The sequence below is a fragment of the Ralstonia psammae genome, from assembly GCF_958405935.1.
Lineage (GTDB): Bacteria > Pseudomonadota > Gammaproteobacteria > Burkholderiales > Burkholderiaceae > Ralstonia > Ralstonia psammae.
Map to the genome: position 1 here is coordinate 115,031 of NZ_CATZBU010000008.1, position 90,220 is coordinate 205,250.

General features: G+C 62.5%; 80 protein-coding genes and 2 pseudogenes (1 of these 82 only partly in view). 54 read left to right on the top strand and 28 right to left on the bottom strand.

Annotated elements, in window-relative coordinates; all coding sequences use genetic code 11:
- Together R2N16_RS16815 and R2N16_RS16820 are read right to left on the bottom strand one after the other, a co-directional pair.
- Positions 1-66 carry the beginning of a M15 family metallopeptidase gene (locus tag R2N16_RS16815; RefSeq protein WP_316666893.1) on the bottom strand. Its footprint begins 792 nt before the window's first position, so the window shows 66 of its 858 coding nt (coding positions 1-66); its start codon is at positions 64-66; its stop codon lies beyond the left edge, outside the window.
- Between the two features lie 63 nt (positions 67-129).
- Positions 130-288, bottom strand: a complete 159-nt coding sequence (locus R2N16_RS16820; RefSeq protein WP_316666895.1) for a hypothetical protein — start codon at positions 286-288, stop codon at positions 130-132.
- Positions 289-326: 38 nt separating this feature from the next.
- Here R2N16_RS16820 and R2N16_RS16825 point away from each other — a divergent pair, with 38 nt between their 5' ends.
- The 8 genes from R2N16_RS16825 (at position 327) to R2N16_RS16860 (ending at position 9,849) form a co-directional block, all read left to right on the top strand.
- Positions 327-1,094, top strand: a complete 768-nt coding sequence (locus R2N16_RS16825; RefSeq protein ID WP_316666896.1) for a hypothetical protein — start codon at positions 327-329, stop codon at positions 1,092-1,094.
- A 149-nt stretch (positions 1,095-1,243) separates the two neighbouring features.
- A complete protein-coding gene (locus R2N16_RS16830) occupies positions 1,244-4,093 on the top strand; it encodes a type VI secretion system Vgr family protein (RefSeq protein ID WP_316666898.1) in 2,850 nt (949 codons plus the stop codon).
- 18 nt (positions 4,094-4,111) lie between these two features.
- Positions 4,112-6,376 (top strand): M23 family metallopeptidase, encoded by a 2,265-nt coding sequence (locus tag R2N16_RS16835; RefSeq protein ID WP_316666900.1) that lies wholly within the window; start codon positions 4,112-4,114, stop codon positions 6,374-6,376.
- Positions 6,373-6,840, top strand: coding sequence for a hypothetical protein (locus R2N16_RS16840; RefSeq protein ID WP_316666903.1), 468 nt, complete (start codon positions 6,373-6,375; stop codon positions 6,838-6,840). Before R2N16_RS16835 ends, R2N16_RS16840 begins: the two co-directional genes overlap by 4 nt.
- Before the next feature lie 53 nt (positions 6,841-6,893).
- The gene (locus tag R2N16_RS16845) at positions 6,894-7,169 is read left to right on the top strand and encodes a hypothetical protein (RefSeq protein WP_316666904.1); all 276 of its coding nucleotides are present in this window, start codon (positions 6,894-6,896) and stop codon (positions 7,167-7,169) included.
- A gap of 79 nt (positions 7,170-7,248) precedes the next feature.
- On the top strand, positions 7,249-7,926 hold the full coding sequence (locus R2N16_RS16850; protein WP_316666906.1) for a DUF3304 domain-containing protein: 678 nt from the start codon (positions 7,249-7,251) through the stop codon (positions 7,924-7,926).
- A 153-nt stretch (positions 7,927-8,079) separates the two neighbouring features.
- On the top strand, positions 8,080-8,769 hold the full coding sequence (locus tag R2N16_RS16855) for a DUF3304 domain-containing protein (RefSeq protein ID WP_316666907.1): 690 nt from the start codon (positions 8,080-8,082) through the stop codon (positions 8,767-8,769).
- A gap of 162 nt (positions 8,770-8,931) precedes the next feature.
- On the top strand, positions 8,932-9,849 hold the full coding sequence (locus tag R2N16_RS16860) for a hypothetical protein (RefSeq protein WP_316666908.1): 918 nt from the start codon (positions 8,932-8,934) through the stop codon (positions 9,847-9,849).
- A 25-nt stretch (positions 9,850-9,874) separates the two neighbouring features.
- Here the strand turns inward: R2N16_RS16860 and fliD are convergent, their stop codons facing one another.
- The 3 genes from fliD to R2N16_RS16875 form a co-directional block, all read right to left on the bottom strand.
- A complete protein-coding gene (gene fliD / locus R2N16_RS16865; protein WP_316666910.1) occupies positions 9,875-11,911 on the bottom strand; it encodes a flagellar filament capping protein FliD in 2,037 nt (678 codons plus the stop codon).
- A 197-nt stretch (positions 11,912-12,108) separates the two neighbouring features.
- A complete protein-coding gene (gene uvrA / locus R2N16_RS16870; RefSeq protein WP_316666912.1) occupies positions 12,109-17,958 on the bottom strand; it encodes an excinuclease ABC subunit UvrA in 5,850 nt (1,949 codons plus the stop codon).
- 235 nt (positions 17,959-18,193) lie between these two features.
- Positions 18,194-19,087: a class II glutamine amidotransferase gene (locus R2N16_RS16875; protein ID WP_316666913.1), complete on the bottom strand. Its 894-nt coding sequence runs from the start codon at positions 19,085-19,087 to the stop codon at positions 18,194-18,196.
- Between the two features lie 242 nt (positions 19,088-19,329).
- Here R2N16_RS16875 and R2N16_RS25525 point away from each other — a divergent pair, with 242 nt between their 5' ends.
- Positions 19,330-19,503: a hypothetical protein gene (locus R2N16_RS25525; protein WP_428984137.1), complete on the top strand. Its 174-nt coding sequence runs from the start codon at positions 19,330-19,332 to the stop codon at positions 19,501-19,503.
- A gap of 85 nt (positions 19,504-19,588) precedes the next feature.
- Here the strand turns inward: R2N16_RS25525 and R2N16_RS16885 are convergent, their stop codons facing one another.
- Together R2N16_RS16885 and R2N16_RS16890 are read right to left on the bottom strand one after the other, a co-directional pair.
- Complete coding sequence (locus tag R2N16_RS16885) at positions 19,589-20,044, bottom strand: universal stress protein (RefSeq protein WP_316666914.1); 456 nt, start codon at positions 20,042-20,044, stop codon at positions 19,589-19,591.
- A 92-nt stretch (positions 20,045-20,136) separates the two neighbouring features.
- Positions 20,137-21,135, bottom strand: coding sequence for a zinc-dependent alcohol dehydrogenase family protein (locus R2N16_RS16890; RefSeq protein ID WP_316666915.1), 999 nt, complete (start codon positions 21,133-21,135; stop codon positions 20,137-20,139).
- Between the two features lie 154 nt (positions 21,136-21,289).
- Between R2N16_RS16890 and R2N16_RS16895 the strand changes: the two genes are divergently transcribed.
- Entirely contained in the window at positions 21,290-22,516 is a 1,227-nt protein-coding gene (locus R2N16_RS16895; RefSeq protein WP_316666916.1) for an MgtC/SapB family protein, read from the top strand.
- Here the strand turns inward: R2N16_RS16895 and R2N16_RS16900 are convergent, their stop codons facing one another.
- Together R2N16_RS16900 and R2N16_RS16905 are read right to left on the bottom strand one after the other, a co-directional pair.
- A complete protein-coding gene (locus R2N16_RS16900) occupies positions 22,517-22,699 on the bottom strand; it encodes a YgaP family membrane protein (protein ID WP_316666917.1) in 183 nt (60 codons plus the stop codon).
- Between the two features lie 30 nt (positions 22,700-22,729).
- Positions 22,730-23,197 carry a CBS domain-containing protein gene (locus R2N16_RS16905; RefSeq protein ID WP_316666918.1) on the bottom strand — a complete coding sequence of 156 codons (468 nt, stop codon included), beginning with the start codon at positions 23,195-23,197 and terminating at the stop codon, positions 22,730-22,732.
- Between the two features lie 284 nt (positions 23,198-23,481).
- Here R2N16_RS16905 and R2N16_RS16910 point away from each other — a divergent pair, with 284 nt between their 5' ends.
- Genes R2N16_RS16910 through R2N16_RS16935 form a run of 6 tightly spaced genes read left to right on the top strand, consistent with a single transcriptional unit; the run spans position 23,482 to position 27,223 of the window.
- A complete protein-coding gene (locus tag R2N16_RS16910; protein WP_316666920.1) occupies positions 23,482-23,982 on the top strand; it encodes a universal stress protein in 501 nt (166 codons plus the stop codon).
- 40 nt (positions 23,983-24,022) lie between these two features.
- On the top strand, positions 24,023-24,862 hold the full coding sequence (locus R2N16_RS16915; protein ID WP_316666921.1) for a universal stress protein: 840 nt from the start codon (positions 24,023-24,025) through the stop codon (positions 24,860-24,862).
- Between the two features lie 33 nt (positions 24,863-24,895).
- Positions 24,896-25,549 carry a BON domain-containing protein gene (locus tag R2N16_RS16920; protein ID WP_316666922.1) on the top strand — a complete coding sequence of 218 codons (654 nt, stop codon included), beginning with the start codon at positions 24,896-24,898 and terminating at the stop codon, positions 25,547-25,549.
- 46 nt (positions 25,550-25,595) lie between these two features.
- On the top strand, positions 25,596-26,126 hold the full coding sequence (locus R2N16_RS16925) for a flavodoxin family protein (protein WP_316666923.1): 531 nt from the start codon (positions 25,596-25,598) through the stop codon (positions 26,124-26,126).
- A 46-nt stretch (positions 26,127-26,172) separates the two neighbouring features.
- Positions 26,173-26,535: a TraR/DksA family transcriptional regulator gene (locus R2N16_RS16930; RefSeq protein ID WP_316666924.1), complete on the top strand. Its 363-nt coding sequence runs from the start codon at positions 26,173-26,175 to the stop codon at positions 26,533-26,535.
- 40 nt (positions 26,536-26,575) lie between these two features.
- On the top strand, positions 26,576-27,223 hold the full coding sequence (locus tag R2N16_RS16935; RefSeq protein ID WP_316666925.1) for a BON domain-containing protein: 648 nt from the start codon (positions 26,576-26,578) through the stop codon (positions 27,221-27,223).
- Positions 27,224-27,313: 90 nt separating this feature from the next.
- On the opposite strand, the gene R2N16_RS16940 is transcribed toward R2N16_RS16935, so the two are convergent.
- The gene (locus R2N16_RS16940) at positions 27,314-28,114 is read right to left on the bottom strand and encodes a helix-turn-helix domain-containing protein (protein WP_316666926.1); all 801 of its coding nucleotides are present in this window, start codon (positions 28,112-28,114) and stop codon (positions 27,314-27,316) included.
- A gap of 295 nt (positions 28,115-28,409) precedes the next feature.
- Between R2N16_RS16940 and R2N16_RS16945 the strand changes: the two genes are divergently transcribed.
- From R2N16_RS16945 to mgtA, 7 genes are all read left to right on the top strand, one after another.
- Complete coding sequence (locus R2N16_RS16945) at positions 28,410-29,756, top strand: PAS domain-containing sensor histidine kinase (protein WP_316666927.1); 1,347 nt, start codon at positions 28,410-28,412, stop codon at positions 29,754-29,756.
- The gene (locus R2N16_RS16950; RefSeq protein ID WP_316666928.1) at positions 29,753-30,400 is read left to right on the top strand and encodes a response regulator; all 648 of its coding nucleotides are present in this window, start codon (positions 29,753-29,755) and stop codon (positions 30,398-30,400) included. The genes R2N16_RS16945 and R2N16_RS16950 overlap by 4 nt, the downstream gene beginning before the upstream one ends.
- A 144-nt stretch (positions 30,401-30,544) precedes the next feature.
- A complete protein-coding gene (locus tag R2N16_RS16955) occupies positions 30,545-31,681 on the top strand; it encodes an ABC transporter permease (protein ID WP_316666929.1) in 1,137 nt (378 codons plus the stop codon).
- 2 nt (positions 31,682-31,683) lie between these two features.
- On the top strand, positions 31,684-32,382 hold the full coding sequence (locus tag R2N16_RS16960; RefSeq protein WP_428984138.1) for an ABC transporter ATP-binding protein: 699 nt from the start codon (positions 31,684-31,686) through the stop codon (positions 32,380-32,382).
- A complete protein-coding gene (locus R2N16_RS16965) occupies positions 32,379-33,464 on the top strand; it encodes an HlyD family secretion protein (protein WP_316666932.1) in 1,086 nt (361 codons plus the stop codon). The genes R2N16_RS16960 and R2N16_RS16965 overlap by 4 nt, the downstream gene beginning before the upstream one ends.
- A 17-nt stretch (positions 33,465-33,481) precedes the next feature.
- The gene (locus R2N16_RS16970) at positions 33,482-34,933 is read left to right on the top strand and encodes an efflux transporter outer membrane subunit (protein WP_428984139.1); all 1,452 of its coding nucleotides are present in this window, start codon (positions 33,482-33,484) and stop codon (positions 34,931-34,933) included.
- A gap of 247 nt (positions 34,934-35,180) precedes the next feature.
- Positions 35,181-37,808: a magnesium-translocating P-type ATPase gene (gene mgtA / locus R2N16_RS16975; RefSeq protein ID WP_316666935.1), complete on the top strand. Its 2,628-nt coding sequence runs from the start codon at positions 35,181-35,183 to the stop codon at positions 37,806-37,808.
- Between the two features lie 31 nt (positions 37,809-37,839).
- On the opposite strand, the gene R2N16_RS16980 is transcribed toward mgtA, so the two are convergent.
- From R2N16_RS16980 to R2N16_RS17000, 5 genes are all read right to left on the bottom strand, one after another.
- The gene (locus tag R2N16_RS16980; protein WP_316666936.1) at positions 37,840-38,490 is read right to left on the bottom strand and encodes a phosphoribosyltransferase; all 651 of its coding nucleotides are present in this window, start codon (positions 38,488-38,490) and stop codon (positions 37,840-37,842) included.
- Between the two features lie 4 nt (positions 38,491-38,494).
- On the bottom strand, positions 38,495-39,178 hold the full coding sequence (locus tag R2N16_RS16985; protein WP_316666937.1) for a dienelactone hydrolase family protein: 684 nt from the start codon (positions 39,176-39,178) through the stop codon (positions 38,495-38,497).
- A gap of 33 nt (positions 39,179-39,211) precedes the next feature.
- Positions 39,212-39,676, bottom strand: a complete 465-nt coding sequence (locus R2N16_RS16990; RefSeq protein WP_316666938.1) for a CBS domain-containing protein — start codon at positions 39,674-39,676, stop codon at positions 39,212-39,214.
- Positions 39,677-39,698: 22 nt separating this feature from the next.
- Positions 39,699-40,187, bottom strand: coding sequence for a hypothetical protein (locus tag R2N16_RS16995; protein WP_316666939.1), 489 nt, complete (start codon positions 40,185-40,187; stop codon positions 39,699-39,701).
- 146 nt (positions 40,188-40,333) lie between these two features.
- Positions 40,334-41,923, bottom strand: coding sequence for a bifunctional aminoglycoside phosphotransferase/ATP-binding protein (locus R2N16_RS17000; protein ID WP_316666941.1), 1,590 nt, complete (start codon positions 41,921-41,923; stop codon positions 40,334-40,336).
- 127 nt (positions 41,924-42,050) lie between these two features.
- Between R2N16_RS17000 and R2N16_RS17005 the strand changes: the two genes are divergently transcribed.
- From R2N16_RS17005 to R2N16_RS17020, 4 genes and pseudogenes are all read left to right on the top strand, one after another.
- On the top strand, positions 42,051-43,088 hold the full coding sequence (locus R2N16_RS17005) for a zinc-dependent alcohol dehydrogenase family protein (RefSeq protein WP_316666942.1): 1,038 nt from the start codon (positions 42,051-42,053) through the stop codon (positions 43,086-43,088).
- 48 nt (positions 43,089-43,136) lie between these two features.
- Complete coding sequence (locus R2N16_RS17010) at positions 43,137-43,787, top strand: nitroreductase family protein (RefSeq protein ID WP_316666944.1); 651 nt, start codon at positions 43,137-43,139, stop codon at positions 43,785-43,787.
- Between the two features lie 11 nt (positions 43,788-43,798).
- Positions 43,799-44,308, top strand: a complete 510-nt coding sequence (locus R2N16_RS17015; RefSeq protein ID WP_316666945.1) for a hypothetical protein — start codon at positions 43,799-43,801, stop codon at positions 44,306-44,308.
- A gap of 48 nt (positions 44,309-44,356) precedes the next feature.
- Positions 44,357-44,491: pseudogene (locus R2N16_RS17020) on the top strand (SDR family oxidoreductase); the annotation flags it as partial.
- A 21-nt stretch (positions 44,492-44,512) separates the two neighbouring features.
- On the opposite strand, the gene R2N16_RS17025 reads toward R2N16_RS17020, so the two are convergent.
- Positions 44,513-45,022 carry an HPF/RaiA family ribosome-associated protein gene (locus R2N16_RS17025; protein ID WP_316666946.1) on the bottom strand — a complete coding sequence of 170 codons (510 nt, stop codon included), beginning with the start codon at positions 45,020-45,022 and terminating at the stop codon, positions 44,513-44,515.
- A gap of 132 nt (positions 45,023-45,154) precedes the next feature.
- Between R2N16_RS17025 and R2N16_RS17030 the strand changes: the two genes are divergently transcribed.
- The 4 genes from R2N16_RS17030 to R2N16_RS17045 are packed head-to-tail and all read left to right on the top strand — an operon-like array spanning position 45,155 to position 50,198.
- Positions 45,155-45,748, top strand: a complete 594-nt coding sequence (locus tag R2N16_RS17030) for a rhomboid family intramembrane serine protease (protein ID WP_316666947.1) — start codon at positions 45,155-45,157, stop codon at positions 45,746-45,748.
- Positions 45,749-45,800: 52 nt separating this feature from the next.
- Positions 45,801-46,589, top strand: a complete 789-nt coding sequence (locus tag R2N16_RS17035; protein ID WP_316666948.1) for a polysaccharide deacetylase family protein — start codon at positions 45,801-45,803, stop codon at positions 46,587-46,589.
- Complete coding sequence (locus R2N16_RS17040) at positions 46,582-47,844, top strand: putative glycoside hydrolase (RefSeq protein WP_316666950.1); 1,263 nt, start codon at positions 46,582-46,584, stop codon at positions 47,842-47,844. The genes R2N16_RS17035 and R2N16_RS17040 overlap by 8 nt, the downstream gene beginning before the upstream one ends.
- On the top strand, positions 47,799-50,198 hold the full coding sequence (locus R2N16_RS17045) for an exo-beta-N-acetylmuramidase NamZ domain-containing protein (RefSeq protein ID WP_316666951.1): 2,400 nt from the start codon (positions 47,799-47,801) through the stop codon (positions 50,196-50,198). Before R2N16_RS17040 ends, R2N16_RS17045 begins: the two co-directional genes overlap by 46 nt.
- An 812-nt stretch (positions 50,199-51,010) precedes the next feature.
- Here the strand turns inward: R2N16_RS17045 and R2N16_RS17050 are convergent.
- Positions 51,011-51,388 (bottom strand): hypothetical protein, encoded by a 378-nt coding sequence (locus R2N16_RS17050; protein ID WP_316666952.1) that lies wholly within the window; start codon positions 51,386-51,388, stop codon positions 51,011-51,013.
- 123 nt (positions 51,389-51,511) lie between these two features.
- Here R2N16_RS17050 and R2N16_RS17055 point away from each other — a divergent pair, with 123 nt between their 5' ends.
- A complete protein-coding gene (locus R2N16_RS17055) occupies positions 51,512-51,712 on the top strand; it encodes a hypothetical protein (protein WP_316666994.1) in 201 nt (66 codons plus the stop codon).
- 270 nt (positions 51,713-51,982) lie between these two features.
- Here the strand turns inward: R2N16_RS17055 and ppsA are convergent, their stop codons facing one another.
- Together ppsA and R2N16_RS17065 are read right to left on the bottom strand one after the other, a co-directional pair.
- On the bottom strand, positions 51,983-54,382 hold the full coding sequence (ppsA, locus tag R2N16_RS17060; protein WP_316666953.1) for a phosphoenolpyruvate synthase: 2,400 nt from the start codon (positions 54,380-54,382) through the stop codon (positions 51,983-51,985).
- A gap of 59 nt (positions 54,383-54,441) precedes the next feature.
- Positions 54,442-54,705, bottom strand: a complete 264-nt coding sequence (locus tag R2N16_RS17065; RefSeq protein ID WP_316666954.1) for a hypothetical protein — start codon at positions 54,703-54,705, stop codon at positions 54,442-54,444.
- A 209-nt stretch (positions 54,706-54,914) separates the two neighbouring features.
- Here R2N16_RS17065 and R2N16_RS17070 point away from each other — a divergent pair, with 209 nt between their 5' ends.
- Positions 54,915-55,847, top strand: coding sequence for a 1-phosphofructokinase family hexose kinase (locus tag R2N16_RS17070; protein ID WP_316666955.1), 933 nt, complete (start codon positions 54,915-54,917; stop codon positions 55,845-55,847).
- A gap of 60 nt (positions 55,848-55,907) precedes the next feature.
- Here the strand turns inward: R2N16_RS17070 and R2N16_RS17075 are convergent, their stop codons facing one another.
- Positions 55,908-56,471, bottom strand: a complete 564-nt coding sequence (locus R2N16_RS17075) for a BCAM0308 family protein (RefSeq protein WP_316666956.1) — start codon at positions 56,469-56,471, stop codon at positions 55,908-55,910.
- Positions 56,472-56,760: 289 nt separating this feature from the next.
- Between R2N16_RS17075 and R2N16_RS17080 the strand changes: the two genes are divergently transcribed.
- A complete protein-coding gene (locus tag R2N16_RS17080; RefSeq protein WP_316666958.1) occupies positions 56,761-58,047 on the top strand; it encodes an erythromycin esterase family protein in 1,287 nt (428 codons plus the stop codon).
- 61 nt (positions 58,048-58,108) lie between these two features.
- Here the strand turns inward: R2N16_RS17080 and ftsH are convergent, their stop codons facing one another.
- The 3 genes from ftsH to R2N16_RS17095 form a co-directional block, all read right to left on the bottom strand.
- Positions 58,109-60,046: an ATP-dependent zinc metalloprotease FtsH gene (gene ftsH, locus R2N16_RS17085; RefSeq protein WP_316666960.1), complete on the bottom strand. Its 1,938-nt coding sequence runs from the start codon at positions 60,044-60,046 to the stop codon at positions 58,109-58,111.
- Between the two features lie 153 nt (positions 60,047-60,199).
- Positions 60,200-60,421 (bottom strand): hypothetical protein, encoded by a 222-nt coding sequence (locus tag R2N16_RS17090; RefSeq protein WP_316666962.1) that lies wholly within the window; start codon positions 60,419-60,421, stop codon positions 60,200-60,202.
- Between the two features lie 14 nt (positions 60,422-60,435).
- Complete coding sequence (locus R2N16_RS17095; RefSeq protein ID WP_316666963.1) at positions 60,436-60,936, bottom strand: lecithin retinol acyltransferase family protein; 501 nt, start codon at positions 60,934-60,936, stop codon at positions 60,436-60,438.
- A gap of 338 nt (positions 60,937-61,274) precedes the next feature.
- Between R2N16_RS17095 and R2N16_RS17100 the strand changes: the two genes are divergently transcribed.
- The 15 genes from R2N16_RS17100 (at position 61,275) to R2N16_RS17170 (ending at position 80,348) form a co-directional block, all read left to right on the top strand.
- Entirely contained in the window at positions 61,275-61,697 is a 423-nt protein-coding gene (locus tag R2N16_RS17100) for an Hsp20/alpha crystallin family protein (protein ID WP_316666965.1), read from the top strand.
- A gap of 18 nt (positions 61,698-61,715) precedes the next feature.
- Positions 61,716-63,080, top strand: coding sequence for an MBL fold metallo-hydrolase RNA specificity domain-containing protein (locus tag R2N16_RS17105; protein WP_316666966.1), 1,365 nt, complete (start codon positions 61,716-61,718; stop codon positions 63,078-63,080).
- Positions 63,077-64,018 carry a ribose-phosphate pyrophosphokinase gene (locus tag R2N16_RS17110; protein ID WP_316666967.1) on the top strand — a complete coding sequence of 314 codons (942 nt, stop codon included), beginning with the start codon at positions 63,077-63,079 and terminating at the stop codon, positions 64,016-64,018. Before R2N16_RS17105 ends, R2N16_RS17110 begins: the two co-directional genes overlap by 4 nt.
- Positions 64,019-64,047: 29 nt before the next feature.
- Positions 64,048-64,326, top strand: coding sequence for a DUF1488 family protein (locus R2N16_RS17115; RefSeq protein ID WP_316666993.1), 279 nt, complete (start codon positions 64,048-64,050; stop codon positions 64,324-64,326).
- A gap of 10 nt (positions 64,327-64,336) precedes the next feature.
- A complete protein-coding gene (locus R2N16_RS17120; protein WP_316666968.1) occupies positions 64,337-65,884 on the top strand; it encodes a thymidine phosphorylase family protein in 1,548 nt (515 codons plus the stop codon).
- Positions 65,885-66,045: 161 nt separating this feature from the next.
- Complete coding sequence (locus R2N16_RS17125) at positions 66,046-66,480, top strand: hypothetical protein (protein ID WP_316666969.1); 435 nt, start codon at positions 66,046-66,048, stop codon at positions 66,478-66,480.
- Positions 66,481-66,778: 298 nt separating this feature from the next.
- Positions 66,779-67,864: an efflux RND transporter periplasmic adaptor subunit gene (locus R2N16_RS17130; protein WP_316666970.1), complete on the top strand. Its 1,086-nt coding sequence runs from the start codon at positions 66,779-66,781 to the stop codon at positions 67,862-67,864.
- Complete coding sequence (locus R2N16_RS17135) at positions 67,864-70,977, top strand: efflux RND transporter permease subunit (RefSeq protein ID WP_316666971.1); 3,114 nt, start codon at positions 67,864-67,866, stop codon at positions 70,975-70,977. The genes R2N16_RS17130 and R2N16_RS17135 overlap by 1 nt, the downstream gene beginning before the upstream one ends.
- The gene (locus R2N16_RS17140; RefSeq protein WP_316666972.1) at positions 70,974-72,230 is read left to right on the top strand and encodes a TolC family protein; all 1,257 of its coding nucleotides are present in this window, start codon (positions 70,974-70,976) and stop codon (positions 72,228-72,230) included. The genes R2N16_RS17135 and R2N16_RS17140 overlap by 4 nt, the downstream gene beginning before the upstream one ends.
- A gap of 45 nt (positions 72,231-72,275) precedes the next feature.
- Complete coding sequence (locus R2N16_RS17145; RefSeq protein ID WP_316666973.1) at positions 72,276-72,800, top strand: cytochrome b; 525 nt, start codon at positions 72,276-72,278, stop codon at positions 72,798-72,800.
- 35 nt (positions 72,801-72,835) lie between these two features.
- Positions 72,836-75,127, top strand: a complete 2,292-nt coding sequence (locus tag R2N16_RS17150) for a heavy metal translocating P-type ATPase (protein WP_316666974.1) — start codon at positions 72,836-72,838, stop codon at positions 75,125-75,127.
- A 5-nt stretch (positions 75,128-75,132) separates the two neighbouring features.
- The gene (locus R2N16_RS17155) at positions 75,133-75,777 is read left to right on the top strand and encodes a hypothetical protein (protein WP_316666975.1); all 645 of its coding nucleotides are present in this window, start codon (positions 75,133-75,135) and stop codon (positions 75,775-75,777) included.
- Positions 75,778-76,114: 337 nt separating this feature from the next.
- Positions 76,115-76,819, top strand: coding sequence for an ABC transporter ATP-binding protein (locus R2N16_RS17160; protein ID WP_316666976.1), 705 nt, complete (start codon positions 76,115-76,117; stop codon positions 76,817-76,819).
- The gene (locus R2N16_RS17165; RefSeq protein WP_316666977.1) at positions 76,813-79,182 is read left to right on the top strand and encodes an ABC transporter permease; all 2,370 of its coding nucleotides are present in this window, start codon (positions 76,813-76,815) and stop codon (positions 79,180-79,182) included. Before R2N16_RS17160 ends, R2N16_RS17165 begins: the two co-directional genes overlap by 7 nt.
- Positions 79,179-80,348: an efflux RND transporter periplasmic adaptor subunit gene (locus R2N16_RS17170; RefSeq protein ID WP_316666978.1), complete on the top strand. Its 1,170-nt coding sequence runs from the start codon at positions 79,179-79,181 to the stop codon at positions 80,346-80,348. Before R2N16_RS17165 ends, R2N16_RS17170 begins: the two co-directional genes overlap by 4 nt.
- A gap of 77 nt (positions 80,349-80,425) precedes the next feature.
- Here the strand turns inward: R2N16_RS17170 and R2N16_RS17175 are convergent, their stop codons facing one another.
- Together R2N16_RS17175 and R2N16_RS17180 are read right to left on the bottom strand one after the other, a co-directional pair.
- On the bottom strand, positions 80,426-82,657 hold the full coding sequence (locus tag R2N16_RS17175) for a copper-transporting P-type ATPase (protein ID WP_316666979.1): 2,232 nt from the start codon (positions 82,655-82,657) through the stop codon (positions 80,426-80,428).
- Between the two features lie 151 nt (positions 82,658-82,808).
- Positions 82,809-83,306 (bottom strand): hypothetical protein, encoded by a 498-nt coding sequence (locus R2N16_RS17180; protein ID WP_316666980.1) that lies wholly within the window; start codon positions 83,304-83,306, stop codon positions 82,809-82,811.
- An 818-nt stretch (positions 83,307-84,124) separates the two neighbouring features.
- Between R2N16_RS17180 and folE the strand changes: the two genes are divergently transcribed.
- From folE to R2N16_RS17200, 4 genes are all read left to right on the top strand, one after another.
- Positions 84,125-84,853 (top strand): GTP cyclohydrolase I, encoded by a 729-nt coding sequence (folE, locus tag R2N16_RS17185; RefSeq protein ID WP_316666982.1) that lies wholly within the window; start codon positions 84,125-84,127, stop codon positions 84,851-84,853.
- Positions 84,854-85,315: 462 nt separating this feature from the next.
- Positions 85,316-85,900 carry a fasciclin domain-containing protein gene (locus R2N16_RS17190; RefSeq protein ID WP_316666984.1) on the top strand — a complete coding sequence of 195 codons (585 nt, stop codon included), beginning with the start codon at positions 85,316-85,318 and terminating at the stop codon, positions 85,898-85,900.
- 65 nt (positions 85,901-85,965) lie between these two features.
- Complete coding sequence (locus R2N16_RS17195; RefSeq protein WP_428984140.1) at positions 85,966-86,676, top strand: sigma-70 family RNA polymerase sigma factor; 711 nt, start codon at positions 85,966-85,968, stop codon at positions 86,674-86,676.
- Positions 86,673-87,395, top strand: coding sequence for an anti-sigma factor (locus R2N16_RS17200; protein ID WP_316666986.1), 723 nt, complete (start codon positions 86,673-86,675; stop codon positions 87,393-87,395). The genes R2N16_RS17195 and R2N16_RS17200 overlap by 4 nt, the downstream gene beginning before the upstream one ends.
- A gap of 204 nt (positions 87,396-87,599) precedes the next feature.
- On the opposite strand, the gene R2N16_RS17205 is transcribed toward R2N16_RS17200, so the two are convergent.
- Positions 87,600-88,286 (bottom strand): hypothetical protein, encoded by a 687-nt coding sequence (locus tag R2N16_RS17205; protein ID WP_316666987.1) that lies wholly within the window; start codon positions 88,284-88,286, stop codon positions 87,600-87,602.
- Positions 88,283-88,855: a globin family protein gene (locus tag R2N16_RS17210; protein WP_316666988.1), complete on the bottom strand. Its 573-nt coding sequence runs from the start codon at positions 88,853-88,855 to the stop codon at positions 88,283-88,285. Before R2N16_RS17210 ends, R2N16_RS17205 begins: the two co-directional genes overlap by 4 nt.
- A 340-nt stretch (positions 88,856-89,195) precedes the next feature.
- Between R2N16_RS17210 and R2N16_RS17215 the strand changes: the two genes are divergently transcribed.
- Positions 89,196-90,056: an alpha/beta hydrolase gene (locus R2N16_RS17215; protein WP_428984141.1), complete on the top strand. Its 861-nt coding sequence runs from the start codon at positions 89,196-89,198 to the stop codon at positions 90,054-90,056.
- Positions 90,057-90,116: 60 nt separating this feature from the next.
- On the opposite strand, the pseudogene sdhB reads toward R2N16_RS17215, so the two are convergent.
- Positions 90,117-90,220, bottom strand: a pseudogene (gene sdhB / locus R2N16_RS17220) (succinate dehydrogenase iron-sulfur subunit); the annotation flags it as partial.

Consider the following 90,220-nt stretch of genomic DNA (forward strand, 5'->3'; position numbering starts at 1 on the left):
CAGCAGCAGCACGGCAGCCACCACCACCATGGCAACGAAGTAGAGAACAAGAACGACAAAAACCATACCGATCTGCGGAGCGTGGGCGCCTACGTCAATTCATCCAGATTTATATCTGTATTTAGAACGCTAAATTATTAATAAACGGTAATAATCAAGTGCTCGCCACGCAGAAATATTAAGAAACGATAAAGAAAATACAGCAACCGACGCAATCATTTGTCTTTCAGCAAGGCCAGACTTAAAATCAGCAGCCACCACCGGAATCGGCGCTTGTTTGTAATCCATACGTTCGCCGCGCATTCTATTTCAATTCTGGACCCGTGATGAGTAATAACGGCGATTTGAAACAAGAAGGGCCCCCAACGCTCTTCAATTCTGAATCCGAGACCGATGAGGCCGGGCATACGCGCATTCTGGCGAGCCTGGAGGGCCGCGTCGCGGCCAGCGGCAAGGCACCGAAAAAGTCGGGGCAGCGCTATGGCGTTGCGGCGGCGGTTGTCGTGCTCGCCGCCGGTATCGGCGCGTGGATCATGCTGAACCCGAGCGGCGAAATTGCGCCCACCCAGGTGGCCGAACAACCTGCACCGGCAGCTGGTCAGCCCGCCGCAGCCACGCAGGCGGCGGCCGCGGAGCCCGCTCACACAGCCGCTGCGGGGCCAGTCGCCTCGGCAAGCGAGCCTGCGGCGGAAGTGCAGGCCGCCACCATCGTCAACGTCGCGCCGGGCGAAGACCACGCAAGCGAGAAGAGCGAGAAAAGCGAGAAGGCACCGGTCGCCAGCGTGCCTGCCAAGGAAGCGCATGACGAAGCGGCTGGCGCGCCTGCCCTGGCGGCAAAGTCTGCCAACACCACAGCCAATACCGACGAAGGCAAGACGGCAACCGCCAAGCTGGTGGCCAAATCGACCAATACGCCATTTAAGGCGCTGCAGCAGCCAACAAAGCCCAAGGTGCAATCAACTGCCAAATCCGCCAAGAACCGAAAAGGCACATTGGCGCCAGATGATCCTGACGCCGATCTGCTGGCCGCATTGCTTGCGCCGCAGAATGCGGCCAATAAGGCCGCCAATTCACCCACTTACAAAGGGCAATAGCCGCCCGACTGCCCGGTTGGTGGTTTTTACAATCGGGCAATTGAGCGGAGGCGGGTGCGGCGCTCCACATTGCGCTGCCTCGTAAATGCCCGCGCTGGTTTCACGAAATCGCCCCGTGATACGCCACGCGTTGCAGCATCGGACAGCGAATGGACGCCACGACCCTTCTTCAGAACCTCTTCGCACCCACACGCCGCCTGTATACGCTGGAAGGCGAGGGGCCGCTTGCGGACCTGGCGGTGGAAGCCTGGCTCGGTCGCGAGGCGCTGTCCGAGCTGTTTGAATGGCGCGTGGTGGCCGTCAGCGCCAACGCGCGCATCGCGCTCAAATCGTTGCTGGGCCAGCGCGTTACGCTGGTCACGACGCTGGCCGACGGAACGCAGACAAAGCGCACGGGCCTGATTCGCCTGGCCGAGAAGCTTGGCGCGGACGGCAGCCTCACGCGCTATCGCCTGACCGTGGTGCCCTGGTTCTGGCTGACCACGCAGCAGCGCCACAGCCAGGTGTTCCAGAATCGGCCGCTGTCGGACATCGTTGAACAGATGCTGTCGCCGTACGAGCCGTATGCCTCGTGGCGCTACGCGGCCGGTGCCGAAGCGCGCATGGCCGACTTCGGCACGCGCGCGCACATTGCCCAGTTTCGCGAAACCGACTACCACTTCGTCACGCGCCTGCTGGCCGAGGCGGGGCTCGGCTTCACCACGGTGGAAGACGACCAGGCGCACGGCGGCCACACGCTGGTGATCTTTGCCGACAGCACGCAACTGCAGGAAGACGCGGAATCGGCAGCGGCGGGCGGTATCCGCTTCCACCGCGCTCACAGCCTGGAAGAGCGCGACGCCATCCAGCAACTCGCTTGCCACACCCGCACGACGGTAGGTGGCGTGGCTGTGGCCGCGTGGGACCCGGAAGGTAAGCAGAGCGCCCGCGCCCACGCGCCCGCACGCTTTGCCACCAGCACGGGCAGCCCCGACGCGTATCTGTCGATCAGCCCGTCGCTTGCGCCCGATTCCGCCAATGCGCAGCGCATTGCCGAACAGGTCATGGAAAGCCTGGAGGCCCGTGCGCTGTTGTTCTCGGGGCGTGGCACGGTGCGCACGCTGCGCAGCGGTACACGCCTGCAAGTGGTGGATTGCCCGCACCTGCCGCAAGATGTGGAAGGCGCCTATCCGCTGTTGATGGATCTGGTTGAGCACTGTGGCATCAACAACCTGACCGTCGATACGCACAACGCGCTCAGCCAGCGTTTGGGCGGGCTCGACGCCGCGCTGGAATTCGATACGCCGCCCAGCGCGCCGGAGTCCGGCCCCGGTGTTTTCGGTTTCCAGGAAGCCGAAGGCCCCGTCGAGCGCAGCACGCCGACGCACGATCTGCTCAAGGCCGCACGTACGCATGGCTACGCTGGCCTGTTCCGCGCCGGCGACGCACGCCGCCCCTGGCGCCCGGCCGTGACTGAACCCGATTGCGGTCGCCTCTACGCTGCGCCCACCGCGCAAGGCGTGCACAGCGCCATCGTGGTCGGCCCGGACGGCCAGACGCAGGCCGGCGGAGAGGGCGAACACCACGCTACCCCCGCAGGTGAAATCCGCGTGCGCTTCCCCTGGCAACAAGGCGAGCGTGCGGATGACCGCAGCAGCCGTTGGGTGCGCGTCGCGCAGCGGCAGGCCGGTTCCGGCATGGGCTGGCAATGGCTGCCGCGTATCGGACAGGAGGTACTCGTCAAGTTCAGTGAAGACGACATCGACCAGCCCGTCGTGATCGGCTCGCTGTACAACGGCCAGGGGGAAGCGGGCATTGCGCCCACCCCGGGCGGGCAGGGCGCATCTGACCCAAGCGACAGCACGGCCCTCTACAAGCAAGGCAGTGACAGCGCCGCGAGCGCGCAAGGCAACGTGGCCGGCGGCCACAGCCCCGCCTGGCACGGCATGGGCACGGAAGCCGAAGGCCACCGCAATGCCGCCGCCCACACTGGCTTCAAGAGCGCGGAACATGGCGGCAGCGGCTACAACCACCTCGTCTTTGACGACAGCGACGGCCAGTTGCGCACGCAACTCGCCACCACGCAGCAATTCAGCCAACTCAACCTCGGCCATCTCGTCCATCAGCAGGACAACCGGCGCGGCAGCTTCCGCGGCCAAGGGTTCGAGCTGCGCACCGATGGCCATGCCGCCGTGCGCGGCCAGGCCGGCCTGCTGCTGACCACCTACCGTGACGCCAGCAACGGCAAGGCCGTGCCCACCGGCGACAACGCCGCCGGCATTGCGCTGATCAAGCAAGCCAGGGAATTGACGTCATCGCTGGGCCAAGGCGCAGTGACGCACCAGACAGCCGCGCTTGCCACCGCCAAGGACGATGATGCGCCGCTGGCCAAGCAAGCCAAGGCCGTCGCTGGCATGGTCGATGGCAAGGCGCTCGACGCCGCCAAGCAGGACGCCAGCGCTGGCAACACCGCCACGCAAGGCAAGGTGCCGCACCAGGGCGAAGCCATGGCGCACCTGGCCGGCCGCGCCGGCCTCGTCATGGTGGCCGGGCAAGACCTGCAGATCGCCAACGGCGAAAGCATCGCGCTGGGCAGCGGCCAGGACACCAACCTCGCCGTAGGCAAGCAGGCCCGACTGCACGCCGGTCAGGCCATCGGCGTGGCTGCGGGCTTGTCGAAGGCGGGCGACAGCAACATCGGCCTGCAGCTTACGGCGGGGCAAGACAACATCGACGTGCAGGCCCAGCACGATGTGCTCAAGCTGATGGCCAAGCAGGACCTGAAGCTCGTGTCGGCCAATATGAACGTGGATTTTGCGGCGGCCAAGCGGATTCGCATTGCCACGGCCGGCGGGGCGTCGATCACGCTCGAAGGTGGGAACATCACCGTGGAGTGTGCGGGGCCGATTACGTATAAGGCGGCGCAGCGGATGTTTCAGGGGCCGCAAGGCACCAGCTATAGCTTGCCAAACTTCCCGCAGTCTCCCTTCAACCTCAAGGGCGCGTTCCCGTTCTCCTGATTCTCTTGCTCTGCTTTCATGCTGATCAGCTACCCCATTCTGGAAACGCCGCAGACGAACGATACTGAGGAAACTGTGCTGGCTCGTATGCTGGCGCGTGCTACAAGCGCTGCCGGTCAGTACCCGGCCAATACGATCGGGCAATACAAGGTATGGCACGGTGGCTTGCACTTGGAGGCGACGAACGCTACGCCGATTCGTGCAATTGCGGATGGAATGATCGTCGCCTATCGGCAGGCGCAGGCAAGCGAGCAGTACCAAAATCAGCCGTATGACACCAGCTTTGTCTTGATCAAACATGAGACGGAGACTGGAGAGAACACACCCGTTGTCTTCTACTCACTTTATATGCACCTTGCGAGCCGTGATGCATTGACGGCCGATCAAATCTCCAGCCTTCCGCAGCTTTTTCAACAAGCCGCGGCGATGGGCACGGATGCCAAATCTCCACCCGTTTCTACCGCCGCGGAACGCAAGCAGGCCCGTGTGTATCGTAAAGATATTTTGGGCTATCCCGGGTTGCAGTACAGCCAAACAGAACGGCGAGTTCACTTTGAGGTGTTCACCACAGACGAACATCTTGGCCATTTCTGGAAAGACAGCACCGCCGCAACAAATCAAACGGCAAGTGCCGATTTCTATGGTGATGCGCATTTCATCATTCCAGCAGGCAAGAGTTTCACCGACAGACATCCACGTGCGAGCCAACCGCATCGCATTGTCTTCGATGCACACCATGATTTCCCGTTGGACGTCGGCCAAGCGGGTACCGTCTTGGATGAACTTTTTGTAACCGTTTGCTTGGATAGGGGGCGGCGCATCGCAACGACATACACCTTGCGAGACGGTGTATGTCAGCAAGTCGGTACTCCCGTTGAACAGGCCAACTATGAGTATGAGCTCTTTAGATTGGCTTCTACGTTATATCGAGATTGCCCAAGCGCCGGTTTCGAATTGCTGCGTTTTGGCCGAATTTTGTCCGGGGAAACAACGAACACGAACGAGAATTGGCAACTGGTGCGTTATAGCGACGATAATATTGGCTATATAGACCTTGCTGCAAACGATATTGTCAAGTTATCTGATGCCGATTTTCCGTATTGGCAAGGCTGGGAGAAATTCGAAGAAGGGCAACTCGCGAGCCCGTCGGATGCGTTTGTTGATGATCCGCACGCATTGGCGATGATCAACGATACGATTGGTTGGGGGCAGGAAAAGCTACGGCATCTGATTGTCAAACACCCCAGTGAATGGGATAGCTCGGATCTAGCCGCTCGCTACTCAAAGCTCCGGCAAAAAGGGGAGCCGCTTGAGGCGGAGGACAGTTGGCAGTTGTTTGAGGACCATGTTAAAAAATTAGCATTCTGGGATAAGGTTGATGGGCTGGATCGATCAGTGTGGCATTTTCACCCGATAGAGTTCATTTATCACGCGAGAAAATGTGGTTGGCTTAGCTTGTCTGAATTGGCATCGACTTTTCCCTGTTATATGTTCTATTCGTCATCTGGAAATCCTAGGACTGCGATTGCAACAAACAACGCAACGTATAAATTAACAGAGGCTGTGGCCAAGGATAGAATTAGGGATCATTCTGTTTCTTTAAATAAGTGCATTAGAAAGTACATTGGGAATAATAAGGGCCGAATTTCGCTGTTTTTGGCGCAAACGCTTCTCGAAACCGCTCAGTGGAGAAATCCTGGCGGAACAAAAAGGCTAATGCATGAGTGGGGGTTTGGCCAATATTCGAGTAGCAATCCCGCAACGCAGTACTACACTGCATTCTATGGGCGGGGTATTATGCAGTTGACTTGGGCTGGTAATTATAGGGCTTACGGAGAATTTAGGGCGCTTCCCAATCATAACGGAGCTTATGTTGAGCGATTGACGCCAAACGCACCGCGAATTACAGCGACGTCAACGCACTACACAGCTAATCCTAGTGATGGTGGACAGTTGATCCGGTGGGCACCTCGCTTTGATCCCGATTTTGTTGGGGAGGACAGTTATGCGGCGTGTGATTCTGGTGGGTTCTATTGGGTTTCAAAGAGTTTTTCAGAGGGTATGAGCATTAATCGGGTTTGTGATCGACCCTATTCCGCAGCTAATGTTGGCCTCATCAATAGACTTGTCAATGGGGGCGGGAATGGCTACTACGAGAGGCAAGCATATTCCGCTTATATTTTGCGCATGCTAACCGACGGCGTGGATACAGGCCCGACCCTGACGATTGCTCCGCCAGCGCCGAAGAGTGGTGTGACTGCGGACATGCGGAGGCCGGAATGAGAGCTGTAAAATTGTTGAGGGTGTTGGCGATCTTGGTTGCCATAATGGTCGTTAGTTATTCCTTTGCGGGGGACGTAGTTACGTTTCGTCCAGATCAGCACACCAAGGCTGCCTTGCATATTGACGGGAATCGGCTGTTGTACGATGTGAAAACAGCGGATGGTCGCGTCAGTGGTAGTATCGACACCCAAACAGATAAGCTTGTACATATCCAGATTGGTGATTACGAATTTAATGGCGGAAAGGGATTTTCATTTTGGTCAATTGATGAGGGTATGGGCGTTTATAAGATATATAGAGTTTTCACTCTGTCGAAGAAAACTGGTGATTTTGTTGAGCGCTTGCCAGATTGTGGAGATGGTTTTATAAATTTAAGAATTGATAGGGTAAGAAGGAGGCTTTTGAGTACCTATTTTGTCGATAACGAGGCAAAAACCTGCGTAACGCGATTGCTGCCGCAGTGAATTCTTTAATTGGGCTCTGTTGTGCTTCTCTCTCAACAAGACTTCACGCTCTCATGAAATTGCAATACAAACTCGCCATAGCCCTCCTGACCTCCGCCTGGATGACCACAGGCATCTGCGCCCAGCACACCTCCACCGAGCCGGCATCAGGCAATGCCGCGCAAAACGGAATCAAGCGGGCCGTGCACGCAAAGAAGCACGGCAAGCGTGCCAAGGTCGCCCGTGCACGCAAGAACACGCAAGTTACGCGTGACGGCGATGCAGAAGTACTCGCCCAGGTGCTGGGATCGGATAGCAAGAATCCGTTGTGGGGAAAGCCGCAGCAATAGGAGGGGTTTGTTGTCGGATGGGCCGCGCGGTGCAGCCTGAAGCGGGCCCCCAATCCCACCGGTCCACAAAGAAAACACAATGAAAACCCGGAGATGCTTCGGCGCAGCGGCCATCGCCTTAACGGCGTTTTGCGCATTGACGGCTTGCACCTCGAAGCCGGCCCCAACGGATGACGAGGTGGCGGCCAGCATCACTTCGTACAACCACACTCCCGACTACATCCATCAGTTCTATGTCGATGGCACTTGGGCGGGCAACTCGTTTGCCTACGGGGGCGGGGGAAGTTTTGTCTGTTGCGTCGTGTACCCCAAAAATTGGCGCCCTGGCCTAACGGCCACGGTGAAATGGACAACCTCCAGTTCTGACCCAAATGCGGAAAGTGATGCCGCGAAGCCGCATTGGCACGAGGCTGTAGTCCCCGTTGAGAGGTATGTAGGAGCCGGCACGTTGCACGTGCATTTCCTGCCGGGCGGCGAGGTTCGACTCATTGTTTCAAGCAAGGCGGCGGGGCATCCTGACTATCCGGGGCCGCCCTATCCGGTTAAGCCGGCCGACTTTCATTTCGAGCCAAGCCGGCGTGCGGCTCAGTTGAAAGAAGAGCGCGCCCGAGCGCAGGCGGCAGGGCGGGCGCGGTTGGAGGCTGAGATGCGTACCATCAAAGCGGTGCCGCCCGCCGCTCCGGCGGACTCATCTCCGAGCACACCGGGGGGCGATAGTTTGCCGCCTCCACCCGTACTTCCGAAGGAGGAGAAATGAGCGCGTTCCGCCCGGGCTGGTACGAGATTAGCTTCGATGCGAGCACGCGTCATACCTATCACGATCTCGCGGTCTGATGGATCGATATAGCTCCGCATTTCGAAGGTCTAGCGGAAGCATCAACAACGACACTCAGCGAGCAAGGTGCGGCAATTGACCGGTTATTTCGAGTGCAGGTTGAAAGAGAGAATAGGAGCCACCGAAGATGCCCGCAAGAGCTTTATCCACCTAGTGATTGCGGTACTTGTTTCAGTCGCTTTCGTGACATATCAAAAAACGAGTCATGCAGCGTCGATCGCGGATGCCATGCCGAATGCAACAGAAGCGCAGCGCGAGATGATTCGCCGTATGGAGAACACGGCAACTCCGAGCCTTAACGGTGTCCAGCTCTACACAGGGCGAGAACGAACCCCAACGATTACCAAAGGGCTGACGATCATCGGCTACAACTATACGCACACTGCCATTACAAATTTCTCCGTCGGCCGTGTCAGCGGGGGCAATATCGAAGTGTCCTCGCGTGCTTACAGTTACGGTGGAGGGGCTTGTTGCGCACCGATTCCACAGGGAGTGCCACTACCAATATCGGTCGATATCGGGTGGCAACGTGATGGCACCGGCGACCGTCCGTGGTGTAAGCAAGCCGTGTTGTTAACAGGCCCGATGCCTGAGAAAGCGAACTATTTTGAGGTGCACTTCTATCAAGACGGTACCGCGCAGGTTGCGATTACGGACCATCCATCACGACCTCGTGTTCGGATGGATCGATATAGTCCCGCATTTCGCAAGCCAAGCGGAAACATCAACAACGATACTCTGCACGCAAGGTGCAGCGATGAGTAATCGGAAGATGCCTTAAGCGTGCATACTGCTGGAGCAGTCGACTCAGAATCGTGGTGATGCAATCGCCAACCTTTGGGTGAAAGCGCAACGCAAGAAACTGATCAATAAATTCTTCGAGAACGTTCCCAAGTCATGCGTAACACGGCTGCATCCGGATTGGAGATGCTTCGCTACGCTTTGGCGGCGTATGCATTCGCTACGGCGTTTCCTGCGTTTGCAGACGGGCCATTGACGCTGCCTCGCAGCGAACAAGCCACTGGCGGCTATCTGAGCACAGCATTGCTGCTCAAGCCATGCCTGGATATTCGTGAATGGTCGCCCGAGCCGGACGACACTCTTCTGAAGCAGGTTGCGGATGCGCGAAAAGGGCTGCCACCGGAAACGTGTGATTCCCCCGCGCTGGTGGAGAAGTTGTTTAAAGCGAGATTTCTGCAGTACGCGTCGATTGCTGCGGTGGCTGATCCATGGAACCTCGGTGCAAAAGTCGCAGCGCAAAACGAAGTCATTGGCCGGTGTCATGACACGCAATGCCTGGACCGCGAGTTGGATGCAGTGATTGCCGCCTTGTCGCCTCTGTACCTGAATTCCCGTCCGGAATGGCCGAGTGGACCCGGTCTATGCACTTCGAAAATCGTCGAGGTGGCGGCGACCAAGGTGCGCGCATTACTGGGTGCCAAAGTTCAGAAAGACATGGTCGACGCGTGCGCCCCAGAGTCGTTGTCCATACAAACCTGCCAGGGGGCGCAGGGTAGGCTTGTCTTCGCGGGATGCACAATGAGCGGTAATCAGGTCAACGCTCCCGAATGGCTCTATCGCATCAGAAACGCCAAGCTTGAATCGCTACTCGACATCGATGATGGACCGTCCGGCGTGTTGAAAACTACGTGCAATGGCATGCCGGATCTCATGACGGCGGCACGGGTCAGCATGGGTGAGCATTACGTGACCTATTACCGCTACGACGGCGCGCGGTACCAATCTGTGTATGCCTATACCGCGATGGGCGTTGGCACAGACGACAACGGCAACGATTTGGCAATCGCACAGGGTGGGCAGGCCACAAGGGTGGTTTGCCGGTAGATCGAAACTCTGCGGCGCAGAGCGGTTACCCCCCCGACCGCTGCTTCTGCAATATCGCCAACTGCGTCGTCAGGTAATTACTGGTGTTCGTCATACTGGCCACCACCTTCGACAGCGCATTGAACTGCGCGTAATACAGCGCCTGCTTGGCATCGAGCTGCTTTTGCATCAGGTCGATCTGTTTGCCGAGCGAGGTGATCGAGCTGTTGATGGCGTCGGTGGCGTTCTGCACCATGCCGTTGCTGGACAACAGATTGCCCGACACGGTGTGCAGCTGCGCCGCGTAGCCGCGCTGCACGGTGACGGTGCCGCGGTCGCCCAACGCACCGCCGGTCACTTGCACCGTCAGGCCATCCGCTGCGGAGCCGCTGGCGCCGTACAGGTTCTGGCCCGAACCCGTGGCGGCAGCGCCGTTGATGGTGCCTTGCACATCGCGCCCGGCCGTGGCCGTGGGGCTACCGCCAAGCAGCGACGTTGCGCCATTGCCCGACACAGACACCGTCGACACCGAGCCGTATTGCTTGTCGGTCAACGTCAGCACGCCGTTGGCATCGGCGCCAATGGCGACTTCCACCTTGGCTTTCTGCAGGTCGGGCGATGCGTTGATCTGGCTCTGGATCTGCGCGGCCAGGCTCGACGCCGTGTAGCTGCCCGCCGGCACCTTGATGTTGGTGGTGATGCCGCTGAGCGTGACCGACAGGCTGTCGTTCACGCCGCTCTGGATAGTGGTGTTGGCAGCCGCTGAGCCCTTGAGCGCCCCCTGGGTAGCCAGTTGGGTGACGTTGATGGCATAGCTGCCGGCTTGCGTGGTCGTTGAAAACGACGAGACCTTCAGCAGCGCATCCGTTGCCGTGCCCGTACCGGCAAACAGGGCCGCCACCTGGCTGGGCGATTTCTTCAGGGCCGCGGTCAGTTTCGGGTCGTCGATCGACAGCGTGCCTTCCTTGTCCATCGTCACGCCGATGCTGCCCAGCGATTGGAACGCGCCGTTGCCGATGCCCTGGCCCAGCACGTCGGTCAGCTGGTTGATCATCGCCTTGGTGCTGACATCGCCGGCCAGCGCGCCGTTGTTGGCTGCGTTGGCGGTGTCGAACTTGGTCAGTGCGTTGAGCTGGATGCGCAGCGCGTTGTACGCCTTGACAAAGTTGAGCACCGACTGGCTGGCCTGGCCGGCGTCGCTGCCGACCGTGACTGTCGTGCTGCCCGTCTTGGACAGCGTGAACGAAGTGCCGTCCACCACGTCCGTCAGCGTGTTGGTGGCGCTTTGCACGCTGATGCCGTTGACGGTGGCAAGCGCGTTGCGGCCCGTGGCGACCTCGCTCATGTTCTGCGTGCCGGCCGGATCGTGGCTCAGCAGGGATTGCAGTGCAGGGTCCCCCGATACGGAAATTTTCATCTCCGAATTGGCGCCGCCCGCGGTGGACGTCAGCACCAGCCGGTAGGGCGAACTGCTGCCGTCGTTGACGATGCTGGCCGAGACGCCCAGGTTGGCGCTGTTGATGGCGTCGCGGATGCCTGCGAGCGTGTTGTTTGACGGATCGATGGTGACCGAGCCGCCGGCCTGGTTGCCGTTCTGCGTGAAGGTGGCGCCGGTGTATTTGCCGTCGGCAAAGCTGCCGCCGGAGACGCTACCGAATGAAAAGGTGAGGGTGGTGGGCGTGCCGCCGCCGATGGGCGTCTTGCTGGACGCCTGCCCGGTGGCTGACAGCACCTGCGCCTGTGCAAGCTGCGTCACGTTGACCTGATACGAGCCCGCCGGCGCCGTGTTGGACAGCGTAGCCGTGAGGATCGACGTGTCGTGCCCGCTGGCCTTGTTGCCGGTGAATGTGTCCGGGTTGTTCAGCGCCGCCATCGCCGTCTGGAAGGTTGCCAGCGCGCTTTTGAGCGACCCGACCGCCGACAGCTGCGTCTGAAAGGTCTTCTGCTGCGTCTGCCGCAGCGTCATGCCCTTGCTTTCCGCCTGCATCAGCTTCGTGACAAGGGTGTTGACGTCAATATTCGTACCGATGCCCGGAATCGAGATCGGCGGAACATAGTTGTTGCTCGTGGACGAGGTAGCCATGGTCGGGCGCGCGCAAACGCTTTCTTCACAATCTTCACAATGTGACGGCAGCGCAGCGCACTTCTTTAGGGCAAACCCTGCTCGGGCAGGCTTTTTTCCGGGTTTGCTCAGGAAAGCGAAAGAATTGCCGGTGCCACACGAAGCGGCGCACAGCGCGGACGGCCTCCACCGGGGGCGAAGACCGTCGCGCGCCACCCCTAAACCGTTTCGCCTTCCTTGCTCGGATCGACCAGCTTGCCGCGCGCCAGCACCGGCACCAACGCGGCCCCGGTATGGCTGGCCGGCACGCGCGTCAACGCCTCGGGCCCGCAAGCCGCGACGATCGTGCCGCCCTCATCGCCGCCTTCGGGGCCGAGATCGAGAACCCAGTCTGCCTCGGCAATCACGTCGAGGTCGTGCTCGATCACGATCACGCTGTGGCCGCCGTCCGCCAGGCGATGCAGCACGCGAATCAGCTTGGCCACGTCGGCCATGTGCAGGCCCACGGTCGGCTCGTCCAGCACGTACAGCGTGTGCGGCGCCTTCTGGCCGCGGCGCGTCACGTCATCGCGCACCTTCGACAATTCGGTGACGAGCTTGATGCGCTGCGCCTCGCCGCCGGACAGCGTGGGCGAGGGCTGGCCCAGCGTCAGGTAACCCAGGCCCACGTCCTTCATCAACTGGAGCGGGTGGGCGATGCTGTTCATTGCGCCGAAAAACTCGACCGCTTCGTCGATTTCCATGGTGAGCACATCGCCGATGTTCCTGCCGCGCCAGGTGACGGCGAGCGTTTCCGCATTGAAACGCTGGCCGTGGCAGACGTCGCAGCCGACCTTCACGTCGGGCAGGAAGCTCATGGCGATGGTGCGCACACCCTGGCCTTCACAGGCAGGGCACCGGCCGTCACCGGTGTTGAACGAGAAGCGCGAAGCGGTATAGCCGCGCGCGCGGGCTTCGAGCGTGTCGGCAAAAAGCTTGCGGATGGTGTCCCACACGCCGATATACGTGGCGGGGCATGAGCGCGGCGTCTTGCCGATCGGGGTCTGGTCGACTTCCAGCACGCGGTCGATGGCTTCCCAGCCGGTCACGCTGTCGCAGCCGTGCCAGTCGTGTTTGACGTCGAACTTGGCACGCACCTTGGCGTCAGGCACCTCCGCCTGCGCGGCCTTGCGTGCGCGGCGCGTTGCCGGCGAAGACAGCACCGAACGGCCGACTGCATCGAGCAGGTTTGTCATCAACACATCGCGCGCCAGCGTGGATTTGCCCGAGCCCGATACACCCGTAATCGCAACCAGACGCGACAGCGGCATCGTCGCCGTGACGTTACGCAGGTTGTGCAGCTTGGCGCCATGCACCGTCAGCCATTGCTCGGGCACAGCCCGTGCGCCAGCGCGCGGTGCGACCACCTCGCGGCGCGGCTGCAGCGGATGCTCGATTGGCTGCGACAGGAACCGGCCCGTAAGCGAATCCGGCTGCGCAGCCAGATCCTGCACACCGCCTTGCGCGACGAGCGTGCCGCCGCGCTTGCCGGCGCCAGGGCCGATGTCGATGATGTGGTCTGCTCGGCGGATGGTGTCTTCATCGTGCTCGACCACCACCAGCGTGTTGCCCTTGTCGCCCAGCTTGCGCAGCGCGTCGAGCAGGATCTGGTTGTCGCGCGGATGCAGGCCGATGGTCGGCTCATCCAGCACGTAGCAGACGCCTTGCAGGTTGCTGCCGAGTTGCGCAGCCAGGCGAATACGCTGCGCTTCACCGCCCGACAGGCTGGGCGCGGCGCGGTCCAGGCTCAGGTAGCCCAGGCCGACCTCTTCCAGGAACGACAGGCGGCTATGAATCTCGGCCACCACGTCGCGGGCGATGTCGGCGTCGCGCCCGGTCAGGTCCAGGCCTTCGACCCAGCGGCGGGTCTGGCTGACCGTCCACTGCGCGATGTCGACGATGGGTTTGGCGGCAAAGGTCACTGCGCGGGCCGTCGGGTTCAGGCGCGTGCCTTGGCAATCCGGGCAGGGCAGGTCGGTCATGCCGTCTGGGTCGACCTCCTCTGACGGCAGCGTCTGTTCGCGGCCTCGATCGTCACCGCCGAGCACAGTGTCATCAAACGCGGCACGCTGTTCGCGCGTGAGCGCCAGACCGGTACCGACGCAGCTCGGACACCAGCCGTGCTTGCTGTTGTACGAGAACATGCGCGGGTCCAGCTCGGGGTAGCTGGTGCCGCAGGTCGAGCACGCGCGCTTGGTCGAAAAGACCTTCACGTTGCCGACGTGTGCTGTGCCGCCGTTGCTCATGGCGTGTTGCAGTCCATCCAGGGGCGCGAGCACGTGCATGATGCCTTTGCCGTATTCCAGCGCCTGCTCCAGCAACGCACGCAGCGCGGCTTCGTTTTCCGGAGACACAACGGTGTCGCCCACGGGCAGTTCCAGCGTGTGCTCGCGGAAGCGGTCCAGGCGCGGCCATGGGTCGACGCTCAGGAATTCGCCGTCGACGCGCAGATGCGTATAGCCGCGCGCCTTGGCCCATTTGGCAAGGTCGGTATAGACGCCCTTGCGGTTCACGACCAGCGGCGCGAGCAGGCCGATATGCTGGCCGCGATGGTCGCGCATAAGCTGGGCAAAGATCGCCTCCGGGCTTTGCGCCGACACCGGCGTGCCGTCGTGGATGCAGTGCTGCACGCCCAGCTTCACATACAGCAGGCGCAGGAAGTGCCACACCTCGGATGTTGTCGCCACCGTGCTCTTGCGGCCGCCGCGCGACAAGCGCTGCTCGATGGCCACCGTAGGCGGAATGCCGTACACGGCATCGACTTCCGGCCGCCCAGCAGGCTGCACGATGGAACGCGCATACGCATTGAGCGACTCAAGATAGCGGCGCTGCCCCTCGTGGAAGAGGATGTCGAACGCCAGCGTCGACTTGCCCGAACCCGACACGCCCGTCACCACGTTGAACTTGCCGTGCGGAATGTCGACGCTCAGGCCCTTGAGGTTGTGCTCGTGCGCATGGACGATGCGCACCACGTTCTCGCCTTGAACTTCCACCAGCGCAGCGCGCTTGGCACGGCGCTCGGCCAATGCCGTTTGCAGCGGTACGCCCTCGCTGGCCTCTGGCTGGCCGATGTTGGCTTCGTATTGTTTGAGCGCCACGCCGGTATGCGATGCAGCGCAGCCCTTGACCTGCGCGGGCGTGCCGGCGCACACCAGCAGGCCGCCGGCGTCGCCGCCCTCGGGGCCGAGGTCGATGATCCAATCCGCTGCGCGCACCACGTCGAGGTTGTGCTCGATCACGATCAGCGAATGCCCGGCGTCGAGCAACTTGCCGAACGCTCGCATCAGCTTGGCGATGTCGTCAAAGTGCAGGCCCGTGGTCGGCTCGTCGAACATGAACAAGCGGCCGGCGTTGGCTGGCGCATCCTGCTTGACGCGCTTGCGAGCGGCCGCCTGGGCGGCCTGTGCCGCTTCGGCCAGGAAGCCCGCCAGCTTCAGGCGTTGCGCCTCGCCGCCGGAGAGCGTCGGCACCGGCTGGCCAAGCTTCACGTACTCCAGGCCCACGTCGACAATCGGTTGCAGCACGCGCAGCACGTCGGCGTCATCGGCGAACACGGTGGCGGCTTCGCTTACCGTCAGCTCCAGCACATCGGCCACGGACAGTGCGCGGCCGGCGCGGGGCAGCTTCACTTCCAGGATTTCAGCGCGATAGCGCATGCCGTCGCAATCGGGGCAGCGCAGGTAGATGTCGGAGAGGAACTGCATCTCGACGTGCTCGAAGCCCGAGCCGCCGCAGGTCGGGCAGCGGCCATCGCCAGAGTTGAAGCTGAACGTACCGGCCGTGTAGCCGCGCTGCAAAGCCATCGGGGCCTTGGCAAACAGCTTGCGGATTTCATCGAACGCGCCAACGTAGCTGGCCGGGTTCGAACGCGCGGTCTTGCCGATGGGGGATTGGTCGACGAACACCACGTCGCTGATCTGGTCTGCGCCGCGCAGGGCACGGAATGCACCGGGCGATTCCGTTGCCTTGCCAAAGTGGCGCGCCAGGGCCGGGTGGAGCACGTCCTGGATCAATGTCGATTTGCCCGAGCCGGACACGCCGGTCACGCATACCAGGCGCTGCAGCGGAATCTCGACCGTGACATCGCGCAGGTTGTGTTCAGCCGCGCCTTCGAGCACCAGGCGTGGCGTAGCGTCGTTGACAGGACGTGCTTGCCAGTCGGTCGCATCGGCCACGCGGCGCAGTCCAGAAAGATACACACCCGTGAGCGTATCGGCATGGCGGATCTGCGCCGGAGTGCCGTCGAAGACGATGTTGCCGCCACGCTCGCCGGGGCCGGGCCCCATGTCGATCAGGCGGTCGGCAGCCAGCATCACGGACGGGTCATGCTCGACCACCACCAGCGTGTTGCCCGCGTCGCGCAGGCGTTGCATGGCTTGGACAATGCGATCGAGATCGCGCGGGTGCAGGCCGATACTGGGTTCGTCCAGCACGAACAGTGTGTTGACCAGCGACGTGCCGAGTGCCGTCGTCAGGTTGATCCGCTGCACTTCGCCGCCGGACAGCGTGCGGCTCTGGCGGTCGAGCGTCAGATAGCCGATGCCGACGTCGCACAGATAGGCCAGGCGCGTGCGCACCTCGTCCAGCAGCAGCTTGAGCGCATCGTCGAGCAGCACCGAAGGCAGCGTCAGTTCATCGAAGAAACGGCGGATGCGCTCGATGGGCAGCAGCATCACGTCGTGCACGGTCAGGCCAGGCAGGGCTTCGAGTTGGGCACGGCTCCAGGTCACGCCGCGCGGCATGAAGCGGTGTTCGGGCGCGAGCACGGCATCGGCGTTTTCCTTGGTGCCCAGACGCCATTGCATCGACTCGGTTTTCAGTCGCGCGCCGCCGCAGGTTTCGCAGGTCGTGTAGCTGCGGTACTTGGAGAGCAGCACGCGGATGTGCATCTTGTACGCCTTCGACTCCAGGTAGTCGAAGAAGCGGCGTACGCCGTACCACTGCTTGTTCCAGCCGCCACGCTTGAAGGCCGGGTCCCCATTGATGACCCAGTTGCGCTGCGCTTCGGTCATCTCTGCCCACGGCGTGCCGCGCGGGATATCGGCAGCGGCGGCGTAGCGCATCAGATCGTCCTGGCACTCCTTCCAGGCTGGGGTCTGCATCGGTTTGATGGCGCCGTCGCGCAGGGTCTTGCGCTCGTCCGGAATCACCAGCCCCAGATCGACCCCAATCACACGGCCGAAGCCGCGGCACGCATCGCACGCGCCGTAAGCGGAATTGAACGAGAACAGCGCCGGTTGCGGGTCGGCATAGCGCAGATCGCTTTCCGGACAGTGCAGGCCCGTGGAAAAGCGCCAGATGATGGGCTCCGCCGCTTCATCGGCCGGCAACACGTACACGCTGACGCGCCCGCCGCCGCGCTTGAGCGACGACTCGATGGCCTCCAGCGCGCGGGCACGCTCGGTGCCCTGCAGGCGGAAGCGATCGGCCACCACATCGAGCAGCTTGCGCTTGCCCGTGGAAGACTCGACCACGCGTTCGGCCTGCACGCGCGTATAGCCGCTGACCGACAGCCACTGCGTGACTTCTTCCGGGCTCGTATTGGCCGGCAGCTCCACGGGAAACGTCACCACGAGGCGCGGATCGCCCTCGCTCGTGCGCGAGAGCAGCTCGTCGTAGATGGTTTCCGGCGTGTCGTGCCGCACCGGCAGCGCGGTGTCGCGGTCGAACAGCTGTGCGGCGCGCGCAAACAGCAGCTTCAGGTGATCGTTCAGTTCCGTCATCGTGCCGACCGTCGAGCGCGAACTGCGCACCGGGTTGGTCTGGTCGATCGCGATGGCCGGCGGCACGCCTTCAACGTGCTCGACCTGCGGCCGGTCCATGCGGTCCAGGAACTGGCGGGCGTAGGCGCTGAACGTCTCGACGTAGCGGCGCTGGCCTTCGGCGTAGAGCGTGTCGAAAACGAGGCTTGACTTGCCGGACCCCGACGGGCCGGTCACGACGGTCATTTCACCCGTACGCAGGTCCAGATCGAGGTTCTTGAGATTGTGCTGACGGGCTCCGCGCAAGCGAATGACACCGGAGGACATTGAGGGCGTTCCTTGGAGGGTGGGGGGACGCCGGCGCGGACGAACGATTTGCAGCCGCGCCGGCAATCAGAATTCGAGCCGTAAACTGTAGCGGATTATCAAGATCCGGTTCGCTTACGAAACGAGTCGCGGCCGCGAGCGTAACGCAGGGCTCCTGACAGCGTTTTGTCAGGAGGTTTCAGCGTACGGGTAGAAAGAGTGGGGTGATGCGTATATCACCCCGGCCGGAGCGCGGTCAGCCCGCCTCGCGCCCGTAAGAGGCCTGGTTGGCCGGCAGGTCAAAGCCCGTGGGGCCGGGCTTGCGCGGCACAAACCGGTGGTGCTCGACCACGCCGCCCTTGACGATCACGACGGTCTCTTCAGGGATCTCCGCCCAAGCACCAGGCAGGTCCACAAGGGGCTCGGACAGCACAAGGAAGGCGTCATCCCCTGCATCGTCAATCGCGGCGGTGTCAGGATAGAGCTGATGCAGGTGCTTGAAAGACGTGCTGTGGAAAAGGGAGCGCGATTCGCCCTCGCTGGAATAGCGTGCTGCCACGATCTGGATGCCGTCCGTCGCACAGACCGTCATGTTCAATGGGTATTCGACGCCGTGGCGGCGGCCGATGTCTTCGATCAGCCCGACCATCTGTTCCAGGGCGCCGCGCGGGTCGCGGTCCAGCCCGAACGAGAGCGCCAGGAAAAACATGATCTCGGAATCGGTCGAACCCTCGATCCAGCGAAACAGCTCGGGCGCCACTTCCATCATCAGCGCGCGGCGCAGGAGCGGATATTCACGGATCAGCCCGTTGTGCGCAAAAAGCCACCGGCCGTAGCGGAACGGATGGCAGTTGGTCTCCTGGGCGGGGGTGTCCGTTGCCGCGCGCACATGGGCAATGAACATCGACGAGCGGATGGCGCGGGCGGCTTCACGCAGGTTGGTGTCGTTCCATGCGGGGTGCAGGCAGCGGTATCGGAAGGGCACTTCAGAGTAGCGGCCATACCAGCCGATGCCGAAGCCGTCGCCGTTGGTGGTCGTCTCGCCGCCAAGGCGGGAGCGCAGACTCTGGTCGATCAACGAGTGCCGCGGCCGGAACAGTACGGTCTCCATCTGAATGGGATTGCCTGAATACGCCAGCCAGCGACACATGATGCATTTGCCTATAGGGATGCCTTGAGAGGTGAGTCTATGCAATGCGCTTGCGAATGCACAAGAGAATCCCGACCCTCATCCGGCCAGGGTCTGGGCGGTTTCGCGGCCTTGACGGTCACGTTCTTCATCGGTTTTATGGGCGGCGCCACGCACGACATGCAGCTCGCGAAGCCGCGTGGGCACAGCGCAGCCGGCATCTGCAAGGGTGGCGCGGACTTGGCCCGCGGAGCGTCCAGCGCATGCCCCAGAAGGGCTCGGTGCTGGCCCAGATGCATAGGTTCAGCACGGCAACACTGTCGTCAAAACGCATCACCATGGCCAGCGGTGCCGGGTGGGACAGCACCATCGGCTGGTTGGATGAGTGCGGAAACGTCGAGTGCGCTTCGGGTGCGTTCGAACCCACAATCGGCTAGACGACGGGCTCACACGTGGCACGCAGGTGAGCGCCCTCCGAAGCAGACGATCAGAGCGGCTGTGCTTCCGAGTACCTCTTCCCTCTTACTCATCGACCTCGCTACGCACCATCAGCACCGGCTTGTTGGTCTTGCGCACCACGCCTTCGGCCACGCTGCCCAGCACCAGATGCTTGAGCCCACGCCGGCCATGCGTGCCGAGCACGATCAGGTCCGTTGCGGTCTCGTTGGCTTCCGCGACAATCGTTGCGGAAATCTGCCCCGGCGCAATGGATCTTTCGAGCAGCTTGGTCGAATGCTTGATGCCCGCGGCGTCCAGCTTCTTTGATACCTCGGCCAGCGTATCGCGGCCGTAGTCGACCACCTGCTTGGCGTAGGCAATCGAATCAGTTCCGACCATGTCGAAGGTGATGTCGCTGCTATCGGCAACGAATAGGGCTTCGACTTCCGCGCCCGTTGCCTTGCTGACCACAATGGCTTGGTGCAGCGCGAGGTAGGAGGCGTGGCTGCCGTCGGTGGCAAGCAGGATTCGCTGATACATGGTGGTCTCCAAGGCGTTGCGCAGTAAGGCACCGCGTGTAATCAGCGTAGCCAGCGTGGCGCGGGGGCGGTTGATACGTGTCAAATGTCTTTCTAAGACACCTGCAGGACGGCAGCGCCGGCTAGCCGCCCGGCGCGGAGGTCTTCCAAGGCGATGTTGGCGTCTTGCAACCGATAGGGCGTGACACGAACCCGCAAGGGGATTTCCGCTGCGATGCGCATGAGCGCGAGTCCGTCCGCCCGCGTCAGGTTCGCGACGGATACAAGCTTGCGTTCTTCCCACAGCAACCGATACGCAAACGCGGGGATCTCGCTCATGTGAATGCCGCCGCAGACCACCGTGCCGCCCTTGACCACGGCCTGTAGCGCTTGGGGCACGAGCGCGCCAATGGGTGCGAAGATCAACGCGGCGTCGAGCGGTTCCGGTGCGGGGGTGTCGCTGGCGCCTGCCCATTTGGCGCCGGTGTCCAGCGCAAGTTGTTGAGCCGCCGTGTCGCGTGGCCGGGTGAAGGCAAAGATTTCGCGCTGCTCTGCCACGGCAATTTGTGTGATGAGGTGGGCCGCAGCGCCAAAGCCGTAAATGCCGATCCGGTGCGCATCGCCGGCCATGCGCAGCGTGCGGTAGCCGATCAGGCCGGCACAGAGCAGCGGCGCGGCGTGTGCATCGTCGTACCGTGCGGGAATCGGCAGGCAGTACCGCGCGTCGCAGACGACGTATTGCGCATACCCACCATCGCGCGTGTATCCGGTGAAGGCCGGGTGATCGCACAGGTTTTCGCGCCCTTGCAGGCAGTACGGGCAGACTCCGCATGTCCAGCCGAGCCACGGCACGCCCACGCGCTCGCCTGGGGAGGGCGTTGTTACGCCTTCGCCGCACGACTCGACGATGCCGACGATTTCATGACCGGGAATGAGGGCGGGTTTCGGGGCGGTCAGTTCGCCGTCCACGATATGGAGGTCGGTACGGCAGACACCACACACGGACACCGCGATCCGGACCTCACCCGGCCCAGGCGTTGGCGTAGGCACTTCACGCCAGACCAATGGCTTTCCGGCCCCTTCCATCACCATGGCCTGCATCGATTCGGACATCGCAGTCTCCGAGTGTGGCGTGTCCTGTCAGTATGGATGCGTGCTGCGGAACGACGTCCCTGCAGTCGACCATCGACTGCGCCAGATCAATCGGGAGGCGTTGCCGCGCGCAATACTGAATGGGTGCAATGCAACGGCCATCCGTATCCACTGAATGTCTTCACTGCTGTCCTTCTCGGTTGCCTTGGGCGTGGGGCTGGCGATCGGCCTCGAGCGCGAGCGTAGTCATGCCGACAGCGTGGAGCTGCCGGCGGGCATGCGAACGTTTGCGATTGGGGCGCTGGCCGGTGCCATTGCGGCAAGCGTGCCCATACCGTTTGCCGTGCCCGCGGTGTTGCTGACGGTCGCGGTTTTGGCGGCCCTGGGTTATCACCATTCCGCCAACCTTGACCCTGGCGTGACGACGGAACTCGCACTCGTTGCGACCACGCTGTTAGGCGCCTACGCCGTGAGCGAGCCCGAAATGACGGCGGCCCTCGGTACGGTGCTCCTTGTTCTGCTCTATGCCAAAGCGGGTTTGCATCGCTTTGCCCGCACGGTCATCACCCAGCGGGAACTCGCCGATCTGTTGATCCTTGCCGTAGCAGCATTGCTGATCTGGCCGGCGGTTCCCGACCGGCACATGGGGCTGCTGAACGCCTGGAACCCGCATACGCTGTGGCTGGTTGTGCTGCTTGTCATGCTCACCGGCAACACGGGCCATTTTGCGGCGCGATGGTTTGGAGCGCACCTCGGCTTGCCGCTGGCCGGCCTGTTCAGCGGCTTCGCATCGAGTGTGGCCACGATCACGGTCATGGCCGCGCACGTCCGAAAAGATCATCGCCTCGTTGGCGGTGCGGTTGCCGCGGCGCTGCTGTCCAACGTCGCTACGCTGGTGCAGATGGCGTTGCTGATTGCCGCTATCAACATCGACTTGCTGCGCTTGCTGGCCGGCCCGCTGGCAGTGGGCATGATGACGACCGTGGCATGGTCCGCTCTATGGATATGGCGTGACAGCGAGCCCCGTCAGGAGGCGCCCGAGAACTCGGGGTCGTCCATCAACTGGCGCGTCGCGATTGGTTTTGCCCTTTGGACGGCGGCCTTGCTGCTTGCTGCGGCCGCCGCTCGAACATGGTTTGGGACAGCCGCGGTGGTGGCTGTCACCGTGTTTGGTGCATTTGCCGATGTGCATGCCGCGACGGCCTCCATCGCAACGCAGGTTGCCGGCCACACGCTGCAGCCGTCTACAGCGGGCACGTTGGTGATGCTTGCGCTGACAGCCAACACGTTTTCAAAGGTCGTTGTGGCCATCAGCGGAGGCCGCGCTTTTGCCGGCAGGGTCATCACCGGTCTGCTGACCATGCTTCTGTTCAGCTGGGCGCTGTTGTGGTTTGTCGCCTAGTCAATCCCGGCCAATGCCCAGCACCCAATAGAGCGGGCACATGCGGATCAGGCCCGTCGCCAGAGGAATCAGCCCCAACCAGCCAACCCACGCGGGGACCTTGCCAAAAACCGCAAGCAAAATCATGGCGATGCCAATCAAGATGCGGACGGCGCGGTCCGCGGTTCCAACATTGGTCAACACGGCAATACTCCTAAAGGGTTGGGTCAAGAATTAGAGAATCAAATCGGACGGCGCATGCTGGTGTGATTTTCCAGCGTTGTCGCGGCCGAGAATGCCGGCCAGCAAGGTCCATTCGCCGCCTATCGCGCGGATGGCGTCGTCCAGACTGAGCATGCCCACCAGCCGTTGCTGACGATCGACCACTGCCAGACGGTGCAGGCCGTGGCTCAGCATCGAGCGCAAGGCTTCACTGATCACGGCGTCATCGTGGATGGTCAGAAGACCGCGCGTCATGACTTCCGATACGGCGGTCTGGGTGCAATCGTCGCAGCTGGCGATGCCGTGCACCACCATGTCCCGGTCTGTCACGATGCCCACCACCCGCGTCCCCCCCGGGGTGAATTCCGTGACAAGCAACGCCCGGGCACCTTCATCCCGCATCAACCGGGCGGCTTGCTGCAACGTTGCCGTTGCCTGGACGTGGACGATGCGGTGGGAACAAATCTCGTCGACCCTCATGCTGAACTCCGATGCGCGTACGTTTTCACTATAAGAACGGGCCGGTGTCAGAGGTTGATCCTGCACAAGGTGCCGTGACCTTCGACTGCACACCAGAAGGGCAGCGGATGGCTGACAAGTCTATCGAGCGTTGGGCTCGTCCCATTGAGGCAGATCAACTGGCATTGCGCACCGGTCCGGCTAGCCAAACGCTGATGTAAATCAAGGGGTGATCCGCCAAGTGGTCCAACATGGAATTCAGCCAGCCCGCTGGGGGCAGATAACGGATTCGTTGGAGGCACATCATGTACGACAGGATTCTGGTAGCGGTGGATGGCAGTCCTACGGCAAATCGCGCGCTGGATGAGGCAATCCAGCTTGCACAAAAGCTTGGTTCTGAGCTGGTCATCGCCCACGTGATCGACAACTCGTATCTGATGTACGACGTTGGCTATATCGATGTCGGCGCCTTTACCGAGGCACTGGTCAAACAAGGCAAACAAATCGTTGCCGACGCGCGTGCCAAGGCCGAAAAGGCAGGCGTGCACGTCCACAGCGTGGTGGTTGACGATCCCATCGGGACGTTCGATATCGGGACTGCCATTGAGCAGGCGGCCCACAACGTCGGTGCCCAAGCCGTGGTGCTGGGCACGCATGGGCGACGCGGCTTCCAGCGTTTGCTGCTGGGCAGTGTGGCCGAGAGCGTGATACGCCTGAGCACGCTGCCGGTGCTGCTGGTCCGCGCATTGCCGTCGGAAACACCGCACGCGGCTACGGAACCCCTGAGCAATGCCGTCATTGCCTAACCGGGTGACTCATCTTCTGACACGACATCGGGATCTGACCATGAGCTACGCCAGCGTGATGGTGCATCTGGACCGCAGCGAACGCGCCATGCACCGCCTCAACCTTGCGGCGCAGTACGCACAGGCGCACAACGCCAAACTTGTCGGCATCTATGCGAGCTTTGCGCCAAGCCTCAGCTGGTTCTACATGATGGAGAACGCTGCCCGCTATCTGGAGGAAGACCGCATCCGGCGGGACAGCATCCGGGATGCCGTGCACGCGCGCTTTCGCCAGGCGACGGAGGCGCTTTCCGTGGAAACGGAGTGGCGTGCAGTGGAAGGCGACCCTGTGGCGCTGGTGCTGCGTGAAGCACGGGAGGCCGATCTTCTGGTCGTCGGACAACGGAACCACGACGACGCGGATGAATTCATCGCCGTCGACTTTGTGGAAACACTGGTCTTGGAGTCGGGCCGCCCGGTGCTGGTTGTGCCGTATGCGGGCAACTTCACGGCGTTGCCACAGCGCGTGCTGGTGGCCTGGAACGGTGGGCGCGAATCGGCGCGCGCGCTGCACGATGCCATGCCAATGATGACCGGCGCGAATGTGCGCGTGCTGCAGATCACCAGCACCCGGCCAAGGCACTGGGCAGAAGAAACCACGGTGGGTCAGGTAGCACGTGCGCTGAACGCGCGCGGCATCCATACGACGGTGGAAGAGGCCGACTGCGCAGATTCCGACGCCGCCGTGGGTGAATTGCTGCTCTCTCGGGCGGCCGATTTCAATGCCGATCTGATCGTGATGGGCGCCTACGGGCACAGCCGCCTGCGCGAACTGGTGCTGGGCGGGGTGACACGCACGCTGCTGAAGACGATGACTGTGCCGGCGCTGATGTCGCACTAGGCCTCGACCGGGATGGAATCTTAGGAGATCCCCATGAAGAACGATATCCAGCTCAAGCACGATGTCGAAGAAGAATTGCAATGGGACCCGGCGGTGGATGCCAGTCGCTTTGCCGTGCAGGCCAAGGACGGCGTCATCACACTCTCCGGTGGCGTCGACACGTTTGCCGACAAGCACGCCGCTGAAGAGGCGATCCGGCGTGTTGCCGGCGTGACCGCGCTTGTCGTCCATGTGGATGTAAGGATGCCGCCGGATATGGAACGCCCGGATGACGAGATTGCACAGGCGATCAGCAGTGCGTTGCATTGGAATGCATCGGTGCCGCCGGATGCCGTCCGGATCACCGTCGAAGACGGGGCCGTGACCCTGCGCGGCGAAGTCGACCAGGACTTCCAGCGTCGCGCGGCGCTGGACACCGTGCGCAAGGTGCGCGGCGTGAAGTCTGTGGCCAATGCGCTGACATTGCGCCCCGCTGCGGGTCCAGCCGATCTGTGCGATCGCATTGCAAAGGCGCTGCAACGCCAAGCTGCGGTCGACGCCTCGCGCCTCAGTGTTTCCGTGGCGGAAGGGACGGTGACCTTGTACGGGCCGCTGCGCAACCTCAACGAGTGCCGTGCGGCCCGTGAGGCCGCATGGGACGCGCCGGGCGTGCGTGCCGTCGTCGATCAGATGTGGGTCGGCTCCTAGAGGCAATTGACCCGTTCCATTGCTTTTGAAATCCCTGGAGTACGAGATGGAAAAGAAGCTGATCGTGTACTACTCGCGCACCGGTACGGCACGTCAGGTGGCAGAGCAGATGGCTGCGCAGAGCGGATGGCAACTTGCCGAAGTGACGGACGAACATCCGCGCGCCGGCTTCCTGGGCGATGCGCGCTGCGTGATCGAAACGGTATTCCATGCGCGCGCCAAGTACCGCTATGAAGGTCCACCGCTTGATGAAGTCGAACACGTCATCGTGATCGCACCCATCTGGATGGGCCACCTGGCGTCGCCCATGCGGGACTTCCTGGCTGACCAATTGCCGGCGTCCAGGCAGTTGTCCGTGATTTGTGTCATGGCGGCCCGCGGGGCGTTCAGGGCTGTCGAAGAGATCATGCGCATCACTGCCACCATTCCGGCGCCGGTGCTAGCGCTGTTCCAGCGCGACGTGCTCAGCGGGTTGTCGCAGGAAGAGATGGCGGGCTTTATCGATCAGGTGAAGACCGCTGGCCGGTGGGAGCAATCCAGACAGCGGCCGGCCTGGCTCTCACCAACGGAGGCCTGAAGCCGGGCACGCAGTTTGACACTGAATCAACCGTAGGAGACTGGGCATGACCCGCTTTACCGAGGCGCAATGGGGCCGGCTGAGGAGTTTGCTCGACGAGCAGGAAGCGCGCGTGCAGCGCCAGTTGGCCGCGTTGGGAGCATCTGCTGAGCCGGTGCCGCGTGAAGCGCCGTTCGAAAACGCGGAGCTTGCTGATGAAGAGGCAGGGGACCAGACGAACGACGTCATGCTCGCCCGTTACCGAAGCGAGCTTGAGGAGCTGAGCGCTGCACGCGAGCGCATGCAGCAGCACAACTACGGTATCTGCGTCGATTGTGGCGAAGCGATTCCGTTTTTGCGCCTGCAAGCCCAGCCGACCGCCATGCGCTGTCTATCTTGTCAAACGGCGCATGAGCGCCGCTGGGCATAGCGAGGCGACGATCTCTAGCAGGACCTAGCAGGAGCGAGTGATGAAAAGCGATTTGGGTATCAAGCAGGACGTCAACGACGAACTGCTTTGGGAACCTGCGGTGGATGCCGCAGCGATTGGTGTGGAAGTGGAAAACGGCGTGGTGACACTGACCGGCCACGTGCACAGCTACATGGAGAAGCTCGCAGCCGAGCATGCAGCCGAACGTGTGGCTGGCGTGCGTGGTGTCGTGCAGAAAGTCGAAGTTCGCCTGCCGGGAGCACACACGGACGCAGATGTTGCTCAAGCGGCCCGTGACGCGCTTGAATGGCAGGTCAGCCTGCCGTCCAACCGCATCGAGGTGCTGGTCGAAAACGGCTGGGTGACGCTCTCGGGTGAGGTGGACTGGCCCTACCAGAGCGAACAGGCAGCGCATGCGGTGGGATCGCTGCGCGGTGTAGCGGGCCTGATCAATCGGCTGCAGATCAAAGCGCGCGTGGTGCCGGCCAATGTTGCCGAGCAGATCGGCGCGGCGCTCAAGCGGCATGCCGCGCGTGAAGCCGACCACATCCGCGTCTCCGTTCAGGGCAGCACGGTGACGCTCAGCGGCCACATCGGTTCCGCATCGGAGCGGCGCGCGGCCAAGGGCGCGGCATGGTCCGCACCTGGCGTGACGGAAGTGATAGATCATCTCCAGATCGCGCCGTAACCGTCAGGTTGGACATCGGGCAGGAATGCAAACACGCCGCCCCACCAGAAAAAGCGGGGCGGCGTCATTCTTTTGTGGCGGGCAGGGCGATCAAAGCTCCGTGAGCGCCGCCATGTCAGTCAGCTCGATGTTCTTGCCGCTCACGATGATCCAGCCTTCGCGCTGGAACCTCGACAGCGCACGGCTGACGGTCTCCAGTTGCATGCCAAGGTAGCTGCCGATTTCCTCGCGGGTCATGCGCAGGGTGAAGCTCAAAGCGGAGTACCCGCGGTCCTGCATGCGCGTGGAGAGGTTCAGCAGGAAGGTGGCAACACGCGCTTCCGCGCTCAACCCGGCGAGCAGCAGCATGAGCCCCGACTCGCGCACGATCTCTTCGGCCATCAATTGATGAAGGCGATGCTGGAGTGGGCGGATGTCCTGGCACAGGTCTTCGATGCAATGGAAGGGCATGGAGCAGACGGTGCTGTCTTCCAGGGCAATCGCATCGCAGGTGTGGCGATCGGCGGCAATGCCGTCGAGCCCAAGCGTTTCACCCGCCAGTTGGAATCCGGTGACGTGATTTGCGCCGTTGGGGTGCGATACCACTGTCTTGAACGATCCGGACCGGATGGCATACAGCGCGTGGAAAGTATCCCCCGCCCGAAAGAGGGCTTCGCCCCTGGCGATCTTGCGCCACGTGTGCACCATGTGGTCCAGCTGTTCGCGTTGTGCGGATGGCACAGCGCTCGCGATGCAGGCCCAGTGCATCATGCAATTGGCGCACTGGCTGCTGGGGATGAGTGACGTTGTCTGGCGAGCCTGCGTTATGTCGCGGACGAGCCTGAGCTGCGGATGCGCAGCGGGATGGCGAGTTTCGAGGGGGGCAGGGGACTCGATGGTGCGCGGAATCATGGGGCGGCTCCGGAAGGCGTCTGTGGTCTCTTAGCCACACATCCTCGGTGAGGTGGTGGGTATCCGGTCACTGCCTTCCATCAAGGCCTGGTGTCCGTATGCACAGTATCGGAGGCGCGGCGTTTGCGCGAAATCAGGCTGCGCTGAGATGGTCGTCGGGATGCGCCATGCCGTTGTCAGGGTTCCCTGACAACGGCGGCAGGGTTTCCCGGGGGGCGTCTCCTTCACATGGCTAGTATCTCCAGCCTGAGGAATGGGCTATGTTGATTGCATCGCGGCCTTTTGATGGTGTTCGGTGGCGGAGCAAGAACCTCAATCCTCGAAGGCAACGCACAGGCGCCTGCTGCAGTTGCAATCCACCTCAGCCGAACTCGTGGTGGGGGTGCTGGCCGTTTTGCTGCTGGCCGCGTCGGTTGCTCGGCTGACGTTCGCCCTCCAGGCAGGGGATGCTGCGTTCATTTTGATAGCCTCGGCAAGTATTTCCACGGTTGTCGCACTGGTGTTCTATTGGCTGCGGCTGCGGAAGTTGCGAGCCGCCGTCGCGCGAGATCTTTCGTACCTCGCAAAGAGCGAAGCCCGGCTGGCCGGCATCATCCGGTCGTCCATGGAGGCCATCATTTCCGTCGATGACACGCAGCGCATCGTGCTGTTCAATCCCATGGCCGAAACACTGTTCGGTTGTTCGGCGCGTCATGCCATCGGCCGCCCCCTGTCAGACTTTATTCCCGCGCGGTTTCGCGGCGCGCACGAAGCGCATGTAAGGCGCTTCGGGGTGACGGGTGTATCGGAGCGCCAGATGGGTAAGCAGCGCCCGCTGTTTGCCCTGCATACCGATGGGCGGGAATTCCCAATCGAAGCGTCGATTTCACAGATCGAGGTGAACGGCGGCAAGCTCTTCACGGTGATGCTGCGCGACACCACGGAGCGTGTCCGCGCCGAAGCGGCACTGCGGCGCTCCCAGGAAGAACTGCAACATCTGTCGGACAGCATTCTGGCCGCGCGGGAAGAGGAGCGGCACCGCATCGCCCGTGAGCTGCACGACGACCTGGGCCAACGCCTGAGCGCGCTCAAGATGGACATTTCACTGCTGGCGGCGGATCTGCAGGCCGCACAGAGTGGCAAGGCGCTCATCGATCAGACCCAGGCCATGCAACACGTGATCGACGAGACGATTGTTGCCGTGCGGCAGATCTCAGCGGACCTGCGGCCACCATTGCTCGACGAGCTGGGGCTGGTGCCGTCCATCGAATGGATGGCCAAGAATTTTCGCCAACGCTTTGGCCTGGTCGTGAATGTGCAAGCACAAGAGCTGGCAATGAACGAGCGCGCCGCCATCTCGGTCTTTCGAATCGTGCAGGAGGCGCTCAACAATGTCGTGCGCCACGCCGATGCCACGCGCGTCGAGATCGAGTTCTCGCAGCAGGACGACGTGCTCGAGCTGTCTATTCAAGACAATGGACATGGCTGGAGTGGGGCGCCTCCGGCGGTGGGTGAACGCAAGCCGTTGGGGTTGCTTGGCATCCGCGAGCGGGCTCGGTTACTGGGCGGGCAGGCAACGATCACACACGCGCCAGGCGGCGGTTTTTGCTTGAGCGTCTGCTTTCCCGTCGTTCGCGAAGCCACCGAGGAGGCACGGACATGATTCGCGTGATGATCGCCGACGATCATGCCGTGATGCGCGATGGCGTGCGCCATATCCTGGAGCGCGCGGGAGATTTCGAAGTCGCATGCGAAGCCTCCGACGGTACGCAGGTCGTGCAACTGGTGCGTGAGCATCAACCGCAGGTGATCGTGCTCGACCTTTCGATGCCGGGACGCAGCGGGCTGGAGCTGCTCAGGCAGCTGCACGACGATCACCCCAGGGTGCGCGTGCTGGTGCTGACCATGCACGCGGAAGAACAGTACGTGGCGCGCGCCTTCCGTGCGGGCGCAGCCGGTTACCTGACGAAGGAAAGCGCCGCGACCGAACTGGTCACCGCGCTGCAGAAAGTGGCGAATGGCGGCACCTATGTCAGTCCGCCCATGGCGGAGAAGCTCGCGCACAGCCTGGGCGAGCCTAGCGAGGCGGCAGCCCACACGCGCCTGTCCGACCGTGAGATGGAGGTCTATCGCCGGCTGGTGCGTGGCGAGCCCTTGACCGAAATCGCCACCAGCCTGTGTGTGAGCGCCAAGACCATCAGCACCTACAAGATGCGGTTGATGGACAAGCTGCAACTCTCCAGCGAAGCGGCCCTTGTGCGCTACGCGATACGTCATCGCTTGTTTTCTGACGACGATACGCTGTAGCGCACTCCCCGCAAGACTCAACCCGGCCTTGCGACACATCAAAGGCCGCCGCCCCCGAATCGCTATCGTTGATGCACATGCATCGGCCGGTCGATATCACCCCGGGGCGCACCCCTGTCTGCCGTGCATGGCCAAGGGGGCCATGTGCAAGCCATTCTCAAACTCGCCTACAAGCTGCTGGTCAATGACAAGGCCAAGTTGAGCGGTCTGCTGGTCGGCATTACGTTTGCAGTGTTTCTGATGATCGAGATGACGTCGCTGTTTGCGGGCGTGCTGAACCGGTCTTCGTCTGCCGTGTACAACATCGGCGCACGCATGTGGGTCATGGACCCGGCTGTCAACACCGTGGCGAATTCGATCGGCATGCCGGATTACGTCCTTGACGCGGTACGCAGCATTCACGGTGTGAAGTTTGCCGTGCCGCTGTATTCAGGCGGCGCGCTTGTGCGCCTGCGCAGCGGCACCTATCAGCCCGTGACCGTCGTGGGCATCGACGACACCAGCCTGTTCGGGCGCCCGCGCATGCTCAGTGGCCGAATTCAGGATCTGTATGGCGAGAACGCCTTCATCGTCATTCAGGACGCCGAGTTCGGGAAACTGGAAAACCCGCATATCGGCACCGAGTTCGAGGTCAATGACCATCGAGGGGTGATCGTCGGCATTGGCAAGGTCGCCGCCAGCGGATTGTTTGGCGTGCCCACCCTGTACACAACGTACCGTCGCGCTGTGCAATACCTGCCCAGCACGCGCTACACCATGTCGTACATCCTGATCGAGCCCAAGACCGAGGCCGACATTGCAGCGATCGAACGTGCGGTAGACCGGCTCGGTTATCGCGCCCTGACCAAAGAAGAGTTCATCAGTCGCATCTCGCACTTCTATACGTACCAGACGGGGCTTGGCACCAACATCCTGCTGATGACGGTGATCAGCTTCGTGGTGGGGCTGTCGATATCGGGGCAGACGTTCTACACCTTCATCCTGGAAAACCTTGAGCGCTTTGGCGCACTCAAGGCCATCGGGGCCAAGGGGCGAGAGTTGGTGGCGATGATCGTCTTCCAGGCCACGTTCGTGGCGCTGGTGGGCTACGGGCTGGGGATCGGCCTGTGCGCCATGTCCATCGCACTGGTGCGCCTTCGCATTCCGGACTACGCAGCCATGATCACGTTCACCAACCTGATGCTGGCGCTGGCCATGGTGATTGTGATTGCCGGCATCTCGGGCTACATCGGGGTGCGCAAGGTGCTGCACATCGAGCCCTTCGACATCTTCCGGGGTTGATCGTGGCCAACGTAGCCATTGCCGCGCAGGCCCTCGATAAATGGTTTGGCGAGGGCGAGGCGCGTACGCGCGCGCTCATGGAGGTCAGTTTCGAGGCCTACTTCAACGAGATGCTGTTCATCGTCGGGCCTTCGGGCAGCGGCAAGACCACGCTGCTGAGCGTGATCTCCGGCATCCTGCGCCCGGATGGCGGCCGCGCGGTGGTGGACGGGGTCGACATCTGGAGCCTGGGCGCCGACGCACTGGCCGATTTCCGCCTGGGCAGGATCGGCTTCGTGTTTCAGGACTATCACCTGTTCCCGCGCCTCACCACGCTCGAGAACGTCGCCATCCCGCTGATCCTGCGGCACGTCGCGTGGGACACAGCGCTCGATCAGGCCATGCGCTACCTCGATGTGGTGGGGCTGAAGAACCGCGCCCAGTTGCCGCCGGTCAAGCTCAGCGGTGGGGAGCAGCAGCGTGTGGCCATTGCACGCGCCATCGTCACGCAGCCCGACATCCTGATCCTGGATGAACCCACCGCATCGCTGGATGGCGATACCGGCCGTTCCATCATGCAGTTTGTGAAGACGGAAATACTGAACGCGCACCGCTGCATCGTGATCGTGACGCACGACGCGCGCATCCTCGACATGGCCAGCCGCATCCTCGACATGGAGGATGGCAGGCTGAGCCGCATTGAACACGGAGAGATGCGATGAAGATCCGATGGTTGTTTGTGCTCTCTGTGATTGGCGCGCTGGCGGGGATTGGGGCGGCCCTCTACTACGCACGGCAGAGCCCGCCGCTGCCCCCCGTCTTTCAACCGGCGGCCAATCCGTACGCGACGGGCATCTATGCGAACGGCATCGTCGAAAGCGATCAGCCCAGCGGCGCCAACCTGAACCTGTATGCCGAGGTATCGGGCACGGTGGCGCGCATTGCCGTGCAAGAAGGGCAGGCGGTCAAGCGCGGCGATGTGCTGATCCAGATTGAGGATTCCGTGCAACGCGCCCTGACCGCGCAACAGCAGTCGCAAGCGGATGCCGTCGATGCGCAGCTGAATGCGCTGCTGGCCCAACCGCGCAAAGAAGCGCTGGAGGTCACCCGTGCACAGGTGAGCGCCGCAGATGCCGGCCTGCGCACCGTGCAGGATCAGTTGGACAAGCTGGAAACTGCTGCCAGGCTCAACCCCAAGGCGGTCAGTCGCGATGCAATGGACAACGCCGCCAACGCGGTACGCGTGGCACACGGCAATCTTGTTGTGGCCCAGCGCCAGTACGACCTGACCCGTGCCGGCGCCTGGAGCTACGACATTCGCACGCTGCAAAAACAGCGCGATGCCTTGCAGAAGGGCGCGGCTGCGGCAGCGGCGCTTCTCGAAAAATATGTCGTGCGAGCGCCGGTGGATGGCGTTGTCATGTCCGTCAACGCGGCAGCGGGAGGCTATGTATCGTCGCAGGGCACCTATGACGCCTATACGCGGGCCAATGTGCCACTGGCCACGATGAGCACCGGCCAGAGCCAACTGGCCGTGCGCGTGTATGTGGACGAAATTCTGGTGCACCGCCTTCCGCCCGGCACAGTGCAGGCACGCATGTTCGTGCGTGGCACCGATGTCAGCGTGCCGCTGGAATTCGTGCGCGTGCAGCCCTATGTGTCGCCCAAGGTGCAGTTGTCCGACCAGCGCTCCGAACGCGTGGATGTGCGCGTGCTTCCGTTGCTTTTCCGTTTCAAGCAACCTGACAAGCTTGCGGTCTATCCGGGGCAACTGGTCGACGTCTATCTGCAGGGGGCATCGTGAAAGCGGCGGCGCGGGCGATGGCCGCCGCGCTTGTGGTGTCGGGTTGTGCCGTCGGGCCGGATTTCCACGCACCGCCGGCACCTGGCGTCGATCGCTATCTTCGTGACGCAAACCCTGCACAAGCCACCCCCGCAGATGGCGTGGCGCAGCGCTTCACTGCCGCAACCGTGCCGGCAGACTGGTGGCACGCCTTCGGCAGTCCGACGCTTGATCAGGCCATGGAAGCAGCCATTGCCTCCAACCCGGGCTTGCAGCAGGCAGAAGCCAACCTGCGCGCCGCGCAAGACCTGTTGCGCGCTGGGGCCGGGGTGTTCTACCCACAGGTGGCTGGATCCGCCGATGTGTCCCGTCAGGCCGCGGTGCCCGCCAGACTCGGGCAGACCGGGGCGCCGAGCCTGTTTACGCTGTGGACATTGGGCGCATCCATCAGCTACGCGGTCGACATCTTTGGCGGCAATCGGCGGGCCGTGGAAGCACTGGCGGCGCAAGCAGAGGGACAAAGGTATGCGGTGGCCGCTGCTTACCTCACGCTGAGCGGCAACCTGGTGAACGCCGTGATCGCCCATGCCGCCTATCGGGCGCAGATCGACACCACGCGCAGCCTGATTGCCGTGGTGCGCGAGCAGGTGGAGATCGCACACGCGCAGGTTGAGGCGGGCGTCATGCCGCATGCCAGCGAGTTGAGTCTTGTCGGGCAATTGGCGGCGTTGGAGGCATCGCTGCCACCGCTGGAACAGAAGCGTGACCAGGCTGCCCATCTGCAGGCGGTGTTGAGCGGCCAATTCCCTTCCGAGGCGGATGCCGTAGACGTTGCGCTTAATGGGCTGCAATTGCCGGTGGACCTGCCCACGCTGGTGCCCTCTGAACTGGTGCGCCAGCGGCCCGACGTTCTGGCCGCACAGGCGCGCCTGCACCAGGCCAGCGCCGAGGTGGGTGTTGCAACGGCGGCGATGTTGCCCACCCTGATCCTCAGCGCAGACTACGCCCGGATGAGCGGCCGCAGCGCCGATCTGTTTGGTGCGAAAGCTGGCGCCTGGAGCGTGGGGGCAAACCTCGTCGCCCCGCTGTTTGAAGGCGGTACCCTGTATTTTCGCCGTTCCGCCTCCCGGCAGGCGTTGCAGGCTGCCGATGCCAACTATCGGCAGGTGGTGCTCGCCTCTTTTGAACAGGTGGCCGATGTACTGCGTGCGCTGGAACACGATGCAGCGCAGCTTGACGCACAGTTGCGCGCACAGGCGGCGGCAAGTACCGCACTGGACGAAATCAACGCCGACTACCGTGCCGGAGTTGCCGGCTATCTCCAGGTGTTGAGCGCCGATCTGCAGTACCAGCAAGCCGTGCTTGGCACGCTGCAGTTGCGTGCACAGTGCCTGCAAGACACGGTAGCGCTGTTCCTTGCGCTGGGCGGTGGCTGGCGTGGCGCCAGCATTGAACCCGCGGCGGCGCGCGCACAGCAATCGCCCGGTTGACGCTGACCGTTGCGTTGCGTCAAGCCCGGGCGCGCGTCCTGCGCTCTAATCGTTTGCACATCCATGCGTTTTGCTCGCAATTGACCATGCGCACCATGCCCGTGCCGTTCCCGTCTCTGTCTGCTGCTGACAAGATCCAGGTTGATGTCCTCGCGCCGCAGAGTCGCCGGCGGGGCGTTGTCGCGCCAACCAATACAGCGTGGGGCGCGGCTCGCCATGCGCTCGCCTGCGCGCAAGGAGACTAGCGATGCGCGGCAAGCCACGCTGGCAAGCACTGCCCAACGTTGTGTCCACACATTCGCCGGCTGACCATCTGTCGATGTGGTCGGCGCTTGCCTCGCAGGACGTGCTGGATCGGCTCCGGACTCAGGCACACGGCTTGACGCAGGAAGCCGCCGCACAGCGCCTGCGCGAACACGGGCTCAACCGCGTCGCCAACGGCCATCATGAGACTGTGCTGTTTGAGCTGGTGCGCCGCTCGGTCAATCCGCTGAATCTGCTACTCATCTCGCTGGCGGTCATCTCCGCGGTGTTGGGCGATGTGCGGGCGGCCGTGCTGATTGCCGTCATGGTGGTGCTGAGCGTTGTGCTGGGCTTTCTGCAGGAACATCGCTCGAACCGGGCGGCGGAGGCGCTGCGTCGCATGGTGCATACAACGGCAACCGTAAGGCGCATAGGTTCCGATGGCGCTGAAGCAAGCCAGGAAGTCCCCATCGAGCAACTGGTGCCGGGCGATATCGTCCAGCTTGCCGCGGGTGACATGGTGCCGGCGGATTTGCGGTTGCTCGGCGCGAAGGATGTGTTCGTCAACCAGTCCGCCCTGACTGGCGAGGCCATGCCGCAGGAAAAGCATGCAGAGCCTTCCGACAGCCGCCCCGCGGCTGATTTCGATCGGCCCAACCTGTGCTTCATGGGCAGCGCCGTGGTGAGTGGCTACGCCACGGGCGTGGTCTTGACCACCGGCCACCGGACGGCCTTTGGTCAGGTGGCCAACCTGATTGCCGCGCAACGCGTACAGACCAGCTTTGATCGTGGCATTACCCGCTTCACCTGGCTGATGCTCACGTTGATCCTGGTGATGGCACCCACCGTTCTTCTGATCAACGGCCTGACCAAGGGCAACTGGTTCGAGGCGCTGTTGTTTGCGGTGGCCGTGGCCGTTGGCCTGACGCCAGAGATGCTGCCGATGATTGTCACGGTCAATCTGGCCAAGGGCGCCATCGCCATGTCGCGCAAGAAGGTCATCGTCAAGCGGCTCAACGCCATCCAGAACTTCGGTGCGATGGACGTGCTGTGCACCGACAAGACCGGCACACTCACGCAAGACCGCATCATCCTCAAGCATCACCTGGACTTGCGGGGCGAAGAATCCGACCAGGTGCTGGAGTATGCGTTTCTGAACAGCTTCTATCAGTCGGGCCTGAAGAACCTGCTGGACGTGGCCGTGCTCAAGCATGTGGAGCTGGAGCAGCGCCTGGACGTGCATGCGCGTTTCCAGAAAATCGATGAGCTGCCGTTTGACTTCGAGCGTCGGCGCATGTCGGTGGTATTGGCGCGGGACGACGGCACGCACGTGCTGATCTGCAAGGGTGCCGTGGAAGAGGTGTTGGCCGTCAGCGCGCGTTACGTCAGCGGTGACGAGGCTGGCCCGCTCGAGGCCAGTCATCTCGAAGATACGCGGCGAATGGCTGAGAACCTGAACGCCGACGGCTTTCGCGCCGTGGCTGTCGCCTACAAGGAGATGCCGGCCGAGCAAAGCGCGTACGCGGTGGCGGACGAGTCCGGGTTGACGCTGCTGGGGTATATCGCCTTTCTCGACCCGCCACGTGAGACGGCCGCCGCCGCCATTGCGGCATTGAAGGCCGGTGGGGTTGCAGTCAAGATCCTGACGGGGGACAACGCCATTGTTGCGCGGAAGATTTGCCGCGAGGTCGGGCTGGCGGTGGAGCCGGTGGTGCTTGGCACCGAACTGGCTGCCATGTCGCCCGACCAGGTGGCCGACATCGCCGAACGTGCGTCGGTCTTCGCCAAGGTTTCGCCCGCGCAAAAGGCGGCCATTGTCGAGGCACTGCACCGCAAGGGCCATGTCGTCGGCTTCATGGGCGACGGCATCAACGATGGGCCCGCGCTCAAGGCCGCGGATGTCGGCATCTCGGTGGATAGCGCGGTCGATATTGCCAAAGAGTCCGCCGACATCATCCTGCTGGAGAAAAGCCTGGTGGTACTGGGCGAGGGTGTGACCGAAGGGCGCAAAGTGTTCGGCAACATCGTCAAGTACATCAAGATGGGCGCCAGTTCAAACTTCGGGAACATGTTCAGCGTGCTGGGCGCAAGCCTGTTTCTGCCCTTTCTGCCAATGGCTCCGGTGCAGGTGTTGCTCAACAACCTACTCTACGACTTCTCGCAAACCGCCATCCCGACCGACAACGTGGATGAGGACTACCTCGTCAAGCCACGGCGGTGGGAGATCGGCAGCATTCTAAAGTTCATGCTGTACATGGGCCCCGTCAGTTCGTTGTTTGACTTCGCGACCTATGCGTTGCTGCTGGGCGTCTTTCACGCGTGGGCTGATCCGGCGCTCTTCCAGTCGGGGTGGTTTGTTGAATCGCTCCTCACGCAGACACTCATCATCCATATCATCCGCACGGGCAAGGTGCCGTTCGTGCAAAGCCGGGCCAGTACCGCACTGGTGCTGACCAGTGCCGCCATTGCGTGCGTGGGCGTTGCCATGCCGTTGACACCGGTCGGGGCATTGTTCGGCTTCGTGCCGCTGCCAGCAGCGTACTGGCCCTGGCTGGTCGCGATCGTGTTGGCCTATGGGTTGTCCGCTTACGTGATGAAGGCCTGGTACGTGCGCAGGTACGGTCTGGATTGAACGCGGGCGTGGCGCGCCCGCAGAGGCGGTGTCAGCCAGCCCGGCGTTCGGATTGCGGGGCTGCGCCCAGCGCTGCACGCACCTCGGCATCCTCGACCTGAGGAAAATCGGCGTAATACATGCCGACCGCGCGGAAACCCTGCGGCGCATAGAGGCAGACCACGTCGTCGGCCAGCGGTCGAATATCGTCCAGGCTATCCGGTGCCGCCACAGGAACCGCGCAGATGAGGCGTTGCGGATGGCGCTGCCGTATGGCGTGGAGTGCCGCTTTCATGGACGCCCCCGTCGCCAGCCCATCGTCGACCACGATCACAACGCGCCCTGCTGGGTCATACGGGCCCCGGTTCGGGGTATAGAGCGTACGGCGCCGACGGATGACGTCCAGCTGCTCGGCGCTTTCCTGTTCAAGATAGGTCGTATCTGCACCAATGCGTCCCGCATAGGGTGCGATGTAGGTCCAGCCGCCTTCCTCGATGGACCCGACCGCCAGCTCGGGGTTGTACGGCGCGCAGAGCTTGCGAACCAGCACCACATCAAGCTGACCGTCGAGTGCGGTTGCAATGAGTGCGCCCATCGGAACCGCACCCCGTGGGATGGCCAACACCAAAGGGTGCGTGCCCTTGTACTGCTCCAGCGCGAGCGTCAGCATGCGCGCTGCATCCAATCGGTCTTTGAATCGCACGGCGCTACCTCGCGTGTTGGTGGGGTTGGGTTGTCGTGCCAAGATGGCGGACAAACCATGCTCGCGCCAGCTCGGCCACCTGTTCGAGCGCGCCTGCCTCTTCAAAAAGGTGCGTCGCGTGGGGCACCGTCTCCAGGGCTTTTTCACACTGCATCTGGCTCAGCGCTTGCCGGTTGAGATCGAGAACCTCCAAATCCACTGCACCGACGATCAGCAGGGTCGGACAGGCGAGTTTGCTCAACGCACGTTGGCCGGCAAGATCCGGTCGCCCGCCGCGGCTGACGACCGCTTCGATCGGGTAGGCATCGTCGGGCTCTGACGCTGCCTGGATCGCGGCCGCGGCTCCGGTGCTGGCGCCGAAATACCCGAGGCGCAGCCTGCGTTCCCGCGCGATGTTGCCTGCCGCGTGAGTCGCCGTGCGCAGACGCTGGGCCAGAAGGTCGATGTCGAACCGGCACGAGGCGTGTGACGCCTCTTCGGGGCTCAATAAATCGAACAGCAGCGTGCCCAGTCCCGCGGCGTAGAGTTGGTCGGCAACATACCGGTTGCGCGGGCTGAGCCGCGAACTGCCGCTGCCATGCGCAAAGATCACCAGGCCGGTCGCTGTGCCGGGGCAGCTCAGGGTGCCTTCCAGCACTGCGTCGTCCGTCACGATGTCCATGCTGAGAGAAAGCGGCTCGGGGTTCATGCAGAGGATTCCTGAAGTGGGGTGGCAGCCGGCTTACACACTCAGCGGCGGCTGGGCGCTACCGGTCGTTTCGCGCTCGCGCGCGTTATGAACGAGGCGGGCGATCAGGCTCCACTCGTTGGCCATTGCGCTCAGCACATCGTCCAGAGACAGCACACCGACCAGCGCGCCGTCGGACGTCACGCCAACACGCCGTACGCCGGAGGAGAGCATTTCCTGCAACGCGTCGCTCAGGCTTGCATCGAGCGGTACGTTGACGATGCCTCGGCTCATCACATCGGCCACACAGGTCTGGGACGGGTCAACGCCAACGGCGACCGCATCGAGCACCATGTCGCGATCCGTGACCATGCCGATGGCGCGGGGCCCAGACGGGGTGTTCTCCGTCACGACCAGCGCACCGACATGTTTCTGGCGCATCTGCTGTGCCGCTTCCTGAAGCGTGCACGAGAGCGGAATGTGGACGGCATTGTGTGAATAGACGTCCTGAACGCGCATGATGGGCTCCTTTGCGTGTCGATCAGGCGGCCTGTTCAGCCCTTGCCTTTGAAGGGCGCGCCGCTGCGTTCCCTTTTGCCTCGGAGTCTGGCAGGGTCATGCGGTTGAAGCTGTCAAAGAAGGCCCGCAGTGAATCGGAGGAGGCGGCGAACAGCTGCGAGGAAGTGGCTTGCCCTTCCGGGTGTTGCATCTGCTGGGTCCACTCCGTTATCCGGCGCAAATAGGCGGCCTGCAGCTTGTTCGTGAACTCCATCCACGTTTTCAGGGCGGTCGCACCGTGGGTCGATTGCATCTTCATGAAGAGACTCTGCGCGGTGGCCAGCGAGGTCCAGTCTTGCATGCCGCTCAGTTCATGTTCCATCTCGCGCACATCTTCCAATGCAGCCTCGGCGAGCTTGAGGCGGAAGTGGGCCAGGTCGATTTGCGCCTCGAGCATGTAGGAGGCGGTGCGGCTCATATCACGCATGACAGCGCACGCCAGGTTGCAGGCCATATCAGCAGGTTGTTGCATGTCGATCTCCGGTGGGGTCTTGGGCGGACAGGTGAACTGGCCCGAATGAGGAATCCATATGCAGCGTAGGCACTCTGCGATCGTGTGCGTTGATATGGCGCAAATGGGCGGGCGCGTGCGAAACACCATCGCCCCCGCGCTTGGTTTCAAGGTAGTTGATTGCCTGAGCCAGCGGGCGCGAAATCGCCGCGTTGTCGGCCAGTGATGTAAGACACCACCTGGGATAGCTCTGCAGGGATGACATGTGCCTGCTCTTCCACGTTGAGCGGCTGTTGTGTGGCGAGCTGGGCGTCCAGCACGTGGAGGTCCGCCTCCGATGCGTCGAACCCGCCGCGCATGCGCGTGCGGATGCGCATACGCAGCGTGTCGACGTCGGCAACGCAGTCCACAAGGGCCACACCCACCCCCAGCCGCCGTGCGAGCGAGAAGAACCGTCTGCGCTCGTGTTCGGCCAAAAACGTGGCATCGGCAATCATCGGAAAACCCGCCCGTACACCCAGCTTGCAGATCGCGGCCAGACGCCGATAGGTACGTTCGACCGCACGTGGCAGGTAGCGATCGTCTGCGGTGATGTGCGGGCCGCGTTGGCGTTCGGCATCGGAGCGCGCGCGAATCATGCCTTCTGCCTCCGCAAGCTGTGCGGCACGGGTGGATTTCCCGCTGCCGGAAAGGCCGTGCATGAGAAGAATGCAGCCGTCGTTTCGGCAGAGCAGGGCCCGAGACAGGTCGAGCATGCGGCGTGCCTCGCCGCGGGGCTTGGCCGCCAGATCGGGCGTTCGCTCCAACTGATGGGCGCGTTCGAGTAGCACCCGAGCACGCACAAGTGCACGCATCGATGCATAGAAGGGCAGGACTGCCAACCCGCCATAGTCGCCGCATCGTTCGAGATAGCGGTTGATCAGGCGGTATGCCAGCCCGTGCAGACCGGAGGCGAGCAAGTCCATGAACAGAAAGGCGATGTCGTACAGGGTGTCGATCCACCGGAGCGACGGCGAGAATTCAAGGCAATCGAACGGCGTCGGCTGGCCACCGATCAACACGATGTTGCCCAGGTGCAGATCGCCATGGCATTCGCGGATGTGGCGGCTGCGTCGGCGTGACGCGAATACCTCTTCGAGGCGGTCTGCGTGTTGATGAAGAAGCGATACCGTGGCCACTGCAATGTGCGGTTCAGTGCTTAAGGCAAGGACACCGGCTGCGCAATCTTCAAGCGTGCGCCGAATGCTGGACGGTGTCCCATCCTCTGCACTGGGGTTGGCGACAGGCGCGGTTGCGTGGAAGTCTGCGATCAAGTCGGCCAGCGCGTCGATCTCGCTGGGGCGGAGTCGCCCATCATGAGCCACTGTACTCAGCACGTCCTGCTGCGCAAACCGGCGCATGCAGACGGCGTACTCGCACGGCGTGCCTTGCCCATCGATGCGGATGGCGCCGGTGGCCGGATCCTGCGAAATGGGCACCACACCCAGGTATAACGCAGGGGCGAGGCGGCGGTTGAGGCGGCACTCCTCCTCGCAATCGGTGTGCCGCGCACGGAGAGTCGAAAAATCGACGAAGTCCAGCTTGACCGGCTTGCGCACCTTGTAAGCAAACTCTCCGGCCAGGAAGACCCATGACAGATGGGTTTCGATCATCTGCAGATCCGCAGCGGGGTGCGGATAGGCTGCCGCCTCAAGCAAGCGAGCGACCAAGTCTTCTGCGGGCTGCCTGCATGGAATGGTGGTGGCTTGCTCGTCCATACGCGGGTTTCACCTCCTGACACTGAAGATCAATATCGCGCGGCTGCTGCCATGCGGCCTGATGCAGATCAACGTCTGCGCAGGGCGGTTGCCTAGCATGGAGTCATCGTCCTCTTTGGTGATTCCCATGAAAGCACTCGTCTACGAAGGGCCCGGCCAGATCACGCTGGCCGACAAGCCGAAACCGGAATTGCAGGCGCCCAGCGACGCCGTGGTGCGCGTCACGTTGACGACCATCTGTGGCACCGATCTGCACATCATCAAGGGCGACGTTCCGACCTGCGAGCCGGGGCGCACGCTGGGCCACGAAGGTGTGGGCGTGGTGGAGTCTGTCGGTGCGGCAGTGACATCGCTCAAGCCGGGAGACCACGTGCTGATCTCGTGCATTTCGTCTTGCGGCAAGTGCGCGAATTGCCGGCGCGGCATGTACTCGCATTGCGAGACGGGAGGCTGGATCCTGGGCCATCGCATCGACGGCGTCCAGGCTGAGTACGTCCGGATTCCGCATGCGGAGACGAGCCTTTACAAATTACCGCCTGGCGTGGATGAAGAGGCGCTGGTCATGCTGTCGGACATCTTCCCGACGGGGTTCGAATGTGGCGTGCTGAACGGCCGCGTCCAGCCGGGCACTACCGTGGCGATTGTCGGCGCGGGGCCCATCGGGCTGGCCTCGTTGCTGACGGCGCAGTTCTACTCGCCAGCGCAGATCATCCTGATCGACACGAACGCCGCGCGGCTCGAAGTGGCCGGCCGGCTGGGTGCAACGGCCTGCATCGACGTCTCCACTGAAGACGCGGTTGCCGCCGTGAAGCGGCTGACGGATGGCCTGGGGGTCGATTGCGCGATCGAGGCGGTGGGCGTGCCCGCGACCTTCGAGCTATGCCAGCAACTGGTTGCGCCGGGTGGGGTGATCGCGAACATTGGCGTGCATGGCGTCAAGGCAGACTTGCATCTGGAAACGTTGTGGAGCCAGAACATCGCCATCACCACAAGGCTGGTGGATACGGTCAGCACACCGATGCTCCTGAAAACGGTGCGCGCCGGGAAGCTGCTGCCGGGGCAACTCATTACGCACCGGTTCAGGCTCGATGAAATCCTCACCGCCTACGACACCTTCCGCAACGCTGCGAAGACACAGGCGCTCAAGGTGATCATCTCCGCCTAGGCGGGTGGCACATGTCCGATGGACTTTCCGTTTTGTGAGGTGGATTCCATGAGCGAGGCGATGCTCCTGTCTTACGATCCCGTGCAACACCTGTTGCCACAGCCAACGTCCCACGCCGCGCCTGCAACCATTGCACTGGCTCCGCCGGTATTGAATGGCGGCAACACGTTGGCTGCAGCACTGACCAAGCGGAAAAGCGTGCGGGAGTTCGCGGCCACGCCGCTTTCCTTGCAGCAACTGAGCGAATTGCTATGGGCGGCAAACGGCATCAACCGGCCGGAAACAGGCGGGCGCACTGCGCCTTCAGCGCATGGCCTGAACGAGATCGACATCTACGTCGCACTGCCGGAAGGTGTCTACCAGTACGAGCCTCTCGCGCACCGCTTGCGGCTCAAGCACGCCGTAGACGCGCGCAACCTCACGGGGTACCAGGATTTTGTCGGCAAGGCACCGCTGGATCTGGTGTACGTGGTGAACCATGCTCGTGCAGACCAGATGCCCGAAGCGGTGCGCGAAACCTTTACCGGCGTAGCGGCGGGAGCGATGTCGCAGAACGTGTCGCTTTACTGTGCCTCGGCGGGGCTGGGGTGTGTGGTGCGTGGCTGGCTCAACCACCGTCTTCTGGCAGAAGCCTTATCGCTCAATGAAGACGAAATTCCCGTGCTGGCACAAACGGTTGGCCACCCCGCCGTTGATTGATGAGGTATGAAATGAGCCACGTCATTCGTCTTCTCCTACGCGGCCTTGTGGCCGCTTTGGCGTTGGCCACCAGTGCGCACGCTATTGCGGTCGGGCCGGATGCGGCGTCGACTCCGGAGGTCCGCTTCCAGAACGAGATTGCCTATGTGTCGGGCGGTGTTGGGAGCGACGAGCGCGAGACCATGCGCGCGATGGCCCGTCGTTTCAATGTGCGGCTGAACGTGGTGTCGGCCAGAACCGACGAGGCGCTATCGGATGTGGATGTTTCGGTTGCGGATGAGCGCGGCATGCTCCGCTTGCGCGTGCGCACAGAGGGGCCGCTGTTGTATATGCGCTTGCCTCGCGGGCGCTACCAGATCACGGCCGCGTATCGGGGTGCGATGCATACGCTGACCATTCACGCAGGCACGCAGGCGGTGGATGCGGTTGTGCGGTTGCGTACCGAACCCGGCCCAAGCGAGTGGCTGCTGTGCAAGCGCGGTTGCGCTCGCAGTGGAGCAAATCCAACGACGGCGCAATGAGGCCGTCATAACAGCACATCGCGTTGCGCTCGTCACCGGTGATATGGGCTCCGGCAGATACCGGTAGGCCGTCTCGGCCGCCCGGAAGAAGTGGCTGCCTTGGTGGCGTTTCTGTGCAGCGAGGGCGCCGCCTGTGTTGCCGGTGCCAACCTGGCCGTGAATGGCGGCTTGCACGTGCAATAGCGCGCGACCGACCACGACGCCTCAAGACTGTGATCGGTGTTTGCCATTGCCATTGGCTTCCACGAGCATCCGCTCCACGTGCGCGAACGCTTCTTGAAGCGCGACGTATGGGTCTTCGTTGGAGGTGTTGCTCGAAACATGCGTCTGGTGCGGTGCGAACACCTGGACGTGGACGTCGAACGGTTTGCCCTGGTGCTGGTGCTTGGCTCCGAGGGCGAGGCTGACGCGGCACCGTATGAGATCACCACGAATGTGCTTCAAGTGCCCTGCACGGTTGACAACCGCTTCTTCGATCGCCTTGGAATGCGCAATACCCTGAAAAGAAATATCGACTGGCAGGCTCATGGCTAGGCTCCGGTTTGGCTGGTTGCTGGTATCGAGGTCAACCCGTTCATTCTCGATCGCCCGATTCCGGGCATGTTGACTCACATCAAATGCACGACCATAACGGCGGTAGCGTGTCGGCCATGCGTTGAGGGCTTCGAGCAAACGCAATGTGCTTCGTGCACCAAAGCCATGCCGTTCGCGCATGCAGTGCACCGCCGCAGCATCGAACGAAGGCGTGACTTTGCAGGATCACGACACACTGTCGAACCGGCTTGCGCGAGATCAACCCGGCAAATGCGTGCAGCCGTATCGTGGGCAGAGATCAGAGGTGCTTTCATGATCAAGCTGCTCATCCTCATCAACGTGGCGGTGTTTGTTGCCGAACTCTTTGCGGGAAACGCGCTGCTGCGTACCTTTGCGCTCTGGCCGCTCGGTGTATCTGCCGACGGCGTGCGCGGTGCCTTCATGCCGTGGCAACCGCTGACATACGCTTTCCTGCACGCCAATGGAGCGCATCTGGCGCTCAACATGTTCGGCCTCTACATGTTCGGGCGCGACGTGGAACGCACCGTCGGGACGCCTCGGACGTGGCTGCTCTATCTATCCAGCATCCTGACTGCGGCGTTCGCGCAAATCGCTTTGACTGCCCTGAGCGTTCTGCCGGCGGGGCCGGTCATTGGCGCCTCCGGCGGCGTATTCGGGTTGCTTCTCGCTTACGCGGTACTGTTTCCCAATCGCACGATCGTGCCGTTGATCCCGCCCATCCCGATGCCTGCGTGGGTATTTGCGACGCTCTATGCGGTCGTCGAACTCACGCTGGGCGTGAGCGGAACCGAAAGCAATGTCGCGCACTTTGCCCATCTGGGCGGCATGGTCGGCAGCGGGCTGCTGCTGTGGCATTGGTTGCACGACACGCAACGCGAATCGTAGAACGGTGCGCAGTAGGTGACGCGCACTGTTCACCCCTTCGGGGCTTTGGCTGATGAACACCTGGGTCCTGTCGTTGTGCTGGGTGCTCCTGATGGTTGCGTGCCCGGGTGCCAACGCCGATATGCCGGCCGTTGAGCGACACGTGGTGGTGCTCGTCTACCACCGCTTTGCGTCAACGGTGGATAGCGCCATGACAGTGCGGATGCAGACATTCGAGGCGCATTTGCAGGCAATCGAGGCGGCCGGCTACCGCATCGTGCCGCTGGCGGACGTTCTCAGCTGGCACGAAGGCAAGCTCGATGCATTGCCCGCGAAGGCCGTTGCCATGACGGTGGATGACGGCCATCGGTCTGTATATGACACGTTGTGGCCTGCGCTGCGGGGCCGGAGCATTCCCGTGACGCTATTTGTGTACCCGTCTGCCATCTCTAATGCCCCATACGCGATGACCTGGCCTCAGTTGCGAGCGCTGGCCCGCACCGGCCAGTTTGACGTGCAGTCGCATACGTACTGGCATCCGAACTTCCGGGTGGAACGGGCGCGCCGAAGCGCCGATGGTTTCGCCGAGTTCGCGCGCGATCAGTTGCGGCGCGCAAAGGCGCGCATCGAAGCAGAGATCGGGGCGCCGGTGCATATACTGGCATGGCCGTTCGGGATCCACGATCCCGAGCTTGAGCGCATGGCACGAGAGGAAGGCTATACCGCCGCCCTCACGCTGGATGCGCAACCGCTGCGGCTGAGTCAACCCGCCATGGCCCTGCCGCGATACCTGATCACCGACGGTTGTGGCGCGCCGTGCATGACGAACATTCTCAAAGCAGGCGAGGGCCATCATGAGTAGCCGTCTGGGCCTCTGGTTTGCAGCGGTGTGGCTCGCTTGCGCAGGATTCGCCGGCGCTGCCGAGGTCAGGGTGATAGACGCACACACCCACCTTCCTGTGGAAGGCGCGATCACGTTTGTTCAGGGCGAGAGCGGGACAACCGATGCGGCCGGCCGGGTCGCCATTCCGGCGTCGGCAGTGGATGCACGCGCGACGGTCAGCGTGCGTGCCCCCGGCTATGCACGGGCAGAGCTGGTGCTTGAGACCCCGCGGCCCGCATTCGAGATATCACTCACGCAGATCAAGCCCCGGGCGGTCTATCTGTCGGTACAGGGCGTATCCAACCAATCCTTGCGCGATGCGGCCGTCGCGCTTCAAGGTGAGACGGCCATCAACGCGCTGGTGATCGACATGAAGGGCGATCGGGGGGATACGCCTTATCCGAGCGCGGCCCGTGTGGCCGTGGGTGCGGCACGCGAACAGGGCAACCGTGCGATCCGCCTCAAGAAGTTCGCCACCATGATTCGGCAACTCCGCTTGCGTGGGCTGTATCTGATTGCCCGCATTGTCGTGTTCAAGGACGACCGTTTGGCCGAGGCGCGCCCCGAATGGGCTGTCCGAGATCGCGATGGAGCGGTCTGGCGCGATCGCGAAAAGCAGCGATGGATCGACCCCGGTGTTGAAGCTGCGTGGGCGAACACGCTTGACGTGGCGGAAGAGGCTGCAAGACTCGGGTTCGACGAAATCCAGTTCGACTATCTGCGCTTTCCAGACGCCAACGGCTTGCAGTTTCATGAGGCCAACACACAGGCACACCGAGTTGCGGCCATCACCGGCTTTCTTGCGCGGGCGCGAGAGCGGTTGCGGGCGTACAACATTTACCTGGCAGCCGATATTTTCGGCTACGTTTGCTGGAATGCCGACGACACAGCGATCGGCCAGCAGATCAACACGCTGGGCGCTGTAGTCGACTACATCTCGCCCATGCTGTATCCCTCCGGTTTCACGTGGGGCTTGCCGGGCTGCAGAAAGCCCACCGAGAAGCCGGGCGAGATCGTCTCGCGTTCCCTGGCCGAAGCGAAGCGACGCACGGGCTTGCCGGGGGTGAGGTTCCGGCCGTGGCTGCAGGCGTTTCGGGACTATGCCTTTGATCATCGTGAGTTCAATGCCGAGATGATTCGCGCCCAAGTCGACGCAGCCGACGCGGAAAGTACCAACGGGTGGATGCTATGGAACGCGCGCAACCGCTACGATCCTGCCAATTTGCCGCGATAGTGATCGTCGCGTTACTGGCTACGGCGCTGTTGACCTGGGCGCAGATTGGGCGCGCCCAGCCCACCGCCAACGACGCCTGGCCACTGGGTACGCCTGTGCCCATGCACGAGCTGGAGGCCGTGATTGCCGCGCAGATTGCCGATGCCAATGTGGCGGGCGCCGTCGTCGCGATCGGTGACGCCAGTGGGGTGCGCGAACGTGTCGCGCTCGGTCAGCGATTTGTCGGAAACACCGCTGAGCCGATGACCGAGGACACGATCTTCGATCTGGCATCGCTCACCAAAGCGGTGGCCACTGCCACGGCGGTACTGCAACTGGCAGAGCGCGGACGTTTGGCGTTGGACGCGCCAGCCAGCCGTTACTGGCCTGCCTTCGCGGAGGGAGGAAAGGCGCGCATCACCGTCCGGCAGTTGCTCAATCACACGTCCGGCCTGCCGCCGGGCTTGGCGGCCCGATCGGAATTCCGGGGCCCCACCGCAGTGCTCCACGCTATCGGAACCATGCCGCCGGTTGCGGAGCCAGGGCGCCGTGTCATCTACAGCGATCTCAACTACGTCGCCTTGGGCGAGGTTGTCCAACGTGTCAGTGGGACCGGGCTTGACGCCTGGTGCGCGCAGAATATCTTTCGACCGCTTGGCATGCCCGACACCGCGTTCCGACCGGGCCACAAGTTGATCACCCGCATTGCCCCGACCATCATGCGCAACGGACGATGGCTTCGCGGAAGCGTGCATGATCCAACGGCCGCGGCGCTGGGTGGTGTCTCCGGCAACGCGGGCTTGTTCTCCACGGCCAATGACCTTGCGCGATTCGCCAGGATGCTCCTCAATGGGGGGCGCTTAGGGGATCGCCGTATCTTGCAGCCGGACAGTGTTGCCCTACTGTTGACGCCGGACAGTTCGACCGCAGTGGAGGCGACGCGCACGCTGGGATGGGAAGCCCAGGCGCCGTTGATCCCCAACCGCTATCGCGCACCCCGCGCGGGGCTCCTCCTGCACCTGGGCTATACCGGAACCGGCCTATGGATCGACTTGGTAACGCGCCGATTCGTAATTGTGCTCACGAGCCGCCTGTATCCGGACGAGCAGGGTAACGCCATGCCGCTGCGTGAAGCCGTGGTGAACCTGGTATCGAGCACGGCGCCGCCGGTCTCCGGCGATCAGATCGCAGCGCGCGCCCCGGCCATGGCCGAGGCTGTGATCAGCGCCGGGCAGCGCCTGCCGATGGCGATCGGTCCCGTACGATCCGGTATCGACGTATTGGAGGCCAGCGGCTTCGCATCGCTTGTCGGAAAGCGGGTCGGCTTGGTCACGAACCACAGTGGCTTCGATGCGCAGGGGCGGCGCACCATCGATGTCCTCAGCCAAGCGCCTGGTGTGCGGTTGAACGCCATCTTTGCACCCGAGCACGGCATCGGCACCGATCTCGACTCGCGCTTTGGTGACACGATCGACACACGTTCCAACGTGGTGGTCCATAGCCTCTATGGCAACAACAAGGGCATACCACGCAGCGCGCTGGCCGAGATCGACGTACTGGTGTTTGACCTCCAGGACGCGGGCGTGCGCTTCTTTACCTACCTTGCCACGCTGGGGGCGACGCTGGAAGCCGCCGCGACAGCCCATATCCCAGTGCTGGTGCTGGACCGGCCCAACCCCATGGGCGGCGATCTCGTTGGTGGGCCGGTATCAGATACGGCAGACCGCTCATTGACGAACTATGTGCCTCTGCCGCTTGTGCACGGCATGACGATCGGCGAGCTTGCCAGGTTGCTGAACGACCAACTGCACATCGGTGCAGCGTTGCAGGTCGTGGCCATGGAGCAGTACGACCGGGCCATGCGCTTTGCCAACACCGGGCTGGGTTGGGTGCCGCCATCGCCAAACCTGCGCGATTTCGCTGCCCTGGAACGATACCCGGATGTGGGGTTGATCGAGGGGGCAAGCATCAGTGTGGGCCGGGGCACGTCGACGCCGTTCGGCATCGTGGGGGCACCGTGGATGGACGGCGTTGCGGTGGCGCGAGAACTCAACGCTCTGGATACCGGCGCCACGTATACGCCCGTCCATTTCGTTCCTGCGGAGGGACCGTACCATGGCCGCTCGTGCTCGGGTGTGGCGATTCACTTGGTGTCAGCGCTGACGCGCCCGGGCCGCATCGGTCTAGCGCTAGCCCGGGTACTGTCGCAACGCTATCCGGAGCATTTCAAGCTGGAGGCGATCCGCACGTCTGTGGGGTCCGAGACGGTCTGGGCGATGCTGCGCGACGGCGTTTCTCTGGACGCGATCGAGCGTGCCTATGTCGCACAGGTCGATGCCTTTCTTTCGCAGCGCGCGGCATATCTGCTGTATTGACGATGGCGGCTGCGCGCTCAGATGGGGCCGACAAGGCAATGTCGGATGGCGTTACTCCGTCTGGTTGCCGCCGTTCGCATGGGTGTCACGTTTGCTGCCGCGACAGCCGTCAAGCGCCTTGCGTGCTCTCGAACGTCGCCTGCGGTTGCAGCTGTGCTCCAGCTTGGGTAGCCGACGCGGCTATTGGGTTGAAGGTGTTGACCAACGTCTGCCACAAGCGTCGAGAGATGCAATCACCAGTTGCACGGGTAAGCACTTCGTCATTGCCGGAATTGACCGGACGCAAGTCTCCAGATCGGCTTGCTGCGCGTTCCCGATGAGACGGTTTTCCTCAGGCAGTTAGCTGCCTGAGCCAGCGGTGTCTTGCGACGGCAGGGCGTTCGGTGTTGGCCCGTACGGCATCATCCGCGCACTAATCCAGATCCAGCTCGGGATGGTCCGACAGTACGTCGGCTCGCGAGCGGCACCCGCGCAACGGGTCGTCCGGTCCAATCCATGCCGCGCGCACACTCGCACAGACATCACGGAAGCGCGCGGTGGTGATGCCCATACGATTGGCTGCCGTGGCCCAGTGTGTAAAGACTTTCGAATGGACCGCCAGATACCTCTGGCGAACGTCCAGCTCTTGCGGAAACATGCCATCTGCCGTGGAAAAATCGGGGCACCTGAGATAGAAGTTGAACCAGAAGAGCACGGCATACGCACGTAGGATTTCGTCCACTGAGTCTGGGCACGTCGGATCGAAGTCGCTATGCGGGCACGGGCAGCCGGTCGCGCAAAAATATGTCGTACGCATGTTTGCGCGCTCCCGGTTATCCGACGTGCAGACGCTGCAGGTCGAGGGGATAAGCCCGCAGTCGATCGATGATGGGCGCGACTGTCACCGTCACGTCCAGCCCGCCGACGCCACGCAAGCGGAGCAGGGCCATCTTCAGGTAGGTCAGCGGCCGGGCATTGCAGACGTGGCCGGCCACGCGAATGCGCCCATGCTCGGCGCTGACATGCAGGTCATTCGCCAATGCGGGCGCGAACCAGTTGGCGGCCGTCTTTGCCAGGACGGAAAGTGCCGCATCAGGGAGCAGGCCGGAGCTGGTTTCCGGTAGAAAGGCACTCGCCAATGCGTCCTCGTTGATGTGCTGAATTGGCCGCGCTTTGGCAAGCTGATGATGGACGAATGCGGGAGCAATCATGGCGAGGTGGCGTGTCGATGTGTCTTGCCATCACTCTAGGAGATCGCTTGGAGGCCCATTTGATCGCGAGCAAAGCTTGAGCAGCTGCCAATGTGTTCGTGTCCTTGCTACACGTATCCAGTGTTGAACATCGCCGGCGATCAGGATGGCCGCATGCTTGGTGGTTTCCGTGTGGTGTACCTGGCCGAGATGATCAAGCGTCGCGTGCTCCAACGAAAGTCCGGTCTGCGACGCGATAACGGTCGCACCTGTCAGTGCAGCAAGATCGGCCAGTTGCTCCGCCGGCTGTCGCGCGGAACACATCAGCCGATGCTTTTCAGGTGAGCGACGACGGAGCACGCCAGTTTGGGTTGGATCAAAGGTTGCGCCATATCAACGCGCTCCGGCGCGCATGGGCCATTGTGGCGCTGAGGAGTCGTACGAATTTCTCAAGGAGTGGATCATGCTTCGGGCACACAGCTTCTTGCACGCTGCGGTGGTTGCAGGGGCTCTTGTGTGGACACACGCACCATTGGCGCAGGCACCCGCCCCAGAGCGTGCACGCCAGCTGAGCCCCTGTTTGATCTCCTAGCGCCAGTTTGAGTAACGTCCGTATCACGGAGCTTTCGTTGCGGATCGCTCTGCAGCAGCCACACTGCGCTTGACCGCGATGAAACTATCGGGACTCACCGATATGGAATCGATGCCGCATTCGACAAGGAAGGCAGCAAACTCTGGGTGGTCGCTCGGCGCCTGACCGCACAGACCGACATGGGAACCGGCCGCGTGCGCACTCGCAATGACGCTTTGGATCATCCACTTCACGGCGTCATCCTGTTCGTCGAAAAGCGCTGCAAGATCGGCCGAGTCACGGTCGACGCCCAGCGTCAGTTGCGTCAAATCGTTGCTGCCAATGGAAAAACCGTCGAACCGTTGCGCGAAAGCCTTCGCCAGGATCACGTTCGATGGGATCTCGCACATCACGTAAATCTGGAGACCCGCGTCACCGCGACGAATGCCGTTTTCCGCCATCACCTCAAGTACGCGGTCCGCTTCTTTTGTTGAACGGCAGAAGGGGATCATCACAACGACGTTCGTGAAGCCCATCTCATTGCGCAGGCGGCGAATGGCCCGACATTCGAGCGCGAAGCCTTCCCGGTAGCGGGGCGAGTAGTACCGCGATGCACCACGGAATCCGAGCATGGGGTTTTCTTCCTTAGGCTCGAATGCCGCTCCGCCAATCAGATGCGCGTACTCGTTGGTCTTGAAGTCGCTCATGCGGACGATGACGGGGTGCGGATACTGGACGGCTGCGATTCGTCCCAAGCCGCGTGCAAGACGATCGACGAAGTATTCCGTCCGGTCTTCGTAGCCAGTCGTCAGCGCTGCGATGGTCTGCTTGGCGTCTTCGTCCTTGAGCGTCTCGAAGTGGGCAAGCGCCATCGGGTGGATCTTGATATGGTTGCTCACGACGAATTCCATGCGGGCGAGCCCGACTCCGTCAGCGGGGATCCGCCACCAGCGAAACGCCGCCGCCGGATTGGCGAGGTTCAGCATCACCTTGGTGCGCGTCGAAGGGATGCCGCCAAAGTCGATCTCTTCGACCGCAAAGTCGGCAATGCCTTCGTAGACGAATCCTTCCCGGCCTTCTGCGCAAGACACGGTGACCTCCTGCTCGTCATGCAGCAGATGCGTCGCGTTGCCCGCCCCGACGATGGCCGGAAGCCCAAGCTCGCGGCTGACGATCGCTGCGTGCGACGTGCGGCCGCCCTGGTCAGTGATGATGGCAGCCGCCCGTCGCATGACGGGCACCCAATCCGGATCGGTCGTCTGGGTGACGAGGATGGCTCCGTCGATGAAACGCCCCATGTCGCGGGGGCTTTCGATGATGCAGACTTTTCCGGCTGCGATGGCTTCGCCGATGCTGACGCCGGACATGATCTTGCGGCCGGCCTTCTTAATGTGCCAGGTCTTTACCGCACTGGCCTCACGACGTGACTCGACCGTTTCCGGCCGGGCCTGCACGATGAATACTTCGTTAGTGAGCCCGTCCTTGGCCCATTCAATATCCATCGGTTGGCCATAGTGCTGTTCGATCACGCAGGCCCATCGCGACAACGTCAAAATCTCTGGGTCGCTCAGGACGAACGCCGCACGCTCGGCTTTCGATGTGGGAACGTTCTTCGTCGGCTGTTCGCTGTCGCTTGTGTAGATCATTTTGAGACCTTTCGCGCCAAGCTTTTTCCCGACGATCGGAGCGAGCGATGGCTCCGACAAGAGCGGCTTGAATACCTCATATTCGTCGGGTTCGACGTCTCCCTGAACCACGTTTTCGCCAAGACCCCAGGCCGCATTGATCAGGACGGATTTGTCGAAACCCGTCTCGGTATCGATGGAAAACATGACGCCGGCACCACCCAGGTCTGATCGCACCATGCGCTGGACACCCACCGACAGCGCGACCTTCAGATGGTCGATCCCCTTCGCCTGGCGGTAGCTGATCGCTCGGTCGGTGAAAAGCGATGCGTAGCAGCGCCGGCAAGCCTCAAGCAATGCGCGTTCGCCTCGGATATTGAGATACGTTTCCTGCTGGCCAGCGAAGCTTGCATCCGGCAGATCCTCAGCCGTCGCGCTGGATCGCACCGCAACATCCAGGTCGGTTTGTCCCGTTCGGCGGTTCAGTTCATCGTAAGCGAGGCGGATTGCCTGAGCCGTCTCTTCTGGCCACTCACCGCGAAGCATGGCCCGTCGGATGGTGAGCCCCGCTTCGGCCAGGGAAAGCTTGCCGTCATCAAGGTCAGTGAGCGCAGCGCAGATGACCGGCTGCAAATCATTTGCCTCGATAAAGCGCCTGTAGGCATCGACTGTGAGTGCAAAGCCCGGCGGAACGTTGACGCCCCGGCCTGCCAGGTTGGCAACCATCTCGCCGAGCGACGCATTTTTGCCGCCGACCCGTGGAACGTCAGTCCGCCGGAGGTTTTCAAACCAGACAACGTATGCAGTGTCGTTGACCATGTGAGGCTCCCTTGCCGCGGGGTTCGAGCGGGCTTGGCCAGAATCTTTGTCAGACGAGCCTAGGCGCCATGTCCGGATGCGTCGAAGTCGGGAAACTCGGCGTCAAGCAGCTCATAGATCATCTGGGCCTTGCCGGTGAGCTTGATATCCATGCCGCGGATGAGATGCTCGTCGGAGCGAAGCCACTTGTACGCGAGCTGCACGTCCTCAATGCTGGGTTCGATTGCAAGAATCCGGGCCAGAACCTCCCCCTCGAACGGACCAATGACCTCTCTGATCTCTTGCGCAGTGGGGTGGACGCGGCTTTGGGATGCGGTCTTCATGACAGTGTTGTCTCCTGTGATGTCAAGCCGGTCCCCAACCTGAGACGACATGCAGCGAGGGTGACTCGGCCAGTTGAATACATACTGGCATGATGGATGGCACTGGTTTTGTGCCGTATCAAACGAGGGCCGATTACTCTGCGCCCAGAAGCATCGCCCGGATACGTGAGCCTTTTCATGCTGTCCGTCGTGGCCTCAGGAGGTGTGCAATGCCGGAAATCGTCACGCTCACGGTCAATCCCGCAATCGATATCGCCACGTCGGTGGAGCGCTTGACGGATACACACAAGATGCGCTGTGCCCCGGCCCGCATTGACCCGGGAGGAGGCGGCATCAACGTGGCCCGGGTGGTTCATCGCCTGGGCGGGGATTGCCTGGCCATCTACCTTGCCGGCGGCCCGGTGGCAGATCGACTGGGGCGCCTTCTGTCGGCAGAGGGCTTATCGTTCGTCGCTCTCGGGATCGAAGGCGAGACCCGCGAGAATTTTTCCGTGACGGAACTGTGCAGCCACCGCGAGTTCCGGTTCGTGATGCCAGGGCCGGCCGTCTCAGAAGCGGAATGGCAGCGCTGCCTCGGCTACATTGACGCGCTGCAGCCGGCGCCGCGCTACCTCGTGCTAAGCGGAAGCCTACCGCTCGGGGTTGCCGACGATTTCTATGCACGCGTCATTGAGATGGCCAAGGTGCGTGGCAGCCGCGTCGTACTGGATGCCTCCGGTCCGGCATTGCGTGCTGCGTTGCCGCATGCGCCATACCTGATCAAGCCCAGCCTGAACGAGCTTCGCCAACTGACAGGGCGCGCGTTGGAAACGGAAACTGATTGCATGCAGACCGCCCAGGAGATTGTCCGCAAAGGGCACGCACAGGTTGTCGCGCTCACCCTGGGCGCAGGCGGCGCCATGCTCGTCACGCAGGAAGATATTGTCCGCTCGGGTGCTGTCGCAACATCTTTCTGCAGCACCATTGGGGCGGGTGACAGCTTCGTGGGCGGGATGGTCTGGGCGCTGAACCGGAATGCGGGCGTGCAAGAGGCATTTCGATACGGCATGGCAGCCGCCGCAGCAGCATTAAGCCATGCCGGTACCGAACTTGGCAGCGCGGCCGAGATCAAGCAGTGCTACGGAGAGGTCTCATTGGCTTGAGGTATGCCTGCCTCGGCTTGATTGCCCGGGGGGCGTTATGGAACGCCCCCCCCGGGGGCGCTACCGACTCCATTTCACGTGCAGTTCGGTTTCTGCGTTGCCATAGTCAAATGTCAGGCGTCCGTGGAATGCATGGTGGATTGCGTGGCCGATGTCGCGCGCCAGATGAAACCCGGTCGTCAGGATGTCTGTGCCGCTGCTTGTGCACTCGACGGCCATGATGCGTTCCATTGGATGATCCGCGCGCAGATCTGCCTCGCGGTGGCGGGCGAGCGTCAGGATCTCTTCCCGATGGGCCGCCTCAAAGTCCCCTGTGAGGTGGATTCGGGCTGCTGGCATCTGGTCGGCGGCACGCTGGCATGCCGAGCAGATCAATGAAGCTGCTCCGGGCGGCGGACTGCGCCACAACCAGCGGCCCTTGAGGTAGACCGCACCGCAAACTGGGCAGCAGCTTGCAGCGGGTGCCTTGTCCGGTTGCCGATACCGGTGGTTGATCGGCTCAACGGAAAATGGACTCCAGCGTGCCGGCCGCACTCGTTCGGATTGAGAGCGTTGTTTCATGTTGACTCCTATGAGGGCGAGTTCCTCCAGCCTGCTGCAGACCAGAATCTGCAACGCAGACACAGCGGACAATTCTCAGAGTACGCGTCGCAGCGCTCCGCTATTTGGGCTGAATCAAGTCTGCGCGCCGCAACGCTCATCGGCCCGACTTGAATAGAGATGCGCTGCAATGCCGAGCGCAGTACGCTGCACGGCAAGCAGCTTTTCTGGTGACGCTCAAGCGGCGTGTGTCTTCCGTGGTGTCCCGATGTCTACGCCGAGTGGTTCGTCGCTTGCGATAGCGCAATCAACGTGCGGCGGCGCTGCCTAGACTGCAGATACCGCCGTTGCTTTTCCATGGAGCCCGCCGTCCATGTCCGCACCTCTCACGCCTTTTCTTGGTGTACGCGAAGTGGCAAGCCGCCTCGCGGGCAGCGCTGCCGACTATGACCGCCTGCTGGAGATGGCTCGCGACAAGCGCTACGTTCTCCTTGGCGAGGCGACGCACGGAACACGCGAGTTCTACCAGACACGCGCAGACATCACGCGGCAGTTGATCGCGCAAGGTGGCTTCGACGCCGTCGCTATCGAAGGAGATTGGCCGGATGTGTGGCGCATCAACCGCTATGTGCAGGGGGAGGGCACAGACACCGCTGCCGAGGCGCTAGGGGATTTCCATCGGTTTCCAGCGTGGATGTGGCGCAATCAAGAGACGCTCGATTTCATCACCTGGCTGCGTGGTCACAACACGGCCCTCGCCACCTCGGAACGCGTGGGTGTCTATGGGTTGGATCTTTACAGCCTGTACCGATCAGCCGAGGCTGTGATCGAATACCTGCAGAAGACCGACCCGGAGCAGGCAGCCGCGGCACGCATGCACTATGCGGCGCTGGACCATGTGCGAGAGCCCATGACTTACGGCTACGAAGCCGCTGCCGGTTTGAGATTGCCAGCGCAACGCGAGGTGATCGAGCAACTGCGCCGGCTTCGGGCGAGTGAGGCCAGGGTGATCGAGCAGGACGGCATCGCTGCCATCGACTCGCATTTCTTTGCTGAGCAAAACGCCACTGTCGTCGTCAACGCAGAAGCGTACTACCGCGAATCCTTCGGACACCGCGTCAATACCTGGAACCTGCGCGATGCCCACATGGCACAAACGCTGTTTGCTCTGGTTGCGTATCGGCAGCGCCGTGGTGGCGACGGGCGGATCGTGGTGTGGGCGCACAACTCGCATGTGGGGGATGCACGGGCAACGGAATCCGCCAGCCGGGGGGAGTGGAACCTTGGGCAACTCGTGCGGGAGAGGGTGGGGGATGCCGCATTGCTTGTCGGCTTTACCACTTATACGGGCCACGTGTGCGCGGCATCGGAGTGGGGCGGCGAGGCCGAGCGGAAATGGGTGCGGCCAGCGCGGCCCGACAGTTGGGAACATCTGTTCCATAGCACCGGGCTGGATCGCTTCTTCCTGCCGCTCGGCGATACGTCGGCAGATGTGTTTCACGAGCCACTGCTGGAACGGGCAATCGGTGTGCTGTACCTGCCGAAGACCGAGTACGCTTCGCACTACTTTGATGCCGCCATCGGCGCCCAGTTTGATGCGCTGGTCCATCTGGACGAAACCTCTGCCATCGAACCATTGAACACGGCGCTGCTGGTGTGAGCCGGTGTGCCCGCCGGATTGCGTCGTTGATGTGTGTTGCCGGCGAATGTGGCTAGTGCGGCTAGTGCGGCTGTTGTGCGGGCAACTGTTCCGTGGCGTTGGTGGTGGAGCCCGCTTCTGACTTTGGCGGCAGCATTGGGGTGACGTTGCCGGCCAGGATCATGTCCAGGTCGCCGCGGTCGACCACCTCTTTCTCCAACAACATGCGCGACAGCGCTTCCAGTTTGGAGCGCTGGCCCTCCAGTGTGGCGGTCACGCGCGCGCTGGCATCGGACAAGACTTTGCGTACTTCCGCATCGATCAACTGGGCGGTGTCTTCGCTATATTCCTTGCGCTCACGCTGCATCAAGCCTGCACCGGCAAGCAGAGGGTTGGGTGTCTGTTCGTATGTGGCCAAGCCGAGCTTTTCGCTCATGCCGAACTGGGTAATCATCTGGCGGGCCATGTCAGTTGCGCGTTGCAGATCGTTCTGCGCACCGGTGGATACGTCGTGATACATGATCTGCTCGGCAACGTAACCGCCCAGCAGTACGTCGAGCCGGTCCAGCAATTCGCTGCGCTTGAGAAGGTATCGGTCCTCCGTGGGCGTCTGTTGCGTGTAGCCCAGGGCGGCAATACCTCTTGGAATGATGGACACCTTGGAAACGCGGTCGGCCAAGGGCCGGTGCTCGGCCACGATGGCATGACCCGCTTCGTGGTAGGCGATCGTCTCCTTCTCCCGGGCGTTCATCACGCGGCTCTTCTTCTCCAGGCCGCCCACGATGCGGTCAAGCGCCTCGTCAAAGTCGACCGTCTCGACGGCGGATTTACCTTCGCGCGCGGCAAGAAGCGCCGCCTCATTCACAAGGTTGGCCAGGTCGGCACCGGCAAAGCCCGGCGTCCGGGCGGCGATCTTGCTCAGGTCGACGTCTGCCGCCAGCGTGACGTTCTTGGCGTGGACCCGGAGGATCTGCTCTCGACCCTTGAGGTCCGGACGATCGAGGGCGACATGGCGATCAAACCGGCCGGGACGAAGCAGGGCAGGGTCGAGTATTTCGGGCCGGTTCGTCGCGGCCATGATGATGACGCCCTTGTTGCTGTCAAATCCATCCATCTCGACCAGAAGTTGGTTCAGCGTCTGCTCGCGCTCTTCATTGCCGCCAACCAGATTAAACGCACGCGTCTTGCCCAGCGCATCGAGTTCATCGATAAAGATGATGCATGGCGCCATGGATTCGGCTTGACTGAACAAATCGCGCACGCGCGCGGCGCCAACCCCGACGAACATCTCAACAAACTCCGACCCGCTCATGCTGAAGAAAGGCACGCCTGCTTCGCCGGCAACTGCCTTGGCAAGCAGGGTCTTGCCCGTGCCGGGTGCCCCCACAAGCAACACGCCCTTGGGAATCCTGCCGCCCAGGAGCTGATACCGCATGGGCTCTTTCAGAAAACTCACGATTTCCGATAGCTCGTCCTTGGCCTCGTCGATGCCGGCAACGTCCGCAAAGGTCACGCCGGTTTCTTTCTGCATGTAGACCTTGGCCTTGCTCTTTCCAATTTCCATCAGCCCACCGGCTGCGGCCCCGCCCATGCGCCTGATCAAAAAATTCCAGACAGCGAAGAACAGCAGCGCAGGCACAATCCACGACAAGAGCGTGCCCAACCATTTGTTGTCCGGTCGGCCGACAAAGCGCACCTTGGCCGCTTCCAGCTCCTGCACAAGCGCCGGGTCATTCACGCGAAGCGTCTGGAAAGGATGGTCGCCCTTGCCCGCGCGGCGAATCGCATCGACCTGCTGCTTCGTCAGCAATGCCTCGACCCCTTCCGTGGAGAAGGTGCCCGTGATGTCCTGCTCACCAATGGCGACGTCTTTGATCTTGCCTGCATGCAGCAGGAGCTTGAAGTCGCTGTAGGGGAGGGTGTCGACCTGCTCGGACATGAATAGCGTTTGGAACGCCAACATGCTCAATGTGACGATGACGGCGTACCAAAGCGAGAACCTTTGTTGCTGCGGCTTCATGCTCTCTTTCACGTTCTCACCTTCGCGTGGTCGTGCGTCAACCGACATCCCGATCGAACCTTGATGTTCGTGCTTGCGCTGGTAAGGCGGTTGATGCGGATCAACCTGTCTGCAATTCGGGCTTGCCGTCCAGAAAGAAGACCTGCGTTGCGACTAGCGGCGTCGTACGTGCGATGGCGGAAACAACCGCCAGCAACCGGCCTGGTGACGGAAGAAGAGGATGGCAAGCGGGCGGGCGGATGTCGTGAGCTCGGCCCGCACGCAGCCACAATCAACGCCGGAGCAATGCAGGCGCGTGATTCGCAGATGCGGGGTGGCGCTCAAGCCAAACCACTTGGCAATCAGCTCGCGCAACGAGGTGTCGTATTGGGGCATGGTGTTCTCCAGCGTCATGCGGCCTGAGCCGGGGGCTGTGCCGTCCGCCGTTCGATAGAAAGTGCCAGCAGCATCAGCTTGAGTAGCGTGCGCGCGGCACGCCCGGGGCTTTTCAGGCACGCCTCCACCTGTGCGCTGCGGCATTCTCCAAACAGGCACCACGAACAGAAGTGCTCGCAGTTGTTGGTCAGCAACCGATAGTTGCGCTCCCCCAGGCGTGAAATGGCACGGCGGGCGACTTCTTCGCCGTCATAGAAGGGGCTGGCGTGGCGCTGGATGGTCACCGCAAAACCGCATGCGAAGCAGCCAATGGAGATGCTCTCCACCGGCCCGCGGCGCTGACGGCGCGAGAAGCCGGCGTAATGAATCACCTGCCCGCAACCGACATAGATGCCGTGGTGTTCGTACCCATCGCGTTCTGCTACAAGATGCGCGCCAACAGGAAGCGCCGTGTCGAAAGCGGCGAGGTCGCGCGGATCAATCCACTGGGCGATGGAGTCAATGTTCTGGTTCATGGCGCGCTCCGTTGTACTGGCCGGGCGTTGTCGTGTTCCGGGGCGACTCGACCGGATGCTGCGTTGCTTGTTGGCGTGTCACCAGTATTGACAGCGCACCCGCTAGCGTCATGCAGGCTGCGCTGAGAATGCTGTCGGAGCTGCGGGTCTCCATGTCAGGAAAGCCTGACACGCTGGCCGGGGCCTCGGAAGCGATGTGCTCGATACGAATCCCCTGACGCCCTGTGCCGCCACCGCTGTGCGCCGCCGTTGATCTGCCGCAAGGCGCGCTGGCACTGCCGTGCCACGATGAATCTGCTGGCCCAAGATCCCCCCGGGCCATTCATTAGGAGGCAGTCATGAGTCAACTCAAGCGTTATGACCCGTTCGCTATTGAGCCGGTAGGCGATATCTTCCAGGGGCTCCTGCGCTCGTTTCGCGGCAGCATGGATGCCGTGCTGCCGTTCAAGGTGGACGTCACGGAGTCCGACAAGGCCTACAACGTTGTCGCGGAAATCCCGGGTGCGAAGAAGGAAGACATCGACGTGACGGTCGATCGCGGCACAGTCATGATCTCGGCCAAGGTGGAGCGCAATTCCGAGGAGAAGGAGGGCGAGCGCATCATCCGCAGCGAGCGCTACAGCGGATCCATGCAGCGCGTGTTCACGCTGGATGCGGCGATCGACGAAAGCAAGGTCGACGCTACTTATGAGAACGGACTGCTGCGCGTGACGCTGCCCAAGAAGGACGCGTCACCACAGCAGCGCGTCACGATTCGCTGAGCGTCAGGGAGGTGTGGCATGCGGCTGCAATTTCTCGGCGCGACCGACACGGTGACCGGCTCGAAGTACGTGCTTGAGACCGGCGCGCGCCGTGTCATGGTCGACTGCGGGCTGTTTCAGGGATACAAGTCATTGCGTCTGCGGAACTGGGACAAGCTTGCCGTCAACCCGCACCACGTCGATGCTGTCGTGCTCACGCATGCCCATATCGACCACAGCGGCTACCTGCCGCTGCTCGTCCGCAATGGGTTTCGTGGCCCCGTCTATTGCACGAAAGGCACGGCGGAACTGTGCAATATCCTGCTGCCAGATAGCGCTCGGCTTGCGCAGGAGGACGCACAGTACGCGAATGCACAGGGGTTCTCGCGCCATCATCCCGCCTTGCCGCTCTACGATGAAAAGGACGCAGCCAGGGCATTGCGCCGCCTGCATCCCGTTGGCTATGGCGAGCGCTTTCCGGTGGCCGATGGCGTGGAAGCCGAGTTCCACCGTGCAGGGCACATCATCGGTGCGGCCACGGCGACATTGCTGGCCGAGGGGCGCCGGATCGTCTTTTCTGGCGACCTGGGGCGGCAAGTCGATCCCGTCATGCGGCCACCCGAGCCCATTGCCGAGGCCGATACCTTGCTGGTCGAATCCACATATGGCGACCGCGTGCATCCGGAGGGCGATCCGCTCGATGCACTCCAGCAGGTTGTGCAGCGAACGATTGGGCAGGGCGGCACGCTGCTGATCCCTGCCTTTGCGGTGGGGCGTACGCAAGAGCTTCTGTATTGCCTCTACCTGCTGATCCGCGAACATCGGATTCCCCACGTGCCGATCTACCTCGACAGCCCGATGGCCGAGCTGGCGACCGAGGTGTTTGCGCATCATGTTGACGACCTGCATATCGGAGTTGCCGACTGCCAGGCCGCCTGTGCGTTGGCCATTCCGGTTCAGAGCCCCGAACAGTCGATGCACCTGGGCAATGATCGCGCACCCAAGATCATCCTGGCAGCAAGCGGCATGGCAACGGGCGGGCGGGTGCTGCATCACCTCAAGAGCTTTGGCGGCGGCAAGCGCAACGCCATCCTGATGTCGGGCTTTCAGGCGGCCGGCACGCGGGGCGCCGCGCTGCTGGCCGGTCAACGGGCGTTGCGCGTGCACGGACATGAGGTTGCCATCCGGGCCTCGGTTGAGCAGATCCAGAATCTGTCCGCCCATGCGGATGCCAATGAACTGATGACCTGGTTGCGCGGCTTCACGCGGCCGCCACGGCAGACCTTCATCGTGCATGGCGAGCCGGCTGCCAGCGACGCCTTGCGCCAGCGCATCGAGCATGAACTGCAGTGGCCAATCCGCATGCCGGAGTATCGCCAGTCCTACGATCTGGAGGCCCCATGACCGCCCCGGCCGTTGGTCTGGATCCGCAGCGCGTGTTGATCGCCATGCCGGGCTGCGAGGCAGCCGCCATGCGACTTGCCATCCCGCTGAGCGCGGAGTTGGGGCATGCCGCCGTGAGCCACTTTCCGGACGGTGAATCCTACGTGCGGCTGTACACGCCTGTGCACGGCGCAGAAGTTGCCATTGTCTGCACACTCGATCATCCCGACGAGAAGCTGTTGCCGTTGCTTTGGCTGGCGATTGCCACACGCGAGGGCGGCGCGCGCCGTGTAGGCCTGATTGCGCCGTACCTCGCCTATATGCGACAGGACGTCATCTTCAAAGCGGGCGAGATTCGCGCTGCAGAACACTTTGCCGCCTTGCTGAATCCGGCCTTCGACTGGCTTGTCACGGTGGATCCGCATCTGCATCGCATTGCACAGTTGTCGAATGTCTACCGCATGCCAACGTTCGCGGTGGAAGCCGCGCCTGCCATTGCCGCATGGATCCAGACCCATGTACAGGCACCGTTCCTGATCGGGCCCGACGACGAAAGCAGGCAGTGGGTCGAACATGTGGCCGGCATATGCCAGGCCCCATGGGCCGCATTGACCAAGACACGGCACAGTGCGTGGCACGTGGAGGTCGCGCAATTGCCAAGCATTCCGCCACGGTGTGTGCCCGTGCTGATCGACGACATCGTCTCGACCGGGCGCACGATGCTTGCCGCTGCGGACTTGCTGCGGCGCGCAGGGCAACCGCGGCCGGTTTGCGTTGGGGTACACGCTGTATTTGCCGCCGACGCGTACAGCCAGCTTTGCGCGGCAAGTGCAGATGTCGTTACGTGCGACACCATCGCGCACCCCTCGAATCAGATCGCACTGACAGAGCCGCTGTCCGACGCCATTTCCCGCATGTTCGATTTACCCCTGCCTTCGAGCAAGCAGCTGCTTGTTTGATCGGGGCGCTCCCGTATCTGGAGGCCATCATGAAACAGATCAGGTTTCTGCCTGACGACCCGACATACTGCGCAGCGGGCCCGCACCTGCAATGCCGCGCGTCGATCGATGGCAGCTCCGCAAGCTACGTGATCACAGCGGAGGCGCTTGAGGACCATTTTGATGCGCGCTCGTGCCAGTCGGACGATCTGCTCAGCGCGTTCAAAATGCACCGTGGTCATATCGAAGAAGTCGCACGCATACTGTTCGAGCAGACAGATTCCAAGGAGATCACGCTGCACAGTGGGCACTTCCGTTTCGCCGGCTGACGCGCATGTCATGAGCGCCATCTCCATGCCCTCGGCTGACGTGCCCCTCGCGCCGCCGGAACACCTCAAGTTCAAAGCGCTTGGCATTGACACGTGGCAGGAGCACGTCATCTACATGCACCCCGAGAGCGCCATTTGCCGCGCAGAGGGCTTTGCCGCGCAGGCCCGTGTGGAAGTCCACATCGGGCAGCGGTCGCTGATAGCTACGCTGAACCTGGTGGGGTCGGAGCTGCTGGAAAAGCATGAGGTCAGCCTGTCAGCCAGCGCGGTGGATTCGTTGATGGCGCGTCCCGGGGACGAAGTGTGCGTCACGCATGCGCCGTCGCTTGAGTCACTGCGGGCCCTGCGCGCCAAGATCTATGGCGCGCATCTGGACGCAAAGCAATTGCAGGAGATCGTCGCGGACATCTCCCACGAGCGCTATGCCGATGTCCATATTGCAGCATTCCTGAGCGCCTGTGCAGCGGGCCGCATGACCACGAAGGAGACCATCGACCTCACACAAGCCATGGTCGACTCGGGCGAGCGCCTGCATTGGGATCGCGCGGTCGTGGCAGACAAGCACTGCGTAGGCGGTCTGCCCGGCAATCGCACCAGCCCCATCATCGTTGCCATCTGTGCGGCGGCGGGGCTGCTGTTGCCCAAAACCTCATCACGTGCCATCACGTCGCCAGCAGGCACCGCTGACATGATGGAAACGCTCACCCGCGTGAACCTGACCGCGGCGGAGCTGCGAAGCGTTGTGGGGCAGGTAGGGGCATCGCTCGCGTGGGGCGGGGCGTTGAGCCTCAGCCCGGCTGACGATGTGCTGATCCGCGTGGAAAGGGCACTTGATGTCGACAGCGATGCACAGCTTGTGGCGTCCATTCTGTCCAAGAAGATCGCGGCCGGGTCCACCCATGTGTTGATCGATGTGCCCGTCGGCCCCACGGCCAAGGTCCGCAATATCGGAGACCTCGAGCGCCTGGAAATGCTGCTCAAGCGCGTGGCACAAGCGTTTGGGGTACAGGTGCTGATGATCCGCACGGATGGCTCGCAACCCATCGGCCGCGGGATTGGCCCCGCTCTGGAAGCAAGAGACGTTCTGGCTGTACTTGAGCGGTCCCCAACGGCGCCGTTCGATTTGCGGGACCGGTCGTTATTGCTCGCAGGCGCATTGCTGGAGTTTTGCGGCGCAGCCGTTGCGGGAACGGGGCGCGACATGGCAACCGGCCTGCTGGATAGTGGGGCCGCATGGCGAAAGTTTGAAGCGATTTGCGAGGCGCAGGGTGGTTTACGCATCCCCGGAGAGGCCGTCTTCCGCCGCGACGTCGTTGCCGAGCAGCATGGCATCGTCACCAACATCGATAACCGCCACCTTGCCCGCATCGCAAAACTTGCGGGTGCACCGATGCGTCAAGTCGCTGGCGTGCAGATGCATGTGCGACTGCGGGATCAGGTGAGTGTGGGGCAACCGCTATTCACGATCCACGCGCAAGCCTCGGGCGAGCTGGAGTATTCCTCGGCATATGCGTTGGCGCATGCAGTGGTGGGTCTTTCTCCGACGGAAGCGGGCTGACATCACGCTGTCCAAACGGATACCCAACCCCAACGATGCGCACGCGAGCCAGACTTTCCCTTGTGGAGACGCAGACGCTGTCTCTGCGCCGCCTTATGCATGGCACATTGCGTTACAATTCAAGCATGCCACGTGCGACCGCAAGCATCTCGCTTCGGGCAATGCTGTTGTTGACCATCGTGTTGATGCAGCTGCTCAGCCCGCTTCTGCACGGCCATCTCGGAACTCCGAAACAATTTGGCCTGCACGTGCACACCGCACTTCCTGCCGCGGTTGATTCTCATTTCCAATCCACATCGTTTGGCCACCGCCCTCCCACCGAGGATTCTGCCGAGACCAGCCCTCATGACTGGGCCGTGAAGAGCCAGGAACCCTTCGAGGTGGATGTCGAGCCTGCCATTGGTCCGGCGGAACTCGCCGCATTTCTTTGGGCAGCGTCTGCCGCCGGGGTGTCCCCGCTGACATTTCTCCTGCTGGCGGCGCTTGCTTGCGCCTCGGTATCACGTCCTGCCCCTCGGCCGACGCCACTGCGAGCGCGCTGGCGCGATCGCATCAATCGGCCACCTCCGGCCCAAGCCCCTCCGCTGCTGTACTGATCCGTACCCGGTAGACGGCCGGCGGGCGCGTTGTGCCGCAACTTGTTGACTTGCAACAAGCCCCTCGTGTTGGCATTGGCGAAGATGAATCGGTCAGAAGCGCTGTCTTCTGCTTCATTGCGCTCGCCTGGCGCCACGCGGCGGTAGCGGCTTCGCTTTCCACCAGCCATCCACCGTAAGAGGTTGCCGTTCGCGTCGCATGGAAATGCTGAGCGACGGCGGACCTTCAGGTCGCTCGCGTACGCGAGGCAATCAGGGGCGGCGTCCATAGCGTTGCCTCCGTGAATTGGAGTCAGGCATGTCTTTCAAACGAATCGTCGCGGCCAGTGCGTGTATTGCGCTGACCGCGTTTCCGCTCGAGCAGGCCGCTGCCCAAGCAGTTGCGCAGGCAGTGCCGCTCTCGGCTGAACAGGCGCGCTCCCTCGGAGTGCGCTTCAGCCCGGTCGCCACCTCCTCGGGGTTGGAGGTCGGCACGCACGCGCGTGTCGTCTTCAAGCCCGATGCGCAATATGTGATGGCGGCCCCATATGCGGGCATGGTGTCCCGCGTGTTGGTGTCCGTGGGGCAAACCGTCCGCGCGGGGCAGCCGCTGGCGGGCTTTCTGAGCCCGCAACTCTTCGAAGCCAGTCGCGCGCTGACGGAGGCCAATTCGCAGGCGCATCTCGCGCAGCAATCGCTGGCCCGCGACAAGGCGCTGTACGACGACGGCATCATCGCTGCAAGCCGCTGGCAGACAACGCAGGCGCGGGCCGCTGAGGCGAACGCCATGGTCAAGGCGCGCCGGGCAGAGTTGGCCTCCGCAGGCATCGCATTCAGCGGCTCGGGCGGCGAGGCGCAGTTGGTGGCCAGCCGGGGTGGCGTGGTGTCCGAAGTCAACGCTGTTCCGGGCGCGCGAGTCGAAGCGGCGGCACCGCTTTTCAGGATCGTTGACCCGGCAGCGCTGGAGCTGGACTTGCTCGTCGGCCGCGATATACCGCTGCCGGCCACAGGTGACCGCGTCGAGGTCGCGCAGCGCGGCGTGGGCGGCACCGTCATTGGCGTTGCGCCTTCTGGTGATGGCACTGCGGGCGTGCGTGTGCGTGCATCGCTGGAGCGACGTGGGGACCTGCGTGCCGGGGAGAGCGTCAACGTCACGCTCAAGCTGCGCGGCGCGGCCAATGCAAACGCCGCCGGCCTGTTGCGGGTTCCGATGGCAGCGTTGGTCTACGTGCGAGGCACGCCAGGCGTATTCGTCGCCACAGACAAGGGCTTCCGCTTCCAGGATGTTGCCGTCGCCAGTACGGACGACGCCATCGCTGTCGTTCGCGCCAATCTACCAGCGGGTACACGCGTAGCGGTGACAGGTGTCGGTGCGCTCAAGGGCTTGCTGGCGGGAGAACAGTGATGCTGGCCCGCCTGATTGAGTTCTCTTTGCGTCAACGCGTGCTGGTGCTGATCGCGGCCGGTGTGTTGGCTGCGGCCGGCGCGTGGGCCTATCTGAACCTGCCGATCGATGCGTTTCCCGATATCTCGCCGACGCAGGTCAAGGTCGTGCTCAAGGTGCCGGGCATGACCCCTGAGGAGGTTGAGCAGCGGGTCTCGACGCCGATCGAGCAGGAACTGCTCGGCCTACCGCACAAGACGATCGTGCGCTCGGTATCCAAGTACGGCATCAGTGACGTGACCGTCGATTTTGAAGAGGGGGTGGATGTTTACTGGGCGCGCCAGCAAGTATCGGAGCGCCTGGCCGGCTTGGCGCGCGATCTGCCGTCAACCGCTGTGGGCGGCCTGGCGCCCATCACCACGCCGCTGGGCGAAATGTTCATGTTCACCGTGGAGGGCGATGGCTACTCCCTGGCCGAGCGGCGCCGTGTGCTGGACTGGGTGATCCGGCCGGCGCTGCGCACCGTGGCGGGCGTGGCCGATGTCAACGCCCTAGGCGGTGAGGTGCGCAGCTATGAGGTGACACCCGACCCGGCCCGGTTGCGCGCACGCGCCGTCACCCTTGAGCAATTGCGTCAGGCGCTGGACGCCAACAATCGCAACGACGGGGCAGGGCGACTGGATCGCGGGGACGAGCATTGGGTCGTGCGCGTAGAAGGTGGCATACGCGGGCTGGATGACTTGCGAGCGATTGTCGTGGTACCGGCGCAGGGCCTGTCTTCGGCCCCTGCGGTTACGGTTGGCGATGTTGCGACCGTGCGGCTGGGCGAGGCCACCCGCAACGGCGCTGTCAGCAAAGACGGCAACGGCGAAGCGGTTGAAGGACTGGTGCTGGGCCTGCGCGGCAGCGATGCCCGCAAGCTGGTCGAGGCGGTGCAGGAGCGGCTGGATGCGCTTGGCCCACAGTTGCCCAAAGGCATGTCGACCCACGTTTTCTACAACCGCGGCGAGCTGGTGACGCGTGCGGCCAATACCGTGGTTCGCGCCTTGATTGAAGCCAGCGTGCTGGTGGTCATCACCTTGTACCTGTTCCTGGGCGGGGTGCGGGCGGCGCTGGTAGTGGCGGCCACACTCCCGCTGTCGATGCTGGCGACCTTCCTCCTGATGCGCTACGTCGGCCTGACCGCCAACCTGATGAGCCTCGGCGGGCTCGCCATTGCGCTGGGCATGCTCGTGGACGCAGCTGTCGTCGTGGTCGAGAACATCGAGACGGCCATGGCGCGCGCGCAAGACCACAAGACAGATCCTGCGCTGCGCGGTGCGATCATCCGCCATGCGGTGACAACGGTAGCGGCACCGATGCTGTCGGGCGTTTCGATCATTGCCATCGTGTTCCTGCCGTTGTTGTCATTGCAAGGGCTGGAGGGCAAGCTCTTCGGGCCGGTGGCGCTCACCATCGTGCTGGCGCTGGCCTCGTCCGTGGTGATCGCGTTTACGGTGGTCCCGGCGCTGGCTTCTTTGCTCTTGCTTGCGCATGCAGATGAGCCGCCTTGGTTGATGCGCAAGGTAGCGAGCGGCTTTGCGCGAATCCAGGCATGGACGACAACGCATCGCCGCATGGTGTTCGGTCTGGCAGGGGTGGCGTTGGCGATGGCCGTGGTGTTGTATATGTCGGTCGGCAAGACGTTCATGCCGACGATGGACGAGGGCGACTTGATCGTGCAGTTGCAGAAGGCGCCGTCCGTTTCGCTAACCGCGTCGCTCGACATGGACCAACGTGTGCAGCAGGCGCTGCTCAAGGAGGTGCCGGAAATTCGCTCGATCGTCGCACGCTCGGGTTCGGATGATCTTGGCCTTGACCCGATGGGCCTGAACGAAACCGATACCTTCCTGGTGCTCAAGCCCAAGGATCAGTGGCGCGGCAGCAAGGAAGACATCGCGATTGCGATCCGGCGCGTGATGGAGCGCTTCCCCGGCGTGATCTACGGGTTCACGCAGCCCATTGAGATGCGTGTCTCGGAGATGCTGACCGGCACACGTGGCGACGTTGCCATCAAGCTTTTTGGCAGCGACCTTGCCGCCATCGATGCGGCGGCGCAAGCCATCGCTGCCAAGGTACGCACCATCCCAGGTGCGGCTGAGGTGATAGCGCCCAGCAATAGCGGTGTGCAATACCTGAAGGTGTCGCTGGACCGGGCTGCGGTCGGCCAGGCGGGGTTTTCCGGTGATGCCCTGCAGGCGCAACTGCGCGCGCTGATCGAGGGCGACCGAATTGGCGTGGTGCCTGAGGGCATCGTCCGCACGCCGCTGATCTTGCGTGGCAGCGCAGGCTTGCGGCAGGCACCTGAAAAGCTGACCAATCTATTGGTGACCGCGCCAGACGGCAAAGCGTGGCCGCTCACCTCTCTGGCTCGTATTGAGCGCGTAGATGGGCCCGTGCGCATCAACCACGAAGACGGCGCCCGCTTTGCCGTGATCCAGGCCAACGTTGACGGTCGAGACCTGGCGGGTTTTGTGCAGGAAGCGCAGGCAGCCGTTGGCGGGATTGGCTCATTGCCGAAAGGGTTGCGGGTGATGTGGGGCGGCCAGTTCGAGAACCAACAACGCGCCGCAGCGCGCCTTGCGCTGGTTGTGCCATTGGCCCTGGGCGCAATCTTTCTGCTGCTGATGTTGACGTTCCGCTCGGTGCGGCAGGCGGTGCTGGTGGTCGCCAACATTCCGTTCGCACTCGTGGGCGGCATTGCCGCGTTGCGGATATCCGGAGAGTACCTGTCGGTGCCAGCCTCCGTGGGCTTCATCGCGTTGCTCGGGATCGCGGTGCTCAACGGCGTGGTGCTGGTCTCGCACTTCAACACGCTGCTGGAATCGGGCTTGAGCATGGCGGAAACCGTACGCGCCGGCGTGCGAGACCGCCTGCGGCCGGTGCTGATGACGGCCTGCATCACCGCACTGGGGATGATTCCGCTACTGCTGGCCAGTGGGCCAGGGTCAGAAATTCAGCGGCCACTGGCGATCGTTGTGTCGGGCGGGTTGATCTCTTCGACCGCACTGACGCTGCTTCTTCTGCCCCTGCTGTTTGAACGCTTTGGGTTGCCTCGGCCGCGTGCGGCCGCCGGGCATGGAGATTCGCAATGAGGTTGGATCTGTTTCGCATCGCATTGGCTGGAGCTAGCGCGATGCTGCTTTGGAGTACCGCAGCGCAAGCGCAAATCTCGCCGAGTTATCTACCCACGGAGAATGCCGTGCGCGAGGCCGTTGCGCAGTCGCCCGACGTGCTGGCGGCAGAGGCCCGCCGCGATGGCGTACTGGCGCGTGCTGACGGTATTCGCGCCGGTACGGCGGAAACCGTGGTGCGGGCAATCGGGCAAGGGCGTCAGGTGCGCGATCCTTCCGAGCGCCATGCGGAAGGGCAGATCGCTGTGGAGCGGCCATTGCGGCTGTGGGGCAAAGCGCAAGCCGATGGGCTGCTTGCCGACGCGGCCGCCGAGGCCGGCCAGCTCGCCGTCAAGGATGCACGTCATGAGGCATCGCGCCAGATTCTGGCCCTCTGGTTTGGTGCCGTGCGCGCAGGACAAGCCCGACAGGCCGCGCAGGAGAACGCCAAAGCGGCCGCCGAGTTGGCGACGCTGACTGCCCGAAGGGTGCAACTGGGCGATGCCTCACGCCTGGACGCCGAACTGGCCGCAGCCGATCGCGCGCGCATGCAAGCTGCGCTGGCGACGGCCGTTGCCGCGGAACAGACAGCGCAGGCGGAGTTGCAAGCCCGGTTTCCGGGGCTGGGCCATCCCGCGTTTGAGGCCGATACTGCACTGCCCGCGTTGCCGCCAGAGCCACCAGACCGATTACGTAGCCAGTACATTCAAGACAGCCACGAATATCGGCTTGCCATGGCAGAAGAGGCCCAGGCACAGCACATGGCCAAGCGCGCAGATCTGGAGCGTCAGCCTGACCCGACTGTCGGTATGTTCGTCACGGTGGAGCGGGGTGGCGCGGAGCGCATCATGGGCGTGAGCGTTGCCATGCCGATCGGCTCGGCGCATCGGCGCTCAGCGGCCATGGCAGCCGCAGCTGACGCGGAAACGGCGGCTCGGCGCAGGTTGGGCTCTGAGCGTCGACTGGGCGCGGAATTCGATGTGCTTTACGGCAACTTGCAAGGAAAACGGACAAGCGCGCAAGCGCAGATGGAAGCGGCTACGCTGCAAAGGAGTGCAGCCGACCGGGCAACGCGCGCGTATCGCGCAGGCGAGTCGGGCTTGACTGAACTACTGGCAACCCGCCGCAGTCTGGCCGAGGCCCTGCTGGCCGAGCGGCTCGCCCGCGTCGACCTGCTGGAGGCTGACAGCCGCCTCCAGCTCGATCTGCATCGGATGTGGGACTTTGACGATTGACCTGCGGTAACTTCTTTCCTGATTCAACGCACTTTTGAGACCCCTATGCAATCCGACCTGAAATACTCCGTCGCCATGCGCTCGCTCCATTGGCTGGTAGTCCTGGCGGTGTTGATCGCCGTCGTGGCCATCGAAGTTCTCGACTTCTTCCCCAAAGGCAGCGCTGCGCGTGCTGCGCTATTCACAGTCCACCAAACGGCGGGGCTCTCCGTGCTCGCGCTGATGGTGTTGCGCCTGTTAGCCCGATTGGGCACACAGGCACCGCCCCCTGTTCCCGGCTCACCGTTGGTGCAGCTTGTCGCACGACTCACGCATGGCGTGCTCTATGCACTGATGGTTGGGATGCCCATTCTGGGCGTGTTGGCACTGGCCTGGGGAGGCAAGCCGATTCAACCGTTCGGGCTGAATTTCACGCTCGCGTTTGCGCAAGACAAGACGTTGTCGCACTTGGCGAAGGAAGTCCATGAGTCGGGGGCGACGCTCGTCTATATCGCGGTCGGGCTGCATGCCGCCGCGGCGCTCTGGCACGAGTTCATCCTGAAGGATCGGCTGCTGCGCCGCATGATCTAGCGCACATGAACACTGCGCCGACAAGGGACTCAACGATGCACTCCACGCGCTTGCTCGCCAACGTTGCATTGCTTGCCTTGTCGGCACTGACATTGGCGGCGGGGTTATGGGCCCGGTACCTCGGTGCCGATGCACTGGCGCGGCAGCTCTGGCTGATTGGCATCGTTCCGAACTGGCTAGCCTTGGCAGTCACGATTGTTCGGTCACTGATGCAACGGCAGGCCGGCGTGGATGTGCTGGCGGTGATGTCGATCAGCTTTGCGCTCTTCTCTGGGGAGGTGCTGGTCGCGGCTGTGATTGCGTTGATGCTCGCGAGCGGACGCGCGCTGGAAGACTTTGCCCAAGCGCGGGCGCAGCGCGAAATGACGGCGTTGCTCGGTCATGCGCCCAAGCGGGCCAATCGCTTCGAGGGCGGGCAGTGGTGCCAAGTCAGTCTGGAGAAGGTTCAAGCGGGTGATCGCTTGCTGGTGCGGCATGGCGAAGTCGTGCCGGTGGACGGAACGTTGTCCGAGCCTGCCGATCTCGATGAATCCACGTTGACAGGGGAGCCGCTGACCCGCCATCGCTCGGTGGCAGATGCAATTTGCAGCGGCGTGCTGAATGTGGGCGCGGCATTTGAAATGATCGCGAGTGCGTCTGCCGAAAAGAGCACGTTTGCTGGCATTGTCCGGTTGGTTGGTGCGGCGCAGGCCGAGCGCAGTCCTTCCGTAAGACTGGCCGACCGTTATGCATTTGCCTTTGGCGGCGTCGCCGTTTTCCTGGCCGGGGCAAGTTGGCTCCTGACGGGGGATTCGGCGCGTTGTCTGGCCGTGCTCGTCGTGGCCACGCCGTGCCCGCTGATCCTGGCAGTGCCTGTGGCCATCGTGTCAGGCCTGTCGCGTTGCGCCAAGCGAGGCGTACTCGTCAAAGGCGGGGGCGCGCTGGAGCGGCTGGCGCTGGCCGACACGCTGTTCTTCGACAAGACGGGGACGCTCACCAGCGGATACGCTCGACTTGTCGATATCGAATGCGCGCCGCAGTACGCATCCGACGTTGTGCTGGGCCTGGCCGGTTCACTCGCACAAGCGTCGAATCACGTCACGGCAGAATCCGTCGCCAAGGCCGCGCGCGAACAGGGTGCGACGCTGCGACTGCCGAGTGCGGTGGTCGAGAGCCCGGGGGCCGGCGTTCGCGGCCGCGTTGAGGGACACGTCGTGAGCATCGGCTCGCTGCCGTATGTCTTGGGTGCGTCGGATGTGCCTACCTGGGTGAAAGGGTTCATCAAGCGTGTGAGCTACGCCGGTGCGTCGGCTGTCTTTGTGGGCGTGGACGGTGAACTGGTAGGCGCATTGCAGTTGATTGACCGCATTCGCCTCGAGGCACCTCGCGCGCTGAGGCTGTTGCGCCGCGAGGGCATCACGCGGCAGGCGATGTTGACGGGCGATCGGGCAGACGTTGCCGAATCCGTCGGATCCATGCTGGGGGTGACAGAGGTCCATGCGGCCCTGTCGCCGGCGGCCAAGCTCGCGGTGATTCGGGGTGCCCGCACCGACGGCAAGGTGATCATGGTTGGCGATGGCGTCAACGACGCGCCGGCGCTCGCTGCTGCAGACATTGGCGTGGCAATGGGCGCGCGCGGCGCAGCAGCCTCTTCGGAAGCTGCAGACATTGTCTTGTTGGTGGATCGCCTGGATCGGCTCGTCGACGCAGTCCGGATTGCGCACCGCACACGCCGCATCGCGCTGCAGAGCGTGATGATCGGCATGTCGTTGTCGCTTGCAGCCATGGTTGTCGCTGCGCTGGGCCATCTGCCACCGTTGGCCGGCGCCCTGCTGCAGGAGGTCATTGATGTATTGGCGATCGCGAACGCGTTGCGGGCGCTGCGGCCAACAGAACATGAAGCGACCCGTTCACTGGTCTCTGCAGACGTCGAGCGCCTCAAGGCCGAACACGCGGAGCTGGAGCCCATCATGAGCCGAATCCGCGTCGTCGCAGACTCGCTGCCCCATATGCCGAGCGGTGCGGCAAAGGCCGCGTTGCTATCGCTCAACAAGTCCTTGGCAGACGTTTTGGTGCCGCATGAGCGCCGGGACGATACCCAACTCTATCCGGACGTAGCCCGCCTGCTTGGTGGAGATGACCCGATGGCGGCAATGAGCGCCATGCATCGCGAGATATTCCGCGTGACGAACCTGTTGGACCGGATCGTGGCGGACGTTGCCTCCGACGGGCCCGATGCCACTGTGACACAAGAGCTGCAACGCTTGCTGTATGGGCTGGATGCCATCCTGCGGCTGCATTGCGCGCAAGAGGACGAATTGTTCCATGTGCTCGGCGCAGAGGCTTGATCGTCATGACAAACCTGCTCGTATTGTTCGCGACCATCCTGTTGCTGAATGTGATGCCAGCCTTCGCACCGCCGACGTGGATGGTGATGTCGTGGATCGGCTTTTCACAGCCCGATGCCAACCCAGAGCTTCTTGCGGGCGTTGCCGCGTGCGCAGCAACCCTCGGCCGCGTGGTGCTGGCGCGGCTATCGTGCACGCTCGTACGCAACCGCTGGATGCGCGAGGAGGATCGTCAGAACATCGACGTGGTACGCGCCTGGCTGGAAGACCGCAAAGGTATGACCGTCGGGCTCATGCTCGCATACGCCTTCAGCCCGTTCCCATCCAACTACATCTTCATTGCCTACGGTTTGACTGGGATGCGGCTCTGGTTGATCGGACTTCCGTTCTTCGTTGGCCGCTGGATAAGCTATTTGACGTGGACGCACATTGCTCAGATTGGCGCCCGCTATCTGGACGAAGAGGCCGAGATCGACGGGGCATACATGGGTGTGTACTTTGTCGTGTCGCAGGTCGTGTTCCTGGCGCTCGTTTATGGGTTCGCCAAACTGGATTGGCGGTACCTCTTGCAAACCAGGCGTCTGCGCTGGCGACGACCGGAATCAACCGCGTCGGCCTCCAAAGACGCACGGACCAACGCAGAACGATGATCGGGTGCCTGGTCTGAGTATCACTGCATGTGGTGCGGTTACAAGCTCCCGCCCATACGCCCATTCGCCCATACACATTGGGCACAGGCGCAAGGCTCCATTCAAGATTGATGGACATCAACATCCAAGCCGGGGACTCGCCTAGAGTTTTTGTATTCGCGCATGGCTGACGTCCTATTGCGCCCCCCATCACGAGCATGATCCCATTCAGGAAAAGCGCGGCGTAGAAGAGACGTTCCGCCTGCCACGCGGTCGGCAATGGCCGTTTCGAGCGCGCTTGCCATTGCCCAATGCGCCGTCCCGAAATGTGCTTGCTCATCTAGCCGATCGGTGTGTTGTGGAAACGGTGTTCACAATTCAGGCCGTCAGCAAGGTCTACCCAATGGGGAGCGTGAGCGTGCGCGCCCTGGAATGCGTCGATCTGGAACTCGGCTCGGGTGAGATCGTTGTGCTGCTGGGGGCGTCTGGCAGCGGAAAATCCACGTTGCTCAACCTGATGGGCGGGCTGGATACACCAACGAGCGGTTCCATCGTATATCGGGACCACAACCTTTCCGACGCGGGGGAGCGAGGCCTTACGCGATTCCGACGCGAACATGTTGGATTCGTCTTTCAGTTCTATAACCTGATTCCCAGCCTGACTGCCCGGGAGAACGTCGCACTGGTGACGGACATCGCGGAGCACCCGCTGGATCCGCTCGAGGCCTTGAACAGGGTGGGGATCGGGCCATTGGCAGACAACTTTCCCTCCCAGATGTCGGGCGGTGAGCAGCAACGCGTTGCCATCGCCCGCGCGATTGCAAAGCGGCCAGATGTACTTCTGTGCGATGAGCCGACAGGTGCATTGGACTTTCGGACGGGGCAACTGGTGCTTGAGGTGCTCGAACAGGTGAACCGCGAGTTCGGCACCCTGATCGTCATCGTCACGCACAACGCCGTCATCGCTGAAATGGCGGACCGCGTCGTTCGCATGAGCAGCGGCACCCTTGTCGAGCACCGCCGCAACGCACAGCGTGCCCGCGTTGGGGATCTGGCATGGTGAACATGCTTGCCCGGCTACTCTGGCGAGACCTGTGGCAAATGCGTGCGCAGGTCGTGGCAGCCGTGCTGGTTGTCGGATGCGGCGTCGCCACGTTTGTTGCGATGCGCAGCACCTATCTGGCTTTGTTGAACGCCCAGCAGGACTACTACGCGTCGTACCGTTTTGCTGATCTCTTCGTCCATCTGAAGCGCGCGCCGCTACAGACGGCTTCGCGCATTGCCGCGCTACCCGGGGTGTCACGTGTGGACGCGCGCGTGGTGTCAGATGTCACGGTCGACATACCCGGCCTTGCCGAGCCGGCCACAGCCCGCCTTGTTTCGATCCCGGAACTCGGCTGGCCCGCGCTCAACCTGCTGCATCTTCAAAGCGGCCGATACATTTCGCCGGGCCGAGATGACGAAGTGCTGGTCAGCGGGGCGTTCGCAGAGGCCAATGGCCTGCGAGCCGGCCAATACTTCAGCGCCATCCTGAATGGCCGGTGGAAGCGCCTGCACATTGTCGGCCTTGCCATCTCGCCGGAGTATGTCTACGAGGCGGGCGCCGGCTCCATCTTCCCGGATAACCGTCATTACGGCGTGGTGTGGATGGGAACGAACGCGGTTTCGGCAGCGTTCCGCATGGATGGCGCTTTCAATGATCTCGTGTTGTCTCTCGATGGCAGCGTGCCCGCGCCGCAGCTCATCGCGCAGATCGATCGAGCGCTGTTGCCGTACGGCGGACTCGGAACAATCAGCCGGGAAAACCAGATATCGAATCGATTCATTACCGACGAGATCGCACAGAACCGCGTCACTGCCACCTACGTGCCAGCCATCTTCTTTCTCGTCGCGATGTTCCTGTTGCAGAACGTGCTGACCCGGCTCATTGATACACAACGCTCACAGATCGGCCTGATGAAAGCGTTTGGATACAGTGACCTTTCGGTAGGTTTGCATTACCTGCAACTCGGCTGCATCGTGGCTGCCGCTGGTACCGTTGTCGGTATTGGGGGCGGATTGGCGTTAGGGATGCATCTGACCGACCTCTACGCTCGATACTATCGGCTGGCTCACCTCGAATTTCGAGCCGATCTTGCGACGATGACCTGGGCGTTTCTCATTAGCCTCGGAACGGCAATTGGAGGTGCCGTCGCGAGCACCGTAAAGGCCATGAGACTGATGCCGGTCGAGGCGCTTCGCGCAGTCGTTCCGCCCGCGTTTGCAGTGGGCTGGATGGAACGGGCCGGTGTCTATCGGCAACTGAGCGTGGTGTGGCGAATGATTGTGCGCAATATCGCGCGCCAGCCCGTCAAGTCGCTCCTTGGCTCTTTAGCCATCGCATGCGCGAGCGCGATTCTTGTCGTCGGTGGGTTTTTCTTTGATTCGATCGATTTCCTGTTCGATACCCAATTTCAGCAAATCGAGCGCCAGGACGTGACGATCGCTTTTTCTCAGCCGTTATCGCACCGTGCCATCTACGCAATCGAGCGTCTGCCCGGCGTGCTAAAGGTCGAGGGCTTTCGCGATGTGCCGGTCAGGCTGTCGGCAGGGTATCGGTCTCGACGGGTCTCGCTGAGCGGAATTGCTCAGACGGCAGATCTGCACAGGCTGGTCGATGATGAGGGCAGACCGCTGCACATGCCTCCCGATGGCTTGGTGGTTTCGGCCAGGCTTGCTGCCGTTCTCGGCGTACATCCGGGCGAGCTGATCACGGTCGAGGTGCTTGAGGGCAAGCGTCAAACCAAACAGGTAACGTTGATGGGGCTGTCCGCAGACCTGGTGGGCGTCGCCGCCTACATGGACCAGACGGCGCTGGCGAAGCTGCTGGGGGAGAGTGGAAACTGGTCGGGAGCGAGGCTGTCCATCGATCAACATGCGGCGGCGCATCTGTATGCGACGCTGAAGCGACTTCCGGCGGTGAGTGCTGTGGCTGTCCGCCAGTCCGTCATCGCCAGCTTTCGCAAGATCATGGATGAAAGCGTCCGACTGTCCACGTCAATCAACTTCGCCTTTGCCTGTGTGATTGCGTTTGGTGTGGCGTTCAACGGTATGCGTATCGCCTATTCGGAACGTGTTCAGCAATTGGCGTCGCTGCGCGTGCTCGGGTTCACGCAGGGGGAAGTGGCCTGGATTCTGCTGGGAGAGCAGTTTGTGCTCACGGCCATTGCGCTGCCGGCCGGACTCCTGCTTGGCTACGGCGTGTGCGGGCTCCTGTCGGCTCGACTCGCGACTGACTTGTACCGCCTGCCGCTCGTGGTTCATGCAGCGACCTTCGCTTATGCATTCCTTGTAGCGGGTGGTGCGGTGGTCTGTTCGGGCCTGCTGGTGGCGGCCAAGATCAGACGGTTGGATATCGTCGCAGTGCTTAAGGCAAGAGAGTCATGAAGCGCTCTGCTCTGCGAAAGTCGCTCACCTTTGCCGTTGCCGCGCTTGCGCTGGCATTGGCGCTCTCGTACGCGCTCTGGCCAGCGCCCGCGGCGGTGGACACTGCGCGCGTCACCCGCGGGCCGCTTCAAGTCACGATTGACGAAGACGGCGAAATCCGCGCGCATGATCGTTACGTCATCACGGCGCCGATCACAGGCCGGCTGCTTCGCGTTGAGCTGCATGAAGGCGATCAGATTCGGGCAGGGCAGGTGATCGCCGTCTTGGTGCCGGTGCCGATGACCCCTGGGGAACGAACAGCGCAACAGGCGCGTGTTGACGCGGCTGCAGCGATTTTTCGTGAAGCCCAGGCGCGGGCCGCTCACGCCCGAGCGGACTACGAGCAAGCTCGGCGAAACCTGGACCGGGGGGAGGCGCTCCTGAGCAGCGGTGCCATGTCAAGGCAGGAGGTGGAACAGATGCGCACCATGTTTGCCTCAAGTAACAGCGACCTGGCTGCTGCGCGCGCAAGAGAAACATCGGCCGCAGCCGATGTTCGCGTCGCGATGGCAAATCTGAAGGCGTTGGAAGCCGGGCAACCTGTTGAAGTGCGTGCCCCGACCAACACAGTGCTGTTGCGCATCGAACAACAAAGTGAGCGCGTTGTGCTAGCAGGCGCAGCCCTCATGCTTCTGGCAGACCCTTCGCACTACGAACTCGTCGTCGACGTGCTATCCGCCGATGCCGTCAAGGTCAGCCCGGGCATGCGCGTATCGGTAGTGGAGTGGGGTGGTCCTTTGGCAATCAGCGCCACAGTACGGACGGTCGGTCCGGGGGCCTTTACCAAGGTGTCGGCGCTCGGGGTCGAAGAACAGCGCGTCCATATTGTCGCGGATCTTGTTGACCCGCCAGGAAGATTGAATGACGGGTATCGCGTACAAGGCCGCATCGTCATCTGGGACCGGCCCGACGTACTGAAGGTACCGATCGGTGCGCTATACCGCTGCGGCGACAACTGGTGCGCGTTTGTCGTTAAGAACGGAAAAGCCGCGCAGCGAACCATTCAGATCGGGCAACGCAATGCAGAAGAAGCACAGATACTCGACGGACTCCAGAACGACGACACTGTGGTCGTTTATCCGCCCACCACGCTGGGTGACGGCATGAACGTGCGCCCGATGAAATAGGCAATCTGAGCGCCTACTGCCGCAGGGGCAACCGAGTCCATGGCCCCTGCGGGGTGGCATCTGCCCCCGCAGTTGGTTTAGATACTGACGCGGCGTAGACGCAGCGCATTGGATACCACCGAAACCGAACTCAGGCTCATCGCAAGCGCCGCAATCATGGGGGACAGCAGCAAACCGGTCGTGCTGTACAGAACGCCTGCTGCGAGCGGCACGCCTAACGCGTTGTAGACAAACGCAAAGCCGAGGTTTTGCTTCATGTTGGCGATCGTTGCCTCAGACAGGTTGCGGGCGCGCGCGATGCCGCGCAAGTCTCCCTTGACGAGCGTAACTTGCGCGCTATTCATGGCGACATCCGTGCCTGTGCCCATGGCGATACCGACGTCGGCCTTCGCCAGCGCGGGCGCATCGTTGATACCGTCGCCGGCCATGGCCACTGTGCGGCCCTCGCTTTGAAGTTTCGTCACGAGCGCCAGTTTATCGGCGGGCCTGACTTCCCCGTGAAATTCTGCGATGCCCAGCGACTGAGCGACCGCCCTTGCCGTTACCGTGCCGTCGCCCGTGGCCATCACCACGCGAATGCCCTTGTCCTTGAACAGCGCCAATGCCTCTGCCGTTGTCGATTTGATCGGGTCGGAGACGGCCAGCAGACCGGCGAGCGCGTGATCTGCCGCGAGGTACATGACGCTCGCGCCTCGGGCTCGCAACTCGTCTGCGGCCTGGGCCAGCGGAGCCGTATCGATACGCTCTTGCTCCATCAAGACGGTGTTGCCAAGAGCCAGCTTTTTGCCGGCAACAGAACCGCGTACGCCAATGCCACTGCTGGATTCGAAGTTCTCAGCGTTCTGCAGAGACAGTCCGCGCTCTCTGGCGGCTTTCACAATGGCCGCCGCCAATGGGTGCTCACTGCCTTGATCCAGACTGGCTGCCAAGCGAAGCACTTCGGCATCGTCGAAACCGTTGGCGCCCAAGCAGCGATCAAAGGCAGGCTTGCCTTCCGTGAGCGTTCCTGTCTTGTCGACAACCAGGGTGTCAACCTTGCGCAGATTCTCGATGGCGGCCGCGTCGCGAAACAGGATGCCGTTCGATGCTCCCTTGCCGCTCGCCACCATGATCGACATCGGGGTCGCCAGGCCCAACGCACATGGGCACGCGATGATCAGCACAGCAACCGCGTTGATGAGCCCATACACCCAGCTTGGCTGCGGTCCAAAGAACCCCCATGTGAAGAAGGTGAGCACGGCAACGGTCACCACAGCGACAACGAAACCGCCCGCGACCTTGTCCGCCATGCGCTGCATGGGCGCCTTGGAGCGCTGAGCTTGGGCAACCATCTGAACGATCTGCGAGAGGACGGTTTGGGAACCCACCTTCTCGGATTCGATGATCAAGCTCCCAGCAGTGTTCATCGTCACGCCAATCACGTGGTCACCCACCCGCTTGGTCACGGGAATAGGCTCTCCGGTAATCATCGATTCATCCAGCGAACTTGAGCCTTCGATCACGATACCGTCGGTGGGCACTTTCTCGCCGGGTCGCACGCGTAGACGGTCCCCGACGTGCACGTGGCTCAGCGGTACATCGGCTTCAGTGCCGTCGGCATTGACGCGCCGGGCGGTCTTGGGGGCGAGGCCAAGCAGTGATTTGATCGCGGCAGACGTTTGCGACCGTGCCTTCAGTTCCAGCAGTTGGCCCACCAGCGTGAGGGAAATGATGACCGCCGCCGCTTCAAAATAGACACCAATCCGACCGTGCTCCGTGAACGTCTGAGGAAACACCCCTGGTGCGACGGTTGCGATCACGCTGTAGAGATAGGCGGCCCCGGTGCCCAGTCCGATGAGCGTCCACATGTTGGGGCTGCGATGCAGGAAGGACTGAGCGCAGCGCTGGAAGAATGGATAGCCCGCCCACAGCACCACGGGCGTCGACAGGACCAACTCGGTCCAGCTTTGCTGCCGGGCATCCATCCAGCCGTAGCGGTGCCCGAACATCGCCAGGATAAAAACCGCAATGGTCAGTGGCAGCGTCCACCAAAAACGCCGCAGGAAGTCTGCAAGCTCCGGGTTCTCCTCTTCATCCAACTCGGGAATGACCGGTTCCAGCGTCATGCCGCAAATCGGACAATTGCCTGGGTGGTCCTGCCGGATTTGCGGATGCATGGGACATGTGTAGACAGTCTCCGCTTGAGATTCGGCGGGGGCGGCTGCAACGTGGTCTTTGTCTCCGTGGCCGGCATGGCGATGTCCGGCGTGATCATCATGCAAGTGCGTGCGATCGTGCTCGGCTGCGTGGATGTGGTGGGGCTCTTCCATTGACATCGGCTCCTATCGGTTCGCCTGCCGCCGGATGCACTAGCTGGTGGCGACGTGCGTTTCTCGTGCGCAAGAAACGATAAACCCTCCCATGCAGGGAGGGTCAAAGGGAGTTGTTGTGCAAAAGCAGCGTTGAGCAATCAACCCGTATCTACTTCCTCATCATGCCGCCCATCCCAGACCCCATCCCAGACCCCATTCCGGGACCCATTCCCATGCCCTGACCATCCATCAGCATTTGCATCATCTCCTCCATCATGGCCGTGTGCCGCTCCGTCATCCCCCGACACAGAGCCATTTGATTGGCTTGGCCGTTTCTTCTCGTCGGCTTCATGCCACCCATCTGTCGTATGCCAGTCATCATGTCTTGCATGACCCTCATGCGCTCGTTCATCAGGGCTTGTCGTTCTTCTGGCGTATTGGCGCGTGCCATGCGTTCCCTGAGGGCGCGCAGATGGGCAATTTGCGCATCAAAGTCCGCATTGCTTTGCGGCACGGCCGTCGCTGCGGGCGGCGGCGCTTTCTTCTCGGTACGATCGTTATCGCGCTCTGCGTTGGTTGATGGGCCGGCGGCGAGCACAAGAGAACTCCAAGCGAGCAGGAGCGCGGTCGAGGCGGATGCGATGAGGGTACGTCGATTGTTTGCCATGATGAGCGGCCTTCGGTGTGATGTGCGGTAAATACCCGCACTGTCAATGTAGAGGACGGGTGCGATCGGCCATTGATGCATGTCAAGCGCTGCCGCTTGGTCTGGGGAGCGGGGCACTTGGGTTTCGGGGGCTCGCGCGACGCTTGGACAGCCCAACCCTGCGCTGCTCACGGAGTTTCTCAGCCGCCAGGGTCGGACCGAAATCGGTATAGCAGTTGCGAATCAGGCCGCGAATACGAGACTCCAGCCCTGTCTGCGACTGACGGTGGCCAAAGCGGAAGACCATTAAGCGTGTCATGGATTCGGCCTTGCGTTTATATCAATCCGAAATCCAACTCAATTCCTTTTCGCGTGACGCACAGGCGCAGCTTTTCCGCTTCACTTTCTTGACGGTGTCGACATCACCGTGTCTCATGAGGGAACTGTCGCTCTTGCATTGAGCCGCACGTGCAACACGGTGACCACGGAGTCCTTCTCACCAGGCGCCGATGCCTTGCTTATCGAGGCTTCGTCTCGGCGGCCGAAGACGGTGCGACTCGCGAGTGTTCGCCGCGTCTTGTTGATCCTCAGCCGGGTACGGGATGCGGTCGCGCGGTTGATCGGCGGCTGCGCAGCACGTTCCCCGCTCGACGAGCAACTTCACGCGGTTCGGCGATGTCGCCAACCATGACAGCCTGATGCTTGAGGACGCAACGGAATTCGCCGTTTGTGCTGAGGCACGGCGTCTACCCGCGCATTCGCTGCGTATACGTTGCTCAGGAACACTCCTGAGCCTGCACAGGCGGTGAGTGCACCGCCAATTTTGGGAGGCAACATCAATGAAGCTCACTTTGGATCCGCCGGGATTTGCCGGGGCGGTTGACGGCGTGCCGCTTTCTGTCCGGATTCGGGAGCGCTTGATGAGCGCTGGCCATCGCTTTCACGCCAACGACAATATCGCTGCCTACCTGCGCGATGGCGAGCTTGATCTGCTCCAGGCCGAAGTCGAAGAACGCCTGCAGTCAGTGCTGCGCGCCCTCGTTATCGATGTCGAGCAAGACCACAACAGCCGTGAAACCGCGCGCCGTGTGGCCAAGATGTTCGTCCGCGAAGTGTTTGCAGGGCGCTATGTTGCGGCACCAGAGGTGACAGCGTTTCCGAACGTAGAGCGGCTCAATGAACTGATGGTGGTGGGGCCGCTGCGGGTGCGCAGCGCCTGCTCGCATCATTTGTGTCCGGTCATGGGGCGCGCGTGGGTGGGCGTCATGCCGAGCAAAGATTCGCAGTTGATCGGGCTGTCCAAGTATGCACGCCTCATCGACTGGGTCATGAGCCGTCCGCAGATCCAGGAGGAGGCTATCAAGCAGATTGCCGATCTGCTGGAGAACCGGATGGCACCCGACGGCCTTGCAGTCGTGCTCGAGGCGGAGCACTACTGCATGCACTGGCGCGGCACGAAGGACGACAAGTCGCGCATGGTGAGCAGCGTGATGCGCGGAGTCTTTCTGACAGACCCGAGCCTACGGCGCGAATTTCTTGCACTGCTGCCTGGCCGCAACAGTGAATGAGTGTCCAACGATCCGAAGAAGCCCTATGAGCGATACCGACTAACGTGAACCGCGTCGAGCAAATCGGGGCGCATGGCAAGCGAGCGTGTGCGGATCGCCCACCATTCATCAAAGAAAGAACAGGCAACGGCGGGGCGGTCACCTCGATCGTCAGATGCGGATTGGCATCAATGCGTGCACGGCGATGCGGCAGGTAGACGACGCACAACGTGTCGCCAGGCTTAACGACAGGAGAGACGGCGACCATCTCGCCTTGCGACCTCGCCAGCGTCGCATCTGACAGGATGGGGCCGCGGCAACCTTCGGGGCTCAGTGTATGGAGGGTCTTTCCAACGCAAAGCCAGCTCAACTCAGTGAACCCCTCCGCTGCGTTATTGCGCGATCCGACAGTGCATCCGCCAACGGCTTCTCTTCGTATATGGGTTGCTTCCACGTTGCGAAGCGCCACGAACGAGGTCAACAATGAAACGGTATCAACTGGCAGGGTTGTCTGGTGTTTTGCTTTCCCTCGCAATCATTTCTGGCGGCTATGCATCCGTAGCCGCCGCCGCTATGGGCGACAGCGAAGCGACCACCATGGTGGGCGGCGCTGCGATGTACCCATCCAAGAACATCATTCAAAACGCCGTCAATTCGAAGGACCACACCACGCTTGTGGCCGCCGTGAAAGCAGGTGGCCTGGTCGATACGCTGTCCGGGCCCGGGCCATTCACCGTGTTCGCACCAACCAACGAAGCCTTTGCGGCGCTGCCCGCCGGTACGGTCGATAAGTTGCTGAAGCCGGAAAGCAAGCCGACCCTGGTCAAGGTGTTGACCTATCACGTGGTGCCCGGCCGGCTGACGGCACAAGACCTGATGAAAGCCGTTTCGGATGGGGGCGGCAAAGCGAGCCTCAAGACCGTCGAGGGTGATGCGCTAACGGTCATGCAGAAGGGCGACCACCTTACCGTCACAGACGACAAGGGTGGCGTCGCTGCCGTCACCATCGGCAACGTGTACCAATCCAACGGCGTCATTCACGTCGTCGACAAGGTATTGATGCCGTAATCGGCCGCATACGGCGCGGGGGCATGCGCCTCCGCGCAGGCTCAAACGGTGATGAGAGGAACGGCATGCCATCCAGACTTCGCTGCGTTCCGGACGTTCGTTGCGCGAATAGCGCGGTTGGTATACCTTTGCCGCATCCCGTTGCGGGCAACCGAGGCACGCGAAATCATATGCACGTTGTCGGAGCATCTTTGCTCGAGTCCGAGGACTCAATACCAGCGCGTCAGAACGATGGTCGGGAACATTTAGTTGAGCTCCTCAAGCAGACCGCGGAAGGCAGCCGCACATCCTTCGCGAAACTCTACGCGCTCACGTCGCCCAAACTCTATTCGCTCGCGTACGGCATTCTTCGCAACTCGGGTGAAGCGGAGGACGTGCTCCAGGAAATCTATGTCGCCATCTGGCAACGCGCCGATCAATTTGATCCTGGTCGAGGAACGGCCATGACGTGGCTGATTTCGTTGGCGAGGAACAAATCGATCGATCGACTTCGTCAGTCTCGCGAGATGACCGGACAAGACACCGACCGGGCGCACATCGTCGACGAGCAGGCAACGCCGCAGGAGGCGGCGGACATGAGTCAGGAACGTCGGCGTCTTGATGGTTGCATTCGAAATCTTGAGGCACGGCAGCGAGGTGTCATCGTCGAAGCGTTCTATACGGGCGCGAGCTACGCTGAACTTGCCGCGCGCCTGAGTGTTCCGATCGGTACGATGAAGAGCTGGGTGCGGCGCAGCCTGCTGCAGCTCAAAGCGTGTCTGGAGCAACATCCATGACCCCCGATCGCGATCTGGACTGCGCCGAATACGTTCTTGGACTGTTGGATAGCCAGGAGCGCAAGGCCCTTGAGCGTGCGCTGGACGAGGATGCGGCCCTGAGGGATTCCGTCAATGCCTGGGAGGTGCGCCTGTCTCCTTTGGGTGAAGACGTGGCTGCCTTGCAGCCGCCTGCGCGCGTTTGGAGGCGGATCCAGGCGGATCTGGGTCATGTTGAGCGCGCTGAAGCGCAGCCGCGCGAGTCGCAGATTCGGCGAATCTGGAACAGCATTCGGCTGTGGCGCGCCGTGGCGCTCGCAGCATCCTTTGCAATGATCGCGGTTGTCGCGCTGAATCTTTCCCTGTTGTCTCCCAACGGAATGCCCCCTGGCGCGAAGCCGGCCTACATGGCAGCGGCCATCACCGGCGAGAACGGCGTGCCGCATTGGACGATGACCATCGACACGACAAAACGTGAAATCGTCGTGGTGCCGGCTGTTGCATTGCAGGTGTCCGACACCGCCTCGACGGAGCTTTGGCTCATTCCCGAAAACAGCAAGCCGATATCGTTGGGCGTGTTCGCGTCCAATCGATCGACTTCGATTGCCCTGTCGAGGGAAAACGCAGCAAAACTCAATGCCCGTGCAGTGCTTGCCGTTTCAGTGGAGCCGAAAGGCGGCTCTCCAACAGGTCAGGCCACGGGCCCCGTCGTGGGCAAGGGCGAAATGCATGAAACATAGCGGCGGCCGATCTGCCCTGCAGGATGACGAGCAGATGCAGAGACGCTTCAAGCCCGGCGGCGATGGTTCAGCCGGTCGTCTATGAGCGGTTGTTTAAGTGAAGACCGGCGATTTCGTCGGTCTTTGCGTTATGGGGGGCGAAAAAAATACCTTCGCCCGACAAGCCGAAGGTATGACGCAAAGACCGCTCGCTTTCAACTGCAATCAAAGGCGGGACGACATGTACTGTTCCCGCACCGCCAGCCCGGCGTACGGCAGGTTGCTTGCAGTGACGATCGCCAGGTAGTCTGAGAATCGGTACTGCAAACGAGCCGTCTGCAGTGGTGATTGGCTCAGTACCTCTGGCGAGGCATCACCTGTTGTCGCAGTCGGCGTACCGAGCGCGTTGCGTAGCGTATGTGCCGCGCCGTTCCAGGCAGCGGTGGTGTCGTTGGCGTTCATGCCCCGGCGGTAGATGTCTACGCCGACGAGATGGCCGTGCGGACCGAAGCTGAGCCACAACTCGCTGACGGGCGGGCCGGCAAGGCCCAGCTTGCGGGCCTCGACGCCACGACAGCGGAGATAGTTGTAGCCGTGCGTGACAGCGTCACAGGCGACACCGTTTTCATGTGCCCAGCGAACGGCTTCGGCGGCGGTTGTGCCTTCCAGCACGAACCCGCCCGGAAGGGGGTGGGCAGGTGCCGGCTGGCTGGTGCGCAGGTGCGCCAGTCCGCTTGCGCGCAGAGCGCTGACTTGCTCTGCCGTGGTGCTGTCGACGGGGCAGGGTACGCCCAGCATTGCGAGTACAGGGCGGGCCGACTTCAAGTGCATTGCTCCGACAAGGCCGATCGCGACCGTGAGCGCTGCAACACTGGGCATGGCGTAGCGTTGCAGCCGGCGTCGCGGGTTCATTGGCAGTTCTGGGCGGTGTTAGGGCCCAGGTACTGAGGCATCGATGACACGATGGTGGACTTGAGCCCGGTGAGGACAGGCGCCACACGCGAGATGTAACCATCAGGAACGCCATCGGTCTTCATGACAGCGGCGGCATCGGTGATGAACTGATCGAATACGCACCCGGGAATGCCAACGTCCGAGTGTGCTGCCGCCATGTCGTCGCACATCACGGTCGAGCCATCCGCAGCGACTTGCCCGGGGTAGCTGAAGGGGCCGCCGAACAGCGCCTTGAACTGCAGGTTCAGGCAAGCCTTGAGACGCCCGACCGTATCGTGTCCGGGCCGGCCGATGTTGGCGAAATAAGGAGCTTCTTTGGGGTCCGCAAGCAGACCGGACACCGCATCGTCCACGACCTTTGAAATGGCGGCCGGTGCGCTCGCGTCTCCGCCGAGTCCGGCCCACATGTCGGCGTTCTGGGGAAACTGTGCCGTCGATGCGGTCGACATGGGCGTATCGTCGCCGCCGCCGCATGCGCTCAGCGTGGCGGTGGTCAACGTCAGAACCAATAGCAGTGCTCGCTTCATGGGCAAATCTCCTCGTGTCAGGTATGGAAGGTGCACTGCGCGGCCTGCCTCAATTGCTACACAGCGCTGTCGACACATACGTCACGCATGCAAGATTGGATGCAGGAATGATTGCGAACCTGCGAAACTGTCTTGTGGGCGATGGCTCATGCGTCGGCATGAGCTGCATCCATTCGCGTCGGCAGACCGTATATGCCAGAGCACCCTCAGACTTGATTTGCACTTCCATGGTGATCCTGTTCAATTGCCGCCATGCTGGCGTGCCCCAGACTGCCCTCCGTGCGCGCCTCAATGAGGGCGCGACGCCCTGTCACGACAAAGCATTGGAGCGAGCATGCCGATGACCCGCCTGACGCGTCGTGCATGGTTGGCCGCGGCGTTATCGAGCTTGGCTGGCTGCTCTGCCCTGGATGTTCTCAATGCTGTGTCCAAGTCCGACGCCAGTGTTTCTACGCTGGGCTTGGCGTACGGTGACAACCCACGCCAGAAGCTGGACGTTTATCGACCTGTCCGACCCATGGCAGGGCCCGCACGGGCGGTCGTGTTCTTCTACGGGGGCTCTTGGCGAGAGGGCGCTCGCACGGACTACGCTTTCGTGGGCGAGGCGCTGGCAGCGACTGGTGCGATTGCCATGGTCGTCGATTACCGGCTGTATCCGGAAGTCAGTTATCCGGGTTTCCTTGAGGACTGTGCTGCAGCTACGGCCTTCGCGCAGCACTGGCTCGCGCAGCAGGGCTATGCCGGTGCACGCCTGTTCGTTGCGGGCCATAGCGCGGGCGCTTATAACGCCGCCATGCTGGCGACGGACTCCCGTTGGCTGGGCGCGCACGGGCTAGGTACGGAGTCACTTTCGGGCTGGATCGGAATGGCAGGCCCGTATAACTTCCTGCCGATCCAGGCGGCCGACATACTGCCCGTGTTCAATCATCCGCACGAGACGCAAGACAGCCAGCCGCTGTTCCATGTCGATCAACGTTGGCAGCCCCCCGCGCTTTTGCTCACTGGAGAACGCGATGCATACGTCGACGTGCGGCGCAATACGCTCTCCCTTGCCGAGCGCTTGATGAAGTATCGACACCCTGTTGAGCTCAAGGTCTACCCGCGACTGGATCACAAGACGCTGGTGGCAGCGCTCGCTTCGCCTCTGAAATTTCTTGGGCCGGTGCTGTCCGACGTGGCCGACTTCTTGGCCAAGGCGTGATGGCGGAGCGCGGTCATCCGCCTTTGTGGGTGGCCCAGGGGAACCCGGGCCACTCGCGGCTTACACCGCGCGACGCACCATCAATTCCTTGATCTTGCCGATGGCCTTGGTCGGGTTCAGACCCTTCGGGCACACATCGACGCAATTCATGATGGTGTGGCAGC

Excerpts from the sequence above, each read along its gene's own strand:
- R2N16_RS16820 (WP_316666895.1), bottom strand. The coding sequence starts at position 288 with ATGGATTACAAACAAGCGCCGATTCCGGTGGTGGCTGCTGATTTTAAG.
- R2N16_RS16825 (WP_316666896.1), top strand. The coding sequence starts at position 327 with ATGAGTAATAACGGCGATTTGAAACAAGAAGGGCCCCCAACGCTCTTC.
- R2N16_RS16830 (WP_316666898.1), top strand. The coding sequence starts at position 1,244 with ATGGACGCCACGACCCTTCTTCAGAACCTCTTCGCACCCACACGCCGC.
- R2N16_RS16835 (WP_316666900.1), top strand. The coding sequence starts at position 4,112 with ATGCTGATCAGCTACCCCATTCTGGAAACGCCGCAGACGAACGATACT.
- R2N16_RS16840 (WP_316666903.1), top strand. The coding sequence starts at position 6,373 with ATGAGAGCTGTAAAATTGTTGAGGGTGTTGGCGATCTTGGTTGCCATA.
- R2N16_RS16845 (WP_316666904.1), top strand. The coding sequence starts at position 6,894 with ATGAAATTGCAATACAAACTCGCCATAGCCCTCCTGACCTCCGCCTGG.
- R2N16_RS16850 (WP_316666906.1), top strand. The coding sequence starts at position 7,249 with ATGAAAACCCGGAGATGCTTCGGCGCAGCGGCCATCGCCTTAACGGCG.
- R2N16_RS16860 (WP_316666908.1), top strand. The coding sequence starts at position 8,932 with ATGCTTCGCTACGCTTTGGCGGCGTATGCATTCGCTACGGCGTTTCCT.
- fliD (WP_316666910.1), bottom strand. The coding sequence starts at position 11,911 with ATGGCTACCTCGTCCACGAGCAACAACTATGTTCCGCCGATCTCGATT.
- uvrA (WP_316666912.1), bottom strand. The coding sequence starts at position 17,958 with ATGTCCTCCGGTGTCATTCGCTTGCGCGGAGCCCGTCAGCACAATCTC.
- R2N16_RS16875 (WP_316666913.1), bottom strand. The coding sequence starts at position 19,087 with ATGTGTCGCTGGCTGGCGTATTCAGGCAATCCCATTCAGATGGAGACC.
- R2N16_RS25525 (WP_428984137.1), top strand. The coding sequence starts at position 19,330 with ATGCCCCAGAAGGGCTCGGTGCTGGCCCAGATGCATAGGTTCAGCACG.
- R2N16_RS16885 (WP_316666914.1), bottom strand. The coding sequence starts at position 20,044 with ATGTATCAGCGAATCCTGCTTGCCACCGACGGCAGCCACGCCTCCTAC.
- R2N16_RS16890 (WP_316666915.1), bottom strand. The coding sequence starts at position 21,135 with ATGTCCGAATCGATGCAGGCCATGGTGATGGAAGGGGCCGGAAAGCCA.
- R2N16_RS16895 (WP_316666916.1), top strand. The coding sequence starts at position 21,290 with ATGTCTTCACTGCTGTCCTTCTCGGTTGCCTTGGGCGTGGGGCTGGCG.
- R2N16_RS16905 (WP_316666918.1), bottom strand. The coding sequence starts at position 23,197 with ATGAGGGTCGACGAGATTTGTTCCCACCGCATCGTCCACGTCCAGGCA.
- R2N16_RS16910 (WP_316666920.1), top strand. The coding sequence starts at position 23,482 with ATGTACGACAGGATTCTGGTAGCGGTGGATGGCAGTCCTACGGCAAAT.
- R2N16_RS16915 (WP_316666921.1), top strand. The coding sequence starts at position 24,023 with ATGAGCTACGCCAGCGTGATGGTGCATCTGGACCGCAGCGAACGCGCC.
- R2N16_RS16920 (WP_316666922.1), top strand. The coding sequence starts at position 24,896 with ATGAAGAACGATATCCAGCTCAAGCACGATGTCGAAGAAGAATTGCAA.
- R2N16_RS16925 (WP_316666923.1), top strand. The coding sequence starts at position 25,596 with ATGGAAAAGAAGCTGATCGTGTACTACTCGCGCACCGGTACGGCACGT.
- R2N16_RS16930 (WP_316666924.1), top strand. The coding sequence starts at position 26,173 with ATGACCCGCTTTACCGAGGCGCAATGGGGCCGGCTGAGGAGTTTGCTC.
- R2N16_RS16935 (WP_316666925.1), top strand. The coding sequence starts at position 26,576 with ATGAAAAGCGATTTGGGTATCAAGCAGGACGTCAACGACGAACTGCTT.
- R2N16_RS16940 (WP_316666926.1), bottom strand. The coding sequence starts at position 28,114 with ATGATTCCGCGCACCATCGAGTCCCCTGCCCCCCTCGAAACTCGCCAT.
- R2N16_RS16950 (WP_316666928.1), top strand. The coding sequence starts at position 29,753 with ATGATTCGCGTGATGATCGCCGACGATCATGCCGTGATGCGCGATGGC.
- R2N16_RS16965 (WP_316666932.1), top strand. The coding sequence starts at position 32,379 with ATGAAGATCCGATGGTTGTTTGTGCTCTCTGTGATTGGCGCGCTGGCG.
- R2N16_RS16970 (WP_428984139.1), top strand. The coding sequence starts at position 33,482 with ATGGCCGCCGCGCTTGTGGTGTCGGGTTGTGCCGTCGGGCCGGATTTC.
- mgtA (WP_316666935.1), top strand. The coding sequence starts at position 35,181 with ATGCGCGGCAAGCCACGCTGGCAAGCACTGCCCAACGTTGTGTCCACA.
- R2N16_RS16985 (WP_316666937.1), bottom strand. The coding sequence starts at position 39,178 with ATGAACCCCGAGCCGCTTTCTCTCAGCATGGACATCGTGACGGACGAC.
- R2N16_RS16990 (WP_316666938.1), bottom strand. The coding sequence starts at position 39,676 with ATGCGCGTTCAGGACGTCTATTCACACAATGCCGTCCACATTCCGCTC.
- R2N16_RS16995 (WP_316666939.1), bottom strand. The coding sequence starts at position 40,187 with ATGCAACAACCTGCTGATATGGCCTGCAACCTGGCGTGCGCTGTCATG.
- R2N16_RS17000 (WP_316666941.1), bottom strand. The coding sequence starts at position 41,923 with ATGGACGAGCAAGCCACCACCATTCCATGCAGGCAGCCCGCAGAAGAC.
- R2N16_RS17005 (WP_316666942.1), top strand. The coding sequence starts at position 42,051 with ATGAAAGCACTCGTCTACGAAGGGCCCGGCCAGATCACGCTGGCCGAC.
- R2N16_RS17010 (WP_316666944.1), top strand. The coding sequence starts at position 43,137 with ATGAGCGAGGCGATGCTCCTGTCTTACGATCCCGTGCAACACCTGTTG.
- R2N16_RS17015 (WP_316666945.1), top strand. The coding sequence starts at position 43,799 with ATGAGCCACGTCATTCGTCTTCTCCTACGCGGCCTTGTGGCCGCTTTG.
- R2N16_RS17025 (WP_316666946.1), bottom strand. The coding sequence starts at position 45,022 with ATGCGCGAACGGCATGGCTTTGGTGCACGAAGCACATTGCGTTTGCTC.
- R2N16_RS17030 (WP_316666947.1), top strand. The coding sequence starts at position 45,155 with ATGATCAAGCTGCTCATCCTCATCAACGTGGCGGTGTTTGTTGCCGAA.
- R2N16_RS17035 (WP_316666948.1), top strand. The coding sequence starts at position 45,801 with ATGAACACCTGGGTCCTGTCGTTGTGCTGGGTGCTCCTGATGGTTGCG.
- R2N16_RS17040 (WP_316666950.1), top strand. The coding sequence starts at position 46,582 with ATGAGTAGCCGTCTGGGCCTCTGGTTTGCAGCGGTGTGGCTCGCTTGC.
- R2N16_RS17045 (WP_316666951.1), top strand. The coding sequence starts at position 47,799 with ATGGAACGCGCGCAACCGCTACGATCCTGCCAATTTGCCGCGATAGTG.
- R2N16_RS17050 (WP_316666952.1), bottom strand. The coding sequence starts at position 51,388 with ATGATTGCTCCCGCATTCGTCCATCATCAGCTTGCCAAAGCGCGGCCA.
- ppsA (WP_316666953.1), bottom strand. The coding sequence starts at position 54,382 with ATGGTCAACGACACTGCATACGTTGTCTGGTTTGAAAACCTCCGGCGG.
- R2N16_RS17065 (WP_316666954.1), bottom strand. The coding sequence starts at position 54,705 with ATGAAGACCGCATCCCAAAGCCGCGTCCACCCCACTGCGCAAGAGATC.
- R2N16_RS17070 (WP_316666955.1), top strand. The coding sequence starts at position 54,915 with ATGCCGGAAATCGTCACGCTCACGGTCAATCCCGCAATCGATATCGCC.
- R2N16_RS17080 (WP_316666958.1), top strand. The coding sequence starts at position 56,761 with ATGTCCGCACCTCTCACGCCTTTTCTTGGTGTACGCGAAGTGGCAAGC.
- ftsH (WP_316666960.1), bottom strand. The coding sequence starts at position 60,046 with ATGAAGCCGCAGCAACAAAGGTTCTCGCTTTGGTACGCCGTCATCGTC.
- R2N16_RS17090 (WP_316666962.1), bottom strand. The coding sequence starts at position 60,421 with ATGCCCCAATACGACACCTCGTTGCGCGAGCTGATTGCCAAGTGGTTT.
- R2N16_RS17095 (WP_316666963.1), bottom strand. The coding sequence starts at position 60,936 with ATGAACCAGAACATTGACTCCATCGCCCAGTGGATTGATCCGCGCGAC.
- R2N16_RS17100 (WP_316666965.1), top strand. The coding sequence starts at position 61,275 with ATGAGTCAACTCAAGCGTTATGACCCGTTCGCTATTGAGCCGGTAGGC.
- R2N16_RS17105 (WP_316666966.1), top strand. The coding sequence starts at position 61,716 with ATGCGGCTGCAATTTCTCGGCGCGACCGACACGGTGACCGGCTCGAAG.
- R2N16_RS17110 (WP_316666967.1), top strand. The coding sequence starts at position 63,077 with ATGACCGCCCCGGCCGTTGGTCTGGATCCGCAGCGCGTGTTGATCGCC.
- R2N16_RS17115 (WP_316666993.1), top strand. The coding sequence starts at position 64,048 with ATGAAACAGATCAGGTTTCTGCCTGACGACCCGACATACTGCGCAGCG.
- R2N16_RS17120 (WP_316666968.1), top strand. The coding sequence starts at position 64,337 with ATGAGCGCCATCTCCATGCCCTCGGCTGACGTGCCCCTCGCGCCGCCG.
- R2N16_RS17125 (WP_316666969.1), top strand. The coding sequence starts at position 66,046 with ATGCTGTTGTTGACCATCGTGTTGATGCAGCTGCTCAGCCCGCTTCTG.
- R2N16_RS17130 (WP_316666970.1), top strand. The coding sequence starts at position 66,779 with ATGTCTTTCAAACGAATCGTCGCGGCCAGTGCGTGTATTGCGCTGACC.
- R2N16_RS17135 (WP_316666971.1), top strand. The coding sequence starts at position 67,864 with ATGCTGGCCCGCCTGATTGAGTTCTCTTTGCGTCAACGCGTGCTGGTG.
- R2N16_RS17140 (WP_316666972.1), top strand. The coding sequence starts at position 70,974 with ATGAGGTTGGATCTGTTTCGCATCGCATTGGCTGGAGCTAGCGCGATG.
- R2N16_RS17145 (WP_316666973.1), top strand. The coding sequence starts at position 72,276 with ATGCAATCCGACCTGAAATACTCCGTCGCCATGCGCTCGCTCCATTGG.
- R2N16_RS17150 (WP_316666974.1), top strand. The coding sequence starts at position 72,836 with ATGCACTCCACGCGCTTGCTCGCCAACGTTGCATTGCTTGCCTTGTCG.
- R2N16_RS17155 (WP_316666975.1), top strand. The coding sequence starts at position 75,133 with ATGACAAACCTGCTCGTATTGTTCGCGACCATCCTGTTGCTGAATGTG.
- R2N16_RS17165 (WP_316666977.1), top strand. The coding sequence starts at position 76,813 with ATGGTGAACATGCTTGCCCGGCTACTCTGGCGAGACCTGTGGCAAATG.
- R2N16_RS17170 (WP_316666978.1), top strand. The coding sequence starts at position 79,179 with ATGAAGCGCTCTGCTCTGCGAAAGTCGCTCACCTTTGCCGTTGCCGCG.
- R2N16_RS17175 (WP_316666979.1), bottom strand. The coding sequence starts at position 82,657 with ATGGAAGAGCCCCACCACATCCACGCAGCCGAGCACGATCGCACGCAC.
- R2N16_RS17180 (WP_316666980.1), bottom strand. The coding sequence starts at position 83,306 with ATGGCAAACAATCGACGTACCCTCATCGCATCCGCCTCGACCGCGCTC.
- folE (WP_316666982.1), top strand. The coding sequence starts at position 84,125 with ATGAAGCTCACTTTGGATCCGCCGGGATTTGCCGGGGCGGTTGACGGC.
- R2N16_RS17190 (WP_316666984.1), top strand. The coding sequence starts at position 85,316 with ATGAAACGGTATCAACTGGCAGGGTTGTCTGGTGTTTTGCTTTCCCTC.
- R2N16_RS17195 (WP_428984140.1), top strand. The coding sequence starts at position 85,966 with ATGCCATCCAGACTTCGCTGCGTTCCGGACGTTCGTTGCGCGAATAGC.
- R2N16_RS17200 (WP_316666986.1), top strand. The coding sequence starts at position 86,673 with ATGACCCCCGATCGCGATCTGGACTGCGCCGAATACGTTCTTGGACTG.
- R2N16_RS17205 (WP_316666987.1), bottom strand. The coding sequence starts at position 88,286 with ATGAACCCGCGACGCCGGCTGCAACGCTACGCCATGCCCAGTGTTGCA.
- R2N16_RS17210 (WP_316666988.1), bottom strand. The coding sequence starts at position 88,855 with ATGAAGCGAGCACTGCTATTGGTTCTGACGTTGACCACCGCCACGCTG.
- R2N16_RS17215 (WP_428984141.1), top strand. The coding sequence starts at position 89,196 with ATGACCCGCCTGACGCGTCGTGCATGGTTGGCCGCGGCGTTATCGAGC.